Source organism: Paenibacillus sp. NPDC056933 (assembly GCF_042674385.1).
Classification (GTDB): Bacteria; Bacillota; Bacilli; order Paenibacillales; family Paenibacillaceae; genus Paenibacillus.
Genome location: NZ_JBHUQN010000001.1, coordinates 3,124,927 through 3,240,269 on the forward strand (window position 1 = coordinate 3,124,927; position 115,343 = coordinate 3,240,269).

The following is a 115,343-nucleotide window of genomic DNA, read 5'->3' on the forward strand; positions in this document are numbered from 1 at the left end:
CTTAATGAGATCAAAAACAAGTTCTATAAACGGACGGTTCAAACGATTTCGTATTTACCCCACTTCTTGTCATGGATCATCGTAACAGGGATTGTGGCAAGTTCATTATCCGTAGACGGCGGGATTGTCAATGTGGTCTTGATGAAGCTGGGATTCATTCAGGAACCCATCATGTGGCTTAGTGTCCCGGAATACTTCTGGGGAATTGTCGGTGCATCGCATGTATGGAAAGAGGTAGGCTGGAATGCCATTATTTATCTGGCCGCCATTACATCTATCGACCCCTCGCTCTATGAAGCAGCTGAGATTGATGGAGCCAACAGGTATAAGAAAATGCTGTATGTAACACTGCCTGGAATCAAGTCCATTGTCATTATCCTGTTGATCATGAACATGGGATGGATTCTGGAGGCAGGATTTGAAGTTCAGTACCTGCTCGGTAACGGGGTTGTCGTTGACTGGTCTCAGACCATTGATATCTTTGTCTTGAAATACGGATTGCAGATTGGTAACTATTCACTTGCTACCGCCGCAGGCATTTTCAAAACGGTCGTTAGTATTACGCTAATATTTGCAGCCAACTCGATTTCCAAACGTTTCGGTGAGGACCGATTAATATGAGGAGGACACATCGATGGGAATGAACAAGTCTCGGCTTGAGCCGATTGTCTTCCATACATTAAACGGCGCACTGATGGTCTTTATTGCGGTCGTGACCCTGTATCCGTTTCTGAATACTCTTGCCATATCTTTTAATGCGGGCAATGACACCATTCGAGGAGGCATCTATCTATGGCCGCGGGAATGGACGGATCAGAACTACAGAGCCGTATTTGCCGGAGGAACCATTTTCCAGGCCTTCGGAATCTCTGTGGCGAGAACAGTATTGGGTACAATCCTTAGCCTGTTCCTGACTTCGATGCTGGCCTATACGCTAAGCCGTAAGGACTATATCCTTCGTAAGCCGATTACGATTGTCGTTGTGCTCACGATGTATTTCAGTGCAGGTCTGATTCCGACCTATTTCTTGATGAAGGATCTGCATTTGCTTAACAACTTCCTCGTCTACATTATTCCTGGCCTGATTAGTGCGTTTAACATGATTGTTATCCGTACGTATATTCAGACGCTCCCCGAGGGTCTGATTGAATCGGCCAAAATTGACGGGGCAGGCGATTTCAGAACGTTCATATCCATCATTCTGCCGTTGTGTCAGCCTGTGCTGGCAACCGTGGCGCTGTTCGTCGCTGTGGGGCAGTGGAATTCATGGTTTGATACGTTCCTGTACGCTTCCTCCAAGCAGAATTTGAGCACGTTGCAATACGAATTGATGAAGCTGCTGTCTTCGTCCATGAATTCCAACAGCAGCGCGGCAGTCGCCAACGGTGCAGATATTGGGGCGGCGCGTAACATGGTTACGCCAGTGTCCATCCGGGCAGCTATTACGATTGTGGCGGCTCTGCCAATACTGATTGTCTATCCGTTTCTGCAAAAATACTTCGTCCACGGTTTGCAACTGGGTAGTGTGAAGGAGTAATCCACAAGGAAGTGCAGAGTATGGAGTATAAATCAGATAAGAAGAAAATCGGTCACAAGGTGGCCGATTTTTTGTTGTACATTAAAATGAAAGAATTAAACGAAAACAGGCAAGCCTTTACCTTCCCCCTTTGTGAACCCGAGTTCGGATGCGGCCATATAAGGATAGTAAACGCTAATAAGCGGCATCCGTGGATGCCGCTTATTAGCGTTTACATTGAAATCCGAAGTGAAACACCGAAATAAACCGGATTATCTTCCTAAAACGATCGATTTGCCGTTAATTAAGTATGCCAAATATGGACCTGATTTTATAAGCTTATTCTTGTAGGCCAAAGGCTTTTGGACCTGGAAAAATAAAGGATAAAGGAGAGTCTTCGTGAACGCGAACAAAGTGGTAAGAGAACGTCTTCCATGGTCAGGTTTGCTTGCTTTGGCTATGGCTGGATTTATATGCATTCTTACAGAAAGTCTGCCGGCGGGGTTGCTGCCGCAAATAGCACAGGATCTGGAGATCGGGGAAGGTATGGCAGGGCAACTCGTCACATTATATGCGGTGGGTTCTCTTCTGGCAGCGATCCCCTTGACAACGGCTACACGTGGATGGAGACGCAGGCCGCTGTTATTGCTCTGCATCCTTGGTTTTCTGGTATTTAACACCATTACGGCCGTTTCTTCGGTGTACGGAGTGACCCTTGCTGCCCGTTTTATGGCGGGTGTATCTGCTGGCGTATTGTGGGGAATGACTGCGGGTTACGCACGCCGGATGGTTTCAAGCTCGTTAAAGGGAAAAGCGATGGCAGTGGCTATGGTGGGCACACCTTTGGCGCTTGCACTGGGCGTTCCGTTGGGTACCTTTTTGGGCAATTACGCAGGATGGCGCCTTATTTTTGGAACAATCTCATTATTGACGGTTGCGCTTGTATTTTGGGTGCTATGGAAAGTACCTGATTATAAGGGGGAGCCTGCTCGTCATCAGCTTGCGCTTTATCGGATTTTTGTTATTCCCGGGGTACGTCCCATATTGTTTGTTGTTCTGGCCTGGGTACTCGCCCATAACATTCTGTACACGTATATATCACCTTATCTGGGCGAGACCGTGCTGTCCAAACGGGTTGATCTGGTTCTGCTGATCTTTGGAGTGACTTCGGTGATCGGTATATGGATTATTGGGTTGTTGATTGATCGTTACATGAGGCTGTTAATTCTGATCAGTCTAGTGATATTTGCGCTAGCTTCGCTGGCCATGGGGGTTTTTATACATCAACCGATGATGATCATTATGGGAGTAGGCGCCTGGGGACTTACATTTGGAGGAGCAGCAACGTTGCTGCAGACTGCAATTGCGCAAGCCGGGGGCAAGAGTGCCGATATCGCCCAATCCATGCTGGTGACAGCATGGAATCTGGGAATCGGGGGAGGGGGGATCGTCGGAGCCATCCTTCTGGAACAGATGGGGGCACGTTTCCTGCCGATTTCTCTGATCCTGTTGATCGTTATGGCTTTGTTTGTCACCTGGTCCGCCAGAAAACATGGTTTTCCCAAGACAGATTAAGAACGAAATGAATCATTTATACCACATTCGTTCCTTCGATGAGATTTTTGGTTGCAATAGGTGAAGATATCGCGATGAGGGTGGTGTAGGTACCGTATGGATCACATCGGTCCCCAAACGCTTCGAGATCAGCAATTGAATCCGTCATGATCTTTAACAGGTAGTTATGCTCTCCGCTCACGCGATGACATTCGACCACTTCCGGTGACGAGCGGCAGAAATCAAGAAAGGCATGACAATCCCGTGTGCGAAAAAGAAGATAGGAAGTGCTGGACCTCCCTATTTTCTGTGGAGAAATGATGGTGCGGTACTCCTCGATTACACCGCTTTCTTCCAATCGCTTCACGCGTTCTGTTACGGCGGGTTGAGATAAACCTACCAGCTTGCCCAGCTCTGTCATGGATAGCCTTGCCTGGTTTTGCAAATGAAAGAGGATATTGGTATCGATTTGGTCCATGAGATGGCCCCCTTTTAAATTATAGGAAATACTTTGTAAATACCTTTATATTTATGGCGGATCCATACGGATAACTTCGTTGTCTTATGTAATGCGGATGAGATCATTTATATAATAAGCACACTTACTTTAAATAATCAAGGTACACATGGAGAGGAAGAGTGAAATGGGAGACAGAGATATGAAGATTAATCTTGCATCTGTAGAAGAAGTGATTAACCGTACGTTGGCAGAAAAAAGAATCGTGGGTTCCGTTGTTCAGATTGCCTGGAAAGGGGAGCTCGTTTATAAAAGCGCTGCTGGATTCGCCGATCGGGAGCAGAACAGACGGATGCAAGAAAACGCACTGTTCAGGTATGCTTCTGTAACCAAGCCGATTGTATCCACCGCCGCCATGGTATTGATATCCCAGGGTAAATTGAAGCTGGATGACCTGGTTGTGAAATGGCTTCCTGAATTCCGTCCCAAACAGCCAAATGGGGAAATTGCCTCCATGAAGGTTCATCATCTGATGACACATACGGCAGGTTTAACGTACCGCTTTTTTCAGGAAAACGGGGGAACGTACGAACTTGCCGGAGTATCGGATGGGATGGATATTGTTGGCATTACGCTGGAAGAAAATTTGCTCAGGATTGCTTCTGCTCCACTGCTGTATGAGCCCGGGAAGATGTGGAGATATTCGATTGCAACAGATGTGCTTGGTGCAGTCATTGAGAAAGTGACCGGGATGACACTGCGGGAGGCAGTACAACGGCTCGTGACTCATCCACTAGGCATGAAGGACACGGATTTTGTTGCTGTGGATCCGGAGAGAATGACTGCTGCCTATGCTGACAGTTCCAACAGTTCTGGTCAACCTCGTCGCTTGGGAGCAGAGGAACATGTTCCTTTTATTGAAGGAACGGCGGGCTTCCGCCTTGCACCAGAAAGAGTTCTTGATCCATCGGCCTATCTCTCAGGCGGCGCGGGGATGGTTGGAAGTGCAGGAGACTTTCTTCTTTTGCTTGAAACGCTGCGTCAAGGTGGAGGCTCCCTTCTTCCAGAGGCGCTGGTTACCGAGATGACGACCAATCAGATTGGCGATCTTGTCATGCCTTATTGGCCGGGCAGGGGATTTGGCCTGGGATTCACGTTGCTGAAAGATCCGGTAGAGGCGGGCACCTCGGAGTCTGCTGGAACGTGGCGTATGGGAGGAACCTATGGTCACTCGTGGTTTGTTGATCCGGCAGAAGAGCTGAGCGTTGTTGCGTTCACGAATACAGCTCTTGAGGGCATGTCAGGCAGGTTTACGACTGAACTGTGCGAGGCTGTCTATGAGGGGATTGGGCGAAAGAGATAACTTGCATTATGGATTAATATGGAAAAATATGATAATGTAGAGCAGTAGGTTACGTGAATTCTAAATTTTCCGAAATGAGATGAGAAGATGGATCGCATCCGTAATTATCTGTTTGTTTTCGCAGGGAATTTTCTAGTTGCCTATATAATCTTTCCTGAAAGAACCATTGGTAAATCCGTGATGTTCGCTGCACTGATGCTGTTGCTGAGCATGGGGATGGATCTGATGAAAAGCAAAAATCAGCATTCGCTGGAGCAGCAGTGAGGCCGCTTGTCACTGCATCTTGATGCGAAATACCTTGTCCATTTAATGAATGGAACCGATTCTCGACAGAGGATCGGTTTTTTGTGTACAGTTGAAGTATGGATGACATAAAGGATGGTCAAGTCTGAATAGGGAGCTGTTCATATGATCCGAAACCAATTGAATCAATGGGCCGAGCAATATGCGGAACGGCTGCAATCGTTGGGGATCTCGACGGAGCGAGTTAAGGCGGAAAGTGTTGGTCCACACCTCATCCCTGATCCTTCAACCGGATTCATTCATGAGTCCAAGTATGCCCTCGGTCAGGTGACCGTTTGGGAATCGAAACAAATGGAATATGAGGTTGTGAACATCGAGACGGAAGAACTGATTTTATGGAAGTATGTTGAACGTATTGAGAGTGACGAACCTGATTTTAATGAAATGTTGAGCGAATATTTCGAGGTGTTACAGTCCGGGGTTCAAACTTAACCGGGTTCGGGAGGAGAACCGAGGCCCTTCTTTATTCGGCTTCCATTTACATGATCCCTATTGTTCATTACACTTGGTTTATCGTTACTATTTTAAAAATCCAAAAACTCGGATTATCAGGGGGAATATATTCATGCATCAATCTACACATATTCAGGAAGCCAGAGATTACATATTAAGCCGTATTAACGCCAAGCCTGTCGTGGGCATGATTCTGGGATCAGGGCTGGGGGCGCTCGCGGACGAGATCGAGAATGCTACGGTCATTCCCTATACGGACATTCCCTATTTCGCTCAATCTGAAGCTATTGGGCATGCGAATGAATTGGTCATCGGAGAGCTGATGGGCAAGACTGTCGTTGCGATGAAAGGACGCCTTCATTATTATGAAGGGTTTACGCTTGGTGAAGTCACTTTCCCGGTTCGGATAATGAAAGCACTGGGCGTCGAGCAGTTGATTATCACCAATGCATGTGGAGCGATCAATACCAGCTTCGAACCGGGACAGCTTATGTTGATTACCGATCATATCAATCTGGTGGGTAACAATCCCTTGATGGGGCCGAATAATCCCGAACTGGGTGTACGTTTTCCGGATGTGTCACAGGTGTACAACCGTGAACTGCGCAGTATTGCCATGCAGGTAGCGGAGGAGCAGAAGGTTAGTTTGCAGCAAGGGGTATATGCATGGTGGAGCGGTCCGGCGTATGAAACTCCAGCGGAGATTCGCATGATTCGTACGATGGGAGCGGATGCTGTGGGCATGTCCACGGTACCTGAAGCGATTGTGGCCATTCATGGTGGCATGAAAGTACTGGGCATTTCTTGTCTGACCAATATGGCCTGCGGCATTCTGGACCAGCCGTTAAGTCATGATGAAGTGATTGAAGTGGCAGCGAAAGTGAAAACAACCTTCATCGGACTTGTTAAAGGTATTTTGAAAGAGATGTAATTAAAAGAGGATCTTTTCTTCCTCTTCATGCTTACCATATGTATCTGGAGGACCCTAGTGGGTTCAACCGAGCCCATCTGAAGGGGAAATATAACGTGTGCCTGAACATCAGTGAATATACCTGGGCGATATGGATACGAAGGATATGGACTATCAGCGAATTATCTATAATCCTGAGGATAAACGGGAAGTGTAGGCTTTCCGGTCCGGCAGGGACGACCTATTTTTTATAAAGGTGGATGATGTGAAATGAACGAACAGGCTGAGCTGTTGTGGCAACGTATTATTGCAAAAGGCGCGAGCGCAAATGCGGATTTTGAGGCTTCGCTCAATCTTCAGCCCGGTGCGACAAACGAAGATTTTCGATCCGTGGAGAATGAACTCGGCGTGACATTGCCTGAAGAGATGAAGGCTCTGTATCGAGTGCATAACGGACAAGTCTGGAGTATTGGCGTACAATCCTTTATTCGTAATCTGACATTGTCACCACTGGATCAGGTGAAGGAGAACTGGGCGTTTTTGCAGGAAGAATTCGACCCGGACGAGATGGAGCCCGAGATTGAAGATGATGCGATTAAGCCTGTGCTGTGGAACTGCAAATGGATTCCGATTGCTGCCAATGGTGGCGGAGATTATCTGTGTCTGGACACAGACCCATCAAGTTCTGGAACTGTGGGACAGGTGTTGTACTTTTGGCATGATTGGGGACATCGGTCGGTTGAGGCTGCGGGATTATTTGAATTTATTCAGAAGTGTATGGAAGAAGAGGATGAGGACGATGAAACGTAGGCGGCTCGTATCCAGAGTATTTAATCCGGGAAAGGAGTCCATCCAATGATCCAGATAACGTTGCGTCAATCCGAGCAGGCAGATCAGGAGACCCTCGCTGATTTGCGAGCCTTGGCTCTGTATGATGATCTAAACAGGCTGGGAAGGTACGATGAGGTGAAGGTTCGTGAACGTTTCCGTAATACATTTGACCCGGAGTATACATGGATTATTGAAGTGGAGGGTAAATTGGTGGGTTGCGTAGCACTGAAACCCAAGACGGAGGCCGTTTTACTGGAACATTTCTATATCCATCCCGATGTTCAGGGACAGAAAATAGGAACTCAGGTGTTAAACACACTGCTGGAACGGGATGAAGTTCAGGGAAGGCGTGTCATTTTAAATGTATTACAGGGCAGTCCGGCTCGGCGTTTGTATGAACGATTTGGATTTGTTTTGGACAGTGAAGATGAGGTGGATGTGTTCATGTCCGTTCATGTGCAGTAATCGTTATGGTTCAAAATAACAAGCATTCAACAGACCCATTCATTTAATTCTTGAATGGGTCTATTGAACTTTTCTATTATACTTTCCAGTAACGGTACCCTAATATGGTTAATAACCTACTTTTTATATAGGAATTATATAGTATGGAGAATGCCAAGATGCCGCATTGGAAGCGAAATCTGTATATTCTGTGGTTGGGCCTGTTTTTCAATCATATGGCATACACCTTGTCCGTTCCATTCTTTCCGCTGTTTTTGCAAAAGGATCTTGGTATCCAGAGTGGACTGGAAGTCTGGTCCGGCGTCTCGATCTCAATCAGCTTTCTGATCAGCGGATTATGTGCTCCTTTCTGGGGATCGCTGGCTGACAAATACGGCAGCAAGCTGATGCTGATCCGTTCAGGTGTCGGGCTTGCCATTGCCCATTTGGCTAACTATTTTGTTCATGATCCTTATACGTTTATTGCTGTGCGAATATTCCAAGGGCTCATGGCCGGTTTCAATCCCGCCTCCATTACACTGGTCGGCACTAATACACCGGAGAAGCATGTTGGTTATGCGCTTGGCGTCATCTCCACCTCCACGGCTGCCGGGGGAATATTTGGACCGCTTGTGGGTGGCGTGATAAGTCATTGGATCGGGCTACGTGGATGCTTCATCGCATCGGGGATCATTACGCTGCTCTCGGCCGTGATGGTGATCTGGGTCAAAGAATCCCGCAGTTCCCGCACAGTGGTTCGCACAAACATTCTGGGCGATGTGAAAAAGGCGGCCTCCACTCCCGGATTAATGCGGATCTATGGTCTGATTTTACTTGTTTCGACGTCCGTGCTCATAATCGAACCGGTGCTAACGCTCTATGTTGTGCAGATAGGTGGAAACGTCGATCGTGCAACACTCAGTGCAGGGATCGTTTTCTCGGCGATCGGCGTGGCTACTGTGATTATGGGACCGCGCTGGGGACGGATTGGCGGGAGGATCGGGTACGAGAAAACGCTGTTTATTGGTCTGCTGGGCGGCGGAATAGGCAGTCTCCTGCAACTGACTGCGTATAATCTCATTTATTTTGGAAGTCTGCGATTTGTCTATGGGCTGTTCTTCGCCGCGGTGTACCCGGCGCTCAATGCTCTGATTATCAAATATGCTGACCACGATTTTCGGGGCAGAGCCGTCAGTCTCAGTCAGACCGCGAGTCAATTCGGTATTGTACTTGGACCGTTAATCGGTGGTTTTCTTGGCGGATGGACAGGAATTCCTTTTGTATTTCTCCTGACAGGAATTGCACTTCTGGGAGCTGCCTGGACAGTCCGGGTAAGCGAAAGGAATCAGGCGAATAAACCGGGATTGGGCATTGCAACAGCAGCAGAAGCAGGCGGAAACAGCATTAAGAAATGATTGAAATAACTCACAAAGCATAAAGGGATACTCCGACTGAATGGGACATTACCAGAACATAGGGAGGAATTAATATGTCACAACGACGATTGAGATTGGGAGCGAATTTGAGTGGAGTTGGCAACAGTATCTCTTTTTGGCGGCACCCGGATATACCGATCAATGCGAGCGTAAATCTGGATTTCTACAAGAAGCAGGCGCTTAAGGCGGAGGAAGGCAAGTTCGATCTTCTCTTTATCGCGGATGGTCTCTTTATTAATGAAAAATCCAATCCTCATTTTCTCAATCGCTTTGAACCTCTTACTCTTTTGTCTGCGCTCGCGGGGGCAACCTCGAACATCGGGTTGGTCGCCACATTGTCTACTTCGTATAGTGAACCATTCACCGTTGCCAGACAGTTCGCCTCTCTGGATCAACTAAGTGGAGGGAGAGCGGGATGGAATGTAGTCACTTCACCATTGGAAGGTTCGGCCCTCAATTTTGGCAAAGGCGAACATCCGAACCACGCGCTGCGCTACGAAATTGCGGAAGAACATTTGAACGTGGTCAAGGGTCTGTGGGATTCATGGGAGGACGATGCGTTTATCGGGGATAAAGAAAATGGCGTTTTCTTTATCCCATCCAAGCTACATACGCTGAATCACAAAGGAAATCATTTCTCTGTACAGGGACCGCTGAATGTGGCACGTTCCGAGCAGGGACATCCGGTCATCTTCCAAGCCGGTTCTTCTCAATCCGGCAAGGATCTGGCAGCCAGATCGGCAGATGCCGTGTACACCGGTCATGAGACGTTGGAAGAAGCAAGAGCTTTCTACAAGGACGTTAAGGCAAGAGCGAAGGCGTATGGACGTAAGGCAGAAGATATCCTGATTTTCCCTGGCATCGGTCCTATCGTGGGCAGAACGGAGGAAGAAGCCGAGCGCAAGTATCAGGAAATTGCGGAACTCGTCAGTATGGATCAGGCGCTGAATTATTTGGGACGTTACTTCGATCATTATGATTTTTCCCAATTCCCGCTGGACGAACCTTTCCCTGAGATCGGGGATCTGGGCAGCAACAGCTTCCGCAGTACAACGGACAAGATCAAGCAGCAGGCACGAGAACAGGGATTGACCCTCCGCCAAGTGGCATTGCTTGCATCAACGCCTCGCACATCCTTCATCGGTACACCGGATCAGATTGCCGATCAGATTCAGGAGTGGTTCGAGGGCGAAGCCGCGGACGGTTTCAATATTCGTACGGTTGTGCCGAACGGATTCGCAGACTTCGTTGATCTGGTTGTGCCGGTCTTGCAAGATCGCGGGCTGTTTCGTACCGAATATGAGCATGAGACACTGCGGGGTAATCTGGGGCTTGAGATTCCACGCAATCGTTATACATTGGAGACGGTAAAATAAATCCATGATCATTCATCGAACTTGCTTTCAGTTCGGAATGCTATAAAAGCGATTCGAAAGCGCCCTTGTTGTAACGACAGCACAAAGAAGCCAGCAAGTCGCCCATCATCGGGGACTTGCTGGTTCTTTGGTTGATCTGTTGCAGTTATACGATTATACCCTTAGATCAATCTCAAACGTCTTGATCTCATACGGCTCAAGAGTAAAAGTTACCAGCGTGTCATGCAGGAGTTCACCATCCGGCACTTCCATTAGATTGCATTCTCTCCACGCATGAATCCGTAGATCGCTTGTCAATTCCAGCCTATTCATGCTGCCGGAATAATCATGAACGCGAACGATGACACGATCGGAATCCTCGGCCTTCTTGACTGCCGAAATCATGGCTGTGCTGCCGGACAAGGTGAACATGGAGCGACTTGGCTGCTCTGATTGACCTTGTGTATATCGAAGTGGAACATTCAGAAGCCAGGCCTGCTGCATGGTTCCACCAACCAGCCAATCCCCTTGGTGCGGAAGAAGAGCATAGGTGAAGCGGTGGAGCCCTTGATCGGCATGTGGATCAGGATGCGTCGCGCTCTTGATCAGGGTTAACCGCATCACGTTATCTTTAATGTTATAACCGTATTTGGAATCATTCAGCAAGCTGACGCCATAACCTCTGTCGGACAGATCAGCCCATTGATGGCCAACGGTTTCGAAACGTGCCCAGTCCCAACTTGTGTTCCAGTGCGTCGGCCGTTTAACGTTGCCGAACTGAATGTCATAGGTCGCTTCGGTGGAGCGGATACCGACAGGGAAGGCAACCTTCAGCAGTTGCTGTTGTTCATGCCAATCCACCTCAGTGTCATAATCGATCCGCCGATGCCCGGCATATAAAGTCATGTTCTGCGTAATGGTGGAGTCAAGGTATTCCCAAGCGAAGCGGATCACGGCCTGAAGTGGCCCAGTCTCTATGACTTCAATGCTGGTGCATTTCGTAATCTCTCGCATATTTTCCTGATAGAAGATATCAATATCCCAGGCTTCATGTGCCAGCGGTTTATCCTCGAATACCTGAAGCACATTGGCTCTTGCACCTTTGGCAAGCACCTCGCGTTGAGACTCTTTATCGTAAAGGCAGGTCAACTGTCCATCTTCGTTCCACTCGAGCTGATAGAACGGTGTCTCGATCCCATTCGTTGTATGGGTGAATGATGGATGCACAAGGCTGTCGTTTACCGTACTAATCTGGAAGTGAATTGTGGTATACCCCAGCGAAGGAATATCCTGCACCTCAACGGACCAACCTCCATCCTGGTATTGAGCATTCAGGATTACGCCGGAATCGCTCAGCCAAGCCCCTGTTTCCAGTTCCCCTGAAGCCGCAGGAATGTTCACGATCTCTGTAACGACCCATGGGGAAGCGTTCCAAATAGTATACGTATAAGGAGATTCTCCGCCGCCAGCGATAGCGGTCCGGGCCTGCGTGTCCACGTTACGGCCAATCTGCTCGGCTTCTGCATATTCAATTCTGCTGTCCTCATACACTTCCGTGATGGAGGAACCGGGAATGATGTCATGGAATTGGTTGCGCAAAATGATTTTCCAACCCGCTGTCAGGGACTTTGCTTGATACAGATTCCAGTCATTGTGCACAATACTTTGCAATGCATTCAGCCATTCCGCTTCACGATAAGCCAGCTCAAGCTTGCGGTTCATCCGTTTGTTGTACGCCTGGCTGGTATACGTTCCACGGTGATATTCCAGATACAGCTCGCCATCCCATGTATGGATGTACGAATCGGTCTTCTCCACAGTTTCCTGCAGCTTCTCAAAATAATCATCCGCGCGTCCTGTCGTGACTTTGGGTAGTCCGGGCAACTGATCTAACCGCCGTCTCATCTCCAGCATTTCGCGGTTGACCCCGCCTCCGCCATCGCCATATCCGTACGACAGAAGCAGATCCTGGTTCATCTCCTTATCGCGGTAGGCATCCCAGATGCCCTTAACCGTCTTCGGAATGATCTTGCCGTTATAGGTATAGAACCAGGAACCCGGCTCGGACCAAGGCTCGGGTGTAGTAATGAAGTGGGTTAGTACTTCCGAGCCGTCAATTCCGCGCCAGTGGAATGTATCGAATGGCATGCGGTTGTATTGGTTCCAGCTGATTTTGGTCGTCATGAACGTATGAATGCCGGATTTTTTCAGAATTTGCGGCAACGACCAGCTGTAGCCGAACACATCTGGCAACCACAGATATCGGCATTCTGTTCCGAACTCTTCTTTTAGAAAACGAGTGCCGATCAGTAACTGCCGAACCAAAGATTCTCCCGAGGTCAGGTTGCAGTCTGCCTCAAGCCACATGCCGCCACCCGCTTCCCAGCGACCTTCAGCGACACGTTCCTTGATGGACTCGTACAGTTCCGGATAGTCCTCTTTCACATATTCGTACAACTGAGGTTGTGTTTGGAGGAAAACATACTCTGGGAACATTTCCATCAGGCGCATAACGGTAGAGAAGGAACGAGCGCATTTCTCACGCGTATGCTTCAACCGCCACAGCCAGGCAACGTCAATATGAGTATGGCCGATACAGGTGACAGTCACATCAGAGGCTTTGTCCATCGCACTCAGTCGAGTATTCAGGTCATCCCTTGCGTCATGGACAGATGCATAGAAGACATCGGATTTAGGCTGCGACCAGTCAATGAGGCGGAAGGATTGCTGGAGCGCATGAAGCAGCTTCGTACGTTCCGGTGCATGGGCATCCAGAATACGGACCGTTTCCAGAATCGCTGACCCTGTAAATACAAGATCATCTACAGCTTCATCCAGCCAGCACAGTTCTGCCTGCCTGAACGTATGTGTCTGATTGCGGGGCTGACCGCCGCCTTCCAGACCAGACCATAATCGGAAGACCAACTCGCTGGTGCTGCCTGCCGCAGAGGCTGGAAAGAACACTTCCTTGTGGTTGGAATCCACGCCTTGATAAGGCTTGCCATCCCAGTAGAACAGCGACTCAAAGCCGGAATTGTTACCACCGCCGGTATCGCCAAAATCAAACAGGCCGACAACCCGTTTATCCTCCCAGGAGGAAGGGAACTCGGCTTTTGTACGCAGCCACAAATAGAGGTCTCGACCGGACCAGTTTTCTCCTGTATGCATAGGCTTCCAATCGCTACCGTCCGCCGGAGGGGCAGGGTTAATCTCTTCCCTGCGATCTTCACAGGCAAGAAAAGCATGTAAAGGTAAACGATCCCGGTAACGGAGCTCGGATAATTCATTGATACGTGCTTGAAGTTTGTTTTCAGTAAGAAACATCGTTAAGAACCCCCAGTACATTTTATCGGGGAGTGATCCATATGTAGAGAGCATCCAAAGCGAGTATGTATTACATATATTCATAGGGGAATGCGCCCATTATAGCGCTTCCATTCGCTTTTGACAAACCAAAATATGGATTACGTATCCTGGGAGCAGATGATTGTCGAATTTAACCAAACGGTGATACACTGAGTTGGAAATGGGTCTGAGGAGGTGTTCAGGCACGAATGTCCAGGATACGAACCATGTATAGGAATTACCTGAAGAAAAAAATGTTCAACAAAATTCTGTTGTTTTATTCCATGGTCATGGTTCTGTTATTTATCAGTGTCTCCGTGTTGGCCTACCGCTACTATGAGCAACGGGTCGTACAGGAACAGATGGATGCCAGTCTGCAGGAACTGGATATTGTCAGTATTAATCTGAATCAGCAGTACGAACGACTGTATAACGCCGTGCAGCAGATTTATACCGACGCCATGATCGGCGACGATTTAAAGTATTTTCTGACTCATGAATATGAGGATTTTCTCAATTGGCGCCTGAATCAATATGCTTACAGCTACCGTACGGAGCGCGGGAACTTTGATTATCAATTGCGTCTGCTGCTAAAGGATGAAGCCTCAATTGCAAATGTCGTGTTATACAGCACGGATCAGGATTTCTTCTATGTTCTCAATCGGGAGACCCAGCACTTTTACTATCAACCCAAGCTGTCAGCAGGCCATAAGGACTGGTTCCAGCGACTACGGAGTGCACCGTGGCAGTACATGGGCAGCGAGCCGCTTTTCGAAGGGAAAATGGCAGATGAGCCTACCCCTTACAGCTACGCGAATGTTCTCAAAGACTCCGTGACATTGAAGCAGTACGGTGCAATTATGTTTGAGCTGAATACAGACCGTATCAAAAGGCTTCTTCGAGACAGACTCGACGGCAAGAACAGTCGGATCATGCTGATGACCGGGAAAGGTCAGGTGATTTTCGATTCGCAGGGCAAGTATGATAACACCGTTTACCCTTATTGGGGGCAGATGAATTTACCGGAAGATTGGGTGAATCTGGAGGAACGCTCCAAGGTGCATCTGCTGAATATCGGAAATACAGGCATGGTCGTGGCTGCCATTATTCCGGAGTCACACATCAAACAGAGTCTTCAGGCCATTCGTCTCAGTCTTATCGGCATTGTCATCCTGTGCATCATTGTTAGCTTTGCGATAACGTTCACCATCATTCGCCGATATTCCAAAAAAATTCACAGGCTCGTCCTTTACATGCGACGCTGGCAGGAGGGTGACCTGAGTAAGCGGATCGAGATGGAGGGTGAAGATGAATTGCAGCAGATTTCGCAGAGATTCAACCATATGTGTGATCGTCTGGAGTCTTACATAGAGACAGTATATGTGTCGGAGATCAAGCAAAAAAATGCGCAGCTCGTGGCTTTGCAAGCCCAGATCAATCCCCATTTTCTGTACAATACGTTGGAAAGCATCCGTATGAAAGCCATCAGCTTGGGAGCCAGGGATGTTGGGCAAATGATATATATTCTTGCCACGATGTTCCGGCATTTGATCAAAAAGCAGACGCATGTAACCTTGGCGGAGGAAATAGAGCTGTGCGGCATGTACCTGGCTTTGGTTCAGTACAGGTATGAGGACAAATTGGAAGTGGAGACTCATATCGAGAATGCAGCGGCGGGGAGCATGATCGTCAAGTTGTTGATCCAGCCAATCATTGAAAATTACATTGTGCATGGTTTTCGCACGAATGATGATGATAACCGGATTTCCATCACAGCCGCAGAAGCAGATGGCGTGATCCGTATTCGTGTAATGGATAACGGGAAGGGGATCTCCGCGGAGAGGTTACTTGAACTGCAAAGCGCGTTGCGCGCTGGCGATGAACCTACTGAGACATCCGATCGATCTTTGGGTCTTAAGAATGTCCATGACCGCATACGTCTGAATTATGGCAATGAATATGGTCTGCACCTGAACAGTGTGGAGGGAGAAGGCTGTGAGGTGACGATCAGTATTCCAGTCACTAGGGAGGAAGCGGGATGAGAAGTGTAATGTTGGTCGATGATGAGCCGCTGATTGTCAAAGGAATGCAAGCCATCATTGATTGGGATCAGAATAACATGCAGATTGCGGGTACGGCTTGTAATGGGTTGGAAGCGCTAGCAATGATGGACGAGGGACCTGTCGATCTAATTATTACGGATATCATGATGCCGCAAATGAGCGGACTTGAGCTGATCCGGGAGATCAAAGAACGCAGTCCGTATACCAAATTCATTATTTTGAGCGGCTACGAAGAATTCAAATATGTGAGGGAAGGCATTGCATTGGGCGTGGAGAACTACCTGCTCAAGCCTGTCAATATGGACGAATTGGAAGCAACCATCAAGCATATGCAGCGCGACTGGGAGCAGGAGGAAATCCGCCAGATTCAGATGGATCAGAGTTGGAGGATTCTGCGCAACAATATTTTGCAGCGGTGGGCGAACGAGACCATTGACGCCAAAGAATTTCGGGAGCGTGCACAACTGCTGGAGATTCCCATGAACAAGTCCGGCTATTGTGCGGCTTCTCTGCGGATTGTAGGCGATGACAAGGGTGATGATCCCCAGCTGTATCTGCCGGGAATTGCTGAGAAATGTGAGCTGCTCGGGAACAAAGACCTCCCGGATGGCTGCGGTGTGATCTGCTTTCCCGATCAGGAGGGGGACATCATGCTGCTATTCGTTTCAGCCAGTACGGAAGATCATGATGAATGGCAGCTTCAGGCACTCAGCAGGATGAAGCAAGCGGTTGCCGAGGACACAGGTGCACGTGTATGGGGGATCATCGGCCAATCCGAGTCGACCTATCTGAGTTTTCCGAAGAGTTGCAAATCCGTAAAGCTGTGGCTTCAGAATCATTTGTTTATGGATGGTGATACCTTCATCATGCATGTGGAGAGCGAAGAAGAAGCCAATCCGCATCAGGAGAAGCCTGGGCCAGCGATGGAGCAGTTCCACAAGCTGCTGCGGGATGGGGAAGGTACAGAGGTGGACCGGTTCATCGACGAATTCTTCATGGTTGAGGGTAAGGAACGCTGCTTCCCGAGAACACTGTTCTTTAATTCTGCCATCCAGCTGATGCTGGCTGCCAAGGAATTGGAGAAAGCCCCCGATTACGGGGAAATCTTTGGACCCCTGTCCAGAATTCATACGCTCAGCAAACTGAAACAGCTGGTGAGAAAAACCGTTCATCGTACGCTGAATACATATCATACCGCCGAGAAAACGTACAGCCCGCATATCATGGCTGTGCTGGAGGTGGTGAAGAATCACTACCAGGATGAGCTTTCACTAAAGACGCTCAGTCAGCGGCTGGAGCTCCATCCGAACTACCTGGGCCAATTGTTCCAGCAAGAGGTCGGTACTACCTTTTCGGATTATGTAAACCAGTACCGAATCGAGCGTGCCACTCATTTACTGTTATATTCGGACAAAAAGACGGCAGAAATAGCGGGCGAGGTTGGCTATTGGGACTCCACCTATTTCTACAGACAGTTTAAGAAATATGCCGGTGTTTCGCCTACGGAGCTGCGCTCCATCTACATGAAAAAATAAGCCGGGGGCTCCGGCTGAATGAAGACACACCCCGTGCGGGTGTGTTTTTTTTGCTATGGAATGATTGCACGATCTTTAATTAATCCATCAAATTATTGGGTTTTTCAACTATCCCCCAATTGGTAGCGCTTGCATAATAGAGGAAGGAGTGAACGAGGAATCCAAAGCACCAAAAGGGCTTAGGTCTGCCAGTGTTGGTTATAGGGGATTAATACGGGGTGCAGCTAAGCAACTGTGAATGCGATTATAAGGAGGGACAGCCGTGCTGGGCATCTTCAAAAGTCTGATGAAGAACAAGGCGTTTCTTCTGCTGGTACTGCCGGGAGCAGCGTGGTTTATCATTTTTGCCTATTTGCCAATGTTCGGAACGATTATTGCTTTTAAGGATTTCCGGATTCATCCGGGCGGATTTCTTGAAAGCGTTCTAAAAAGCGAATGGGTCGGGTTCAAGAACTTTGAGTTTCTGTTCTCAACCAGTGACGCCTATATCATCACACGTAATACCATTCTGTATAACCTGGGTCTAATCTTTCTCGGATTGGTGCTCGCGGTGACGCTTGCGATCATTATGAACGAACTGCTAAACAAACGGCTGGCGAAGATCTACCAGACCGCAATGTTTATGCCTTATTTCCTGTCCTGGGTGATTATCAGTTATTTCGTCTTTTCGTTTCTGAGTGTGGAAAAGGGTGTGTTCAACCAGATCATCATGTATTTTGGTGGAGATCCGGTCAGCTGGTACAGTGAGACAGGATATTGGCCGTATTTTCTCATTCTGCTCGGCCTGTGGAAAGGTGCAGGTTATGGCAGCGTAGTCTATCTGGCAGCAATCGCAGGTATCGACCGCTCTTATTATGAGGCAGCGATGATCGACGGCGCCACCAAGTGGAAACAGATCCGGTACATTACGCTGCCGCTACTCAGGCCGCTGATGATCATTCTGACCATTCTGGCGATCGGCGGCATCTTCCGTTCCGACTTTGGACTGTTCTATCAGGTTCCGCGGGATTCCGGTGCGCTGTATCCGGTCACCAATGTTATCGACACGTTTGTATACCGCGGCTTGACCATTATGGGCGATACGGGAATGAGTACCGCTACAGGATTGTATCAATCAGTCGTTGGTTTGATTCTTGTCCTGCTGGCGAACTATGCTGTGCGTAAAATTGAAAAGGATTATGCCGTATTCTAGGCTTGCGGCAAGGGGGTGTTGTCCATGAGTAATTTAAGCGAACCGATAAAGCGGGCATCTGCCCCTGCGAAGAGGAACAGAAAGAAACCAAGAGATTTGAATGCCATTTCGCCGTTATCCAATGTGATTTTTAATATAGCGATCGGTCTGTTTGCCTTATCCTGTATCTTTCCATTTCTGTTCATCATCATCATCTCATTTACCGATGAGAAGACGCTGGCGATCAATGGATTTAAGTTAATCCCTGAAGTCTGGACGCTGGATGCGTACCGATTTCTTATGGAATCCGGGCAGCAGATGGCCCAATCGTTCGGGGTTACCTTAACGGTGACGGTTGTCGGAACCGCGCTGACACTGTATTTGGTCACCACGTATGCGTATGCCATCTCGCGCAAAAATTTTGCACAGCGTCGGTTTTTCAGCTTTTTGGCCTTCTTCACCATGCTATTTTCCGGCGGTCTCGTTCCCAGTTACATTGTGGTTACGCAAGTGCTGCACTTGCGGGATTCGATATGGGCGCTGATTCTTCCGTCGATCATGAATGCTTTTTACATTATCGTCATGCGTACATTTTTCACGACCACCGTGCCGGATGCTGTCATTGAATCAGCCAAGATTGACGGGGCGACTGAATTCGGTATTTATACGCGCATCGTACTGCCGATCTCGTTGCCAGGTATTGCAACCATCGGATTGTTCAGTACATTAGGATTCTGGAATGACTGGTTCAATGCGCTGCTCTATATCGACAATGCGAATTTGATTCCGCTCCAGACGTTGCTGATTCGAATTCAGAACAATATGGATTTTGTTGTGCAAAACAGCAGCCGGGTCGTGTCTTACGATATTGCCTCGACACTGCCAACGGAGACCGTCCGCATGGCGATGGTTGTTCTGGCTACACTGCCGGTTGCGCTGGCGTACCCGTTCTTCCAAAAGTATTTTATACAGGGCCTGACCATTGGTTCGGTCAAAGAATAAGTCTGGTTGTGCCTGCCCTCAGAGGGCAGTAACAATAACATTGATAAGGGGGATACACATGAAGACAAGAAAAATTGCTCTGCTCATGGCTGCCTTAATGCTTGCTTTTGCTACGATGCTAGCAGGCTGTGGGGGCAGTAATACCAATGACACTAGCGGGAATACGGCATCCGGGGGAGAATCCGGCGATAAGGACCCGGTGAAGCTTAAGGTATATTTGATTGGTGGTCCTCAGCGCGATCTGCCAATGGTACAGGAAGAAATGAACAAGTACTTAATGGAGAAAATAAATACAACCGTCGACATCACGATGATTGACTGGGGCGACTATTCCAAGCGGATGCCGGTTATTACCGCTTCGGGCGAAAATTATGATATCGCTTTCACCTCTTCGTGGGCTTATGACTATTTGCCAAATGCTACTAGAGGAGCATTCCTGCCAATCAATGATTTGTTGGATAAGTATGGCCAGGGCATTAAAGAGCAGCTTGATCCACGCTTCCTTACAGGATCGCAGATCGGTGGCCAAAACTATGCCGTGCCAGTCAACAAAGAGTTGGCTTCGCAATGGGTATGGCGCTTCAACAAGCAGTACGTGGATAAGTACAACATGGACATCACCAAGATTCGTACATTAGAGGATCTGGAGCCTTACCTGCAGCAAATCAAGGACAATGAGCCGGCTGATATTACTCCGTTGGCTGTTCCGAAGGGCTTTAAGCCTTATCTGGCATTCGACTTCCTGTTGGGTGACGAATTCCCGGTCGGCATCAATATGGATGGTGACACGGGTAAATACGTTAATGTGTTGGAATCCGAAGAGCTGAAGAGCTCTTTGAAAACCATCCGCAAATACTATCAGGCTGGTTATCTGCGCAAGGATGTAGCGACATTGGAAGGCATCGACAACATTAAGACGGGAAAATGGTTCGTTGACCGTGAACAGACTCAGCCTTACGCCGAACTGGGATGGTCCAGAAGCGCGGGCTATGATATCGTGACTACACCGATGCAGGATCCGGTTATTTTCACAGGTTCGGCAACAGGCGCTATGCATGCGATTTCGGCGAACTCCAAGAACCCGGAACGGGCCATGATGTTCCTGAACTTGCTGAATACCGATCCATATTTGCGTAACCTGATCAACTATGGCATTGAAGGTACACATTACAAAAAGATTTCCGATAACGTCATTGAGGACCTGCCAGCGATGAAGGACGGATTCCAAATGCCTGGCTTTGCCTTGGGCAACCTGTTCCTGACCTACATGCACAAGGAAGATCCAGCCGATAAGTGGGAAGCGTTCAAGGAATTCAACAATTCCGCGAAGGTTGCTCCAAGCTTTGGCTTCAACTTCAACCCTGACCCGGTGAAGACAGAAGTGGCTTCCATCTCCGCCATTGTGAAGGAATTCTACCCATCCATCATGACGGGTGCGGTTGACCCGGATGAGCATCTGCCGAAAGCGATCGAAAAGTTGAAAGCGGCGGGTTTGGATAAAGTGATTGCAGAAGCGCAAAAGCAATACGATGAATGGAAAGCTGCAAATCCAAAATAAACCTGAAAATAAAGAAGATCTGGAAACGTCTGTCCGGTTTGATGGGCGTTTCTTTTTACCCTGATTGAATTGCCAAAATTGGATTGGAGGGTATGACATGAAAAAGCTTGGTGCCAGTCTCATATTAGTAATAGTGGTATGCGCTGCTCTTTCCTCAGCGGCCTTGGCGAAGCAACCGTATTCATCCTATTGGTTGCCGGATCAATTGCTTCAATGGAATCCGGTTTCTGACCCGGATGCGGCCTTCAACCGGAGCACGGTTCCGCTTCAGAGCCGTTTCACGGGGGAGGGTGTTAACCCGAATGCAACGAAAGATCCAAAAGTCATGGCCTTGTCTGCGCTGAATCAGGGAACCAGCGGCGTCCCCTCACAGGGCTCGGATACATTCACTGCGAATACGTTCTCTTACTGGCAGTATGTCGACAAGCTCGTATATTGGGGCGGCTCGGCGGGAGAGGGCATCATTGTGCCGCCAAGTGCCGATACGATTGATGCAGCGCACCGGAACGGGGTGCCGATTATGGGCACGGTGTTCTTCCCACCGTCCGTGTACGGAGGCAAATATGAGTGGGTGAAGCAAATGCTTCAGCAGAACAGTGACGGCTCCTTTCCGGCGGCCGATAAGCTGATTGAGGTGGCGGAGTATTACGGTTTTGACGGCTGGTTTATCAACCAGGAGACTGAAGGTGGAACAGCCACTGACGCACAGTTAATGAAGGCATTTCTCCGTTATCTTCAGGACCATAAGCCTTCGGGTATGGAGATCATCTGGTATGATTCCATGACGAAAGAAGGCAATATTTCCTGGCAGAATGCGCTGACGGACCGGAACGCGATGTTCCTGCAGGATAACGGGAGCAAGGTATCGGACAGCATGTTCCTGAACTTCTGGTGGAATGATCTTGGCAGTTCTGCGGCCAAAGCCAAAAGTTTGGGCAGATCACCATTCGAACTGTTCGCAGGTATTGATGTGGAAGCTAAAGGATACGACACCAGTCTGAAATGGAATCTGCTGTTTCCTGAGGGCAAACCTGCTGTGACCTCGCTGGGCATATACCGACCGGACTGGGCGTTCAACAGTGCCGACAGCATGTCCGATTTCTTTGCCCGTGAGAATCAATTCTGGGTAGGCCAGAACGGTAACCCGGCCAATACGGCGACAAGTAAGGCGTGGAAAGGAATTGCGAACCATGTGGTTGAATCTTCACCGGTGGACCAGCTTCCGTTCACGACCAGCTTCAATACGGGCAGTGGCGAGAAATTCTATGTCCATGGCCAGCAGGTACGGGATAACGGATGGAATAACCGCAGTTTACAGGATGTGCTTCCGACATGGCGCTGGTTAGCAGAGAGTAGGGGCACGGCGTTGAAGCCTTCTCTCGATTGGTCGGATGCCTACTATGGCGGCAGTTCCCTGAAGGTAGCGGGTACGCTAAGTTCAGCAAATGCCACCCATCTGAAGCTGTATCAAACCGATCTGAAGATTGAGCCAGCTACCAAGCTGTCGATCACGTACAAAACGCAGAACAATCCGAGCATGAAGGTTGGCCTGGCTTTTGCAGACCGACCTAACCAGTTCGTCTTTCTGGATGTAAAAGACAAAAAGGCCTCTGGTTGGACGACGGACATCTTGAATCTGACGCCTTACAAAGGAAAGCGGATTGTGGCATTGTCTTTGTATTTTGACAGCAAGGAAATCATATCGGATTATGACATCCATATTGGTCAGCTATCCATTCAGAACAATTCTAATCCAGGGAAGCCACTTGAAGCAGTTCAAGCATTGAATGTCATCCAATCCGATTTCCGCGGGGGCATTTACGGTGATGCCAGATTGCAGTGGAAAGCACTGGATGAGGAAGTTCAGCAGTATGAGATTTACCGTGTTCTTCCAGATGGCACGGAGACGTTGGTTGGTGCCACTGCCAATCATGTGTTCTATGTGCCTGAGATGAAGAGAATCAACAAGGAACTAACGACAATATTAAAAGTTGTGGCAGTTAATGCACAGTATGAGCGCGGCCAGGCGGCCAGTGTGACGATCCAGTGGCCGACTTATCCGAAGCCGGAAGCCGGGTTCAAGGCTGATGCAACGCTGATCGCACCGGGTCAGCAGATACACTTTACCGATCTCTCTTCCGAGGTGACGGAAGGCTGGTCGTGGACTTTTGAGAACGGCAGTCCAGCGACCAGTACGGAGCAGAATCCGGTCGTAACGTATGACAAGGAAGGAACGTACCGTGTGACGCTTACAGCTACCAACAGCTCAGGGCAGGATACGGTGACGAAGGAGTCACTGATTACTGTCAGCAAGGCTGCTTCTGGAATCCAAAATGTCGCTCTGGGCAAAAAGGCGACAGCTGACCATGCCTGTGGATCTGCGGAAGGTGCAGAGAAGGCCATCGACGGCAAGGTGACCGGCAACAGCAAGTGGTGCGCACTGGGTAATCAGCCGCATTGGCTGCAAGTGGATCTTGGCAAAGAACATCAGATCAGCGGTTTTGTCATCAAGCATGCAGAGAGTGGTGGGGAGTGGTCCGGTTTTAATACAAGCGACTATTCCATTCAGGTCAGTGCTGATGGCGCCAACTGGTCAGATGTAGTTCATGTACAGGGAAATACCGCAGCCGAAACGTCGGATGCGATTGCTCTGGTCACGGCCCGTTATGTGAAGCTGAATGTGCTGAAACCGACGCAGGGCGGCGATACGGCAGCCCGAATCTATGAGTTGGAGGTTCGAGGGTTGCAGCCATAGTTTTCGATTGAGAAGTAACAAGAGTAGCTGTGAAATTAGCAAAAAAGGAGCCATGCGGCCAATACGGTTTCAATGACCGCTGGCTACTTCTGAAGTATCCGGTCGTCCGGTCGCCTAACGGTTGTACCGCACTGTACCAGACCACGGCTGAATATGACTGAATTTGGGGCTCACAGATCATGAGATCTTGTGAGTCTTTTTACATTGATGTTGGGTTAGCATGCAAAGGTTGTAAAATCGTTGTTTTAGATAAAAAATCGGTTTTGCAATCAAAGACAATGCCAGCGAAAAGTCTTATATTGTAGTTAAAAAGATAAGGAAAGGAGGGACTACGCTGAAGAACAGGAAGATCATGTTTGCTCGTCCGCTGCAAGTGGAAATGGTGGAAGAGGATTATATTTTGCCAGCTTTAGGTGAAAAGGAAGTATTGGTTAAACTGATCTATTCCCTCATCAGTCCAGGAACGGAGCTGGCCATGTTGTCGGGTAAAGAAGAGTGGGCCAAGCTTCCCTTATGTCCGGGGTATGCGAGTGTAAGTGAAGTGGTTGAGGTGGGGCAGGGTGTAGACCATGTTCAGCCTGGGGACGTTGTGTTCCATTATGGTCAACATGCTGAATATCAAGTGGTGCGCACAGATCACGTTTTCATCAAGGTACCTGAGCACTTGGATTTGAAGTGGGTGCCCTTCACGCGCATGGCAACCGTGGCATTCACCTCAGTTCGTGTATCCCATATTGAACTTGGGGATGTTGTTGGCGTGACGGGTCTCGGATTGGTAGGGAATTTGGCTGCTCAATTGGCACGTCTGCAAGGGGCAACCGTGATTGGCGTGGATCTGTCAACGGAACGAATCCGAACAGCCCAGGCATGTGGGGTTGACTATACGCTTCATGGCGTAGAAGATAAAGTGAAAGAAAAGATACATGCCATCACGAATGGAAGAGGTGTATCCACTCATATTGAGGCCACGGGTGTGCCCCGTGTAGGTGTGCAAAGTCTGGAATGGATCGCCAAGCTTGGCGAAATTATTTTCCTCGGCAGTCCACGAGGCGAATATAACACGGATGTCACCGATATATTGAACTACTGCCACCTGTATGGACGGGGCTGCATTACGTTCAAGGGTGCCCATGAATGGCGCTTTCCGGTGGAGCCTAACGAATTCGTTAAGCATTCCCTGGTGAGAAATTCGAATATTGTATTGGATCTTATGTTAAAGAACAGGCTGCATATCGAACCATTGATCAGTCATGTGATGAAGCCGGAACAAGCGCAAGAAGCCTACGAAGGCTTGAACGTGAATAAAGACCAGTATAACGGTGTGCTGTTTGACTGGTCCTAGGAGGAGATTGGGATGATCAGAGGGTTAACAAGAGCAGGCTTGGGGAACATCGAGTCGAGTGAACAATATATTACGAATGCTGCAAAATACGGATTTCAGTCTGTAGATTTGAATCCGCTCTCATTCATTCAAGAGGTGGGAAAGGAACAGGCCAAGCACCTGCTGGAAAGCAATCAGGTGATCATCGGTTCATCCGATCTGACCGTGGACTGGAGAACCACAGATGAACAGTTTCGCGAAGGACTTCAATCCCTGGTTCAAATGGCAGAAGCCTCCGCATCACTGAACTGTTATAGCTGTTGTACCTATATTTTACCTTCGACGGATCAGCCAGCAGCATCGTTTATGGCGGCCGCTACCAAACGATTGAGACTGTGTGCAGATATTCTGGGCGCATATGGCATTCGATTGGGATTGGAGTTTGTCGGTTGCCATCATCTGCGCACTCAATGGAAGAATCCATTTATTTGGAGTGTGGAGGATACGCTGGACTGGATTGAAACGATCCATGCTCCCAATGTAGGTTTATTGGTGGATTCCTATCATTGGCATACGAATGGATTAAAGATCGAAGAGGTGTTGGAACTTAAGAAGGAGCAGATTGTCCATGTTCATATCAATGATGCTTATGATCTGCCAATCGAAGAATTGCTGGATTATGAGCGTTTATACCCTGGAGAAGGAGTAATCGATCTGCCGGGATTCTTAAAGAACCTGAAGGCGATTGGTTACACAGGCGTCGTATCGCAAGAGGTGCTGGCACCAGCTTCAACCCTGGATACAAGTGAATTGTTTGCCAAGTCCAAAGCAGGCTTTGATAGCGTGTTTGCCAAGATATAAATCAGATCAGCGAGAAGGCATTAGGGAGGAAGAAATGTGTATGAGCCATGGATGAATCACATTTCGCCATTCGTAAGAGCGGCGAGAATGACGGAATCGTTTTCTTTGGCAGGGGAATGGATAGACCACGATCATGTGTATACATACATTGAACAAGGGGAAGCGGAATTCTTCTTAAGTGGTGTAAAATACCTGGTCCAAGAAGGCGATGTTGTACTGATGCATCCATTCATGTCTCATATCATTCGATCCACCTCCACGCAGCCATTGATTCAGTATATTTTTCATTTTGATCTGTTTTATGACGAAGAGCGAAGCGTATTGAAGACTACAGATGCGACTCATCGTGAAAGACCTGATCTGGCAGATAGGGAAATGAAGCTGGCTTCCATACGCCCAATCTCCCATTTGCAGCTAGCCGATCGAATCGAATGGAAAAAAAGATTTGCGCTCATGCTTAAGGAGTTTCAGGAGCAACGAGGAGGATCTTCGTTAATCACGAAATCCATATGTTTGGAGTTGCTGCATCTGTTTTTCAAAAATCAATCCAACGATCAGGACCAAGAGGGAAACATGACCAAAGGGTGGACATTTATCGAAAAGTCGATTCGTTATATTCATGAATGCTACGCCGACTCTCAATTAAATAATGCTGCCATCAGTCGACATGTCGGTGTATCGACGAACCATTTATCGCATTTGTTCAAAAGCAAGCTGGGGATTACCCTTCACAAATATGTGACACATATTAGAATAGAGCAGTCCCAGAAAAGAATTAGAGAAGGGACACATAATTTAACCCGGATTGCGGAGGAGGTTGGCTTTTCGAGTATTCATCTGTTCAGTCGGTCCTTCAAGGCTGCTGTAGGTATCACTCCCAGTAAATATGCAGCGATGAAATCGAGGGTAGAGTGAACTAAGCAAAGTCCATACGTCCGTATGACAGCAATGATAATCATAAAAAATGGAGGATGTCCCATAAGTCATGAATATGACGGGGGCATCCTCTTTTAGTGTTATTTTGTTTTAATGAACCTGACACACGCTATTCGCTCCCATTTGCCCAGATCTGAGATCTAACGAATTACAGAGACGTTATTTCGTCGATTCACTTGATTTTTTAGGTTTTGAAGCCCTTTTATGACGAAAAAGCGTTACTGAGGTTCGTTAAATCTTGCAACCGTTGATGATCTGCCTTTTAAGGTGCGGTAGGTTCGTTAGCGCTTGGAGCGAGGCGGAATTCCTTTTGAGACAGCCCCCATTAGTGTTTCACGGGGCATAGGATTGAAGTAGTCGTTGAAGCGCACGTCGAACATCCCCTTGAAAAAGACCCCCATGATAGCAAATGAGCGTATCGATCTCATATCCAAGCAAACGTTGTACAGAACGAATCGTTTCCTTTAGATCCAGTGTATGCTGGGGATTGGCGATGCCGAGCTCCCCATTGTTCTCCATGACCACTGCATCACCAGCGATCAAGGTAAGACTGGAGGAAAGATAAATGGATATGTGCCCTGGTGTATGACCGGGTGTGTGTATAATCTCCATACCTTCACACCATGGCAGTAGCTCAAGATCATGAACCGTCTGATCAACCGGACTTGGCTCAATCCTTTCCAACATGCAGATGAATTCCTTCGCTGCGGGCTGCTCTTTTTCAGGCAAAAGGCAAAGTGCTGCTAGCGCTTGCTCCAGGCGCAATGAGGTTCTCGTACCATCAATATATGGAGCTTCCTGTTTATGCGCGATAATCCGGATATGGGGATGGGTTCGCTTGATCTCTGCGAGAGAGCCTACATGATCCAGATCATGATGGGTAATAATTAAGCCAGTCAGATTGGACAACGACAACTCATGTCTATTCAATGCTTCTTCAAGATGTGGAACGAAGCCGACGTACCCGCAATCTACCAGAAAGGCCTGCTGTTGATCACCAATCAGGGCAGGTGTAATCACCTGCGGCATCCCGTTGTATTCAAATTCGATACTTAATGGTTTAACGTATAAACTCATGAAGTAAAGGCACCTCCTGATTTGAACTCTTCAGAAATAGGTTACCGTATGCTATTCACAACGAGCAAGGACATACATGATGCAGTATTAACATGGTCCGTGTTTATGCTGGAGAAGGATACGGCGGATACTGCGTTCTGTCAGGTAATATTGTTGTGCCAGAAGACGAACAGAAATGCCGGAATGATGAGCCTCAGCAATCGCCTTATTGCGTTTTTGCAACATGGCTCTTGAGCCGGAACATGCTCCCCAAGGTTTCTTATATTCTTCCTGGACCGGGATATACAAATAGGTTCCCTGAATATGTTGTTGAATGCACTGCACCAGTTCTGCTGGCAGTACATACGTTGCATTTTTGTATTTCATCTGATTTTGCTCCTATCTATATAACGTAATGGATATATAGAGGGGCAAAGCTCTTACCTTCAATGCTGTTAGAAAAGGCTCCAGGCAAATATGGAAAGAAGGCTCTGCCCAGAGCCGGATGCATCGATTCGGACCATCCCATCAGCTCCTTTCTTAAGTTCAGGATAATGTGCAGATGAACGCGACATACAGTTGGAATTGGAATTATATTACAGCGGACAGGGACAGTCAACCCAATGTTTCTTGAATCTTGCTGTGGAGATCATGTTGTAGTTGAAAACTAAACATAAAAGATATATAGTATGTTTAGAAAAGAAATAGTTAGGATGAATGAAATGGCATACTCTACAGCCTTATCTCAAGGAATCTCCATTTTACTCTATATTCACGCTCTATCGGAGGAGAACTGTTATAACTACTTGTCCACCAAGTTGATTTCGGAGCAATTAAATATTCCGGTTCCTACGACGGTAAAAGTTATTCGAAATCTGAATAACGCCAAACTGACGATGGCCAAAGAAGGGGCCAAGGGCGGCATATTGCTTGCTCAGCCTTTATCGGAAATCACGTTGCTGGATGTATTCCTGGCGGTTGAACCCGGCAAAGACTTGTTTAAAGTTCATACCCATGTAACACTCCAGGGAAAAGACGTGGACGACGTGAAACAAAAGATTATTCACCATCTTGATGGCGCGGAGATCGCCATGCAGAATTATTTAAAAGACATACGGTTAACCGATCTGTTTCATGAAGAAAGAAAGGGTTAACCTCTTTTTTTGAACTAAACTAGATATAAGAAATATCAAGTATATTTTGTTATTTTGAGAGGAGCAGTCTAAATGAATTTGCATACAAAAGTGGTTGAAGCCAGAAACGGAGTTGCCATTCCCCAACTTGGTTTTGGGGTTTACAAGATAACGAAAGAAGCAGAATTTACAATAGCGATTCGCGAGGCCATTCAGGTCGGGTACCGACATTTTGATACCGCCCGCATCTATGGAAATGAGAAAGCGCTGGGAGCAGAGATTCGGCATAGTCAGATCCCGCGCGAGCAATTTTTCATCACATCGAAAGTCTGGAATACGGATCATGGCTATGAAGCGACCAAGAAAGCGTTCCAGAAAACGATAAACAAACTGGGTGTCGATTACCTCGACATGTACTTAATCCATTTTGCCTCGCCAAAGTACATCGAAACGTGGAAAGCCATGGAGGAATTATATGAGGAAGGCAAGATCAGAGTCATCGGGGTCGCGAACTTTGAAACTCAGCATCTGGAAGAATTAAGGAAGCACGCAAAAATCTTGCCGATGATCAATCAGATCGAGACACACCCGGAATTCCCGCAGAATGAACTACGTACCTATATGGGCAAACATCAGATCTTACATGAGGCATGGGGTCCATTGGGGCAGGGGAATAAAGTGTTATTGCAGCATCCGGTATTGAAGGAAATCGCTGATCATCATCGTAAGACGGTGGCTCAAGTGATTTTGCGTTGGCATCTGGAACGGGGCGTCATCCTGATTCCCAAGTCATCCAATCCGAAGCGGATCAGAGAGAATAGTGAGATCTTTGATTTTGAGCTGTCTGCTGAGGAAATGGAGAAGATCAGCCGTCTGAACTCAGGTAAGAGGTATTCTATTCATCCGACAGGTTATATTGTGAATCCGATTTTTAATACATTGATGAAACTTTTTATCTAAGAAAATAGGACAAAAAACGAGTCGTGGGTCAACTGCCAACGATTCTTTTTTGTGTGTTATGAAAACATTGACAATTCGTTAACAATTCCAGGATTTCCCGTTTACATATCACTCCTATAATTACAATCGTAATAGGTCATTTTTACTATGAACGTGGAAGTTTGGGGGGATGAGCCGGACAAGCTCTCATAAAGACGATACATGCAGAATACCAGACAACAGGGCACGACAAAACAAGGCAATTATATGTGAAAGAGAAGGGTGACAAGAGCCAATGTCAATGAAAAAGGCGTTAGTGGTGTCCATGGTAGCAACAGTGTTAGGTACTTCTGTGGTTAGTGCAGTATCGGCTGCTCCTGCAGTGAAACCTGCGGCTAATACAGCTCAGGTGCAAAATTCCACGCTTACAATAAACGGTAACAGCGTCGTTATTCGTTCCATCGTTAAACATGGCGAGACACTTGTGTCACTTCGTGATGTGATCAAAGCCATCGGCGCAAAAGCAGAAGTGCATAGCGGAACGACGGTGATCAAGCTGAACGATCACAGTGTGACACTCCAAAACAATAGCAAACAAATCGTGGTAGATGACGTCAAAGTGAATATGAATCAACCGGTTACCATCATTGGTGGTACAAGTTATATTGCCCTTCGTCCCTTGGTAACCAGCGTAGGCGGAACCATCGTGATGAGAGGCGGGCAGCTTGAAGTCAGCACGGTGGCACTCATCGACGGTGTGGAGAATCCACGTTTTGCTGGAGCTGACAAGCTGATCGTCTCCAGGAGCGATGATAACGGCAGAACCGATTATCTTGTGAATACGACAAGTGGTCAATACGATCTGTTGTTAACGACTGATGGCGGATCGGATCTCGTGGTGTCCCCGAGCGGGGAGCAAGCGGCATATACGAATGCGGAAGGAGCCGTATACATTATCGATCTGAAGACGAAGGCTTCGAAACTGATCACAAGCGACAACAGCATCAAGCCTGAGTTGGTATGGTCTGCTGACGGGAATGCAATCTACTTCCTGCAAGGGGATAAAGGGTCCGTCATTGCCAAGCTGAATCTGGCAGATGGCGCGATTACAAAATTGGTCGAAGACAAGGTGGACTACAAGGAAAACCTGAATGTTTCTGCGGACGGCCAAAAATTCATCTACACCGTTACAACACTGGGTAAGGTAACGTCCGATGCAACTAATGTGGATGAAGACAATGTGTCCATCGATTTTTCAGAAAATCAACAGCAAATATTTTCGTATAACACAGGAGATGCAAAACCAGAGGCTGTGAAGCTCACGACATCAACAGACGATAAGGTATTTGTATGGTCTGCTGACGGCCAAAAAGCCTACTACGTGAGTGTACCTTCGGAAGACGGTAAAGCATCATTGCTGTCTGTGGATTCATCTCAAAAGTCTACGCCGTTGTATGCCGAGTACGATGTAGAACAAGCTATTCTGTCAGGTGGCATCTTGTATGTACTGGCGGCCCAGGATGACAGCAACAGCGTGATCCTTTCGATTGACCCAGTGAGCGGCAAACAAACCAAGCTGTACACGGTATCTTCCGATGTATCTTCCATCGCGGTTGCTGGTTCGCAAGTGGCTGTCATTGAGAACGACCGGGTTCTGGTTCAAACGGGTAGCAGTTGGAGAGCCGTTACGAAGTAGGATTTGGCTACAACGTGACAATCATGAGATGAAATTAACTATTATAGAATTCGAGAGGAGTTTATAAAAATGAAAAAATGGATCAAACCCTTCACAGCCATGCTGATGGCTGTATCCCTAATTGGTGGACTTGGAGGAGCAACGACGGCATCGGCTGCCAAAAGCACGGAGAAAGGAAAAATTGTCATCAACGGTTCCTCGGCATTGCTTCCGCTGACACTTCAAGCTGCAAGTGAATTCAAGAAAGACAACCCCAAAGTTAAAATCTCGGCTTCCGCAGCGGGTTCCATTACAGGACCACAATCCGTTCGTAAAGGTATTGCGGACATTGGTGCGGTGGACTGGGATGCTTCCAAGGATGTACCAGGATTTAAGAAATTTGACGGCATGGTAGCCAATCCGGTAGCTGTCACGGTGTTCACCGCTGTAGTGAATACGAACGTGGGTGTCAGCAATCTGACAACAAAACAACTGCAAGACATTTTCTCTGGCAAAGTAACCAACTGGAAGGAAGTCGGCGGATCGGATGCGAACATCGTTGTGGTTAATCGTAAGTTTGGTTCTGGCACACGGGTTAACTTCCAACAAAAAGCCTTGGATGGCAAGGATTTCATGAGCAAAGGAGACAACTATAAAGAGGTTGGTTCCAGCGGTGACATGAAAACAACGATTGAAACGACACCAAATGCAATCGGTTATATTGACCTTCCTTATGTGACTAGCAAAATGAAGGCTGTATCGATCAATGGCGTAGCACCAACGGAGAAAAACGTCCTGAACAAAACGTACAAAGTATGGGGTATCGGTTATTACATGACGAAAGGTCAACCTACCGGGGCAACCAAAGCATTCATCGAATATATCCAAAGCAGCAAGTTCCAGAACGGTTCGCTGAAAAAGCTGAAATTCATTCCGCTTGCTGCCGTTAAATAACGAGGCTGCAAATGTTCGTCATTCTCGTATTTCATAAGAAAGGGATAGCCAGCTTCTGCGCACGGTCGCCAAGCTGGCTTCTCTATGTGAAAGGAAGAGCCCTTCATGATCGATTTAAATCCATCCACGAACAGCCCTGCTCCGAGTGAGCTTGGTCCAAGCATCGGCAAGGCTCCCGGATCGGGAACCCGGTTTGACCGCAAGGCGCGTTTAAGATGGTCCAATAAACTGTTTCGCCTGGTCTGCATTGGCAGTGCGTCGTTTGTCTGTCTGGTCCTGTTATGCATACTGGTACTCATGCTTCGTACGGGTGTTCTCACCTTCGCGGATGTGTCGCTGAGCGAATTCTTTTTCTCCACCAACTGGGACCCGGAAAATGAACATTACGGCGCGTTGATTTTTATCTTGGGAACGTTGGCCTTGACCGGTCTTACCATGCTGTTTGCCATTCCAATTTCTGTCATCATTGCTGTGTTTCTGGCCGAAATGACACCCAAATGGCTTCGCCACATGCTGCGGCCCGTACTGGATTTGCTGGTGGGTATCCCATCCGTAGTCTACGGTTTTCTGGGCCTGACCATCCTTATTCCTTGGCTCAGAGATCTCAGCGGCCACGATCTGGCGGACGGTTTGCTTGCGGCGTCCATTGTGCTGACCATTATGGTGCTTCCCACAATCAGTCGAATCAGTGATGACGCTATTTCCGCAGTACCCAACAAGTATCGTGATGCGGCTTATGCGCTCGGTGCCAACCGGTTCCAAACGGTGATTCGTGTTGTTTTGCCTGCTGCTAGAAGTGGGATCATGTATGCTGTTATTCTCGGGATGACCCGTGCAATTGGGGAAACGATGGCTGTGGTCATGGTTATCGGTAATACGGCACAGCTTCCCAACAGTCTGTTTACGCCGACATCGGTTCTGACCAGTAACATTGTCATGCAAATCTCAAGCGTAGAATTCGACTCCACCTGGAATCATGGCCTGTACATGATGGGCTTTATTCTGCTTGCTATCTCCATCTTGATGATTGTAGCCGTAAGAATGTTTCAGAAAAAAGGGGGGCACTCCTCATGAGTATGAAAAAACAGCCAAACGCTGTCCCTGCCTATTCGTTTGGCAAACGCAGAGGAGCTTCCATGCTGATGGACCGTCTGTTTACAGGCACGGTATGGGGTATCGGCATTGTCGTCATTTTATTTATCGTCGGACTATTGTTTCTCCTTCTGGAAAAGGGGCTGCCTTTGCTGAGCTGGGATTTCCTGTACGGGGTGCCGAGCGAGATTGAAGAAGGGGGCGGGATTGGCCCGGCGCTGTTCAACTCGTTCTATGTGCTGATTCTATCCCTCCTGATCTCCATTCCAATCGGTATGGCAGCAGGTATCTATCTGGCGGAATTTGCGCCGAACAACAAACTCATTGAAGTGGTACGCATCTGTGTGGAGGGACTGTCGTCCGTTCCGTCAATTATTTTCGGCCTGTTCGGCATCGCCCTGTTTGTGGAGTACTTCGAAATTGGTCTTACGATTCTGGGCGCCGCCGTCAGCCTTGCCTTTCTGAACCTACCTGTGTTGACCCGGGTTACGGAGGAGTCGATCCGGGCGGTTCCGGTTGAACTTCGTAATGGATCGTTTGCGTTAGGCTCAACGCATCTTCAGACCATCCGCCATGTATTGCTGCCGGTCGCCCTTAACGGCATCATGACAGGCATCTGCCTGACGGCAGGTCGAGCGTTCGGAGAGAGTGCCGTCATCATTTTGACCGCGGGGGTATCGACTTCCGGGGAGATGTGGGACTTTAATCTGTTGTCGCCGGGCGGAACCCTTGCCGTGCATCTGTGGTATATCCAATCGGAAGCGATTGTACCGGATGCTGTGGAGATCGCTCAGAAAACAACAGCGGTGCTGATCTTTGTGGCTCTGCTCATTAATATTCTGTTCCGTGTACCGCTGTGGCTGAATGCACGTAAAAATCAAGTCTGATGTGTCAGACTGAGGCTGCCGGGACGTATGGCTCACATCCATTTTATAAGCTCAACGCGTAGTCTATTCCATCTCAACCCAGGAGGGTATCCTGTGCAACCTATTATTGAAATTGATAAACTGAATCTATATTACGGTACGTTTCAGGCGCTAAAAGAAGTTTCCATTGAAATTCCGGAGCGTGCCATTACCGCTTTCATCGGACCGTCCGGCTGTGGCAAATCAACGCTGTTGCGGACTCTCAACCGCATGAATGACCGGATACCGGGAACACGCATTGAAGGTAAAGTGGCCGTTGGTGGGACGGACATCTACAGTGGTGAGGTTCATGTGGAAACCCTTCGCAAGAAGATCGGCATGGTCTTTCAGCAGCCCAATCCCTTTCCGAAATCCATCTACGACAACGTGGCCTTCGGCCCACGACAACACGGTATTCATGGCAAAAAAAAATTGGATGAAATCGTTGAGCAGAGCCTTCGATCTGCTGTCCTGTGGGATGAGGTGAAGGATAACCTGAAGCGCTCTGCGCTGAGTCTGTCCGGTGGTCAGCAGCAACGCCTATGCATCGCACGCGCACTGGCAGTCGAGCCGGACATTCTGCTGATGGATGAGGCTACCGCATCGCTTGATCCTGTCTCCACTTTCAAGATTGAGGAGCTTACACATGAACTGAAGGAAAATTATACGATCGTAATGGTCACCCACAATATGCAGCAAGCAGCTCGCGTATCCCAGCAGACGGTGTTCTTCCTGAATGGGGAGGTAGTGGAATACTCCGCTACCCAGAGCATGTTCGCCGAACCCGTCGATTCACGTACGCAGGATTATATTAGTGGTCGTTTTGGTTGAGGGTCGGTCTTTAAGTTACATTGGAAGTCTTTCAGATGTGATCTGAAAGACTTTTTTGTTTTTGTAGTGGAAGCATGTTTCTGTCTAATTAAAATGTTCTGTTTATCCGGTGCAGGATTTTATAAGAATTCTAATGATTAAAAGGCTCAATTATTCCAAAAGACCTCGTTGCTCCATTAACTGTGTCGTAACTCTCCACAGTTTATTTTGCATTCCAGCATCTCCGCCCGGATACACAGGAGTAATGGATGCCCCGCTTCCAACATTGAAATACCCTCCCGTAACTTCTCCAAAACTCGGCTCCACAGACAATCGAGTCATAATGTCTGCACCCCGGCGTGGGTCGCCGATATGCAAAAACGTTAAAATGCGCTCAAGCACACTCGCAAACCATAACTCCCGACCAAGACCCGTAACATTAAAGCCCGGATTTAAAGCATTCACTCGAATTCCAGTTCCATCCCAGTGACGGGCAAGTTCGCCAGTAAACATAATATTGAGCAGTTTGGTTTTGCCATAGATGGCGGAGGAGCCGCGTGCAGTAAAGGGATCGGTATCCGTCAAATCATCGGGCAGCATCAGCTTTCCATGATTCCGCGAGGCTTCAGATGCAACATTGACGACTCGGGCGTGGCCTGCCTGAACCAGAGACGTATGCAACGTGTGCGTTAGCAGCCAAGGTGCCAAATAGTTTACGGCCATCATCTCGGCAAACCCTTCGGAAGTGACTCTCTGTTCAAAAGCATGAAGACCCGCGTTATTCAAAAGAATATCAATACGTGGATAAGCAGCTGCAATTTCAAGCCCCATACGTTTGACATCGCTCAGTAAGGATAAGTCTCCGAAGAAAAAACGGATCTTGGTGGATGGCGCGATCTCCCTGATTTTGTTTCTGGTGGCATCGGCGCGTTCCTGGCTTCTGGCTGTGAGTACAAGATGTGCACCGCGTTTGGCAAGTTCAATGGCAGCAAGCTGCCCCAGTCCACTTGTTGCTCCGGTAATTACAATAATGGGTTGTGTTGTTTTCATAATGAGGTCTCCTTTTGACACGAATAGGATCGAATTATATAATGGACATAAATCAACTATATAATTTAATTGATATTTGTCAACTATATTTTCGCAAGCCTACTTTGATGTATCGAGGAGAGGGGAACAACAATAATGAGTGAACATCCGGCTAAAACCAAAGATAGAGAAACCCTGGAACTGGCACTTGGTGAGCAGATCCATGCGCTGGTTAGTGCTTCGCATGCGCTCAATGTTCGATCTGCCGAGCGTTTTGATGCGACCTTGCAACCTGCCGCTTTTCATCTGGTGCGGTGGTTGTACTCTTACGGTCCTACAAGCGCGGCATCTTTGGCAGAAGCGACGGCTATGGACCGCAGTTCGGTAAGCCGTTTGATTAAACAACTTGAGCAAGCGGGGTATGTGAGCAAGGAGCCGGACCCCGAAGATCGGCGCGGCGTTTTGCTGTCTTTGACGGAGCTTGGTCAACAATCGACGGTGAGTGCGCTCAAAGAGAAGGAGTCCGTCTTTTATGACCGTATATCCAGATGGGATGATAAGGAGCTGGATCGTTTCACCACCATGCTTCGGCAGTTTAACGGGTTGGATGGATAGTGAGAGGTATCATCATAGTTTCCAAGGAAGCTTTGGAAGCTTATATCGGAAAAAGGTAGTGTTTTCTTTTCTTACATAAATCCAGGGTGGTGGGACGGGGGTCCCTATCGCTTTATATAAGGCCGTCCCTTCATCGCTTGTCGAATATCTCTCGACACTTTGGATGTCGTTAAAATTAATCTTTCCCTGGTAAGATAATGTTTGTCCTTGAACAATGACATGGGGGGCTCCTGCAATGACTCGTTTCGTTGTGTTTAGAATTCCTACTTTCTCTTTAGAATTCATTACTAATTCGCTTAGTAATAATATGCTTACCAGGATAACAATGCTCACAATCCATCGCTTTTTTCTCATTTTGTAACCTCCACTAATTAGGAATCAATCCTTACTTAGTTCATGTCTTTTAATGACATGATCTCGTCGGATACGTTATTAAGTTTGGCTGAATAAGGTTTAATCGCTTGAAGGAATTCATTAAGAATTTTCTTGCGATCTTTATCAAAAGTGGCAGAGGTTATGGAGCTCTCTTTCAGAACGATATCATCCTTCAGGATCTGTTTGGAATAATTCACTGACTTATCGTAGTCGATTAGATGCGTAGACCCCGTGAATTTGCCGTTGGTTATTTCCCCTTTGGAGAATTCGGATGGTTTAATCCCGATATAGATTTCAGAAGAACCGATTTTCTTCTTATAATTGATATAAGTATCAAAGAAGTACTCGTCCCCGGTTAACTTGACATCGAAATTATAGTTCTCCATGTTAATTTGCGTCAACATTATCGGTTATTGGGAGAATCTTTCTAGTTTAAATATAAAGTGGAGAATGCCCACATTTCACAACCCGTTAACTCTCGCTTCACAGAAGTAAACATGTAAAAGCTAAATCAAAACCCAGTCAAACCCAGAGTACCTACTTTATGAACTACATTAGCCATATTGGAAAGAAAACAATTTCCGGCAGAAATTAAAAGAACATATACCATATCAAACTTAACGGAGTTTACTTCCATCTACTAGGCGGATAAAACAAACGCTTGTGCCGCCTCAATTATTACTTTTTGGTGACTATATCACTAAAAAGTGGGTACTGTTTTTCTTGTAACTTTTCCTCCATACTATCGTTCATAGGAAGTTCATGAGGTAGACAGAGCATCCTATACAATATAAAAATTTATAATAGGAGTGTTATAGAATGGGGAAATTTGACGGAAAAGTAGCAGTTATAACCGGAGGTACAAGCGGTATCGGTCTCGCGTCGGCACAGCAGTTCGTACGAGAAGGGGCTTACGTTTTTATCACGGGACGCAGACAACGTGAACTAGATGAAGCAGTAAAGCAGATCGGTAAGAATGTTACAGGTGTTCCAGGTGACATATCAAAGTCAGAAGATCTAGATAAATTGTTCGAAACAGTAGAGCGAGAGAAGGGACACTTGGACATTCTCTTTGCAAATGCCGGACTAGGGTCATTGCTTCCATTAGGAGAAATTACAGAAGCACAATACTACAAGACTTTCGATGTCAACGTGAAAGGAACCATCTTTACAGTACAAAAGGCATTACCTTTGTTTCCAAATAAAAAAGGTTCGATTATACTAACGGGATCCACTGCCGGCTCGACGGGGATGCCAGCGTTTAGTATCTATGGTGCCTCAAAGGCAGCGATCAGACAGCTCGTCCGCAGCTGGATTCTTGATATGAAAGGGACCGAACTTCGTATGAACATCCTTAGTCCGGGAACAGTCGTAACGCCGGCGTACGATGAGTTATTTGGCTCCGAACTAGATTATTTCCTGGAACAGGCAAAAAATGATATTCCGCTCGGCAGAGTGGGACAGGTTGAAGAGATCTCAAATGCGGTCATGTTCCTAGCCTCTGATGAAAGCAGTTATATGAACGGCGTTGAATTATTCGTAGATGGCGGAGTGGCTCAAGTTTAACCAGGACATAATAATTATTAAACGACAAAGATTTATAAATAAACTTAACGCGCTTGAATTATCCCCTCCATGTAACGTACAATTTTTCCGTCAGTGATTCTTGAAGGATTAAGCGATACATGAAGGGGATATTCTTAGGTTGGGAGATGGTGCATTGATATGAAAACTTTTTACTGTGAACTGGAAGTTACACTGGAGGTTATCGGAGGAAAGTGGAAGGGGCTTGTTCTCTACTATTTAATAAAAGGACCTAAACGGACCGGGGAGCTTAAGAGACTCGTTAATAATATATCGCAAAAGATGCTGATTCAAACACTTCGGGAACTGGAAACAGACGGATTAATTCGCAGAAAAATGTACAATCAAGTACCGCCTAAGGTGGAATATTCAACAACGGAACTGGGTCAATCACTTGAACCCATTTTGAGATCGCTTTGTGATTGGGGGGGAAACTACGCAGGGCAATCCTACGCTCCGGGTGAGATTGAGATTTTGTATCTAGATTAAGTCTCTCGGACGCGGATTAATGAGGCGTTCGTGTGCCCGGTTTCCCCACTCTATCTGAAATAAGATGTGTAAATGAGAGGAGAAGTCATGTAGAGAAATATGACTAACGTAGAGATTAGAGAGCTTAGCCGAGAACCATAGAATCTCTCGAAATGTGGATAAGGAGATTGACCAACTTCGCAGCAATATATGCAGGTGCTGCGAGTTCACTAAGGCGGAATTTTGTTGGAAATTTATGTATACGTTAGAATAGTCATAACCAGTAGGTGGAATCCGAGGTGATAAGCGTGAGTATATTAAGATACAGTTATCCCACGATGTTAAACAGAAGCAAAAGCTTGTCTTTTCGACCAGGAAGATACTTCAATGACAAGGCTTTTTCATTTTATCGGTACAAGTTTGTGTCCCGAGCCAAGGACAAGAACTTGTACCGATTGCCAATTTGATAAATATCTAAATAAAATAATGAGGAAAAATGTAGTTAATAAAATACTCTTTGTTTTTGCTGGACTAGATAATATACGACTAAAATAAATAGAAACAATGAACCTGAAAAGCAATTAGCCGCAAATAGGCGGACATCAATATAAGACATTAAATGTAATAGCCTGTTTCATTCCGGATTGAACAGACGGTTCCGCTATAGAGTTCATTCGATATGTCGGTAGCCACATTCAAGCTGGTTTAAACTCCAAATCCTTTTGATGTCGATCCTGTAAAATTACCCACGCCTATGAAACAATCGCCGATCAATGAAAAATCCGATAAGCAGAGATAGCATGCCAAGTATAATCGGCACAGCAAATGACTCCAGTGAGAAAGGGTTTCCCTCCAGCTTCAAATGGTCGGTAGCGCGATATTCGAGTCGCTTGGCAGCAAATTTTGCTGTTAATACATCTTCTTGCTTGGACAAATCCTCAAATGCAGGGTCCATTGCAAACCTCCCTTGCGCATCCCTGTGTAAGAAAAGCAGATTTGCACGATTGCTCGTTTTTTTCCATTGATGGATATCTTCAGCAGCTACAGACTCGGCTTGGGCGCCGACGATAATCATCTTTGATAATGCGGGGACCTCTTCCATCTGATAACGTGCAACCAAATTCAGGCCGTGCTTGGTTACAATCGGTTTATTTTCACGAGACACAGTTAATGTAGTCGTCGTTCCAGAAGCGGCATAGGTATCGAAGGCAGCGGACAAATCTAATTCATCTGCACCTGGATATAGCAGTACCCCTGCTTTGTCCTTCTTCCATTGATAAGCTTGATTTAAAATATACGTGATATCACTCAACCCTGCCGTGAATGGTTCCATTTTAGGCTGTGTTACATAATGATAAGAGGGATAATTGATTTCACTCGCCACTTTCTTCGCAGCTGCCTCACCCAACTGCTGGGAAATCACGTGGAGGGTCGCGTCAATTCCGGATGTAAGGCCGGCAGAGGAGACGATATTGCCTTGGGAAACATAACGCTGATCTTTCACCCACTGAATCTCTGGATAATTTTTGATTAGACGATTGATATCTCCCCAGTGAGTCGCAGCCATTTTTCCGTTCAACAAGCCGGTATCCGCCAGATTTTCCGCGCCATTACATATAGAAAGAAGAATAGTTTTATCACTCGAATGCTTGCGGATCCATTCACGGACTGGTGCATATTTTTCTTCATCTAAAATAGGCATAAACGGTATGACGATAATATCTGGACTTTTGCCAAGCCTCAGGTCCATATCAGCAAACGAATAATGTGGGACAACATCCAGTCCTCCGGTTAAAGATTTAATCTTGTAATCAGGTGCCACGCTGAACACATTGTAAGCTCCCGTTAGGGCAAACATTTCGTACGGGACAAGAAAATCAAAAACTTCGGTTACTTCGTTAGCCAGCAAAACAGCTACGGTTGGTTTGTCAGCATCATATGTAGGTACCTTTACATGATCCAATGCAGGAGTATTCTGGTTATAGAGCGACATTCCAGCATTCATGGTATGGGTGAAGCCGACGGCGCCTGCCCCTCCCACAATGATGATAAAAACGAGGACATACATCAAGATTCGTAGTACAACTTTCACTTACCAGTTCCCCTTCCCAAATTTAAAATCATTACCTCAAAAAATATACCAATTCAGAATCAACTACACACCTGACTGCGGTCGGGTGGGGGACTCGGCTACCGCAGGAGGGGAGTACTGGACTTTGGTCTATTCCCTTTTATAATCAAGACCCAATAGGGCTACATTCATATTCCGCTGTGCTAAAGGTTTTTCAATATGATGACTTCGGTCTTTCTCTATTTGGATAAATGATTTGAGAGGGGAATTGTCGGGAACGCCTTATAACGACATACACTAGACTGTTCTCAATTATCAAGATTAAGCACTGATTTAAAAATTGAATTTATTTGGTGGTGCAATGATGATTACTCATGAACTCAAAGTTATTAAACGAATGTCTGAAGGTGATGGATTATCTTTGGAGTTTGAGGGACTTTAGATGATTGATTAGAAGCTTTACAAAAATTAGCGGCACAATATCGACGAGAATTACAAGTCAAAGTTAATGAAGTCATCACTAAACTAACAGAGCACTTTAGTTCAACAAATTAAGGAGCAGTATCGCCGGTGGCGACTGCTCCATTTTTTTATTACGTTAATAGGCTTTTTGATGATCTTGTAGTGCTCATGCCTACCAAATTGGCCAAAAGAGCCAGTCCAGAGAACAACTTACCATCGATTGCCGTCGTTTGCTTCCAAAGCCTTATCGTCGAGCAGATGGTTCCTCATAGCTTTGCAAGCCGGCGTCGCGCAAAGTTCTTCCGACATAGTCCAACTCCCGACGTGCAGCGGCATCGTTGACGGTGAACTCACGCCCAATCATGCGTATCATCGAGCGTGAGATCGGCGGATCGTCGTCTTTCCGCGTGACGCCCCAGATCGTGTCGAACAGTCGGCCAATGGCAGAGGCGAGCCAGTAGGGCATCGAACGCAGTTTATCGATGGACAGGCCCTGCAAGTTCGCAAGCGAGGCGACGAACTCACGGAAAATCTGCCCATCCTGGTCTTTGATGAAGAAGGCATGGCCGCCTTCTCCGCGTTCAAGAGCGCATTGTATGGCTTCAACTACATTGTCCACATGGCAGGTTGAAAATGGATAATCGCCGCGGTCGATGAACGCGAACTGTCCAGATTTGACTGCTTCGGGAAGCGCTCGGCTAAACGGATCACCTGGCCCCCAGATAGCCGGTGGGCGAAGCGCGATCGTGCGAAAGCCGGGTTTGTTGGCTGCCAGAACCAATGAATCGGCCCGTGCCTTGCTCGCCAGGTAGGCGGAGAAGTGGTTCGGGAAAGTCGGCGCGCTTTCATCGGCGTCGCGGATGAGCGTACCGCCGTTATCCATGTGGATCCCCGCCGCGCTGATGTAGACGAATGTCTTCGCACGGGCGGACTCGGCTGCCTTCAGCAAGGCTACGGTGCCATCGACGTTGGTACGGAAGAAGGGTTCGCGAGGCCCTGAAAAGCGGAAAAGGGCGGCCGCATGCACAACTGCATCGATCATCGGTAACACGATTGGCGTGCTGCTTTCGAGATCGGCATCAACCGGCGTCGCACCCATGGCCTTGAGTTTGGCGTGAGATGATACAGAGCGTGTGAGGGCGAAAATCTGGTGACCATCCTCCACGAGCTTCGGGATCAGGCGGCCGCCGAGCAGGCCGGTGCCTCCCGTGACAAGAATTTTCAATGTGATCATCCTTTCGGTTCGGAATTCAGGATAGTCCGCATGGCGCCGCCGCGGATTTGCTCAAGAACCGCAGAAGTGGGTGGTTCCACCTTGCGTAGCCGATCTGTGACGTGAAAGCTGGGATGCAGCATTCGCAGACGCCCACTAGCGTCAACAGACTCGCCTCCCGTCAAAAGCAGACTAATGCCGAACAATCGATCATCGTAAGTGGAGTTCATCCTCCATGGGATTTTCCTTCTCTCCATCCTTTGATTATTTATCTAGCGATCTTAGCGAAGTGCTCCAGCGTACGAACCAATTGGGCTGTATAAGACATTTCGTTATCGTACCAAGCTGCGGTTTTCACCAATTGCTGGTCACCGACTGTCAGAACTTTCGTCTGCGTGGCGTCGAAGAGCGAACCGAATGTGATGCCTTTGATATCGGAAGATACAATTTCGTCTTCCGTGTAGCCGAAAGTTTCTGGATCGGAAGCTTCTTTCATAGCAGCGTTAACTTGCTCAACCGTTACCTTGGTATTCAAAACAGCAACGAGTTCAGTCACGGAACCTGTTGGTACAGGTACACGTTGAGATGCCCCATCCAGTTTGCCCTTCAGTTCCGGAAGAACCAGACCAATGGCTATTGCGGCACCGGTGGAGTAGGGAACGATGTTCTCCGCTGAAGCACGCGCAGCTCGGAAATCGCCTTTTGGATCCGGAGCGTCAAGCGTGTTTTGGTTACCCGTGTAAGCGTGAACGGTCGTCATCAGCCCGGATTGGATACCAAACTTGTCGTGCAGAGCTTTAGCCATAGGGGCCAGGCAGTTGGTTGTGCAGGAAGCGCCGGAAATGACGGTTTCCGTTCCGTCCAGTGTGTCATGGTTCACGTTGTATACGATCGTTTTCATGTCGCCTGTAGCAGGGGCGGAAATGACGACTTTCTTCGCTCCGCCTTTCAGGTGAAGCTCGGCCTTTTCTTTCGTGGTGAAGAAGCCTGTACATTCGAGAACAATATCAACGCCAAGCTCTCCCCAAGGAAGCTCTTCAGGATTCCGCTTAGCCAAAACCTTAACCTCTTTGCCGTTTACTTTGAAGGTTCCGTCATGGACTTCAATGTCACCGTGAAAAGTGCCTTGCGTCGTATCATATTTGAGCAGATGAGCTAACATTTTAGCATTCGTAAGGTCGTTAATCGCTACAACCTCGACGCCTTCCACATCTTGAATTCGGCGAAAAGCGAGTCGTCCGATTCGTCCAAAACCGTTTATACCTACTTTTACAGTCATTGAAAAATCCCCCTATAAGTTTTATTTATTCCAATAAGCGAATGCCAGTGATGAAATAAAAATGGGCCAGCGCTATTTCATTCTAGAATGGCCTGTTGTATAATGTGAAAAGAGACCGATCGGTATCTTCATATTAGCATGATATTAGTGAATTGCAAGGCGAATTGAATAATTCATTTAAAACAAATGAAATAAAAAAAGGTTCATACGGAGGAGCTCATGAAAAAAGGGGACAGAACACGGGAACATATCATTATGAAATCGGCTGAAATTTTTAACCAGAGAGGATATGCCGGTACATCGCTAAACGATATTATTGCCGACACAGGAATTAAGAAGGGGGGCATCTATCGACATTTTGCCAGTAAAGACGAGATAGCGCTTGAAGCCTACAATTATGCTGCCAGTATGGTCGCCAGAAAATTTTCTGAAGCGGTCGATCAAGAGCAGTCTGCGTCAGGAAAGTTGGTTGCTTTTTTTCGTGTCTATGAGAATGTCGTCAACGATCCACCGTTTATTGGCGGATGTCCCATGCAGAATACAGCTGTAGAAAGTGACGATACTCATTTGGAGCTTTGTGGTCAGGCAAGGCAAGGGCTGCATAGTTTCTTGGATATGATGAAAAGTATTATTCGTGACGGCATTCAATCTGGGGAGTTTAGGGAGGATCTGGATGTGGATGCGCTAGCATCATTTGCATTTTCCTTGTTGGAGGGAGGGATTTTACTCAGCAAGTTGGATGGGGATAACAAGCACATGCTAATGAATAAAAAAATCTTCTCGTCCTATTTGCAGCAATGCTGCTTAAAGACCAGTTAATCTGGTGTACTGGCACATCGAAATGGAACTGAGCATCATCGATGACAACTCAAGTTCAGAATTTTGACTTTCGAAGGATCATTTCTTTTAAGTATAAGCTGTCGGGTTCGCCTTCTTTTTTGAAGCCATTTTCCTAGGGATTTACCTTTACACGTGGGAACGGTTTAAAAACCCGAAGATGCATTGGTTACTAACGATTCCTATTGTCGTTGGTGCAGGGATATCAGCAGTATTTATCACGACGGTAAACGGATTTATGAATCAACCAGGGGGATTTACGTTTGAAGGAGGACAATTCACAGCCGTTGATCCCGTTCAAGCAATGCTGAGTACGGCAACATTCTCCAAGGTGTTTCATGTATTAAGTTCGGCCTATTTAACAGGAGCTGCTCTGCTGGCGGGTTTTGGTAGGGAACTTTATAAGAGGACTTAAGCTACAAGCAGTTTTGCTGTTGTAATAATGACTGTACAAAAAAAAAGACGCTACAAAAGTCGGTTGATAAATATATCAAAAATTGATTATGTATAATACGCCAGAACGGAAGCCAGCCATTGTCGAGGGACAAGAACATGGTCCCATTGAAGTCGCTATTTTAGCGGCTTTTTTATTTTATCGGTACAAGTTCTTGTCCCGAGCCAAGGACAAGAACTTGTACCGATTGCCGGAATGGACAAGAACATGTTCCTATTACCGATTAGATATATATTTAAACGTCGATCACATGCACTTAAAACCTAATTAAGTACCATAATACATGAAAATGTTCAAATTGTATGAGACAACGGACACAATGGAGAGGTTAACAGGGAGTGGACATAACTGATTTGCCCCAATGAACAGGGGATAGAACCGGGTGATGTATACAACTAAGTAGTAGGATTTTTCTCTTAGGGCAAGCTGAAACTGAAATGACTTGCTCAATAAGCAAAATCATTATCCTTTCTTATTATGCAAACTATACTTGCGAACTAGCTGGAATCTCTACAGGTATCAACATTCAAGACTATCCCTCCGATTCAGGCAAAAGTTCAAGTCAAGAACGGTATGATAGAAAGTGAGTGGATCTCTAATAATGGAGAAGGTTTAGTACCCTTGGAAAAATGATTGGATATACATACGCTTTTAGTACGAGTGATTCTCTGACAGCAGCGATCGAGAGCGAGACAATTTGGGATGAGGTAAACGGCTATTTAGCCACAGGACAATACACACTTATAACGGAGTTCATTGATAAGCTCCAAACACCAAGTCAGGATCTCCAGATGATGTATCACCTTTCTATGTATCATATGTATGACCAAGCTGGAGAAGATAAAAAAGCATTAGAGTCCTTGTACAGCATTCCCAAGGGTGAAACGAGGATTTGATCAATTATTACAAATACTTGAATGATTTCTATGAGGATGAATCTCCATAAAAGTACTTAATAATTATGTCTGAAAACTTTTGCAGAATTTCATTCGAAATTTTCATTTTTTGTACCGATTTTGTACCGAACACGACGAATCAGTGCTGTACTGTCGAGAGACAAGAACATATACCCATTAAAGTCGCTATTATAGCGTTTTTTTGTTTTATTCATTGTCATCTGATGTTGAAGGTTTGTAATAAAATTCATAAAAAGTATAATAAGAGTATTACATATAAGGAGCGTGAATAGTATGCGAAAAAATACTATGACTATACAAAAGGAGAATAATATGAAAATAAAAAGGATGATAACGATTGAAAAATATAAATATAGGGATTCTTGCGCATGTAGACGCAGGAAAGACGAGTTTAACTGAAAGATTACTTTTTGAAACTGGTATCATATCTGAAATCGGCAGTGTTGATAAAGGAAATACGCAAACAGATTCTATGGAAATGGAACGACAACGAGGAATTACCATTCAATCTGCTGTCGTTTCCTTTACGGTTAATAATGTGAAAGTGAATTTGATTGATACACCAGGTCACCCCGAATTCATCTCTGAAGTTGAGAGGGCTTTACGAGTATTAGATGGAGTCATCCTTGTCATTTCATCTGTCGAAGGTGTTCAAACTCAGACACGAGTTTTGATGAAGACACTTGCTAAATTGAAAATCCCTACAATCTTTTTTATCAATAAAATTGATCGGGTGGGTGCTAGGTACGAATCGTTACTAACTGAGATCCATGATAAATTGACACCCCATGCTTTAGCAATAGGTTTTGTTTATAATATCGGCACATCAGCCGCGCATATGGAATTGTTCACGGAAAACAATCAGAAATTTATGGAGGGCCTAGCAAATCGTTTAGCTGATAATAATGAACGCTTTCTCGAACGATATCTTTACAGCGCTAAAGACTTAGCTCCCGTTGACTTTGAATCGGAGTTTCTAGAACAGTTCAAGCAAGCACAGCTTTATCCGGTGCTATTTGGTTCAGCAATTACTGGTGAGGGCATTCCCCATTTGATTACAGCCATACAAAATTGCCATTCTTCCGTTCATTATGAAAATACTTCTTTTACAAGAGGGAAAGTTTTTAAAATTGAACGTGGAAAAAACGACGAAAAGATCGCTTACGTACGAGTTTTCTCTGGTGAAATCAAGATACGTGAGAGTCTTTCCTATTATCGGATGAATCAAACAGGAGAAATTATCAAATTTACCAACAAGGTCACGGGGTTGAAACACTTCTTCTCTGGAAAAACAACAGATGGAATCATTGCTGTAAGTGGAGATATCGTAAAGATTATGGGGTTAACAGAGTGCCAGGTTGGCGATGACATCGGTGTTCCTTCCAATGAAACGACTGAAACTCTATTCTCGCCGCCTAGTTTAGTAACAACGATCAAAGCCTCTGACGAAAATGAGACCATTCATTTATTCAGAGCATTGAAAAAATTAGCCGAACAGGATCCGTTTATTCATATCAAACAGAATTCTCTTCAAAGGGAGCTATCTATTCATCTTTATGGTGAAATTCAAAAAGAAGTGATTCGGGATCAACTGAAAAAAGACGCTCAAATCGATATCGAATTTCTTGCGACACAGCCTATTTATATTGAAAAGCCTATCTTTACAGGGGAGGCAGTTGAGAGAATGGGAGACAAGGGAAACCCATTTTATAGTACTGTAGGCTTTCGGATTGATCCGAATCCTCGTTCAACCGGTATTGAATATCATCTAGAAGTAGAGCTAGGCTCCCTACCTTTATCGTTTCATAAGGCAATTGAAGAAACCGTCTATGAGACGCTTAAGCAAGGACTATATGGTTGGGAAGTTCGCGATCTAATCGTAACACTTACTGATACCGCCTATGCAAGTGCAGTTAGTACAGCTAGTGATTTTCGAAAATTAACGCCTCTTGTGTTAATGAGAGCACTAGCTGAAGCAACTACTCAAATTTATGAACCCATTCATCGGTTCGAATTAGAGGTTCCTGCTAATTATCTAAGTAGGATTTTATTTAAACTAACTCAAGCCTCTTCAACCTATCAGGATCCGATTCAGAATGACCAGGTATTTATGATATATGGCATGATCCCGATTAAGAATATTCAGTCATTCAAGAACCAACTTCCGGGTTGGACCCAAGGTGAAGGTGTATTGCTATCCGAATTTTATGGCTATCAGTCCTTCGATGGTGATGTGCCATCATGTACAAGATACGATCATAATCCATTAAATCGGAAGGAATATCTCTTACATGTCTTGAATTCGGTGTAAGCTGATAAAGCGAGTAAAAAGCAGTGTACACCGCTTGTACGCTGCTTTTTCTTTGACTCATTTATAAAAGAACGAGACAGTAGAGTGCCTATCGTCAGGCAAGAGAAAGGGTGATCACGATAAATCTGAATAAAGCTTTAGGGCTAAGGCACACGAACTGGATTTAAAGCTGCATCAGTTGGATGGGTCACCATGTGAAAGAATAGAATACATTGGAATAACGGAGGGTCACTTCAGTTTTTTATCTTACATATCCATAAAGATATATCTTTATGGAACGTGGATATATATAAAATAATTAGTTGGAAATTTATTCTTTTCATTTTACAAACGTTTAACAGTGTTATTAGCAGAGGCGGGATTTGTTATGATAAAAATCTGGAGGCGAATGAGATGCTGGAATTAGAGTTTACTACTATAGAGGAGTGGGATGAAGTATTGTGGGCGCGGATGGAGCGGATTTATCATGAGGCTTTTCAAAGCGGCGCTAAGACAAAAGCGATTCTGCGCAGTATGCTGGACCGGGGGATTGGTTATTTACACACGGGCGTGCATCATGGAGAAGTGGTTGCGATGGCTGTTACTGGACTGGAGGGGAAGGCTGCGGACCGCATCCTGATCATCGATTACCTCGCGGTTGAACAGAAGCTGCGCTGGTTGGGCATAGGGACCTGGATGCTGGAGCAGCTCAGAGACTGGGCGTTAAGGGAACACGGGATCAAAGGTATGATTATCGAGGCGGAGTCCGGGACAACGGAGGCTCATCAGGAACGCATTCAGTTCTGGCAACGCAACGGGTTCATCCTGACCTCCTATGTCCATCAATATAGAATGGTGCCAGAGCCGTATCAGGCAATGAAGCTGCCACTGGATAGAAGCACGCATGTACCTGATGATGGTGAAGCACTGTTTCGTTATATCAATGCTTTTCACAAGGTTGCTTACCCGAAGAGTTAGACCGCATTCAAGGGACCTGCAGGAAATTTCCGTAGAGATTAGCTGACGTAAAGTTAATCAAATCTGCGAAGGGTGGTTGATTTTCCGACTTAATGCAAGAAACTTAGTTTCATTGAAAAGGTTAGGAACGTGGTACCAATGTCGATTAGAATATTTATCTGTTTCATTAGGCTAACGCGAGCAGGTTAGTTGACAAAGGTTTAAGGGCAAGGTCGAGGAACTATCAACTCTAGCTGATAAGCAGATTAAAAGATGGGGAGAACAACAGAAATCTAGCGGCAAACTATCTGCAGAGGAAACTTGTGGAGTTTTTGCTTCTTTTCATAGAAAGGAGGCAAAGTATAGCGAATACAGCCAAGTTATTTGGACATGTATCGATAATTAATTATTAATTTGACCTTTGTATTATTGACCTCAACAACTTATTTGTTGGGGTCAATATTATAAAAAGGAGATGCGAAAAATGACTTTTTTTGAACAAGGGGAAGAGCTCTATGAAGAAGGTAATTATGATGAAGCATTAGCCACATTCCTAATAGACCACTAACAGTGGTGGAAATTCCCTGAATGGTGAACAAAATTCGAATTTTGTTTCACCCTCTTGCAACGTCTCAATAGCACATTTCCACACCTCAATATGGAGTGAGAGTGAGCATAATTTTCATAAACACAGCAAAAGAAATCGTTAACAAAATGTAAAGTCATGCAGAGATATGTCAAATTTTTAATAGGCGCTTTCATTGTGTTGACCCTGCCCTCAAAGTCTCTTATATTTACTTCCGACACAACAACTCAGAACGGTGGTGGGATGATCTTGTTCAATAACAAAGGAAAGAAAATGCTTGCTATGCTTACGCTTATACCACTGGCTACGGGCCTTGTAATGGGAGCTTTCCCTGCTGCGGTAACTTATGCGGATGCGGGAGATAACACACCAACCAACAGCTCGGCAGCAGGGTCATGGCAAACGGGAGACTTGCACGTACATACATTTGAGTCCGATGATGCTCAGAATTCGCTGGAAAATGTACTCGACGCGGGACTGACGAAGTATGGTCTGGACTGGATCGCGCTTACGGATCATTTGCGGTTATCCAAGCGTGATCACAATGGAGTAGACATTCCAGGCGGATCGATTCCGATGTCTCAAGGGATGAATGAGTACCAGGTGCCACAGATCAAAGCACTTCAGGATGCAGGCAAATACGCAGGCAAAACAATCTTCTCCGGTTTCGAATGGGACATGCCGACACATGAACACGTGGGGGTGGGTATTCTCACGGATGAGCCGAATTCGACCGAAGCGCTGGAAGCTGCGAACGAGTTTGAATATCGTTTTACGAATCGCGCAGCGAACCTGTTCAATACGGCTGATGTCGTGAATTGGGATCTGACGGGGGGGCGTGCCTATACGACTCATCAGGATGCCCTGACTGCTATCAATTGGCTGGCAACCAAGTATCCAACGACGAGTTATGCGATGATCAACCACCCTTCACGGGGCAAAAACAAATATACCATCGCGGACTTCCGTGAATTCAACGATCTGGCTCCACAAGTGGTTTTTGGTATCGAAGGTATGCTGGGCAATCAGATGGAACCGGACCGCGGTGGGTATAACACAACATACAACGTTGCAAATCCAACAGCAGATGATGGATATAAATACCGTACATACGGCGGTGTGGACTACATGGTCGCCAAGGTGGGCGGACTGTGGGACGCATTGCTGGGAGAAGGGCGCCACTTCTGGAACTATGGCAATTCGGATTACCATTTCAAGACGATTGACACGAATTCCAGCGGTTATTTTCCGGGCGAATATGCCAAGACTTATTCGTGGGTTGAGGGTACAGGTATGCAAGCCGTGCTGGAAGGACTTCGTTCTGGGAAATCATTTTCCGTATTCGGTGATCTGATCAACGCTCTGGACTTCACGGCTTCCGGCGCGGGTACTCAGGCTGAAATGGGCGGAGACCTGGGTGTGACCCAAGGTGACGAAGTCGAACTGAAAATCCGTTTCAAGAGTCCAACCACGAGCAACAATTATGAAAAACCAATCAACAGCGGCATGTCTGCTGGACAAGTACCGGTGGTAGATCATGTCGATCTCATCGCGGGAGATGTAACGGGCAAGGCTGAGAAGGGCACAGCCGCATATAACAAAGACACCAACGACTCCACCCAAGTGCTGGCTACCTTCACATCCAACGATTGGACGACAGACGCTGAAGGCTACAATGTCATCACATACAAGATCAAAGCCACAGATCAGGATAAGTATTTCCGTCTGCGCGGTACGAATCTGGGTATGAATGTTACAGGTGAAACCGTAAATGGTGAACCACAGCTTGATCCGAAAATTACAACAGCTGGTGCTACGACTCGCTTCAATGAGATCAATGATAAGAACTATGGCGATCTGTGGTTCTACTCCAATCCGATCTTCATGAGTGCCACACCTTACAGTGATGCACAGGCGGTAACGGATACGCTTCAAGCGATTGATCTGGGCGATCTGAACGCGGTCACTTCCGACCTTACCCTTCCTGTGGAAGGAAAACATGGAGCCACGATTAGCTGGTCCAGCTCCAACCCGGAATTGATGGATGAACAGGGCAAACTTCTTACACAGCCTGAGAATAATGAGCGATTGGAATTGACGGCAACGGTACAACGTGGCAGCGAAACGGATACCAGAACGTTCACAGTCATTGTGGAAGGAACCAATAATCAGGTATTGGTGTTAAAAAGCAACATGACCACTGCTGACGGCCAGCCGTATCATACGGATACATGGACGAACCAGTCTGTAACGGTTAGTGTAACCAGCGAAGTATACGCGCCTGCCACTTCGGCGACGATCGAGCTGTCTCTTGATGGAGGTCAGACGTATGAGCCGTATACGGAGAATACACCTTTGGAGATCACCGAGGCTGGAGAGCATAAGCTGTTATTCAGAGCGACAGACGATCTGAACGAAACGTACACTTTACCATTGGTGGTCAAAATAGACCGCGAAATCCCTGTCATCACCCTGCAAGGCAGCAGCCAGATGACATTAACCGTGGGAGATACGTATAACGAGCCCGGAGCACAGGCTGCCGATAATGTGGGCATCAGTGGTTCCGTGCAGATTGACGGCACAGTGAACACACAAGCAGCGGGGATCTACACCCTTCGTTATAACGTGAAAGATATTGCCGGCAATGCTGCACAGGAAGTCAAACGTACGGTTACCGTACAAGCCCGCTCAGGCAATGATGGCGGGGGTTCAGGTGGAGGTAATGGAGGCAGCTCTGGTGGGAATTCTGGAGGAAGCACACCAAGTGTGCCAACAACGCCTACCGTTCCAACCACACCAACTAACCCGGATGCGGGCTCAGAATCAACTACTGAAGTGAAAGTAGAAGTAGGAGCGAATCAGCCTGTACAAACGGGTCTCAAAGACGTCGTGCAATTCAACGCGCCGGCTGGAGCCATTGGGCAAAAAGATACGTTGCAACTATCTGTCGTGACCAAGGACCAATTGCAGAATGCAGCTTCACTGAACGTACTGAGTCAAGCGGTACAAATCAGCCGCACTGGCGGACGGACATTGAGTGAGCAGGCAGCACTTAGCTTGCAATATGACGCTTCCAAGCTGCCTCAAGGAACACAGCCAGCAATCTACTATTATAATGAAGCTCGTCAGAGCTGGGTATTCGTCGGCGGGAAGACAGACGCAGCAGGAACGGTGACGACGAATGTGAATCATCTGGGTACCTTCGTGGTGTCCAGTTACGTACCAGCCAATCTGTCCGATCTGAACGGTCACTGGGCATCCGACTATGCAGATCGCTTGATTGGAATGGACGTAATTCAAGGTTACACAGATGGTACATTCCAACCATCCAAGAAGATTACACGGGCAGAGTTTGTTGCGTTGATCAGTAAGGCACTGGCCTTGAAGTCCATGCAGTCGGATACGACGTTTGCGGACCAAGGCAGTCTGCCAGACTGGGCGATGAGTGACATCGCCGCAGCTGTGCAAGCCGGAATCGTGAAGGGCTATGGTGATAATACATTCAAGCCTAATCAGACGATCACTCGTGCCGAGATGGCTGTGATGATGGCGAATGCATTGAAGTTAAGTGCAGATGCACAGTCGGGAGCGAGTGGAGATACTGTAAAATCAAGCTTCACTGATGCGACGCAAACGCCGGCTTGGGCACAAGAAGCACTGAATACAGCCGTTCAGGCCAAAATTGTGAACGGATATACGGATAATACGGTTCGTGCGGGAAATATGACGACCCGTGCGGAAGCTGCGGCAATGATCTATAAGCTGCTGTTGGCGATTCACGTGTAAGAAGTAACGAAGAGAATTAACCGTATATAAAGCAGATATAAAGTAGATAAAAAAAACTGATATCCTTATAGGGTATCAGTTTTTTTGGGATTAAGACTTGCTCATCTTCGGGGGTGGCATGTAAGATGTTCTATTGCTGTAATTCACGAAACGATAGGACAAGTTACTGTGATAGAATGAGTTAAGTTTGGATGATGAAACGGTGGGGGCTTGGAACATGAACAAAACGGAGCGGCAGCTTGCGATTACGCTTGAATTGCAGCGGAGAAAAATGTTAAGAGCAGAAGATTTAGCTGCTCAATTGGAGACAAGTGTACGTACGATATATCGAGATATTCAGGCATTAAGTGAGGCTGGTGTTCCGATTATGGGAGCTCCGGGTCATGGGTATTCCCTCATGGAAGGATATTTTCTGCCCCCCGGTAAGCTTCACAGCAGAAGAAGCGGTATCCCTGCTTATGGGAGCTGATTTTATTGAACAGAGATTGGATACGGACTTCGCAATGGAGGCTAAGTCGGCTCAACGAAAAATTGAAGCGATTTTACCTGAATCCGTTCGTAACGAATCCACGCGTGTTCGGGAAACGATGCGACTGCTTCATACGGTCGAACCTTTAATCAGAGCGAGAGTGAAAACATATCTTAACCAGATACGTAATGCTATTTTGGAGCAACGTAAAATCAGCTTTATGTACCTGAAAAAAATGCCAGGAACGGATGCAATCGGTATAATATCCGTGAGGTTTCACCTTATGGACTCTCACTTGTTCAGGAGAATTGGGTGTTAATTGCACGTTGTGATCTGCGACAAGACATTCGTCATTTTCGTTTGTCACGCATGACTAAACTTTCAGAGTTGGAGGAACATTTCCTTTTGCCGACGGATTTTGATCTAAACAGTTATCGACCTCCTGATGACCGTAACGAACAGTATTAATTCGGGCTAAACCTGAAATTACTGACAAAATTATGGAGGCCCTTCATTTTTATATAGATGCATTTGAGGAACAAGAGGAAGGTGTCATTTTTCATTTTCGGGTCCGCTATCCAGAGGAAATATTGCATTATTTACTCGGCTGGGGTGGAGATATCGAGGTTTTGGAGCCGGAGTCTTTACGCTTCCGAATGCAGGAAGTAGCCAAAAATATCTTGAAGCACTACTGACATACACCTGTCAGTAGTGTTTTTTTTATACTTTGGTATATCACAGATCAAGAGGAGTTGGTTGAAGGATGATAAGTACAACGGAAGTATTGAAATCATTTGAAACGACAGTAGAACGATATTTGGCAGAACTGAAAAAATTGGATATGGGTAGCTTACATAAAAAAAAGAGTGAAGAGGAATGGTCCATTGGACAGATGTATGTACATTTGATTCAATCAGCGCTTTTCATGCATCTGCATAATATTGAGCAGTGTTTGAGCAGCAAGAGTTCGACGTTAAACTAGGAGGAAAAAACAGAACTGGGTAGGCAAGTGTTTGAATTAGGACAATTTCCTCCCGTTCCTGTTAAAGTTCCTGCTTCCCCGGAGTACACCCCGCAACCACCCGAGAGCATGGAGTCCTTGATCGATGGGCTTCACGAGGTAGTGGACCGGATGAGAAGCACGGCATCCGTTTTACACCAAGCATCGGTAAACAACAAAATACTTCATCCAGCTCTTGGAGCTCTAAACGCTCAAGAGTGGTTTTTGTTGATAGAGATGCACTACAGACATCATTTTTTGCAATTAAATCGATTGAAATCGAATCTGGAAAGGTAAACGAGAGAAGAGAATGGAATGTATCAATGAAACCAAATCAGGACAGCAGATATTGGATTGGCGTTGTGTCTCACAACCGAACCAATCCAAAACGAAAGTGTCACGAATCGAGAAGTACATGCAGCCAATCTAAATTCTTTAGAATAATATAAGCTCCAAAAGGCTATTCCCTGTCATTCGTATGACGTCTGGGAATAGCCTTTTTTTATATTCAACTGAAAATGAAAGGACCTAGCCTCTATTTGCTCGGTCATTACATGCATAAGCCTGTTTGCTAATATCACGGGGCCCGTAACGATGTCGTCCCTAGAATCTTCACAATTTGTGCGGGTCACCATGATGTTTACGTGTTTGTTGGTCAAATTCGTAAAGAAGCGTTCGAGCTTTCGTGTTTAGCGGACTTTATTTGCATGTAGTTATACCAGTGTTATATTAACAATACAAGATATTAATGATGAAGGATGAGCATAGATCATGAATCCCGAGATGAAAGAGTTTATATATAAACATTACTTGAAGAAAGGTCTGGAGCTTGAAGAGAATCCAGTCACAGACGCTGGCATAATATATGCATTGGATGTCTATCAGGTGTCCGCTAGAATCAGGAAAAGAGTTGCTAGAATTACCGCGATGATGATGGAGGACGAGGAAGATCAGAGCCTAAATGCTTTTAGCGACATAGAAGAGAGGGCAATCTATTTATTTTACAGCACGGGTGTTCGAAAAACAGACACGGATTTGAAGCGAAGCGGATTACTGGAATCAGATATACAAGCGTTGTTGCACCGAGGTTTTATTTTACGAATTGTTCGATATGAACCTGATGGAAAGACGGAAAAACGAAGTGAATACAGGATGGGTCACAGGCTATACCAACTGCTGGAATTGAAAAAGGTGCAAGAAGAAGAAAAAAGCCAGGAGTTAGTTGAGGATTGGTGCAGTGCTTTAACGACTGTGCTGAATGCTGTAAAAGAGGCCCCTGACATTTCCCCGGAAGTTTCAGCGAAAACGAGTCAAATAGTTGAGTACCGCCAAGCCTTCTGGCGTTTTGTGGAGATGTTCATTGTAGAATTGAAGCACACATCTGGCATGAACGATATAGCTGACTCTTTAGAGATGGATCGTTTAGCCTGGACGCATAAGAAACTTTTACTGTATGTCGAGTTCGTTATAGCTGTTGCGGAGATTGTATCCGTCAAGACCTCTTTTGACTGGAAAGAGATTGGGGCACGACATTATCGTACGATCGGTGGCTCCAAACGTTTTGATATACACAAGCTCTCTTTCCTGGAGCAATTCGAGCAAAATCTCGGATTTCCGTTGCATGTCATCGGATTGTCCAGTCAAGGTGTGATTACACCTGTCTATTTTGCAGGTCAATTAAGCGGAACGGGTGGATTTCAGTATCCACAGGGTTTCCTGCATGCGACGACGGATCTGACGGTATTTAGCACTCATTTCTATACGACATGTCGTGTTCTCTGGATCGTGGAGAATCGTGCGGTTGTTACACGAATGGTAGCAGAGCCTGATTTTTTGATGCGTTCAGACAGTTTGGTGCTGGGCATAGATGGTCAACTACGAGGCGGACACCGCAAGTTTATTGCTGATGTGCTGACACATTCCAATCACCTGGAGCAAGTGGTGGTCTGGTGTGACGTCGATGATGCGGGGTTCGTTATCTCCAAAAATGTGCAATCCCTGTTGCAGTCTCACACAGCTTTAAGTACAAAATGGATTCTTCCGATTCCGTCCGCCAATCAAAGGGAGCAATTTCAAGGTGAAGCTCACCGCTGGGCGTCTTTTGAGATCGAAATGGAGAAAAGGCTTGCTCTCGGGCACGCTGGAGAACAGGAAGCCGAGATGGGAGGTATGGAGCGTTGGATGAGTTGGTTGGCAGTATGATCTCGATTCTGGGCGCTGATACCCCGGACCATCTTCAAAAGGAAGCATTAAGGGATATCGTCAAGCTGGCGGGTGTATTAACCGAACTGCGTGAATATTTCGAGGAGCCGCTGAAGGTGCTAGAGGTTCTTAAAATGTTGAATCTGATTCAGCGTGAAGCCCTTGGACTGGACGAGCCATTGGAGGATCAGGAGGCTTTGTTTTATCGCTTTCGGAATCGTTATGGAACTGAGCCGAATATTCCGATGGAGCGTCTGCTGCATGTGTTGCAAAAATATAACTGGATCATTCGCGGCAAGAAACGCTTGACGATGATGGATGCGGGAAAACGCATGATGGACATGCTCATCCGGCTTGCCAATGATTCGCTCGCGTATTACATGCAGGATGAAATTGCCCGTTCCTTGTTTCAGGCCAAGCGAGATGCGGACCTGAGTGAGGCTTATGACGATAAAGGTATCTCAGGAGGTAATCGGCTTGCGAGTATGATTCGTAATGTGGAAGATGCTGTAGACAAATTGAAAGAACGCCAACTGGAATTTCTCGCTGATCGACATGCGCTACCACAGATTCAGATTATTGTGGAGCTTATGCAGGAATTAAATGCCCGGATGGATGAACGTCTGGAGCGGTTTTCTACATTTGAAGAAGGCTTTGCCTTTGCCCCAATTTTGAAGCGGGGGACGGAAGTTATGTTCGAGGGGACTCAAGTATCGATGGGCACGTTGAACAAGTTTCTGAAATTCTCACACTTGCAGCAGACGGAGGTGGGACAGGAGATATCTCCACAAGCGATTCGTCAATTTATTATTCAATCGTTTCTCAAGCGTTCGGATTCGGAATTGCCGAGTGGTCATGAGATTTTGAGCTTTCTGGAGCAGGATCGTATTCCCGGTGAGAGACTGGATGGCATGTGGGTCCCGGTTCAGTTTGCGTCTCCCATCTCCAACCGTCAACTGGCCGATACCGTGCACTATCTGGAGAATTATGTTCCTTCTACGGAGCCCGTACAGGAATACGCTGAGCCGCAGTATATTCAGGCAGAGGAATGGACGGAAGAGGAGCTGGAAGCTCGTTTGCAGGAAGTAGAATGGCATATGACCAAGACGAACATTCGAACGGATGAAGTGGAGCGTGTATTGGAGGAGAAAGAACGATTGGGATTACAGGAGCTATTGCTGGAGGCGGGATCGCAGCACTGGTCTGATGCAGTCAATGCGTTGCTGGCTGTTGCGGCACTTACTGGTGCTCAGAAAGCATCGATTGACGAGGGTACAGAACTACAGCCTGAAAGTTCAACGGAAGGAACAATTCAGGACAAAGAATGGGAGATTGTAGAGAAAGGAAGGGGTAAATATGCCGTTCGGCGAACTGGAGGAGACACACAGTCAGCTTCCCCTTGGGGCGATGGAACGACTGACCGCGGTACTGAGCCCGGATGAGGAATATGCGTTTGTGCAGATTATGTTTTCTTCTTCCGCATCCGTGCGAAGTGACAGTTTTGGATTGTCCAAGCGTGAGGTGATGAAGATTTTGAAGTTAAAGCAGGAGGATGAGCAGGGACTCGTTTCTTTTTTGAAAAGGGTAAATCAATCCATCAGCCGCTACTTTCAGGTCGTCTATGATGAACGCAGAGACCGGATCGTGGCCCTGATTCATGTCCCGGCCAGACAGGCCAGAGATTTACTTTCATCTGAAAGCCTTGCGCTGCTCATGTTCATTTTTTATCATCAGGAGGTTTTACAGAATGAATATACGTTATTTACACAGCTGCTTGAGGCCTTCGGGCATGAATCGCTGGACGTGCGGCGTAAAATTCTGATGAACCTGGATGCGCTGATGAAACTCGGGGCAGTTGTGAAATATGAGAATCCCTCCAACGAGGAAGCTTACGCGCTGACAACGATTGGAAGTCGTCTGTTCTCGGATTCGTATTTGAAACGGTTTGCCGAATTCAGTCATTCTCAGCAGCTTCATATGGACGATGTGTTGAAGTTCTTCAAACGTTACAACCTGACGGCAGGTGCAGACTTATGACACCTTGGGCTATTCGTTTTAGCGGCATTCGGGATTTTGTGGATACCCAGCTTGAACTGGGTGATCGTCAAGATCATGTTCTGATTGGAGGACCGAATGGATCGGGTAAATCGACAATCAGCTTCTGCATGGGCGCTGTGCTGGCTTCTCAAAAGGTGCTAGTTGATGGCTTACGTTCCCGTAACTTGCCCCCTGATCAGGTCTGGAGAGCAACGATTGAACTGGTGTTTGAGAATAAGGGCAATCATCAAGTGGAAGCTGCCGATTATGTTGGCTTTCGGCTTAATATGGAGCAAAAACCAGGAGATCCCGTGAAGAAAGAGTTTTGGATATGCGAAGGCGAGGAAGCATGGAGCTGGCATAAAGAGAGTCGTTATGTGGCAGGGGACAGCACCAACCATCTTCACGAGTATCGGCATCAGTTGCAGCATAAGTACAAAGTGGACCCGGATACGTTTTATCTGATCTGGTACCAGCAGGATGTGAATCAGTTCGCCGTGATGCGCCCGGAGGAACGGTTCCGTATATTTAGCGAGATGACGGGTATTGATCGGATGCAGAAGCATTGGGAGAGTGTAAAAGAGGAGCAAAAAGAAGCACAGCAAGCGTTACAAACGGCAGAAAGCAACCAGCATCAACATAAGCTGAATCTGGGCAATTGGCAGCAGGAGAAGGATCGTTTACTCAGTCGTAATGAACGGCGTTTACTTGGTCTGCGGCTTACGTTAACGGCCTCTGCTACACTCCGTGAGAAATATGAACAGGAATATCTCAGGCTGAAGGACAAGCTGGAAGAGATCGAGGATCGTCACGGTGAGGAAATAGATAAATGGATGAAGCTGGAGAGTGACCATAAACGTTATGACGAGGAAATGAAGCAACGCACTCAGGAAAAAGAGGTCATGGATCGTGTACTGGATGAGTTGGAGATCCAGGTAAATCACCTTAACGAAGAACATGATGCACGGGTGCTGGAGCACCGAAAGTTAGCGGATCAGCTACAGGAGCTGCAAGAGCGCATTCAGAATGTACCCTATGCAGAGGCAGAGGTAAGAGAACGACTGCAGACCCATCAAGAAGAACTGGATCGGCTGGAGCAAGAGCTTATAGAAACGAAACAGGCGCATATTCATGCAGACGAAAAGTGGGATGCGCTAACGAAGGTTTCGGCCAAGCTTGATTATGAACTCAGGCAACATGAGATAAATTTAACAGAAGCAGAAGCGATGGTTGCGCAGTATGGCTCAAGCAGCCGTCTGGAGCTGGAAGCGCAGCAACTAGAGAAGAAACGCATTGAATTACAGGACGGGCGGCGCAAGCTTGAAGATATGCTGCAATTGCTCCGCAAGGAGAGACAAGCATTAACTCGGGATGAGGTCAGAAGCATTAGACAAGATACATCGATTCGGAGTTTGGAAGAACGGGGACTCACGGTGTATACGTTGAGGGATTTGCTTGAGATGGATGAACATTCGCCGCTGGAACTGGAAAAAAGGCTGGAGCCGATCAAATATACGTTGTTTGTGAATGGTAGAGGATTCCGAGCGCCAACTGATCTGTATCACGTCGAATTGCCAAGTGTTGTACCCGAAAAAGCGCTCGATGTGTTGGATGAGCAGGGTCTGAGGGTTAAGCAGGGACTGGATGATATACGATATGCGGCTGCGCAGAAAGCCCTGTGGTGGATTCATACTCTGCATTCGCAAGTGAAGGACCAGAAGCCAGGTTTGCAGGACGGACAGCTTCTGGATGCATGGGGCCGCCGGGGACCGCAGGAAAAAGAGCAGTGGCTGCTGAATCCGCGCGGCGTTGCACTCCGAATCAGACAAACGGACGAAGAATTGCTCAAGCTGGAGCAGCGTCTGGAGGGTGTCCATCAGCAATATGATACATGCGAAGAGCGCTTGAAGTCGATTCGATCCATACTGCATCAGATTCGGACAGCCGAGGGTGTGATCGCGGATGTGGCTCGAAGAGATTGGGTCAAGCAGGAGTGGGAACGTACAATTAATGAACTCCAACGATGGAAAGAGAAGCGAGATCAGCTCCAACTGGAGCAAGAGGCATTAAGTCAGCCTATTGTGATGCTGCGGTTAAAGCTTCAGACGCTGCAAGAATACATGACCATTTATCACGAAGCCCGTGATCAGAATGTGGAACTGGAACGTCTCCGGCAATTGGGACATGAACTTGAAAGTGGCAAGTCACACCTTAAACAGCTAGAGCGCGAGTTGGAGGACAAACTGGCGGAGAGCGATCAGTTGGAGCGTACGCTGGAATCAACGGCTCGAAGACTAAGGGAAAAAGCGCAATTTATCACATCAACCAATCGGGTTCTGGATGATCTGAAGCTGGAGAAGCAACAGGTTAGCGAGCGCTGTGGTGTGGCGGAGCAAGCTTATGCAGCCGAACAACAATTTTATCTCAATTGGGCAGAGCAGCTTCCCGCCGTATTGGCAGCTATTACAGAAGAGCAGCCGGACTTTCCAGTCAAGATGCAATGGAATGAAGCAGAAGCGCGACATGAGAAGGAAATGGCTTTAACGCAATTGCAGCTCGCTTGCAGAGAGATGGTAGATGAGAATGCACTTGAAAATTATGAGAAAGTGAAGCAGGAATATGACCGTGGAGCACAGGAGGTGCTGGAGGCGCGTTCGCTTTTGCAGCAGCTCGAAGAGAGTCTGGAGGATCTGGAAGAAAAGCTGATGAATACCATTCATTATGAAGTAAGGCGAATTCATCAGCGCTTTGTACATTATATGGACAAGTTCTCCTTCGATGGAGAAGTCAGCTGGGATATGCAGGAGCAGAAGCAGGGGAACGTCAAGTATTTCCTGCATATTAAAGCCCGCAAGCAAGGGCACCGGGGTACACTGGAAGAGATCAGCATGAAAGGCCGAAGCGGCAAGGTGGGTAAAGGGGTATCCGGTGGCGAGGAATCGCTAGGTTCGTTGCTGTTTGCACTGGCACTCATGAAAACCATTGACGCGAATCCGGGCTACATTATGCTGGATGAGTTCGACAGTGCCTTGGACGAGAGCAGGAAAGCCAAAGTATTTGAACTATACCGTGACGAATTGGCGCGCAAAATGATTATTTTGTCCCCCAAATCCCACGAGTCCGATTACTTGAACTATTTCAGCGAAGCCTTCGCTGTGTACCACGATGCTAGAATAACACGCAGTTCATTGATACGAATCAAGAAAAAAGCTGGAACATTGTAAGAGGAACATGACCACTCATCTAACGGGTGGTCATGTTTTTGTTGAATGAGGGCGTAAAGGCAATGATGAGCGTGTTGGCCCCAATAGCTCTCACCACACAGAATCAAGCACTTCATCCACCTCTTTGATTATTGTGACAGATGGTGTTTGAATTAGATTTCCTTTGACCATGACCATAGAGATGTCTGACAAGGCCTCGATATGTTCCAGCGGATTTTGCTCCATGATAATCAGATCGGCATATTTTCCGATATCTACCGTCCCTGTAACATCGTCAACACCGAGGATCTTCGCATTGGTTCGGGTCACCATGTCAATTACTTATAACAAGCCACCGATAAGCCACTATAGTGAATTCTAAGTATTGCTAACTTTGTGTATCTGAGGTGAGAAATCAATCTCCTTTTTCATAAGAAAGAAATTTAACGGAACAACAGCTTTCAAAAGCGGAGTAAGTTTTCGCTAGAAGTGGTTTTCTCAGGGTCATTTATCCAACTAATTTTTAGTGGTTGATGAAATTAAAAAAGTTGTATATTACTCTTTTCAAATTGTGTGATATATTGGAAATAGTTCTTTTGTATTAGGTCTTAAGTTCAAATCAAATGTGTTCCGTTAATTTTATTTTAATGCTGATTATTAGGGGGAGTAAATAATGAAGTTAAATAAGATATCAGTGGAGAATTTATTTGGTGTTTTTAATCACGAAATTCCTATTAATAATGAACGTGGGACTACAATAATTATTGGTGAAAACGGATTGGGAAAAACAGTTATTCTTGAAATCTTGGAATCGTTCTTTAATAGTAAGTTCTATTATTTTAATTCTGTGACCTTTGATAAAGTTTTATTTGAATTTATTGATAATGTAGTGTGGACTATAACAAAGGAGTTTCATGAGGAAACAAATGAGAATTACATATCTGTAAACACCAATGCTATAGAATCAAGAAGTTCCTTTCTTATACAAACTTCGGACTTCAATCCACAAAATCTTGTGAGGCAAGCTAGAAACCTTGGTTCTATGTTAGGAATGAGACGATTGGCAAACACAAGATGGGAAGATAGGAGGACCGGTTATATTTATAATGCTGAGGAGTTGATCGAACGTTACGCTCATTTGACAACTGGATACAATTTTGAATCACAACTTGAGCAAAATGCACCCGAATGGTTTACTACTAGGTTTAATGAGTTAAATGTAACTTTAATTGAAACACAGAGATTATTAGAAATAGATCATTTCGAGAATGCACCTATTGAAACCGTGAAAAAATATTCAGGTGAATTACTAGAACTCATGAAAAGGAATTTAACAAAATCGACAGAACTATCTTCAAAACTCGATAGAACATATCCAAACAGACTAATAAAAGAACTGGGAGAAAGAAAAAAAAATATATCAGATGAAATGTTAAATGAGAAATTAAACCAACTTGAAGAAAAAAGAAAACTAATGGATCGTGTTGGTCTAACTGAAACAGAAAAGGATTCAACGTTACTCAAAATAGATAATCCTGAAGAAGTTGTTAAGGATGTTTTAATGTTATACATAAAAGATAGTTTTGAGAAGCTCAGTATTTATGATGAGATATCTGTTAAAATTGAGCTTTTATTAAAAATAATCAATGAAAGGTTTAAACACAAACGAATGTATGTTAATAAAGAAAATGGTTTTTCTTTTAAATCTACTGTTATAAAGAAGGAAGGAGATTTTCAGGAAATCCCAATTGAAAAGTTATCCTCAGGTGAAAAAAACGAATTGATACTATTTTACAAATTAATCTTTAAAACGGATTCAAATTCATTAATTCTAATAGATGAGCCTGAAATTTCATTGCACATTTCTTGGCAAAATAAGTTTATTTCAGATTTATACGAAATTCATAAACTAAATAAGTTAGATATATTAATTGCAACTCATTCTCCAGATATAATATCCAACAATTGGGATTTAAGCATAGAATTAAAGGGAGTAGAGTAAAATGATAGAGTATATCACGCCTGATAGAATAGCTAACTCAATTATGCAGGATAGCACCTTTTTAGGACATTATTTATTAGTTGAAGGAAAAAAAGATTTAAAACTATTTAATAAATTTATCTCTTCAAAGGTAGCAATTAAAGTGGCTTGGGGATGCGAAAATGTGAAAGAGGTACTGAATATTCTTGATTTTAGAGGCCACACGAAATCATTTGGGGTTGTTGATGCAGATTTTTCAACGATATTAGAAATACCAAATAATTCAGAAAATTTATTTCTCACAGATTTTCACGATATTGAAGTAATGATGTTTGAGTCTAATGCACTACAAACCGTTTTGAATATTCTCGGTAAAAATACAAATGATAAATATAGCGATGTTCAAGAAATTAGAGAGAAGTTATTTGAATTGGGAGTAGAATTAGGCTATTTGAAATTAGCAAATAAAATGTATGATTTGGGCCTGTCTTTTAAACCTGAAAGAATTGAGGGTAATCAGCTTAAGTATAAGAAATTTGTATCAGAGGTTGACTTCTCATTTCTAGGAGAAGATAAGATGGTAGAGACTGTAATTGATTACTCAAGAAGCAGGTCTAGTAAAACACTTGATTTTGAAGAAATTATGTCTGCTTTAATAAACGTAAAAAAGGAAATATATGACCAAAATCATTTAGTTAATGGACATGATTTGTCTAACCTTCTTTATATATTTTTGAAAAAGCTAATAAAAAGTACAAATAAAATGCTAGTCGACTTTAATAGTATTGAAGATTCACTCCTTTTGGCATATGAGACAAATGATTTTGTTAAAACAAAACTATGTTTTAATATATGTGAATGGTCTTCCTCCAATGAAATTGAGGTGTTTAATGAATCTGTATCTCAGATATACAAAAACATTAATGCCCCATTGGAACATGCAAATTAATAAAATAAGTTATATCGATATTGGCTCACACAATAATTGGAATACTTGTTTTTAATTATAGGATTAGTGGGTGAAATAATTGAACAATAAATATTCTAAAAATAATGACATAGTAAGAGCTGCGCTTTATTTGGAATATGAAGGGAATTGCTTTTACGAAGGTATGAGAATCAGATTCAATGACATGCATATAGATCATATTATTCCTGAATCTATAAGCAAAGAAAGCCTTCAAGATATAATTTCCTGTCTCGGCCTGCCAGAAGATTTTAATGTAAACAGTTTATATAACCTTGTTCCTTGTTCTCCGAATGTTAATCAAGTTAAAAATAAAAACCAGTATCCAACAAATTTTTTAGGTCATTGTATTTTTAATGAAACATCTAAAAAAGTTGAAGGTGTTAAGAAACGAATTGATCAACTATCTAAGGAATTCAAAAGTGATAAAGATGTTGCAAGATTAATTGCACGCTTGAATATTTCTGATAATAAAAGAGAATTAGAGAATGTATATAATGCGCTATCTAAGGAAAAGCCTTTTGATATAAAAAGAGTGGTTGAGAAAAGAGGAAGATTTTATAGTTTTGAAAGAAGTTTCTCTAATGTCAGGCTAGCTGGTCAAATACCTACATATCCTGATATGAAAGGTAATTGTATGATTACTTTTAGTAATTTAAGACTAAGAGATTGTATGATTACTTTGAGTCATTCACAAATAATGGAACAGTTATTTGAAGGTGCCCATACTGACCTCAATAATAAACTTAGGAGTTTTATAATATATTCCGAAGAAATAGACCCCGATATCTATTATGTTACTCTGGTTAATATTCGTCTTCCTCTTGAAAAAGATGAAGTTATACAAATGTTGGAAATAATTGATGACTTTTACGATCTGTACATGGAAGAATGTAAAAAATTCTATGAAGTTTTCCGAAGAGATTTTTTTATAAACGGTGATAAGAAGAAAAACGATATAAGACTTTTTAAAATAAAAAAAGATTTATGGTACCTGATTCGTGAATTTAGCAGAAAGTTTGATTATGAAAACGGAAACTCGGATTGGCATATATTTGATGCACATGGATCTATTCTCAAAGTTTATGATCAAACAGCAGGTGATTTTAGGGTTTTTATATTTCCGCAATCAGAACAAGTTGAGTACTTTGTTTATAATGAAGATGAAGTATGGCTAGTATGGACTGATGATTATTTTATTAATAGTAGCTTAGAAAGTTTTAAAACAAATCATCATTGGGGGCCGTTTTTCACTTATCAATGGTTAATAAATGAACTCATCCCTCAGGTTATGTATTGGCATGAGAATCAAAATAAAAAAGTGTTAAAAAAGCAAAAGTCTTTGAATGAATTTAAAAACTCATTTTTAATATCTGACTATGTAAGTTTTTTGCATGAATCAGAGAGTAACGACAAGTTGTCGGTTCGTGCTTCTGACCTGCAAGAGTTTTTTCATATTAGACCACATAATGTTTATCAAATTAAGGGTTTGTCTAAAGTATATGAATGCCTAATTGAAATTATAAATAAATCGAATCTCAGTGAATCCGAATTTTATTATATATCTGGAAAACTTGGTGTGAGAGAGTTTCAGACTAAAGAATTATTAATACAAGGTATTTCGGAATTAATGTTTCAGAGTGAACAAGAGAGGGTTATTTCTTCTTCTTCACTAGACTTAATTTATAGATGTATGGTAGTCGTATTGAGAGACTGCAATAACTCTATGAATGATCATGATCGTAACCAATTGATAGAAAAACTTCAGTTCCAGTATGATTTGTTGACTCAAGAAAGAATAAGAGAAGAAATATGAGTTGTCGAGCTTAAATCAATCTTCTTTTATTTCAATAATCTCCGTTATGTCGTCAATATCCAGCGCTTCTGCAATCCGCTCAATGTGCGCAAAGTTGATATTCTCTCGCTTCCCAGACTGCAACTCACTTAACGCAGCGTGACGGATATCAGACAATCGAGCCAGTTCGCGCAGCGAGATATTATGTTTTTCCGTGAGTTTATGAATATTGACGACGACTTTCTTTGCCATGTTAAATCACTCCTAAAATTTCCATATGGTCTTGACGTTACGCATGAGCGTACCATATACTTTTTGTATATCTGGTACTCTTATGCGTACCAATTTTAGGAGTGATGACATGACAAGTACCCACAGCGAAGAGCTTGCTTCGCAGTACGCACAACTCGTAGAACAGGAAGACGATTACGTTGATCAACTGGTCACATGTAACAAACTCATCCTGGACGCCATGGACATCATCGCAAAGCAGGCAGGTGTGCTAGAGATGGATACCGTGAAACAAGCAGCATATCACCTGCATTCCATGGAACAGGATCTAAACCGAAAGTTATTTAAAGTCCGACTGGAGAAGAGCATCTTGGCAAATCAAATGAGCCAGTCTACATAAAGTCACCTTAACTAAAGGACAGCGCAGGATCGTAACCGATGATCTTGCACTGTCCTTTTGCCTTCCCATCCAAACGCTTTTCACTCTCAATTAAGCATTGACTTTCCCCGTAAATCCCCCTAAACTTCAATTATTAAAATACTTTTAAAAACATCCATTGAATGATTCGAAATGAACGAAAGGAGGCATATAACTTATCATGTTACCCACATCACACAACACCCAGCAGGTAAAACGAATCAACGTTGAACTGGTGAAGAATACACTCAGATCCATGGGCGTAGGCACGAAGGCATCCATTGCGAACCTGACTAAACTCAGCGTAGCGACATGCGGCACGATCCTGAACGAATTGCTCCAAACGGGTGAGATTATCGATCTGGGCCCGGATGAATCGAGTGGGGGAAGACCTGCGAGTCGGTATCAATTCAATGCGGACTACGCAAGCGTACTGTGCCTGATTATTCGAACAGAGGGCGGCATTCACTCGATTACACATACATATGCCAATCTGAACGGGGAAATGGCGGACGAACAGACACTTATTTTGGATGAGATCAATGTAACGGTGGTAGAGGATCTGATTGCAAACCTGATCGAACAACACCACAATGTGCAGGCGATTGGGATCGGCATACCTGGGGTGGCGCACAACGGCGTTATTGGAATTTGCGATGTACCAGAGCTGATGTATCAGCCGCTTGGACCAAGGCTTAAGGAACAGTATGAAGACGTGGAAGTGGTCATTGGCAACGACATGAACCTCACGGTCTATGGACTGTATAACCAGCAGCAATTTGAGGAAGAGAAGAACTTTGCGGTGGTGACTTTTCCGGAGAATCATTTTCCGGGTGCAGGTTTTATCATTGATGGTCGTCCGCTGACCGGGAATACGCAATTTGGGGGCGAGGTGTCCTTTTTACCATTTGGTGTGTCACGGGAAGAGCAATTGCGAATGTTGAAAACGACAGAGGGTTTGCGGGAACTCGTCACAAAGACGCTGATCTCCATCATTGCGATTATCAACCCGGCAGCGATTGTCGTTACGGGCGATACAATGGACCTGGCTATGCGGAATGACCTGTTACAAGGCTGTCGGGATCACCTGATCCCACAGGAGCATATGCCGGAGTTGATCATCCAAAGAGACACTCGGCGCGAATATGTTACGGGGCTGGTCGCGGTGACGCTGGAGAGCCTGACCTATCGCATTCAGGTGGTTGAGAAGCAGTGGTAAGGCTTAACCATGTATCCTATTTCAAATGTACAAATCATTGACACGATAACGAAGAGGGCAGAACCAATCTGAAGAACGCCTTTATCACTGTGTTTTCACCTTTAGGCAAGATTCAAAAAAATACAGGGATAACAGCGGTCGGAAGATGGTACTGCAATCGTAGTTATAACGTGCAATCATTTTCCTGAACACACTGGAGGAACTTATTTTGAATCAGCAAGCAGGTACGCAAGGCAACAAACGAAAGTTCAACAAGCTGTACGCCATGCAACTGGCAACGATCTTTCTCGGATTTATCGTATTTGGCATATCGGAAAATATTAAGGGGCCGGCCATTCCGCGCATTCAATTCGACTTCAATCTGGATGAGAAACAGCTTGGGACGTTATTGTCCCTGAATGCACTGGGGTACCTGATCGCCTGCTCCTTCACGGCTATTTTGGTTCGTAAATGGGGCATCAAGGCGGTTAGCATCATTTCATTTGCATCGATGATCCTATCGGGTGTGTTCATTTATGTGTCTCATACCTATCCGCTCTTTGCTTCATCGTACTTCTTCATGTACATCGGTAACGGCATGTTGGAGATTGCCTTGGCGATTCTGGGTGCGCGGATCTTTGTGAAAAACACAGGTACGATGATGAACCTGTCCCATTTCTTCTATGGGCTTAGTTCAACGGTAGCGCCATTGCTGGCGACAGGGGTGATGTCGTTGAGCGTGTTCGGACACGTACTGGACTGGCGCGGCATGTATCTCGTGATGTTGTCACTCTGTCTGCTGCCGATCATTGCGGCGCTGCGCAGCAAATTTCCGGGGGATGATCTTCCTCATGAAGATCGGACTTCACTGAAGACGTTAACACGTGATCCTGCCCTTTGGCTGATGGTGCTCATTCTTTCTTTTGGCGTGGTATCGGAGCTTGCGGTTGGGGGTTGGCTGGTTAATTTCTTGGAAAAAGCCTACACGTGGGACACGGTCAAAGCCTCCGGGTTATTATCTGCGTTCTTCCTCACGTTCTCGCTGGGACGCCTGCTGCTTGGACCATTGACGGACCGGATCGGGTTTGTATTGTCGCTGATTCTGTTCTCGGCTTTCTCGGCAGTATGTACGTTTGTGGCGCTTGCAGGCGGAGAGAGTCTTGCATTCTTCTTTGCGGTATCTGGTGCAGGTATTGCGATGATCTATCCAACGGTGATGGCATTTATCGCACGCAGATATCCGAACGGCAGTGACACCGCGATTACGTTCACAGTTACCCTGATGGGTGTCGGGAGTGTAATCGGTAACTATGTGATTGGCTGGGTGATTGAGGGCGTGAAGAATATGTACGGTTCAACGACTCAGTTGGGACTGCTGCGTGGACTTCAGGCGGGATATGGATTCATTGGTTTATGTGCTGTGATCTGTGCAGCATCTGGAATAGTGTTGTATGGGTATTTGAAGCGAAAGCAGGAACTGATTTAGCTATCATTTTTTGGTTTTAAAATAGAAATCGATGCTTCTTTAACCTACGAAAACGATAGTGGAATAAAACTCATTAATGAGCAGGTACTTCGGTATCCTGCTCTTTTTATTAGGCTAACGGCAGAATAGTTGAATTAAATGGTGTACTGAGAATTAATAAATTATTCGATTTAGGAGAAGTGTGAATAAAAGAAAGTGGTGGCCCCACATCGCACGCCAAAATCTAGGCTGCCCGCAGAGAGGTTTTCGTGGGGTTGCCTAGTTTTGTTGTGGTTACAGGTTATAATTGATGCCTTCACTAGCGCCTGTGAGGGCGTTTATGTATACGTGAGAAACGCCTTCAATTCCAGTGACGGAAAATGCGTATACAAGCTTGCTGTTTTGGATTTCCAACTTGGGCTTACCCGAAACGTTTACTTTTGAGCCGAGCTTTTCAGAGGCTTGCTCCGCTGTCAGTTTAGGGTGAAGTGGGAAGGTTTTATTGTAATCGTAATAATAACTATGCGCATCAAGGCTCTTCAACGCACCGGTACGGCGATTAAATTGCCATACGACTTGCATCTGCGGAATGGAAACTTGTTCCCGAACCGGAATGTACGTGAGATAAATGGAGGTATCTTTTATTTTCTTTGCCACTATTGTCATACGTTCGTCAGACCAGCGCGCCATCCAGGTGTCCGCAACCGAGATAGCCTGCTTTAAGTCCATAGATTGTCCCACAGCTCCTTCATCGGAGATCGAGCCGTTCCGTGTCACTTGGAGCACGTGTCCGCTTTTACTCAGTGTTGCAATATAGGAGCTAGTTGGTTTTCCACTGGTGTCCGATAACCTAAAATCCATGACTTCTCCAAATTGGGGGCTGCTCCCGCCGGAGACCATCTTGACGATTTGCTTACCCTCTCCTGTATTCCAAGCTTCGCCCATGAAGATTTTCGCTCTGGCCGCAAGCTCCGTAGCCTTAAAAGTGGTTTCACCGGCGAAAACGGTACCTGGCTTCGGAGGTACGTAAGGATTCTGATTGTACCGGAACTCGTTAAAGGCTTTATTTCCGTACGTGGAGACCGAGTCGAGTTGAGACAAGGCCTCTTCCATTTCGGTCGAGATCCGTTCTATATCGGATGAAGAAGTAGCATTACCTTTCTCTCTCATCCGATCAAGATACGGTAGGGCGGTCCTCGCGAACTTTCTCAGACGCTGAATCTGTTCTAATTGATTCGGGTTGAGCGAAATTCCCTTTTCCCTGGCGGGATAGGCCAAGTAGCGGCTGCCGTTCGTGATAAATGATTGGTACGTTGGCCAAGATTGAAAGTTCGTTGTAGCAGATGCACTACTTAGAAATTGCAATATAAGATTGGCATTTTCAATCGCAGATTGTAGTGCTGCTTGCCGATCTAAAAACGTAGGTGCCGCAACGGACTCTGCAAGCGCATAGTCGAAAGTGCGCAAGTAGATCGATTGCATATGGGACCAGTATTGCATATTGCGCTGTTGTTGCTGCTCCCATTGTCGATTGTTCTGATGCTCGGTATAACTGAAATACGTGCCCGCTAATGTCGTCGCGCAAAGCAGACCAATGATAGATTTGGTAAGAACATTCATGTCTATTAAAGCTCCCGTCTTTGTGTTCATAATGCTTATCCACTTTAACAAAGATGAGAACACAGTTTAATAAGTAAATATTCCCAATGCAAATGGCTACCTTTGGACAAATTCTGCACGCATGAGGCTGAAGTTCCGTAAACAATGTGATGAAGACGGCAGCGTGGACAACCGTATCACAAACACTCTGATCAAACAGAGTTTGTGAATACCAAATGGATTGTCATTTTTGTTTAATTAACGATTAGATTACCGTAACTTTCCATGGATTGGTAACGTTTAGATTGTAAAGAGCACGGAAGTGTGGCTATAGAGTAAAGAGTTAAAACGAATGAGGAGTGAACAGTTATGAAAATGTACTCTAAGGGCGCCCTAATATCGGGTTTCGTGATTATTATCATTAGTGTTTCAGGTGCTCTGATGGTATCCCAGAATACAAGTGCTAAAAATACGATTAGTCCAAGTCTCATAACGCCTATTGAATATTCTAAAAATGAACATGGACTGACATTTGGTACGATTGAAGATTCTAACTCCGTTGAGATACTACCCGACTTAATCTATGCAGGAAGTGTAGACGGCATTGCTGGATATGTCATGAAAACAGATTATCTTAGTGAAACTATACGGGTTGCCCCGCTTTTTGATGTTGACGGGAAAACCATCATTGGTTCTATTTCTGTTGGTTCTAGGAAAACGAATTATCCTAAAAATCGTAATGGGCAAACTTACGGTTCTGCTGGTGAGCCTACTTCTCAAGAACCTGAACTCATTGAGGCTATTGGTGAGGGTGGTACAGAAGGATATGTACTGAAAAAGGACCTGGATGGCGAGCAACCCAATACACCTGAGGAAGCCATTGCACTACAGAACAGTAGAGCAGCGGATGGCCATGATATTCCGCTGTATGATATGGATGGTGAAAACGTGATTGGTGTGTTTCATGTTGGGGGAAAGTAATCAAAAATCTTGGCGTTCTTGTGGCTAGCAGTATCTACTAAAATGATGTGTCATATTTTTAACAAGCGTCTAATAGGAGGTATATATTAAATGGAGGTTTCATTCAGGATTTTGAAACAAGCCCCGCCAATGAAACCGTAGAAAGAATGATTACTCAAATCAATGAATCTACTACAGATTATTTCATAATTCATCATCTTGAGGTTGCTGTTGGCGGAATTAGAGTCGTGAAAAAAGATAATCAAATCTATAGTGTTAGCCCAATTTTTATACTGCCAGAACATCAAGGAAAAGGGATTGCTCAAAAAGTCTTTACAATGGTTGAGCAGATATATGATGATGCAAAGTCATGGAAATTGGGAACCATCATACAAGAGAAAGGAAACTGTTATTTGTATGAAAAGATAGGTTATAAAAAAACGGGTGCAACAAAAGTAATTAACGATAAAATGACAATGGTATTTTATGAAAAGCATTTATAGAAGAATAGCTATTGGATTAAGTTAACGGCCTTTTAGTGGGCGGATAAAAACAAAGAAAGCAGCCGGTCCTTGTGATCGGTTATTTTTGTTCAAGTATACGGGTAATGTACTTGAACAAAGAATGTTAGGATATGAATAAGTTTTCATTATTGTTAGGAGGTTTAGTAGACGCTATATCGTAAGCTCGGTAACACAGAAGTAAGCATTCCTGTTATAGGTCAAGGGACTTGGAAATATGGTGAAGATAAGCAGAAAGAAAAAGAGGAAGTAGAGGCGTTGCGTTTTGGTATTAGAAAAGGACTTACTCTGATTGACACAGCTGAAGAATATGGGAATGGTGGAGCAGAGAAAATTGTTGGTCAAGCCATCCATGGTATGAGAAATGATGTTTTTCTTGTGACTAAAGTCTCTGCAAAAAATTGTTCTTACAAAGGCGTTCTTAGAGCGGCGGAGGCAAGTTTAGAACGCTTAAAAACAAGTCATATTGATTTGTATTTACAGCATTGGCCTAGTCAACAACATGATGTTTCAGAGACGATGGGGGCAATGGCTGAATTAGTCAATAAGGGATTAGTCAAATATGTTGGGGTGAGTAACTTTAGCATTCAATTAATGAAAGCAGCTCAGTACCATTTAAACGATAGAAGCATAGAGAATCAGATTTTACCCTTTGCAAAAGAGAATGGGATCACAATTATGGGATATTCACCGTTTGGATTTGCTCCTCATATACATGCATTTGGTATGAAAGGTTTTCCTGAAGTCGGATCAATAGAAAGAAATATATTGAACACAATTGGAGGCAAGTACGGTAAAACAGCATCTCAAGTTGCATTAAACTGGGTTTTAAGACAGCAAGGATTAGTTACGATCCCTAAAGCTGCGAACAAGGAACACATCGTTGATAATCTAAATGCCTTAGGATGGGAATTAGAAAAAGATGATATTGACCAGATTGAGAATCACTTCCCATTGTTAAAAAAGAATTACGCAAACGAGAAACGATAGCGCCGCGATGGAACTCGCCCAATAAATTTGGCAGACGAATGGAGAACTTCATCGTTATAGCTTCCTTTATGAAGTATATTCATGCTGTTTATGGATCATGCTTAACGTTAACTATTATTATCTTATGAGGGAGGTCATCGCTTCTTGAAATTTGAACTAGGACGTTGCTTACTGAATGAACGATTGATGGAATCCGGAAAGTCAGCGGAATGGCTGGCAAAAGAATTGCTTTTCAAACCGGAACGAGTTTACGACTTTATCGAGAACAAAAGAGTGATGCCACTCAAAATTGCCATATCGATCACCGATTCCATTGGTTGTGATGTTCGTGCCTTGTATGAATTAATTCCGAATGATAATGAAGCAATGTGAGATTAATGGAATAAGTGGTAGTTTGCATGCATTAAGGCTACATATGTGATTCATTAAGCTAACGGGCAGGTTAACGTGGAAACTTATTTCTCATACTCCAAATTCCATGTTATGGTAATATAGAGTTGGATTTATGAAAAGTGTACAAGGGTGTGTAAACGAAATGGCTGAAGAACCGTTCATCTTTCTAGCGTGTATAATTATGTTTCATCGTTAAGAATGGACGAATGTAATAGTACATATGGAGGTAATTAAGTTTGAGTACTCACTACTATCTCAGTTGGTTTAATGATTTTTTTCCAGAGAAGCTGGTCAAATTATTGCATGAGGATATAACAGACAGAAAATCGCTTGTTATGATTAGCGCTCAACCGTCTGGTTATAAAGAAGAGCAAGTGAACATTGATGATGTTATTGAAAGGACATGGTTTAATCAAGCTAACATTATTTTTGATGAATATCATTTCATTGATTACCGCATGCAGAAGGAAGATGCCCAGCAATTCATTCAAAACGCTTCTGTCATTTTTTTATGCGGTGGAGATCCTGTTTTGCAGAACGATTTTTTGGCGGAATATGAATTATCGGATGTGATTAAGAACAGCAATGCCGTTATCATGGGTGCCAGCGCTGGTGCGTTAAACATGGCTGCCAAATGGTTAAGCTTGATAGAGACTGGCAATGAAGTTGAAACAAGTACGATGTATGATGGTATTGGCTTTAATCATTTTGCCTATGAATCTCATTCTAAGCGCGACTACGCCACGTTTGTTCAAGGCTACCTGTTCCCCTTGTCTGAAGAGATTGATGTTTATGCGGCAGAACAGGAGAGCGCTATACGTGTAAAGGACGGCAAAATAGGAATAATGGGTCCTGTATATTTAATTTCCCACTCAAAGATTCAGAAATTGGTTGAGACGCTCTAATTAGGGTGATTGGCTGTGACCTAACAGAATTAATTCCTTTTGATGTAGAAAACCAATCATGGCTTACAGCAAATCATCTCAAGTCTCCTCTCTATGATTGGAATACTGTTTGTAAATAGATGCAATCTTAATATCCCCAGGACTTATTGTCGGGCAGAAATGATAAATTTTTAGACCGCCTTCAATGGCGGTCTTTCTATGCTCGGCGGATGCCAGAAGCTCATTTTATTGATCTAACGGGAAACCATAACGTTATAAAACAAAGAAAGCAGCTGATCAACGTGATTGGCTGCTTTTGTTCAACTAACGGGCAGGTTAGTTTTAATTTGAGGTAACGCTGAACGGAATCACTGGAACGAGTTGTGTGGTAAAATATAGAAGTACTATTCAAAAAAGAGGAGGTAATCAAATACATAATGGTCAATGATCTATACCAAAAAATGGGTCCATTCCTTTTAAAGAATAATCTAGTTCAGTTAGCAGTTCAATTTTTTATTTCAGCGATAATCGGAGTTATTTATACATTTATGATCATTGATGAAACTATAGGTGGCTATATTAATAAAGTATTACCGAGTAAGGATGGACCGGGTCTTCATCAATATTTGCCCATTGTGATCACTGTGTTAATTTACTCATGCTTCATTCAAAGAAAAGAAAGAATTTTTATAGAAAAAATCTCATTCAGTTGTCTTCATATTTTGATTGCAATACTAAGCTGTATCTCTTCTCTTGTCGTTATAATGCTGGTCCAATTCCCAATGATGAAATAATTAATTATTACGTTAAAGGGAAAGGTTAGTTAAATAAAAACGCGAAAGCAGCCGATTTATGTAATCGGCTGCTTTTTGTTAAACTAAGGGGCAGAAAGTGGTCCTTTCTTAATAAACGAGTTTAAAACGTGATGAGTTTCGGTCGATCAAGGATTACAAATCGATTTTCCAGTTGCCCATCATCTTGGCGACTTCGGGATCGCGGTACGATAAGAAAAGACTTTCCCGCGTATCGAGGGTGGAAATTTGTTCGATATCGTCCGCGCTCAACTCAAAATCAAAAATCTTGAAGTTTTCGACGATCCGCTCTTTTTTTACCGATTTTGGAATTACAACGACTTCATGCTGAACAAGCCAACGTAACACGACCTGGGCGACGGACTTATTGTGTTTTGACGCGATCGATGTCAGCACTTCGTTGCCGAACAGGTCGCCCCTTCCTTCAGCGAACGGTGCCCACGACTGGTGCTGCACTCCCTGCTCCTTCATAAAAGCACCATTCTCAATCTGCTGATAAAACGGGTGCGTTTCGACCTGGTTAACGGCAGGCACGATTTCATTATGCACGATGAGGTCCATCAGACGATCGGGCAGGAAGTTGCTGACACCGATCGCCTTGATTTTACCTTCGCGGTACAGGTCTTCCATCGCACGCCAAGCGCCGTAGTAGTCGCCGAACGGCTGGTGAATAAGATATAGATCGAGATAGTCGAGCTGCAGCTTTTTTAAGGATTTGGAAAAAGCCAGCTTGGCGCGCTCGTAGTCAGCATCCTGAACCCAGAGCTTGGTCGTAATGAACAGCTCCTCACGCGGTATGCCGCTGCGCTTGATCGCGCGTCCGACCGCTTCCTCATTCTGATAACCGGAGGCGGTGTCGATCAGACGGTAACCAGCCATCAGCGCTTCATATACGGCGTTCTCGCATTCTTCAGCATCTGGAACTTGGTAGACACCAAAGCCGATGATCGGCATTTTCACACCATTGTTTAATGTTACGGTTTGCATTGTAATTCCTCCTAATGTGTAAATGTAAAACGCAAACGGCCCCGAACTCGAAAATCGGGCACCACAGCGGGGCTTCCGCTTACGGTGGATTTGCATTACAATAAGCCTATCACCTTCGTGTTACACGAAGGCAAGCCGTTTTCAAAAAAATATTTTTCAAGGAGGATTTCACATGCATACGGTCAAAGAAGCCGCCCTGATAACAGGACTCACTGAGCACGCTGTACGCTTTTATACGGATAAAGGTCTGGTGCCAAGCGTGCAGCGCAATCAAAACAATATTCGGATGTTCGACGAAGAGTCGATCAACTGGCTGCATGGCATCAAATGCCTCAAGCAATCCGGGATGTCTATTGAAGTCATTAAAATGTACGTTGATTTCTGTCTCGAAGGAGATTCGACCATTCAGCAACGATACAAACTTATGATGGAGCATAAAGAAGCAGCACTCGTTAAGCTCGAAGAAGCCAAACAACACATTGCACATTTGGAACAAAAGACAGCTCTATATCAGGCTATTCTGGAGCACCGCTCTCCAGACACAACCAATCCCGGTAACTGGGACAAAATTCAGCATATGCATGCTGACGTATTTTACTCGCCCTCTGTTCAGAAATAGTTGTGAGGACATCAACCGTTTTGAAGATAATCCTCGGTTTAAACCTCTTGATTGGCTTGCAATGAACCAGATTTATATCTGTAGTCTAGATTAAGCTAACGAACAGGATATTTTAAATAGCCGAGGAAATAAGGAGATAAGAGCAAGTGGACTACGATCCATATCGTTTGCTAAAGGATGTGACTGTAAATGAAATATTTCATAGGTATTACCCCTCCAGACGATTATAAAGAAAAAATAGTCGCATTTCGTGATCGTTGGTCCAGTCATCGTCTTAACGATGTAGTGGAGCCTCACATTACGGTAAAAGCGCAAGGGGGTCTTACAGTAGATCTTCATTGGTTAGAAAGTGTAAGACAAACATGCTCTTTCATTCAAAGCTTTCAATTATCATTATCAGAACCGGGATCGTTTGGAAGTGCTGTTACATTTCTTAGTGTTGAAACGAGCAATGTGATCGATTTACATAGAAAATTGGTAAAAGCGATTTTTCCATCACAAGAACTTTTAGATTGTTACTTTGAAATGGATAAATATTATCCTCATTTGACCTTGGGGCAAACCTATTGGGGCTTGAACGAGACTGAAATTGAAGAAATGAAGCTCTTAGCAATGAACGAATTAGCTCCTTTTCCAACCTTTGATGTCAATTATGTACGCGTATACAAAGAAGTTGAACCAAACAAATACGTACCATTTGAAGATATCCAATTGGGAAACTAAAAAGTAAAGTGATTCAACTAACGGACAGAAAAGTTCCAGTTTGTGGGTCCTGCGCTAGATCACTAGAACGAGCCGTGTGGTAGAATATAGGAACACTAATCTGAAAAATTGAGGAGGCTACAAAAATATAATGGTCAATGACCTATACCGAAAACGTGGTCCATTCCTTTTGAAGAATAGAATAATTCAGATAGCATTTCAGTTTTTTATATCAGCGATAATCGGTGTTATATATGCATTGATGATTGCTAATGAAACTACCATTGAATATTTTAGTAAAATATTCACGAGTAACGATGGACCCAATCTTTATCAATATTTGCCCATTGTGATCACTGTGTTCATTTACTTATGCTTCATTCAAAGAAAAGAAAGAATTTTTCTAGAAAAAATCTCATTCAGTGTTCTTCATATTCTCATTGCAATGCTAAGCTTTATTTCTTCTTTTATCGTTATAATGATGGTTCAATTCCCATCAATGAATTAATACATCATTACGCTTACGGGAAAGGTAGTTGGATAAAAACAAAAAGGCAGCCGATCAATGTTGAACTGCACCTCCAATTGCCAGGTGGTATCTAACACCAATTGAAGTGAAGTTCATTTGTGAGCGGCTGCTTATGTTCCCTAAACGCAGGATAGTTTTTCTTGAAATACAGAAAAAGAACCGCAACCGCGGGCTTTCCGCGCTTAAAAGGCTTATCCATGGCTTTCTTCTTTTGAAATTTCTAGACCCACAACTGGATTCATTTCATCTCTCCCTGTAAGTTTAGATCTACCGGCATCCCCTAAGGTTTTCTTTTCGCTCCATAGCATCGCTTGTTATACGGGATCTTACGTGCCAACCAGCGAGTAAATGTGAAGTAGCCTAAGAGAAGTGTTTAAAAGAATGAATCCATTCCAAGTCGCTTTTCAGCGGCTTATTTGTTTCTAGTTCTTACCTCATGTCGAGGGCTTCGAACGCAAGTCAAAGCGAAAAGACTACTTCATAGGGCTTGTATTATTGTTTTCATAAAAACAATTTATAAAGTTTATATTGTTTTTATTTAATATTGATGATACTATAAATTTGTTTTATACAAAACAATATACAGTTTTTGTTTTGAACAAAACAATAAATGAGGAGGAAGATGATCATGAAAAGAATAAATCCGAGTACCCTCACACAAACAGTGACGAATCTCATTTCACAAATCGTCATTACACCCGCTTCTCCGTTAGCTTTTATTTCCGGACAAGTTGCGTTAAACGAAAAAGGCGAGCTGATCGGAAAGGGTGACTATCTGCTCCAGGCCAAGCAAGTCTTTGCCAATCTGAAATTAGCTTTGGAGGCAATCGATACTGAAGCGAAAAGTATTGTTCAAATGAGGATTTATGTCGTAAACCATAAGCCTGAGTTGGTTGATTCGATCTTTAAAGCCGGATTTGAAGTTTTCGGCGACGGATGGCCCAAAACGGCTAGTACCTTTATAGGTGTTCAGGCGCTTGCCTTTGAGGAATGGTTAATTGAAGTGGAAGCAATTGCATCGATTTCCAACTAAGAGAGGAGAAATATAAAAATGAATTATGATGTGATTATCATCGGCGGGGGACCTGTCGGCATGATGTTGGCAGGGGAACTCGCGTTGGCGGACGTCAAGGTTTGTATTTTGGAGAAATTACAAGATACCACCCCATACTCTAGAGCACTTAGCATCCATCCTCGTACATTAGAAATTCTGGACTTGCGCGGTTTAAAAACGGAATTGTTGAAGATCGGTAAACCGCTGCCGACCGGGCATTTTGCAGGCTTGGAAACTCGGTTGGACTTTTCGGTCATTGACTCTTCCTCCAATTATTCATTGTTTATCGCCCAATCGGAAACCGAAAAGGTACTGGAGCGCAGAGCCAGAGAATTAGGTGCAGAAATACGGCGAGGAACGGAAGTATCGTCCATCTCCCCAAATTCAGATTATGTAGAAGTGATAGCCACTGGAACTGAAGGCGAAATGACATTAACAGCAGCATATGTGGTTGGTGCAGACGGAGCCGGAAGTATTGTACGTAAACAGGCGAACATTTCCTTTAACGGAACGGATGTAACACTTACTTCGGTCCAAGGCGATGTTGTGCTTAAACGCCCGCCTGCAACGAGTGTCGTTTCCAGCTTTGACGAGAACGGAATGATCATGATCGTTCCTGTGTCTAAAGAGTTGCATCGTGTAGTTTTTATCGATCCGGATCGAAAATCTATTCCTAAGGATACACCGGTCACGCTGGAGGAACTACGCTCGGGAATGCTCCGCATGTTAGGGGACGACTATGGGATTTCAGATCCGTACTGGATGACTCGCTTTGGCAATGCTACCCGACAAGCTGACCGCTACAGGGAGGGAAGAATATTCCTTGCAGGGGATGCTGCTCATATTCATTTCCCTGCCGGAGGTCAAGGTATGAATGTGGGACTGCAAGAGGCCATGAATCTCGGGTGGAAATTGGCAGCGGAAGTGAAAGGATGGGCACCAGAAGGGTTGCTCGATAGTTACCATGAAGAGCGTTTTCCCGTCAATTCAGCATTGCTTAGGAATACACGTGTACAAACGCTGCTATTTGGTACTGATTTTTCATCGGCTACGATGGATCTGCGGAGATTGATATCCAACTTATTGGAAATTCCGGAAGCAAACTACCGCTTAGCGAGTCAAATTGCAGCCGTGGATGTTGGCTATAAAGTGCTAGATACAGTTTCTGCACATCCGTTAAATGGTCGCAGGCTTGCAGAGATCAAACTGCGCAAGGAAAACGGCTATATCTTCAGCAGTTACGAACTTTTCCGGGAAGGCAAATATGTATTGGTGAATCTCGTTAATGATCATCTCGTGGAAGGCATCATTCGTCGTCTGCCGGATCAGCATTTCACATTTGTTAGCGCGACGTTGGCGGAACCAGCTCTTGAATGGAACAATGTGCACACAGCAATGATACGTCCGGATGGATATATCGCATGGGCAATTTCCGATCAAGAAAGTGAATTGGAACAATGCATTGTGGAAGGTATTAAGAGTATCAGCAAAGAGTAACTTTTTTTAATATTATTGTTTCGATAGAAACAATAAGAATGCCCGGAAGCCTCGAATTCATCGCTTTCCGGGCTTTCTTATTGGGAGGGAGCGTAATTTCTTTCTTTGGTGTGTTGTTAGTACTTACAAATGGTTCTCTGTCTGAATTGAAATTGATAACCAAAGGGGATCTATACCTCTTCATCGCAACTGCTCTCGGGTCATTATACGGAATTCTTGGTAAAAAATACGGAATCAAGGCATATCTCAAATTGGGGCCAATAAAACCTCATTATTTTTCAATCTCGTTCCACTTTTGACGATGGCGATATCTGCTTTATTGGGAGAAAATATAGGGATGCGCAGTGTATTGGGGCTCTTATGACTATTTCGGGATATTTTGGTCCACGAGGTCCAAAGTATAAGCGCCTCAAATATTTTTTTGCGAAACAATCATGTATAATGAGGAAAGATACGTGAATAGAGGAGACCAAAGAAAATGCAGCCAATGGATCTTTCTAAACAATGGATTTTTAAAAGCTTTATCCATCTTATGAGTCAACAGGACATAAGGGAAAGCAAGTTATCCGTCCGAATGAGTGAGGAAATACATAAATTCGAAAAGGAATTTGGCGAAAAGGGGAATTTGACCTTGTCGGAGATTCACCTCATCGCATGTATCGGAGATTTCTCACCGATTAATGTCACCTCCATTTCAGAAAAAACCGGATTAACCAAAGGGTCCATCACGAGAATTAGCAAAAAACTTCTAAAACTGGCGTTAATCAAAAGACAGCAGATTAATGACAATAAAAAAGAAGTCTATTATAGTTTGACTTCGAAAGGCCGAAACATTTATGTTATCCATCATCGAATCCATCAGGAAATTGAAGAGCGATTCATGAATTTTTTGGATAAGTATACTGCGGATGAACTTGTTTTTGCGAGTAAGTTCATCCAGGATTTAACGGAGTGGGACTATTAAAGGATGAATGCTCTGAACCATCCAATATAAATGCACCATGTAGAGCTGCTAAGCTAGCAGCATTGTTTTTTATTTTATCGGGCGAAATTCTCTTTTCATTGATGAAACTTAAGGGAGACAGTAAGTTCAAATAAGCGATGAGACGAAGAGGGGGAAACCGAAATGAAGACGATCAAGTGCATGATGGACCACCTGTACTGGGCAGACGGACGTATCTTGGACGCGCTCGAAGAGAGTGGGACGAAGAACAAGGACCTTCTGAAGCTGGTTCGGCATGTTGCGGTAGCGGAACGAGTCTGGCTGTCCCGATTGCAGGGCAAGGGCAGCGCGCAATATTCGTTGTGGGAGGAAGCGGAAGACCTGACGGCGATCCGGACAATGTTCGAAGAAAACGCCGAACAATATCGCGTCTATATCGAAGGGCTCGAGGAATCCAAGCTGGACGAGATGATCGACTATGCGAATCAGAGCGGGGTTCCATTCCGAACATCCGTCCGGGACATCCTGTTGCAGGTTCTCTTACATGGGCAATATCACCGGGGACAGATCAATCGGGCACTTCGGATCGAATCGGCAGAGCCTGTCCAAGTCGATTACATCACATTCGCGAGGCTCTAACGTGCAAGATAGTGTGGCATAGATAGGTTTCTTAATAAGAGGAAAAGAAACCTATCCTGGGGATAACCGAAAGAGGATTAGAAAATATAGGTTTTAATTAATCATTAAACTCAACAAACACATGCATATACTTATCTAATCCTGGAAGACCGGTCGTTTCTTTGATATCCAAAAATTTAAGTTTTTCTTCCCAGTCCACTCTTTCTTGGTCGGACTCATCAGCAGCTACTTCAAAAATATATGTTAGAACAAAGGCATCGATATTCGAGACTCCGTTTTTCAATTGTACCCAATCTTGCGGAAGAGCTACTTGGTTCTTACCCACTGCGATGCTCTTACCAGAGAAATTTAGAATCAATTCCTGTTCTTGATTTTTAATTGTAGTCAGTTTGTTCTTTCCATCCCATTTAATTGTTGCTCCGGATGCTTTAAAGACATCCTTCACTGGAACATAAATGGAGTTATACGTCGTTGTAGTCAACTTGTGGTCCTTTGTGATATTTAGTTCTATCTTTTTTAATGAAGGATTATACACATTCGCCGCACGTTCCTTAAAAGGTAGATCCAACAAGGATTGATCCAAAGCAGATGCAACGGATCCTACACCCACAACTAAACTTAACATCAACAATAGAGAAACTAATCGCTTCATCTTGATTCCTCCTTAAGTAATTGTTATTCACGTAACATCAACGTTACAAGACGGGGAAAAGTTTCCTTTAAGATCCAATTTTATGAACGATGATATACCTTTTTTTCGTTACAAAAATTATCCGTTCAATTAACGGGCAGGATAGCTTTATCAATTATCGAATCCTTTAACGAATATTTCTAATAAAGGGGGGGAGGCATGGAAATTAAGATACGAGAAATTGTAGCGAATGATTATACTGATGTTGTTTTTTTATGGAACGATGTGCTTGAGATTCGTAATCTTAATGATGAAAACTTTCGAGTTACTACTGAAAAAATGAATGAAGACGGGAATTACAAAACATTTGTTGCATTATTTGAAAATGATGTGGTTGGTTTTGTAACTGTAGTTCAGGCATTATCCGTAGGGGGTTCGATTGGTTATTTACATATACAAGCTCTTGCCGTTAAAAAAGAATTTCAGCATCGTGGGGTAGGTACAAAACTATTAAGACACACTGAGAATTATGCTAAAGAAATCGGAATATCAAGCATTATTTTATGCAGCGGATTCAAGCGAACCGACGCTCATGCTTTTTATGAGCATAATGGTTATGACAAGGATTCATACTGCTTTGATAAGAGTATTAGCCTGGACTAGTAAGTAATAATTAAATCAAACTAATTTTGAATATATAATAGTTTAGAAACTATTTTTCCTTTACTTGAGAGGAGATCGAGACGTATAATCCGTTCAGACACCAGAGTAAGAAGAGGGGAAAAATGATTATGAACAACGGGTTGATCAACGCTATTATCGCGTATATTATGTGGGGGGTTCTCCCGCTTTATTGGAAGTTGTTTAGTGAAGTGCCGGCAGGCGAGATTCTGTCGCATCGGGTTGTTTGGTCATTCGTTTTCATGGGCATTCTCGTCGCCGCCCAGCGCCGCTGGGGGGATATAAAACGGATTGCGACCAACCGTTCGCTTCTGTTGTCGCTCGCCGCGAGCGGACTGTTGATTGCTGCCAATTGGCTCATCTTCATCTGGGCAGTTAACAACGGCCATGTTGTGGAGACAAGTCTCGGCTATTATTTGAATCCGTTGTTGAACGTGCTGTTAGCGGTCGTTTTCTTACGTGAGAAGCCAAACCGCGGCCAATGGCTCGCGATTGCCATCGCTGGTGCAGCGGTGCTTATCATTGCGATTGACTATGGACGGTTTCCGTGGGTCGCGATCTCTCTGGCCGCGTCATTTGGCTTGTACGGCCTGGCGAAAAAGAAGATCAAGCAAGACGCTTCTATAGGCTTATTTTCGGAGACGGCTGTAGTCCTGCCCGTTGCGCTCGGATATTGGATCTATTTGGCCGTTGTGGGGAAAACGACGGCATGGACGCTGCCTGCACCGACGTTCATCGAACTGCTTCTTTCCGGCGTAGTTACGGCGCTGCCACTGCTCTTTTTTGCGCGAGCAGCCGCCCGGATGTCGCTGTCAACGCTCGGCTTCGTTCAATACATCGGGCCGACGATCATGCTGTTACTGAGCATATTCGTATTCAAGGAATCGGTCTCGCCGGTTCTGCTCGTTGGCTTTGCGCTCATCTGGACAGCGCTCGTTGTATACGCTACAGCATCGATTCGCGGCACGAAACTCGCGAAGGCGAGCTGATGGCAGAGGACCTGGGTATCATCATAACGGCTCTTTCCGTCCGATAGGGCGGAAAGAGCCGTTTTTCGTTTGTAGTGTTATCTGGTGTACCTGAGCACACTACATTGAATGTGACTAACCCTCTTTACAATCAGTATTTTACGGTAGAATACAATGTATCCTTTTATTGTTTTATGTATATCATATGGATATACAATTATGGAGAGGTGAGTTATAATTGGAGCAACAATCAAACGAAAGGCGTGGGATTGCCATGACTACAGCCACACTGAGCAAATGGGGAAATAGCAGTGCAATTCGCATTCCTAACCAATTGCTTAAACGTCTTAATCTGGAGGAAGGCTCGGAAATTGAGATTTTGGTGACAGCAGATAATGAATTGTTGTTGCGTCCAAAAACCAAGCCTGTAGAGTCCAATGAGGAACTGCGTAACCATCTAAAGACTTTGCTCTCTAAAGTGAAACAGGATACAAGACATGAAGAAATAGACTTTGGCACGGAAGGGAACGAGTTACTTTGATTATTCCCAAGCGAGGCGATCTGATATGGCTTGACTTTGATCCTCAAGCGGGTCATGAGCAAGCCGGGAGACGACCGGCTATTGTTCTATCGGAACATGAATTCAATGAAGTAACAGGTTTTGCCGTTGTATGTCCCATAACGAGCCAAGCCAAGGATTATCCTTTTGAAGTTACACTACCAGAAGACCTGCCATTTTCAGGTGTTGTTCTGACGGATCAGTTGAAGAGTCTTGATGTGCGGCAACGACGTATTCAAATTGCGGGGCATGCCGAACCAACCTCTGAATTTATGAAATCAGTTCTACGCAATGTCCGTTCTATTTTGGCATAATTGAAGATTATTAGCTGATCGTGTACCTAAATCCACGTCTTACTCAGAGACGTGGATTTTTTGCTTTCATACCTAATAGACTTTTCCACTCTTGACCCTTCAAACAAGAGCGTGCATTAGGCGCTTTTGATGAAAGAAAGATTTTTAATCCTCTGAAAATGTTTCCAGATATAGTATGATAAGACTACCGCTAGCTTCTTCAAACATGGCCTGATTTATCTCAGCGGCGATCGGGCAAAGGCCATATCGAATGATCACGAAGACCATCCTATAGATAAAGATAAGGAGATCAAAATATGACAATAACTTCGATTATTGAACAAATCCGTATTATTGAATACGATCCCTCCTACGCTGCTGCGCTCGCTGATATGTGGAATCGCAGCAATGAAAGTTGGGGAGGCGGCACCAACCAGAGAACGGAGGATACCGTTCGCCGAGAGATGGAGAGTTCGTCCAATCTTCATGTATTTCTCGCTGTTCATGAGAATGAGGTTGTTGGTTTCTGCAGTTTCGCCCACTACCGCTTTGACGAGGGTGCCTTATATGTACCGCTATTGAATGTTCGCCCCGATTATCATGGTTATAAAGTAGGACGTAATCTGATCCTGAACGCCGTTCGCAAGACCGTGGAAGCGGGGTGGCCCCGCCTGGATCTGTACACATGGGCGGGCAATACGAAGGCTGTGCCGATGTACAAGAAATGTGGGTTCTTCTGGGAGAAAAAAGATGATAACGTGCACCTCATGAACTTCATCCCGACGATCTTGCAGACCGAAGCACTCGCTCCTTATTTTGAGGAGCTGGATTGGTATGCAGACAGCACGCGTGAACTCGTCATCGAGCCGGATGGCCGACGGGAGCGAGGTTTCGATTTCTTTGACTATACCTGGAGCAAGGGAGATATCTCCCTGCGAGCTGAATTCGAAAAGTCGGGTCGCGGTCTGACGGCTCTCGAAACACCAGATTACGAAATTTCCACAGAGATTGACGATCATGATCTCGTATTTGGTTCCGCATACAAGGTTCGCTATCGAATCAAGAACCGCTCAGCATATGAGCTGGCGTTTGAGATCAAGGGCCAGAACAACAAAAATATTCGTTTTGCGCTGGACGCTGCACGAGTGGTTGCTCCGGGAGAAACGGTAATTGTGGAGGGCGACTTTCACCTTGATCCGGTTACAGAGGAGCAGAGCCAGAATAAGACCCACCCCGTGGTCACCAGCACATGGCTGATCGGTGGCAGGAAAGCCGAGTTCCGTGTGGGCGTCGCCCCGAAATTCCCGGCCAAGATCAATGCGGCGTTGCCCGTGAAGGAGCTCTATACAGGTAGCCCGGCCGAGCTGTACCTGAACGTGGAAAATAATTTTGATGCCGAAGCGGAGTTCGCTTTTGACCTGCCGGAGGATGAATTCCTGGAGTGGGCAGAACGCTCGGTACGCTTCACGGTTCCTGCAAAAGGAAAAGCATCTGTGTCGGTGTCCTTCACCTTGCAGTCGTATGGTCTCTATTCGCGAGAAGTAGAGGTGACAGCTGTTCCGGCAGACAGGCAGGCGGTCTCTTTCACAACCAAGCTGTCTGTTCTCATGAAGGGAACGGAGGGCCGTTATGGTGGGGAGAACGGGGAACAGTGGGTGGCCGTGAACGGCGCATTCTCCCTTCATATGAGTAAGCAAGATAACAACATGTGGATTGAATACCCTGGTTCACAGCACACGTTTTGGTGGACCTATCCGAAGCTGGGTAAGCCATTTGCAGAAGAGTTTTCCAAGAAACAAGCCAAAGAAGTGAACATCTATCCCGAAGGGGAACATCAGGTTCTCGAAGCTCTCTACGAATCGGAAGACTTCCTTGGTTTGCAGATCAAGTCCGTGGTCAAGCTGTCTGCAAATGGGATCGCTGAATTCCACCACGAAATTGAAAATACTCGCAGCGCAGAGCTGGAAGAGAACATGTTTCTAATGACCAGCTTCGGGTTCTACGGTAATCGACTAATTCTCCCGTACCAAGGTCGATATGTGGACATGGGCGACGCTTACGCTGGTGATCCGGGCCATTGGGATAGCGACCAAATCACGGAGAACTGGCTGTTCTGTAATGAAGCGTACGGTTCATGCGGTATCTACTGGGATCCTTCGCTGAAGCTGCTGCGTCCAGAATACACCCTGGGGTTGGAGCATGAGCTTGGCCGAATTCCGGCAGGAGCCGTTGTGCGGACGAAGGCGACCGTATTTGCCTTGAACACCTTTGCCAAGTGGCAGGATTTCCGATCTTTCGCCCGAAAACAGCGGAGTCCGGTTGTACCGACCCTGGACAACCATCTTGAACTGGCACTTAGTGGCGGCAATCCGTTTGTTTCAGACGTACTCACAGCGGAATTGATCGAACGAAAAATGGTTCCGCTCGCCGGAAATCTGGAACTATATGTGCAGAATGGTGGCGCACCTGAGCACTTAGCGGCTGATATGGAATTACACCGAGAGGATGACCTGCGCTCTGCTCAGTTGGAATTCTCCCCTGAGGAAAAGGTTGCGACAGAAGAAAGCGAATTCGGCTGGAAGGTTCGGGCTGTTTATCGAGGTGAGGATCGTGTTCAGGAACGGACCGCCCTCTGGTATCCGCAGACGGGAGCAACCGTTGATCGGGTAATTGAAGAAGGTCCGGCAGGCCCCGTTTACATGGTGAGCAATGGAGTTCTCTCAATGGCAGCTGCACCCGGCTTCGGAAGTGTCGTGCATTCCTTGAAGCACCAGGGCGAGGAATGGCTGGACAGTTCGTACCCGGAAGCAGCACCCCGTTCCTGGTGGAATCCATGGTACGGTGGACTTGGTGTGGGTATCCCCGGTATGAACGGTTTCAGCCGTCAGCTGGAGCAGAGAAGCGCGGCTTGGACGGAGCAAAAGGATAATCATGGTAACATCTGGAAAGGAATTCAGATCACAACCCGCATCGAGAAGCATGAAGCGAATCGGGGAATTACGGTACACCAGCATTACCTCATGCTGCCCGGCGTACCTGTACTCTGTGAATTGCATTCGGTGACCAACGAAAGCGGCTTGGCACTGACGGATTACTCGCTAACGGAAGATCATTTCTTCAAGCCTTCGTCTGTCTTTGCTGATAGTTGGCTCGAACACCCCGAGCAAGGACGGTTCCCTCTGGGGAAGGTGGACGCGGGTCTTCAATTGAAGAGGCTCTTGCGTGTAGGGGCGGTTTCGCGTAAGAACATGCTGCATGCAGTGGATGGATATCCAAACCAGAACGCTTCGGTATTTGGGAACAACCAGGTACTTGGTCACAGCGTACATCAGCATCTGCCTATTCCGAATGGGGATACGGTCTGGATGAAGCCGACCTATCTGATCTTGGGACAAATCCCCCTGAGTCCAGAGGATGTCCATGACCTTTTGAAGCTAACCTTTGCAACTTCTACCGACGAAAAGGAGGCTTCACATGCCGATCATTGATATTCATATTCATTTGTCGGACATCGACAGCTTTCATCGAACGGCGATCGATTTATCGAAAGTGGATTACTCTGCCGCTGGCCTCAAAGCGGAGTTTGATAAGAATGACGTTATTCTTGGCATCGGAATGGGGGTTACGGAGCAGACGAAGGGAGCATTCCCGGATTCGAGCTCACCCAATCCGATGGGACTCGATTTGGAAGCGACGGTTCCGTCATTCCTCATGGAATGCGTCGGCATTAACCCAAACCACCTTGGTGGTGAACATGCTCAGGACGAGCTGGACCGAATTGAAGCTCGACTGCAAGCGCCTGAGGTAGCCGGAATTAAATTATATGCGGGGTACTATCATCACTACGTGTATGACAAGATCTACACACCGGTCTATGAACTGGCAGCCAAGTATAACGTGCCGGTGGTCATTCATACAGGGGATACGTACTCCATGAATGGGTTGCTCAAGTATGCACATCCGCTGACTGTGGACGAATTAGCCTTTCAACAGCGCGGCGTGAACTTTATGATCTGTCATTTGGGTGATCCCTGGGTGATGGATGCCGCTGAAGTGGTGGCGAAGAATCCTAACGTTTACGCAGATTTGTCCGGTCTTGTTGTCGGAGATCGACCCCATTTCGAACGGTTTATGAACGAACCCCTGTTCATGGATCATTTCCGCCGGGCCTTGGTATATTCGGATCATTACGAGAAAATGCTGTTTGGAACCGACTGGCCGCTTGCGCCAATTGATCTGTATGCAGAATTCGTCCGCCGACTTGTGCCGGAGCAGCATCATGAGAAGGTATTCTACGAGAATGCCTTTGGATTATTTCCACGCATTGGGAAGCGGATCGCGGAGCTGGGTTAAGGAAAAGATCCAAAAAATGATCGATAAGCATATCAATGCTCTGGATGCGATGTTCGCTCTGAATCATCTATCAAGTTGCTTCTGCCACTTTGTGCTGGCAGGAGCTTTTTTATGATGGATGTTTTTTTCGTATTTTCGGAAAATATGGTTGAAGCCAATCTCCTTTCACAAAGGTTTATAATCGGACATACGGTTGAGTCATATGGGTGTTAATAGTATAATTCGGGGTAATCGGTAATGGATGAATTCTGTGAATATAAATTGAGGATTAAATTGATGGGGGGAACTAATGGATGAAAGACAAAACGGAAAACCCCAGTGAAGGCTTGGAACCTCGCGACCACACAGATCGACCCGTGCGCGCCGACGCACAGCGCAACATCAATGCTCTGCTTCAGTCCGCAATGACGGTGTTCGCGACCTCGGGAGTGGATGCTCCAGTGCGGGAGATTGCGGAGAAGGCAGGTGTAGGTGTTGGCACCCTGTATCGCCATTTTCCACAGCGCTCGGATCTGATCGAAGCCGTATTCCGGCAGGAAGTCGATGCCTGTGCAGATGCGGCGGAGAAGCTGTCTACCCAGTATGAACCCGGTGAGGCCTTGGCGCGATGGATGCAGCGATACGTGGACTTCATAGCGGCCAAGCGTGGACTCGCGGCGGCTCTGCATTCGGGCAACCCGGCATATGAAACCCTGCCTGCTTACTTTGATAAGCGGCTGAATCCTGCGCTGCGAACCTTGCTTGATACTGCTGCTGCTGCTGGTGAGGTGCGTGCTGATGTTGAACCGGATGAATTGCTACGAGCAGTAGCGAGTCTCTCTGCGGCGGGACATAAGGGCAATGCCATGCAGGCTCGGCAGATGGTTGCTCTGCTCGTAGATGGACTGCGTTATCGTGCGACTCTGTAAGCGAGTGACTGCTGTTGATATTTAAGATTTCAATGCTATCCAGCCATTTGCCCAGTAAAAATAAAGCTTGCGAATCTTCCGATGAATCGAGCTTACTTTCCAGGCTTGCAAGTCTTGTAAGGATTGCAGAGAATAAAAAAACGACAGCAGTAACGGGTCAAGTTCCTGCTGCCATAACAAGATATATACGATTAAACAGGGGGGCCATACAGATGGCCCCTCTTTCTTTTATCGGAGGAATATTTTGATCATGATGATATCACCGCTGCCAAGTTGATACGATCCATCAGTCAATCAGTTTCCTTATTTGGTTTCAATACGACCGATCGGGTTGTCGTTCCCTGCCAAAGCCATACATGCTGAATCCCATGCGGAATCTTCTGGATAGAGTTCAGTACGGAGATAAGCCCAAGTGAGTTTCTGAACCGCAGCTACCCGTTCAAGGTTCTCATCGGTTGTCTCGGCGACATCGTAGCCGGACACTCCACCGAGTCCGTGCTCTGCGCCGAACAGAGTGAGCAGGGACTTGGAGCCGGGGGAAAGGAAATACGGATCGGTGTGCCAATCTGCGCCCATAACCGTCAGATGACGGGAGTTGTCCTTGTCCCCGGCAACAACGAGCGCAGGTGTTTTCATTTCAGAGAAATCGGTAGTAGAGAAAAAGGAATAATTCTCGATCGTGAATTCACTGAGTGCATCGCCGCCTCTGCCGGGCGCCGCAAGTAGTACGCCCGCCTTGATCCGGGGCTCGGCCAAGTTCACTTCTGTTCCGTCGTGAGGATCGGTGAGTCGCGCTCCTAGCAGCAGGCTTATCGTATGTCCGCCCATGGAGTGGCCAGCTGCGGCGACTCTACCCCGGTCGAGGCGTCCGAGAAGCTGCGGAACAGTGGACTCGATTGTGTCTAGCTGATCAAGGATATGTGTCATATCCTGAGCCCGGGATCGCCAGTATAGCGGCGCCTCGGGATGATCTGAACCGAGGTTCAGCGTTCTCGAACTCAGATGGGTCGGCTGGATTACGACGAATCCATGTGCTGCCCAGAAGTTGGCGAGTGGAGCATATCCGTTCAGTGAGGAGAGATGATTGGATGGACCGTGCCCATGCGAGAGAAGGATGATCGGAAGTTCGCTTCCGGTCGCCGGTGCGGTGACCCGCATTTCCAGGTCTACAGCACGGCCGGGAACTGAAAGTACTACCGGACTGAACGAAAGGACTGGAGCAGGCGTGCTGATTTTGATTTCTATACTCATAGTATCTCCTTTTTTACATTTATTTGTGTGTTCCATGTGGCTTTCACATACTTCGAGCCATACTCCTAAGCATTCCGAAATGAATATGATCCCGGCTTGAACTATTCATTCTGATCTATAATCTGATCGTCAATGTATTGTTAAATGATGTGTAATTAAGCTTTATTATAATTGTCAGGTCGATGGGATCACCAATGCCTTATTTGGACTCGATACGTCCAAGCGGACTGTCGCTCTCTTCCAGAGCTGAAAGAGCTGCCGGCCAGCTGGAATTGTCGAGGGCGAGCGCGTTGCGAAGGTAAGCCCACGAGAGCCGCTGGATCAGGGCGACTCGTTCGGGGTACTCGTCCGTCGTTTCCGTGACGCTGTACCCGGAGATTCCGCCAAGCGAGTGCTCTGCCCCGAAGAGGGTGAGCAGGCTTTTGCTGCCCGGGCTCAGGAAGTACGGGTCGGTGAACCAGTCCGGCCCCCGAGTGGACAGTGGGGATTGGTCATGGTCCCCCGCGACCACGAGGGTCGGCGTGCTCATGTCTGCGAAGCTCGGGTTCATGAAGGGGAAATGCTCAGCTGCGAACGGACTAAGATCAGCTCCACCCTTGCCAGTCGTGGCAAGCAACACGCCCGCCTTGATGCGAGAGTCGGACATGTCCTCTCCCGGTTCGCCGTGGGCATCAAGGACTCGGGCGCCAAGCAGCATGCCCACCGTCTGGCCGCCGAAGGAGTGTCCTGCTGCAGCGATGCGGCTGCGATCAAGACGCCCACTGAGGCCGGGAACGGAAGCTTCAATGAGATCAAGCTGGTCAAGGATGCGCTTCATGTCTTCGACCCGGAAACGCCAGATCAATGGTGTACGGGGATCTTCAGGAGGAAGGTTGAGCGTCCTTGAGTCGAGATGGGTGGGTTGAATGACCACGAAGCCTTGAGCAGCCCAGAAGTCGACCAACGGGCCGTAGCCGTCCAACGACCCACCAAAGCCGTGGGAGAAAAGAATAATAGGCAATTCGCGCCCAATCTCGGGCGCAGACACTCGCACTTGCAAATCCTCATCACGGCCCGGGGCTGATAGCACTACCGGTTTCACCGAGACGACTGGAGTGGGCGCATTAACCTTAACTACCATAATAATAATACTCTCCTTTTTTCATCAATTTGTGACTAGCGCCGCCTTGTATGCTAAAGATGAATATAAGCGGAACGTTGTTCCGATTATATATGGAACAACGTTCCGTTTGCAATATTTTTTTTCAATTAACACCTGTTAAATTTGAAAAAGGACATGCTAAAAGAGGTAATGGAGGTTTATCATAGAGGAAATAAACCACACATTACCTGAGGGAAAACAGCGAATACAGCTTATGCCTGACCCGGAATGAGGAGGGTTCAGGAGAACAAAGGTTGAGTTACCATCTTCATGTATTTTTTTAAGTCGTCTTTTGCATATGGGTGCTGTTCCCAGACACCAAGGTTCCAACTCATATAACGGATGCCCAGATAACGGGACGCCAGGGAGAAATACTTTTCGAATTGGCCTTGTGGAATATTATATCCATGGGAACTTAGAGCCTCCCGATAAATCTCTACTTGTCTCAAGTGGCTACAGCGCAGAGGAATATCAAAGAACAGGGAACCATACCTTGCTTCCTCCCAATCGATAAAATAGACATCCTCATTGTTGTGTACCAATACATTGCCGGGGTTCAGATCATTATGGATCATCGTATGTGTATGTTCATCCCTCATCAGAACTTCAAGATCATCTACGATGCTACTTGCAACAGCTTCAATTTTCGATATGGTCGGTAATCCAAATTCCTCAATGAATGCCAGGCTTTCAATGGCGGCGTTCCACGAAGGTCTCCAACGTTTTTCCATCATATCGATGATGTGATTTCGATCCACAGTGGGTATCCAGGGCAGTTCTTTTTTCGAACCCATATTCATTCCATGTATGTAAGCCAGCGCTCGTAATTCTTTATTCTGAAGCAGATCTATATCGAGATGGTTATAATCAGTTTGGTAGTCCACATCCTGAATGCAGATCAAGCTGCGATCTTCAGTATGAGGTTCATTTGATAGACTAAAGGGCACATTGACTCCCTGTGAAAATAATCTGGACAAGGTAGTGCGTTCAATGAATGTGGCCTTCTTCGTAATGAGAGAAATGTCCTTTTTCTCTCCATTAGACAGGAATTCAATATGATGTCGAAGCAACTCCACGGCCTGAGATCCCATACCGATAGGGTTACTCTCAATACTTAGTATTTGAGCATCTGAGGATACATACTGATTCATTGCTTGTTGTATTAATTCTTGTACTGTGATAGATCCCATTCTCATTTGTTATCTCCTTTCTGCCTATTGGTAAGAACCTAATTACGGATTGATTATGGATTCGATAGAAGCATAAAATTATTAATGAATCCCTCTTTTTGAAGAAATACCTCTTCGAATTCTTGCGTTTTCAAATTATAGTAATAGATTCCCCGTTCATGTTTGATGTTTGCATCTACATACTCCCCAAGGAAATAAAAACCTTGTCCATCTTTGGATAAGCACAATTCGCTGCTGGCCTTTATAGGAAGGGGAATATTCGTTCTTTCGCCTGTTCTGATATTCACCATACTGTATTCAATGGGATGCTTATTGATGTGTTTTGCCGTGGCAATCATGATCTGATCTGCACGTGCGGACAGAGTTAAGATTTGTTCCTCATCCAGTTCAATGACCTTACGGGTCTGCATGGAAATAGGATCTATCTCAATAATGCTATGGTTTGGAGGAACCATCGGTGTTTGCGCCTTATTGGACTGCTCCATATGAATATATTGCTCTTCTTCGGAATATTGGATGGCATAGGTTTTGCTCGTTTCCGGGTTAAAAGAAATATCCCATGTAGTTGTATCCGAATCCTCGTCATTCAAGATGTTCATTTCATGCGTGTTCTTATCAAAGAAAATGACTTTGACAGGACGTTCTCCCTTTTTAACAGCTGCCATAACCAATGTATGATCAACGGTATCCGGAATAATTGAATTAATTGCAAATAAGCCTGAGCTTAATTGTTGAATCGTTTGTGTCTGAATATCATAGGAAAACAACTCGTCACCCTTATCTTTTCCTGCTCCTGAATAATAGATGGTGTCATTTGCTAAGGAAGCTACAGTTAAGGGATATTGAGAGTTATAAGGCAAATCAGCTAGTTTAACTAGAGCCTTCATTTGGATATCGTATGTGTATGCTCTCATGATCATACCATCATCGGTATCTGTTCCATTAACATATTCCGTGTTTGTAATTGAAAGATATTCATGTGTTTCTTCTCCTGAACTGCACCCCGCAATGAAGAGAAGTAAAGTCATTACGACTGCAATAAATGGGTAGGGTAAAACCTTTCTTTTCATTGACTTTTCACCCTTTTCACTAAAAGAAACGATAGATTAATTCAAGAAAATTATACCTTTATTTTACAAATTGAGTAAAGAAAAAATATTAATAGTTACCTATAGTTTTATTTTTAAATAGATGAATATGAGTTTAAAAAAAACATTTTTCAGGGCAAACGTTTTTTCTGCTGAACAATTGATTGATATCTACCGATATAAAGTTAACCCATACAATATTGGACACAATCAAGGATGAAAGAGAAGGTGGATTCATTTGGTAATCGCGAAGGCGAGAGAGCGCATGATCAACATGTCGTTCAGAGTCAAATTACCGCTAATGATCAGTTTGCTGGTAACGATTGTATTGGCAGTAACTGCCGTATTATCTTACAGCGTGGCGGCAGTCATTACGCTCGACAAAAGCAAGGATGAGATTAAAGCAATCTCTGACCGGATTGGTGCGGGCTTGTTCACCTCACTCACGTTGGAAGAACAATCGACGTTTCTGATTACGAAGCATCGAACATTCCAGGATTTACTGGAGATTCGGAATACAGAAGGGCAGAGTGAAACATTTTTCTCGGAAAATAGTGAACTCGTGGACAAGGCTAACAAAATTTTAGCAGACAGCCTGGCAGGGATGAAGGGCAACAGCGTTCTTATTCTGCTGGACCGAAAGGGTACCATTGTCGCAGCGAACAATCCTGAAATACTCGGTGAGGAACGCGCCAGCCGTACGTATTTCCAACAGGCACTGCAAGGGCAGAACATCATCAGCGAAGGTGTGATCTCTGAATCTTTGGGAACACTGGGGACCGTCTCTGCAATGCCGATCTATAATGACAACAAGGAAGTGGAAGGCGTGCTCGCATCTACGGCCTCGACCTCATTCTTCGTTAACCAGCTTCAGAACATCAACATTAATGAAGAGGGGAAAGTCATTATTCTGGACCGTGTGGGTACAGTGATGTTCAATTCGGCGGATGAGAAGATGGCGGGGCAGAAGCTTGAGTCTGGTGAATATCAGTCACTGATTGATCTGCCTTCTAACGAGCAGTTGCAACAAGGCGATGTTAGCACAAAGGATAAAGTCGTCTTTTACTCCAAAATTCCAAGATCGGATTGGACCATCATTGTTGAAGATAAGTTAAGTGATGTACGGAAGCCCTTGCTTGCCATGGCCAATAAAATGTATATTGTGCTCTTCAGCGCGATTGCAGTGTCTGTCATCGCAGGAATACTGATCTCACTACTGGTTACCAAACCAATTACGAGACTGACGTCTTTGTTCAGACAGCTTGCAGACGGGGATCTGACCGTACAAGCTACGGGCAAATATAGCGGAGAATTCAAACAACTGGTGGACAGCTTTAACACGATGGCTGCGGGCAACCAACAGCTGATTTCCAGTATGAACCATTCCATCAGCGTGCTGAAAACAAGTACAACCGAACTGGATCACTCTACCCAGCAGACCTCGACTTCCATTACCGAAACAACGACAACGGCGTTTGAAATTTCACGAGCCATGGAGTCTCAGGCCAATGATACGGAAGCTATCGTGGATAAATTCATGAATGTGGGCGATAAAATCGAGAACGTCAATGAGATGTCACAGTCGGTGAAGCTCAAGGCAGATGAGATCACGGATGCTTTCAAGAGCAACCACGCGGTCATTGATGCGCTGATTGCGGTGAACGGGCAGAACGAGGCCGAAGTGAACAATATTTCCAAGATTACAGTGCAACTCGCTGAAAGTTCCTCCGGTATTCACCAAATTACGGGTACGATAACCGAGATTGCGAATCAGACAAAGCTGCTTGCGCTCAATGCTTCCATCGAAGCGGCAAGGGCGGGCGAGCATGGACGTGGCTTCGCCGTAGTTGCATCGGAGATTCGCAAACTGGCGGAGCAGACCACAGCCCAATCGGAGGATATCAACCGGATTGTGATGCAGACGATTGATCATGTCGAGCAGAATAACCGGAGTGTACAAGCCATTGAGGCGATTGCTGAACAGCATAAGAGCAGTGTGAGCCAGACCAAGGAGACATTCAATTTTGTCACCCAAAATATGAATGAGATGATGAATCAGGTTCAGGCCATTGCCTCCGAGATTGAATCCATCGAACGCGATAAGGATGACGTCATTGGAGCTGCACAGAACTTGTCTGCTTCAGGTGAAGAAGTGTCTGCATCCGTGGAGGAAGTAACCGCGACGATGGAGGAACAGTCAGGCATGACCGAGCATCTGTCAGAGATGGTACAGACCATCGATGGGTTGACCAAACAGCTTGCTGAAGCATCTTCCCGGTTCAAAACAAAGTAAATAAGCGCCATGATGTCATTTGACAAGATCGGATGTTAAAACCGTAACGATTTTGGTTCGTTTGAACCAGCATACATCTGAACCTCCAAGCCTGTTTAGTTAAGGGCGAGGAGGTTTTATTTTTTTTATAAAATAGAGACCCAATGACATCAATAGGAAAAATTATTATGGGAAAAGTGAGGTTAACAACGAAACATTTACTGTTATATCTACGTCTGAATAGGAAAGTATTGTAAATTTAGAGTGAGAAGGTGGGGAACTTGATGCAAACAAGAAGAAAAGTATTCATTGGCTTCATCGCTTGTCTCTTATTCATTCCTACAGTAGCCTCAGCTCAAGAAGCTCAACTGAGGGCACCCGTGGTCAAAGTAGTGAAAGTGAAAAAAAACTGCCCTTCAACTAAGGTGAAAAGTGAGAAACAAAAAGAAGATGGAGATAGAACCGTGAAAGACATAGTGATCCTTGAACCACTTCAAACGCTCATAGACGAATATAAACTGAATAAAACAGAAGAAAAGATCGAAGTGAGTATTATGCTTAGATATGATCTGAACATCTCCAAACAAAACTTTTTGAAAACGAAATTCTCTGCGTTTAAGGACGCTGTCACCGACAGGGAGGGATTCGGAGGATACAGTTTTTTTGCCAAGTTGACGATTACCGAAATAGAGGAAGTGAGTAAATGGGATGCAATCTCTACCATTTCACTCCCATCGGACACGGTGTCCATCTATTAATTAGGTTGAGAAGCCCTTATTACGCTGATTCTAGGGAGATTTGGCGGAGTTAAGGGCTTCTTTTATGATTTTTCAGAACTATAGGAGCGCAGCATATATCCAGTTCCTCTGACAGAGATAATAAATCGAGGCTTTCTTGGATGGTCCTCAATTTTTTTACGAACTCGGTTTATGTATACATAGAGCAGATGAAGATCTATATTTTCCTCTGAGAGCCACATGAACTTATAAATCGAAAGCAAGGGGACTGTTTCATCAAGGTTATAAGCGAGACGTTGGAGGAGACGGAGTTCTAGTCTGGAAAGGGAGAAAGGAAGACCGTTTTTCATGAGAATAGATTGATCGATATCAATATAACAGTGATTATCAAGGATTATGGGTTTGGTCGATAAAATATCCATTGTTCACCTCGTTGTAATATATAAACATTATTTTCCATAAGTGTATTATAAATGATAGGTTTTGGATTGGAAAGACCTTGTTTGACGAATTTTAGGGAGAGTTTGTAGAATTGTTGATAACCTAAACAAATTGTGAGATATAAAAGTGAAAATCTAATGTATGCTTGTTTTGTAAAAATAACCAAACAACTAATGAAACGAAAATCATCACTGAACTCATTTACAAGAAAGGGGGAACCCTGGTGTTCTAGTTTTTTATTTCGAAATAGTACTTGAATTCCATTATATTTAGTAAGGAGGAGCCCAGTCCATGAATTCAAAGAAATTTGTTAAGCGTATTAGTCTTTGCTTCTTATCCTGTCTTCTTGTTTTGCCTGCAACTGTTAGTGCGAATGGGGTTCAAATTACTCCAGATCATTTTCCCTTTATCAAATCTCTGCCCACTTCTGAAGTACAAGTCAATCTAATGGATTCTGAATCCGATCTGACGGAGAGTAGTCTGTCTATCAACCTTAATAGGATGGAATATAACACCTTGGCAGTTCCTTCAAAAATTTTGGAAAAATTGAAAGAAAGACTTCAGTCTAAAGCATTATATGCACAAGAAAAAATTGAGGTAAGTATCATGCTCAAGTATGATGCAGTTGTAACGAAGGAAAAATTCATAGAAAGAGAATCGGAAATATTCAGTGGTAATATCACAGATTTGAATGGTTTTGGTGGTTATAGTTTTTTTGCCGCATTAACAACTGACGAAATTGAACAACTGGTTCATTTGGAGGAAATAGCGTCCCTTTCAACCCCGGACGATGTAGTTTCTGTATATGGTGAGCCGGATGAACATCAATCAGAGGTCTATTTGAATGGTGCTACCGAGATGACTGGAATTAAAAAGGGAAGAAGTGACTATGGCGTAACAGGTAATCGTGATGGAAAGGCGTCATATTCCAAAAATGATTCAGTTATTGCAGTAATTGATACGGGTATTGATGGTGGTCATATTGATTTGAGTGGAGGAAAAATTTTAGGTTGGAAGGACTTTGTAAATACATCCTCAACTACAGCTTATGATGATCTGGGTCACGGAACACATGTTGCCAGTATTGCAGCTGGGACAGGAGCAGGAGATCCCGGAGTAGAAACCGGAGTGGCCCCAGGTGCAGCTCTAGTAGGAATCAAGGTATGCTCTAGTAATACGAATTGTTCTAACCAGAACATACTGAATGCGATGGATTGGATTATTGCTAATAAGGACACATATGGAATTGATATCATTAATATGAGTTTGGGCAGTTCAGGCTCGGCTAATGCAAGTTTCTGCAACAAGGTGTCTAGTGCGGCAAACAATGGAATACTTACAGTAGTGGCTGCCGGGAATACATCAGGAGGATCTGACTATGGCTCACTTAATCATTTTGCCAAATGTTCAGACGTGTTGTCCGTTGCAAATGTGGCTGACCCTTACGAAGGAGGCTGGTATCTAAATCCTTCCTCCAACCGGGGCACAGGATCCGAAGGTCCTACACTTGCAGCACCTGGAACTTCTATCCGTGCGGCTAAGGCGAACTCTACTAGCGAATATATTACCTACTCTGGAACTTCAATGGCGTCTCCTATGATTGCCGGATTAGCAGCACTTATGCTTCAAGCTAGTAATGGGAGTCTTAATTATGATTTTAAGATAGAAGATTATGGGATGTCAGGATATGATAAAGTATATGGCAATGGACTCATCCTAGGACATCAAACTATTAAAGCTGCTTCTGGTTCTTCAACAGGTTCCTTTGATAACTATCGTAATCATATTAGAGCACAGACCAATATAGCAGCGAGCAACATTAATTTATATAGCATTAAGGTTAACAGCACAGACGCTTTTTTCGCCAACACACTGATTATTAATAATGAAAATGGTGCAGACCTGGATTTGTATATATGGAAACCGGGAGTTGAGCCTATCCAGAATAATCAACTAAGACTAGATTTGGCTATCCAAAGTAGTACAGGAAATCTTCCACAGGAAACGATCAGTTTTAAGCCAACTGCAGCGGGTAGCTACACCATAGGTGTCTTAGCTTACGATTCTGCTACGTATGCCTTGGATTGGGCGGGGCAAATATCGATTCCATGACAGTTATTATGATGAGAAATCCACAACAAAAGCCGGTCTACCCTTATGGGTACCGGCTTTTGTCCTATTTGTAGTTTCAAGATCAGTGGAGTTATCGTACGAACCAACTGAGCGGCTGCGGGGCCATGTCTGCCGTGTCGCGAAGATCATGGGCCTTGACATTGCTTCCGTAAATCATGGAATCACTGCTCAGTCGGTAGGAAGGGAAACTGTTCTCCGATTGCAGGCGAAGGCAAGGCTCAAAATAGATCTGTTGCTGTTTGTTGATGAGAAAAGGAAGCGAATCGGATTCAATCCGAATGTCATCACTGTCTGGCTCGTTGACAATCAGAAGCACAGCAGTGCCGTCACATCCGCATCCATCGGTGTCATAAAACAGCTTGAAATAGCCCGGCCGATCTCCCAGCATCGCGTTAAGTCTTGATTCTGCCAGCGGACTGACCTGAATGTTCATAACGTCGTTCACACTCCTCTAATCACCTCGTGAATTCGCTTACAATCTAATATATGGAACAATGGTGTAAAATAGAAGGTGAAAGCAGGCCCAATCCGATGAAAATTATAACGTTAATGGATCATCCGATCGAATGGTTTCATGACCTGAATGCCATCGAAGGAGACGCCGTGATGGAGCCTCGCAGTGAAACCCATTTCATCGCAATTCCTTATCTGGTATGATAAGCAGGAAAAATAGAGAAAAAGGAAGGTTCCGCTATGACACCGATCACCATATATGACATCGCCAAAGAAGCGAACGTATCCGTATCCACGGTCTCCCGGGTACTGAATGATACGGCACCCGTGCGTGCGAGCACGAGGGAGAAGATTATGTCCATTATTGAAAAACACCAGTTTCAGCCCAACGCACAGGCGCGCAGTCTGATCAAGAAAGAGACGGGCACCATTGCCATTATCCTGCCGGATATTACGAATCCGTTCTTTCCGGAAGTATTCTGGGGTGCAGAGAACGAGGCACGCGGATTGGGGTATACGTTCTTTTTGTGCAACACCGCAGGGGATTACAGCCGGGAGTCCGAATACTTATCCATTTTGCGTGAGAAGCGTGTGGATGGCATTATTTTTCTAGGTGGACGAATCAATATGCAAGTCTGTCCGGATGACATGGCTCAGGAATTGATCGATATGGGCAAACGCATGCCGATCGTGTTGGTCAATGGCAATATTGCCAAAGGCGGATTCCATCGGGTATATACGGATGAAGGTGCAGGCGCAGCTCTTGCAGCGGAACATCTGCTGGAACTTGGACATCGGGATATTGCTTTTGTGGGCGGGCTGAGGGAGTTGTCCACCACGATGGTCAAGGTCAAGGCCGTTCAAAAGAAACTCCGTGAACATGGGCTCGAAATTCCAAAAGAACGCCAGATGCTCGGCAGTTTTTCCATTGAAGACGGAAAACGTGAAATGGCAAAGCTGCTGGATCGGGACAACCCGCCGACGGGGGTCATCTGCGTGAATGATTACACGGCCATTGGTGCAATCAAGGCAACCATTGAACATGGGTTGTCGATTCCCAAGGATATTTCTATCGTCGGCTTTGATGATACGCCGCTTGCCAGCGCGGTAATACCCGAATTAACAACGGTATCCCAGAATACGTATCAGCTGGGTAAGCTAGCCGTGGATAAGCTGCATGAACTAATTAATCAGGGCAATCCAAAGAAGCAGACGATCCTGCAACCAGAGCTGATCATCCGTCAAAGTACAGGGCCTGCATTACGATAAGAGTCCGATATATGGAAAAGAAAGCGTTGACATTTTCTCAAAGGGTGAAATATAATGAGTGCGTGAATGAAACCCCTTTCATAACGTGGAGCGGGTTTTAATTTTAAGGTTTATGAAACCCATTTCATGAAATGGGTTTCAGTAAAGTTCTTCCATTCATTATATTAGGGGGCGTACCGTATGAAGAGAAGTTTAAAGGTCATTTCGTTAGTGATGCTGGTCATGATTATGGGTCTGACAGCCTGTAGCAACAAGGACAATGGCAGTGCAGCTGGCGGGTCTGGTGGCAAAGTTGATCTGAGCATGACGATCTGGGGTTCCGAGGACGAGAAGAAGATTTATCAGGAACGGCTCGACATTGTAAAACAAACGTATCCCGATATTAACGTGAAGCTGAACGTGGTAGCCGGGGACTATGACCAGAAGGTACAAACGATGATCGCCGGAGGAACCGCACCGGACATCATGATGATTGCCGAGAACTATCAGGCGTACGCCTCCAAAAACCAAATTATTCCACTGGATGAGATGATCCAGGCCAACAATGTGAACATGTCAGAACGCTATTCTGACGACATTGCAAACCTTATGAAATTCGATGGTAAACAGTTCGGAATGCCGGACCGCGCAGGCGCAATGGTTCTCTTTTATAACAAGGATCTGTTCGACAAAGCTGGGGTTGAATATCCGACCAAGGAATGGACCCAGGAAGATCTGCTCGCCGCTGCTCAGAAGCTGACAGTGAAGGAGAACGGCAAAACGGTTCAATGGGGGTACTACCCAGGCAGCTGGTGGCCGCAATGGATGCAGTTGATCTACCAAAACGGTGGTTCACTGTTCGATGAGAGCGGCAAACCTACCTTTAATACCGAACCTGTACGTAAAGCGCTGCAATTCATGAATGATCTGACCTTCACGCATGGCGTGGGACCAACACCAACAGAAATTGCCGACATGGGAAATATCGGTGCTGACCCATTGTTCGCCCAAGGCAAGATTGCCATGGAAACGACGGGATTCTGGAATATTGGATCACTTGCCAAGGTGGAAGGCATCAATTGGGACATATCTCCGATATGGGGTGAGACCAACGCATTCTTCAATGGCTTCACGATTACGAACGCTTCCAAGCATAAGGAAGAGGCATTCAAAATCATTGAAGCGTTGACTACACCTGAAGCACAATTGCCGATGATCAAAGCCGGTCAGGATGCCCCTGCAACGAAGGCAGGTCTATCCAGCGATGAGTTCCTGAATGCCGAGTATGGCGGCAAGAAAATCAACATGGCCGCTTTCAGCGAATCCACCATCTATGCAGAGCCATTCAATCCGCAATGGAATGAAATGATGAAGCTCATTAACGACAAGCTGGGTGTCTACTTCAACAATAAAGCCTCACTGGATGATACCGTGACTGAAATTCAGAGCGGACTGGAAAGAATCTACAAATAGAGGTTGTTCAAAAAGTCCGCTTTTGATTACGAAGGATGCCTGGTGGCATTTTCAGCATCGAATATGGGATTCAGCCGAAATAAGCGGGAGGCTTACGAAGTATGTTTCCTTTGGAAACATTGTAGTTGCTCACGTAGTCATCCTACGCTCCGCTACTCCATTTCTAGCTTCATCCCATCTTCTCGGTACTGAAAACCGATCTTTTTGAACATGCATAAATAGCATCGACAGGGGACAGACGGAATTCGGCAGGAATGAATCCGGGTTTCGTCTGCTCGCTTCGTTATGGGAGGGCTTAACGTGAAGAAAAAGGACGGGAAATGGTTTTATATCTTCATCTCGCCTTGGCTGATTGGATTCCTTGGACTTACCCTGGGTCCGATCCTGTTTTCCATCTACATGAGCTTCACCAATTGGGATCTATTCCAGTCTCCTGAATTCATCGGTATTGACAATTACAAAAACCTGTTGACCGATGACCCGATCTTCTGGAAATCCGTAGGTAATACCTTCTTCTATGCATTGATATCGATTCCGCTGGGCATGTCCATCTCGCTCTGGATCGCGTATTACCTCAACAAAAAAATCAAAGGTATTACCTTCTTCCGCATCCTGTTCTATCTGCCATCTGTCGTTCCGGTGGTTGCAAGCTCACTGCTCTTCATCCATTTGCTTGCTCCAACGGAAGGGTTGATCAACCAAGCGCTTGCTATCTTCGGCATTCAAGGTCCTGCTTGGCTGCTTGATCCGAACTGGGTTAAACCAGCTTTGATCCTCATGTCACTATGGGGCGTCGGGGGCGGCGTGGTACTGCTGCTGGCGGGTATGAAAGGTATTCCTCAGGAGCTGTACGAGGCCGCCGCCATTGATGGGGCGAAGAGTTCGCAATCCTTCTTTCACATTACATTTCCAATGCTCACTCCCGTCATCTTCTTCAATCTCGTGACCGGGATGATCGGGGCGCTTCAGACGTTCGCACAGGTATTCATCGTCACAGCAGGTGGACCAGACAATGCCAGTCAGATGGTTGTTCCCTACCTGTTCCAGAACGCATTCCAGTTCTACAAAATGGGATATGCATCGGCCATTGCCTGGGTGCTGTTCATCATCATCATGGCGCTGACCCTAGTTGTGTTCCGTTCATCGGCGCTATGGGTGCACTACGAGGAGGGAAAAGCGAATGAGTAATCCATCCACTGTGGAGAAAACGATATCCTACATTTTTTTGATTCTGGTCGGAGTGCTGCTTGCTTCCCCTTTCCTGTACATGATCTCCATCGCACTGGCGAGTGACGCAACAACCGTGAAATCGGCCTTTACCTTCATACCACTCGAATTCCAATGGTCCAATTTCTACACGATCTTCACGAATAACAATCTGGGTACTTATCTGAAAAATTCAGTCATTATTACCGTGATTACCATTATCGGATCGGTATTGTCAGCTTCGGTCGTATCTTACGGCTTCGCTCGTATCAAGGCGAGAGGCAGTCGGTTCTTGTTTATTGTTTTGCTCAGTACGATGATGATTCCGGGCGAGGTGACGATGGTGCCGCAGTTCATCATCTTCCGTCATCTGGACTGGATCAATACATTTTATCCGCTGATCGTACCGAGTTTCTTTGCGGGAGCGTTCAACGTGTTCCTGATTCGGCAATTTGTCATGAGCATTCCGAAATCGCTGGATGAAGCCGCCATGATCGACGGCATGGGACATCCGGGGATTTACTGGAAGATCATTATGCCGCTTACGTATCCGATTCTTGCCGCCATCGCCATTTTCTCATTTTCCTATAACTGGGGGAACTTCATGGGTCCGCTCATTTACATCAATGATCCGGAGAAAATGCCGCTGGCGCTCGGTGTTCAGCTTCTGACAACGGTAGGCGGCGGGCAGATGCCTCCGTGGAACCTAGTCATGATTGCTTCGCTGTTCCTCACCATTCCGATGGTGCTGGTCTATCTGTTCGGACAGCGCTATGTCTATGAAGCGAATATCAGCGGCGGCAGCAGTGGAATCAAGTAACGGGAGGTGCAGCAGTGCAGAACAAGCCAAACGTGAAAGCCAGCGACCGAATACGATACGGCACATGGGGAAAGGGTTGCATGAATCATGGATGATAACAAACCCCCTTTTGAGAACGGCAGGAAGGATAACAAGGATCATACCAAGCATGATTACAAGAATCTGATCCAGACTGACAGGAATGAACATGACAAACAACGCAGGTGGCGCAGCCGGAGCTACGTCCTGATAGGTGTGGCCCTGGTCGCGCTGCTCGCTGGAGGAGGAATTATCATCAATCATTTTGCCAATGAATCATCCAAAACACTTACATTCCAAGGGGAGCCGGTACGTCTGAAGTTCGAGCAGTCCTATGACCATTTTGAAGGCTGGGGTACATCGCTTGCGTGGTGGGCCAACGATCTGGGTGGCTGGAAAGATCAAGCCAAAGTCAGTGAAGTGATGGATTTGGTGTTTGACGCGGAGAAAGGGCTGGGACTTAATATTGTCCGGTACAATATTGGCGGTGAGGAGAACCCCGAGATGAAGGCGCTTCGGCCCGGAGGAGATATTCCCGGATTCCAGCCAGAACCTGGAGAATGGGATTGGGAGGCAGATGCTGGTCAGCGGGCTGTACTTCAGGGTTCTCTGGAACGTGGGGTCAACATTACGGAGGCATTCTCCAATTCACCACCTTACTGGATGACGATCAGTGGCTCGGTTACGGGGGCTGTGGATGGCAGCAACAATCTGCGGGAGGATCAGTATGATGCATTTGCCGATTATCTGACCGAAGTCGTGAAGCATTATCGCGATGAGTGGGGCATTACGTTCCGTACACTTGACCCACTCAATGAACCATCCTCGGACTGGTGGAAGAAAGGCAACATGCAGGAAGGCAGTCATTTTACCAACGATAAACAGGCCGAGATTATCAAGAAGGTTGCGGCATCGCTCAAAAGCAAAGGGCTGGACGGGACGGTGATCAGTGCTGCGGACGATAACAGCATTGACGAGACAGTTCACAATTTCAGCCTCTATGATCAGGATACGCTCGATGTGATCGCCCAGATCAATACCCATTCTTATAATGGAAGCAAAATGGAGGAACTGCGCACATTGGCTGAACGGCATGGCAAGAAGCTGTGGATGTCCGAGTACGGAACGGGTGGCAGCGAGCCGCATAGTCATGAGGACATGACTTCCGTGCAGGAACTGGCGGAGCGTATTATGTTCGATCTGAAAATCATGCAGCCATCCGCCTGGGTCTATTGGCAGGCCGTTGAAGATGAAGGCGCCAATAATAACTGGGGCTTCATTCATGCCAACTTTAATGGAGAAGAACAGTACGAGATGACGAAACAGTATTATGGCATGGCCCAATTTACGAAGTTCATCCGTCCAGGCGCAACGATTATTCCAACGGATGATGGACGAACACTGGCCGCTTATGACGCTGCTAATCAAAGGCTGGTGCTGGTGATCCGCAATGAGTTATCTGCCGGAAGCACAGCATTTGAGCTGGGGGCGTTTGACCACAGCAGTACTTCTACAGCACAGGTATATCAGACGTCACCGGATCGGAACATGGAGCAGCTTGAAGATGTTCCGGTGTATGCCAATGGATTGGAAGTGCCCACAACGGATAATTCCATAACAACCGTTGTATTGGAAGGTGTAGCATTGCAGGTGAACTGAGGATTAAGCAATATATCATTTTCTGTCATCTGAGTGCTGGTGTGAATAAGCACTATATCATTAGAACGAATCATTTACACAGAAACGGAGAGGACAGAAAAAAGCTGGAAAAGCGAAGCTACAAGCTTTCTGTAAGAAAGCTACTTCGGAAGCATTGGCTTCGCCTTTATCCCCGGATTTCCCCTTGAGAGAGGGGATCAAAAAAATCTGGGGATAACAGCGATTGGAAGGTTGTTCTGTCATCGGAGTGCCAGTGTAAATATCCCATTAGTTCACCTTATATAGCAAATGAATCACAGGACATATGAACTCAAACACAGAGAAGGAGGGCCTATCTTTGACAGAGAAACCATCCCTTTTGCTTCAAAAGCAGGAGAAGAATACACAGACCAGGGCTGAGCACAGTCTTCGATCTGAACTCACTTACGATCAGCGCAGCTTCATTATGAATGGAGAACGAGTATTTCTGAACAGTGCCACCATTCATTATTTCCGCATGCCGAGGGAGGAATGGCGGGAGGTATTAATGAAGGCGAAGCTGGCTGGCATGAATTGCATTGATACCTATTTTGCCTGGAACGTGCATGAACCCGAGGAAGGACAATGGTCGTTTGAAGGAGACCATGATTGCGGGGCTTTTCTGGACCTCTGTGCAGAGTTGGGCATGTACGTAATCACAAGACCGGGACCGTTCATTTGCGCCGAATGGGACTTTGGTGGTTTCCCGTATTGGCTGGAGACGAAACAGGGAATCAGGTTCCGACAAAACAATGAAGCCTATCTGCATTATGTAGATCTGTATTTTGACCGGATCATTCCAATCATCCGCGAGCGCCAGCTATCTGCCGGAGGCACTGTTATTCTTGTACAGGTCGAGAACGAATACGGATATCTGATGGATGATGCAGCAGCGAGTGCCCATATGAACCATCTTCGGGACAGTTTGCTTCAGCGCGGGATCGACGTACCGCTTATCACCTGTGTCGGCGGGGCGGAAGGTACGATTGAAGGTGCGAATTTCTGGTCAGGGGCTGACGGGCACTATGCGAAGCTTCGGGAGAAGCAGCCGGATACACCGAAGGTCGTGACAGAATTCTGGACCGGCTGGTTTGAGAACTGGGGCGGCCCTTCGGCCATTCAGAAGACACCAGCCTTGCTGGAGAAACGCATCATGGAAATTCTCCGCGCCGGGTACACCGGAATCAGTTATTACATGTTCTACGGCGGGACCAACTTTGGCGGATACGGTGGCAGAACCGTGGGCAGCAGCGATATTTTCATGATTACCTCCTACGATTATGATGCGCCGCTGAACGAGTACGGGCGGGTAACGGCCAAGTATGCGGTAGCCAAGACGTTATCCTATTTTGTCCATGCGTTTGGGGCATTGCTGATGGAGACGGAGGAAGTACCAACAGAGCAGATCAAGGTACGTCATTCGCAAGGCATCTCTGTGCGAGGCAGGTGTAAAGGCAATGAGCAGATATGGTTCCTGGAGAGTCACAAGGATGAGCGGGAGACGTTCCATGTCACGCTGGAGGAAGGCCGGACAATTCCCGTAGCCCTGAACCCAGGGCAGATTATTCCGATACTGGACAGAGTAGAGATTGCCGAGCATGTATACCTGACAGGCGGCACGATGATCACGGGCAATGAAGTGGTGAATGGAGAATTGACCTTGTTCATTGTTGCGGAGGCGGGACAGCGTTCAGTTGTGGAACTGGAATCCAACGTCTTGAATGTTCGAGGCAGCAGCATGCAGGTGCTGGTTGAACATGATCCGGTCAGAGAGGTCTATCGTTTCGATTTGGTTCATTTCCGTGAGCCGGGCATCATTCATCTGGAGGCGAGCGGTGTACCCATTCGGTTCGTGGTTCTGGACAAGGAAATGATGGATCGTACGTGGAGAATTGATGGAGGAGGCGAGCCAGATCAGTTACGTTATGCAATCGGATTTGATGATGTAGACGTCTCCTCTTCCGGGCAGGTCACGGGTATGATCTCTGATCCGAATCGGACCATTATGCTTCTCGGCAGCTGGACTGGTGGAGAACAGACGTTGATTGGACATGAGTTCATATACGGAGAAAGGAACAAATTACAGAGCGGCATACCGGATGAACATGTTGTGGAGTCATCTGCAGCAATTCGTCACTCTCAGTTCACCAGGCTGCCAATGCCACCGAAACTGTCTGATTCCCCTGACCTGTCACGTGTGACCTTGACAGCACAGCAGCGTTCTTCGAGTGGTCAACCCGAACATTTTTCCCAGTACGGACAGGATTTTGGGTATCTGTTATACGAGTGCGACTTCGACAGGTCAGTGAATGGAATCACCACCCTTATTCTGCCGGATCTCCAGGATACAGCTAGAATATATGTCAACCATGTGGAGCAGGCACTGGTACGTCAAGTGGGTGCAGCGGGTATGCAGGTGCAGACGAACAAAGGAAAGAATACACTTCAGGTGCTGGTACAGCATATGGGCAGGCTGAATTTTTCTCCATATTTGGGTGAAAGCAAAGGTCTGGCAGGATCTGTGTACATCGGTGGTTCTGTTCAGGATATACGAAGGAATTGGCATACGGAGCAAGGGATCGTTCACCTCGATGAAGTGAATGATCATCATCTTCAAGAGGACAGGCTTCTGAGCAGAACCTTTACACTGGATGGCATGGATCGAGCCATTCTCGTTGGAGCCGTCAGCCAAGGATTGCGGATTAATGGCATGGATGTGCCGATGGAAGGGTATCAGGACTGGTTTTCGTTCGACACATTGGATCTTTCCCTTTATTTACGACCGGGGGAGATCAATACGCTGGAGATGCCTTACAGCAGAACACCGCTCAATCGACTGGAACTGATCCTTTACCGGAGTGAAAATGAATTGAAGGATTGGCGTATGGCGGGTATGAATGCCTTGCTGCCGCAACAATGGGAGACATATGAGGCGTCGAATAAGTCAGGTCATCTCCAAACGCATGGGCAGACTGCTGACTATAGTGGCAACCGAAGTGCCACTCCTGTGGGAAATGGTACGAACGGTCAGCCAGTCTGGTATCGCTGGCAATTCTCCAAGTCAGCAGTACCAGGACACTACCGGGTGAACCTGATGCTTCGCCTTACCGGGATGAGCAAGGGAACACTTCATCTGAATGGCCACCATCTGGGTCGTTACTGGCAGATCGGTCCGCAGGAGGATTACAAAATTCCGGTATCCTGGCTGCAGGAGGAGAATGAACTGCTGTTGTTTGATGAGGAAGGCCGGGCGCCAGAACGGGTGCGTTTATTGTATGACAACTTGTCCCAGTATCCATGGGTTGTGGTCGAATAGATCATCTTTATTTTGTAACACGTACAACGGAAATAGATAGCTTCTCCTTAGTCGTATTATTCTTTTAGCAGGGACTGCTCGGATGATTGAGTCTATAGATTCTGAATCTCCGGGCAGCTCGGTTAAAGTAAATGTGCGACGAGGATAGCTACAATCATTTATTGAAACCGTTTACATTATGGGATGTTTTAAGTTTATGTGATCTGTAGGGAGGTGATGTCTGGCAAAAGGAATTCCTGACCCACATTATGGATAAGGAGATGACCCATGTTCATGACGAAACGATCGAGTGCCAGGTTATTTATTACTTGTAAGTCCAGCATGATTCTGTTACTTGGAACATTACTTCTCTTCACTACATTATTCCCGAATACAGCCAGAGCAGCGACAAGTGTCTACACCATCTCGGCTTTTACCAATACGAGCGAGTCCAATCTGTATATCTACGAATCCTATAACGCAACTAACTATGGTTTGCTAAAAGGGCCTGCCTACACACCCCCGGCCAATCTGATCCGCGATCCCAGCATTATGAAACATACGGATGGTCTGTACTATGTTGTCTACACCACGAACTGGTCAGGCAATACGATCGGCATCGCATCCAGCCCGGATAAGGTGAACTGGACGTTTGTCCGCAATATTACGCTATCTACACCCACCACGATTGCGCATACCTGGGCACCGGAATGGTTCAAGGACAGCAATGGCAGTCTGAACATCATCGTGTCCATCTCCCCAGGCAATTATGAGAACTTCAAACCTTATGTCATCACGGCAACCAATGCAACGCTGTCTTCCACAACATGGTCTGCTGCCACAGAGCTTGCAGGCATTGCCCCCAACTACATCGATACCTTCATCGTCAAGACAGGCTCCACCTATCATGCATTTACCAAGAATGAGACCACCAAGTATATCGAATATGCTACGGCTACTTCCCTCACCGGACCTTACACGTTAAAAGGGACGGGAGATTGGGCAGGATGGGGTTCCTGGGTAGAGGGGCCTGCGCTTGTCCAGCTGGATAACGGTTCTTGGCGAATCTATTTTGACGGTTATTCCACCCAAAAATATTACTACAGCGACTCTGCCGACGGGTTTCTGACATGGAGTGCAAAGCAGGAAATTGCAGGTCTGACCGGGTTGGTCCGGCACATGACTGTGCTCAAGGAGACAGGACAACCGGGCGATATTCGACGGCTGGAATCGTACAATGTTCCAGGCAGCTATATTCGCCACTACAATTATCAGGCAAGAATAGATGCCAATGTCAGCCCAGCGGAGGATGCACAGTTTCGCATTGTTCCTGGACTGGCTGATTCATCTGGGATTTCATTCGAGTCCATCAATTATCCAGGCTACTTCCTGAGGCAGTACAACGATGGCATTGTGCTTGTGAAAAATGATGGCAGTGCAGCCTTCAAAAATGATGCCACGTTCAAGCGTGTTACGGGTCTTGCCAATGCTTCATGGACTTCTTATGCATCCCTGAATTACCCAGACCGCTATCTGAGACATGTGAACAACATGCTGCGGCTGGAACCGGTCGTAACGGCGGCTGACAAGTCAGACGCTACTTTCAGGGAGATTGCACAGTAAAGCCTGAAAAGACTCAACGGAACTCATTTTACTTCAGAAGGAGTGAATCGAATGAAATGGTTGAAACGAATGGCCGCTCTGTTGATGACAGGCAGTTTGCTCACAGGAAGTCTGGGCTTGGGTACGGAGGCAT

Annotated in this window: 96 protein-coding genes and 4 pseudogenes (2 of these 100 only partly in view); 78 read left to right on the forward strand and 22 right to left on the reverse strand. The window is 45.6% G+C overall.

The window, feature by feature from the left end; all coding sequences use genetic code 11:
- From ACFTRD_RS13855 to ACFTRD_RS13865, 3 genes are all read left to right on the forward strand, one after another.
- Window positions 1-621: the 3' portion of an ABC transporter permease gene (locus tag ACFTRD_RS13855; RefSeq protein ID WP_379380668.1), read on the forward strand. Its footprint begins 345 nt before the window's first position; the window shows 621 of its 966 coding nt (coding positions 346-966); its start codon lies beyond the left edge, outside the window; its stop codon occupies window positions 619-621.
- A 13-nt stretch (window positions 622-634) separates the two neighbouring features.
- Window positions 635-1,537 (forward strand): carbohydrate ABC transporter permease, encoded by a 903-nt coding sequence (locus ACFTRD_RS13860; protein ID WP_379380670.1) that lies wholly within the window; start codon window positions 635-637, stop codon window positions 1,535-1,537.
- A gap of 438 nt (window positions 1,538-1,975) precedes the next feature.
- The gene (locus ACFTRD_RS13865) at window positions 1,976-3,091 is read left to right on the forward strand and encodes an MFS transporter (protein ID WP_379381358.1); all 1,116 of its coding nucleotides are present in this window, start codon (window positions 1,976-1,978) and stop codon (window positions 3,089-3,091) included.
- 16 nt (window positions 3,092-3,107) lie between these two features.
- On the opposite strand, the gene ACFTRD_RS13870 is transcribed toward ACFTRD_RS13865, so the two are convergent.
- Window positions 3,108-3,548, reverse strand: coding sequence for an Lrp/AsnC family transcriptional regulator (locus tag ACFTRD_RS13870; protein ID WP_379380672.1), 441 nt, complete (start codon window positions 3,546-3,548; stop codon window positions 3,108-3,110).
- 181 nt (window positions 3,549-3,729) lie between these two features.
- Between ACFTRD_RS13870 and ACFTRD_RS13875 the strand changes: the two genes are divergently transcribed.
- The 9 genes and pseudogenes from ACFTRD_RS13875 (at window position 3,730) to ACFTRD_RS13910 (ending at window position 10,643) form a co-directional block, all read left to right on the forward strand.
- Window positions 3,730-4,890 (forward strand): serine hydrolase domain-containing protein, encoded by a 1,161-nt coding sequence (locus tag ACFTRD_RS13875; protein ID WP_379380674.1) that lies wholly within the window; start codon window positions 3,730-3,732, stop codon window positions 4,888-4,890.
- Between the two features lie 87 nt (window positions 4,891-4,977).
- Window positions 4,978-5,154: a hypothetical protein gene (locus ACFTRD_RS13880; protein WP_379380676.1), complete on the forward strand. Its 177-nt coding sequence runs from the start codon at window positions 4,978-4,980 to the stop codon at window positions 5,152-5,154.
- Window positions 5,155-5,298: 144 nt separating this feature from the next.
- Entirely contained in the window at window positions 5,299-5,625 is a 327-nt protein-coding gene (locus ACFTRD_RS13885) for an immunity protein TriTu family protein (RefSeq protein WP_379380678.1), read from the forward strand.
- Window positions 5,626-5,758: 133 nt separating this feature from the next.
- A complete protein-coding gene (locus tag ACFTRD_RS13890) occupies window positions 5,759-6,577 on the forward strand; it encodes a purine-nucleoside phosphorylase (RefSeq protein WP_379380680.1) in 819 nt (272 codons plus the stop codon).
- Between the two features lie 29 nt (window positions 6,578-6,606).
- Window positions 6,607-6,773: pseudogene (locus tag ACFTRD_RS32575) on the forward strand (DUF7639 domain-containing protein); the annotation flags it as partial.
- Window positions 6,774-6,826: 53 nt separating this feature from the next.
- Window positions 6,827-7,366: an SMI1/KNR4 family protein gene (locus ACFTRD_RS13895; protein ID WP_379380682.1), complete on the forward strand. Its 540-nt coding sequence runs from the start codon at window positions 6,827-6,829 to the stop codon at window positions 7,364-7,366.
- A gap of 45 nt (window positions 7,367-7,411) precedes the next feature.
- Window positions 7,412-7,852, forward strand: a complete 441-nt coding sequence (locus tag ACFTRD_RS13900) for a GNAT family N-acetyltransferase (protein WP_379380684.1) — start codon at window positions 7,412-7,414, stop codon at window positions 7,850-7,852.
- A gap of 158 nt (window positions 7,853-8,010) precedes the next feature.
- On the forward strand, window positions 8,011-9,246 hold the full coding sequence (locus ACFTRD_RS13905) for an MFS transporter (RefSeq protein WP_379380686.1): 1,236 nt from the start codon (window positions 8,011-8,013) through the stop codon (window positions 9,244-9,246).
- Window positions 9,247-9,320: 74 nt separating this feature from the next.
- A complete protein-coding gene (locus ACFTRD_RS13910) occupies window positions 9,321-10,643 on the forward strand; it encodes an LLM class flavin-dependent oxidoreductase (RefSeq protein WP_379380688.1) in 1,323 nt (440 codons plus the stop codon).
- Between the two features lie 153 nt (window positions 10,644-10,796).
- On the opposite strand, the gene ACFTRD_RS13915 is transcribed toward ACFTRD_RS13910, so the two are convergent.
- Window positions 10,797-13,946: an alpha-mannosidase gene (locus tag ACFTRD_RS13915; RefSeq protein ID WP_379380690.1), complete on the reverse strand. Its 3,150-nt coding sequence runs from the start codon at window positions 13,944-13,946 to the stop codon at window positions 10,797-10,799.
- Window positions 13,947-14,176: 230 nt separating this feature from the next.
- Between ACFTRD_RS13915 and ACFTRD_RS13920 the strand changes: the two genes are divergently transcribed.
- From ACFTRD_RS13920 to ACFTRD_RS13960, 9 genes are all read left to right on the forward strand, one after another.
- On the forward strand, window positions 14,177-16,009 hold the full coding sequence (locus tag ACFTRD_RS13920; RefSeq protein ID WP_379380692.1) for a sensor histidine kinase: 1,833 nt from the start codon (window positions 14,177-14,179) through the stop codon (window positions 16,007-16,009).
- Complete coding sequence (locus ACFTRD_RS13925; RefSeq protein ID WP_379380694.1) at window positions 16,006-17,565, forward strand: response regulator transcription factor; 1,560 nt, start codon at window positions 16,006-16,008, stop codon at window positions 17,563-17,565. The genes ACFTRD_RS13920 and ACFTRD_RS13925 overlap by 4 nt, the downstream gene beginning before the upstream one ends.
- A gap of 286 nt (window positions 17,566-17,851) precedes the next feature.
- Entirely contained in the window at window positions 17,852-18,757 is a 906-nt protein-coding gene (locus tag ACFTRD_RS13930) for an ABC transporter permease (RefSeq protein ID WP_375137200.1), read from the forward strand.
- 24 nt (window positions 18,758-18,781) lie between these two features.
- Window positions 18,782-19,738 (forward strand): carbohydrate ABC transporter permease, encoded by a 957-nt coding sequence (locus ACFTRD_RS13935; protein ID WP_379380696.1) that lies wholly within the window; start codon window positions 18,782-18,784, stop codon window positions 19,736-19,738.
- A 58-nt stretch (window positions 19,739-19,796) separates the two neighbouring features.
- On the forward strand, window positions 19,797-21,296 hold the full coding sequence (locus tag ACFTRD_RS13940; RefSeq protein WP_379380698.1) for an ABC transporter substrate-binding protein: 1,500 nt from the start codon (window positions 19,797-19,799) through the stop codon (window positions 21,294-21,296).
- A 97-nt stretch (window positions 21,297-21,393) separates the two neighbouring features.
- The gene (locus tag ACFTRD_RS13945; protein ID WP_379380700.1) at window positions 21,394-24,051 is read left to right on the forward strand and encodes an endo-beta-N-acetylglucosaminidase; all 2,658 of its coding nucleotides are present in this window, start codon (window positions 21,394-21,396) and stop codon (window positions 24,049-24,051) included.
- 352 nt (window positions 24,052-24,403) lie between these two features.
- The gene (locus ACFTRD_RS13950; RefSeq protein WP_379380702.1) at window positions 24,404-25,393 is read left to right on the forward strand and encodes a zinc-dependent alcohol dehydrogenase; all 990 of its coding nucleotides are present in this window, start codon (window positions 24,404-24,406) and stop codon (window positions 25,391-25,393) included.
- Window positions 25,394-25,405: 12 nt separating this feature from the next.
- Window positions 25,406-26,233 carry a sugar phosphate isomerase/epimerase family protein gene (locus ACFTRD_RS13955; protein WP_379380704.1) on the forward strand — a complete coding sequence of 276 codons (828 nt, stop codon included), beginning with the start codon at window positions 25,406-25,408 and terminating at the stop codon, window positions 26,231-26,233.
- 36 nt (window positions 26,234-26,269) lie between these two features.
- Window positions 26,270-27,148, forward strand: a complete 879-nt coding sequence (locus ACFTRD_RS13960) for an AraC family transcriptional regulator (protein ID WP_379380706.1) — start codon at window positions 26,270-26,272, stop codon at window positions 27,146-27,148.
- A 354-nt stretch (window positions 27,149-27,502) separates the two neighbouring features.
- Here ACFTRD_RS13960 and ACFTRD_RS13965 read toward each other — a convergent pair whose 3' ends face one another.
- Together ACFTRD_RS13965 and ACFTRD_RS13970 are read right to left on the reverse strand one after the other, a co-directional pair.
- On the reverse strand, window positions 27,503-28,246 hold the full coding sequence (locus ACFTRD_RS13965) for an MBL fold metallo-hydrolase (protein ID WP_379380708.1): 744 nt from the start codon (window positions 28,244-28,246) through the stop codon (window positions 27,503-27,505).
- A gap of 87 nt (window positions 28,247-28,333) precedes the next feature.
- The gene (locus ACFTRD_RS13970; RefSeq protein WP_379380710.1) at window positions 28,334-28,612 is read right to left on the reverse strand and encodes a CD3324 family protein; all 279 of its coding nucleotides are present in this window, start codon (window positions 28,610-28,612) and stop codon (window positions 28,334-28,336) included.
- A 335-nt stretch (window positions 28,613-28,947) separates the two neighbouring features.
- Between ACFTRD_RS13970 and ACFTRD_RS13975 the strand changes: the two genes are divergently transcribed.
- From ACFTRD_RS13975 to pstB, 7 genes are all read left to right on the forward strand, one after another.
- Complete coding sequence (locus tag ACFTRD_RS13975) at window positions 28,948-29,379, forward strand: RrF2 family transcriptional regulator (RefSeq protein ID WP_379380712.1); 432 nt, start codon at window positions 28,948-28,950, stop codon at window positions 29,377-29,379.
- 72 nt (window positions 29,380-29,451) lie between these two features.
- A complete protein-coding gene (locus tag ACFTRD_RS13980) occupies window positions 29,452-30,318 on the forward strand; it encodes an aldo/keto reductase (RefSeq protein WP_379380714.1) in 867 nt (288 codons plus the stop codon).
- Between the two features lie 280 nt (window positions 30,319-30,598).
- The gene (locus ACFTRD_RS13985; RefSeq protein ID WP_379380716.1) at window positions 30,599-31,993 is read left to right on the forward strand and encodes a stalk domain-containing protein; all 1,395 of its coding nucleotides are present in this window, start codon (window positions 30,599-30,601) and stop codon (window positions 31,991-31,993) included.
- A 69-nt stretch (window positions 31,994-32,062) separates the two neighbouring features.
- Entirely contained in the window at window positions 32,063-32,926 is an 864-nt protein-coding gene (locus ACFTRD_RS13990) for a phosphate ABC transporter substrate-binding protein (protein ID WP_379380718.1), read from the forward strand.
- Between the two features lie 105 nt (window positions 32,927-33,031).
- Window positions 33,032-34,000, forward strand: coding sequence for a phosphate ABC transporter permease subunit PstC (pstC, locus tag ACFTRD_RS13995; protein WP_379380720.1), 969 nt, complete (start codon window positions 33,032-33,034; stop codon window positions 33,998-34,000).
- Window positions 33,997-34,905, forward strand: coding sequence for a phosphate ABC transporter permease PstA (gene pstA, locus ACFTRD_RS14000; protein WP_192269865.1), 909 nt, complete (start codon window positions 33,997-33,999; stop codon window positions 34,903-34,905). Before pstC ends, pstA begins: the two co-directional genes overlap by 4 nt.
- Before the next feature lie 93 nt (window positions 34,906-34,998).
- Window positions 34,999-35,754 (forward strand): phosphate ABC transporter ATP-binding protein PstB, encoded by a 756-nt coding sequence (gene pstB, locus ACFTRD_RS14005; RefSeq protein ID WP_379380722.1) that lies wholly within the window; start codon window positions 34,999-35,001, stop codon window positions 35,752-35,754.
- A 150-nt stretch (window positions 35,755-35,904) separates the two neighbouring features.
- On the opposite strand, the gene ACFTRD_RS14010 is transcribed toward pstB, so the two are convergent.
- Window positions 35,905-36,783, reverse strand: a complete 879-nt coding sequence (locus tag ACFTRD_RS14010; RefSeq protein WP_379380724.1) for an SDR family NAD(P)-dependent oxidoreductase — start codon at window positions 36,781-36,783, stop codon at window positions 35,905-35,907.
- 135 nt (window positions 36,784-36,918) lie between these two features.
- On the opposite strand from ACFTRD_RS14010, the gene ACFTRD_RS14015 reads away from it, so the two are divergent.
- Window positions 36,919-37,377 carry a MarR family winged helix-turn-helix transcriptional regulator gene (locus ACFTRD_RS14015; protein ID WP_379380726.1) on the forward strand — a complete coding sequence of 153 codons (459 nt, stop codon included), beginning with the start codon at window positions 36,919-36,921 and terminating at the stop codon, window positions 37,375-37,377.
- 12 nt (window positions 37,378-37,389) lie between these two features.
- Here the strand turns inward: ACFTRD_RS14015 and ACFTRD_RS14020 are convergent, their stop codons facing one another.
- Together ACFTRD_RS14020 and ACFTRD_RS14025 are read right to left on the reverse strand one after the other, a co-directional pair.
- Window positions 37,390-37,731 carry a hypothetical protein gene (locus ACFTRD_RS14020; protein WP_379380728.1) on the reverse strand — a complete coding sequence of 114 codons (342 nt, stop codon included), beginning with the start codon at window positions 37,729-37,731 and terminating at the stop codon, window positions 37,390-37,392.
- A 35-nt stretch (window positions 37,732-37,766) separates the two neighbouring features.
- Entirely contained in the window at window positions 37,767-38,138 is a 372-nt protein-coding gene (locus ACFTRD_RS14025) for a hypothetical protein (protein WP_379380730.1), read from the reverse strand.
- 433 nt (window positions 38,139-38,571) lie between these two features.
- On the opposite strand from ACFTRD_RS14025, the gene ACFTRD_RS14030 reads away from it, so the two are divergent.
- Both ACFTRD_RS14030 and ACFTRD_RS14035 read left to right on the forward strand, forming a co-directional pair.
- Complete coding sequence (locus tag ACFTRD_RS14030) at window positions 38,572-39,318, forward strand: SDR family NAD(P)-dependent oxidoreductase (protein ID WP_285078757.1); 747 nt, start codon at window positions 38,572-38,574, stop codon at window positions 39,316-39,318.
- A gap of 159 nt (window positions 39,319-39,477) precedes the next feature.
- The gene (locus tag ACFTRD_RS14035; RefSeq protein WP_024628709.1) at window positions 39,478-39,825 is read left to right on the forward strand and encodes a winged helix-turn-helix transcriptional regulator; all 348 of its coding nucleotides are present in this window, start codon (window positions 39,478-39,480) and stop codon (window positions 39,823-39,825) included.
- A gap of 721 nt (window positions 39,826-40,546) precedes the next feature.
- On the opposite strand, the gene ACFTRD_RS14040 is transcribed toward ACFTRD_RS14035, so the two are convergent.
- The 4 genes from ACFTRD_RS14040 to gap form a co-directional block, all read right to left on the reverse strand.
- Complete coding sequence (locus tag ACFTRD_RS14040) at window positions 40,547-41,896, reverse strand: DJ-1/PfpI family protein (RefSeq protein ID WP_379380733.1); 1,350 nt, start codon at window positions 41,894-41,896, stop codon at window positions 40,547-40,549.
- Between the two features lie 685 nt (window positions 41,897-42,581).
- Window positions 42,582-43,562, reverse strand: a complete 981-nt coding sequence (locus tag ACFTRD_RS14045) for an NAD-dependent epimerase/dehydratase family protein (RefSeq protein ID WP_379380735.1) — start codon at window positions 43,560-43,562, stop codon at window positions 42,582-42,584.
- Window positions 43,563-43,567: 5 nt separating this feature from the next.
- Window positions 43,568-43,780, reverse strand: a complete 213-nt coding sequence (locus ACFTRD_RS14050) for a hypothetical protein (RefSeq protein WP_379380737.1) — start codon at window positions 43,778-43,780, stop codon at window positions 43,568-43,570.
- Window positions 43,781-43,818: 38 nt separating this feature from the next.
- Window positions 43,819-44,829 (reverse strand): type I glyceraldehyde-3-phosphate dehydrogenase, encoded by a 1,011-nt coding sequence (gene gap, locus ACFTRD_RS14055; protein ID WP_379380739.1) that lies wholly within the window; start codon window positions 44,827-44,829, stop codon window positions 43,819-43,821.
- 255 nt (window positions 44,830-45,084) lie between these two features.
- Here gap and ACFTRD_RS14060 point away from each other — a divergent pair, with 255 nt between their 5' ends.
- The 11 genes and pseudogenes from ACFTRD_RS14060 (at window position 45,085) to ACFTRD_RS14110 (ending at window position 63,588) form a co-directional block, all read left to right on the forward strand.
- On the forward strand, window positions 45,085-45,648 hold the full coding sequence (locus ACFTRD_RS14060) for a TetR/AcrR family transcriptional regulator (protein ID WP_379380741.1): 564 nt from the start codon (window positions 45,085-45,087) through the stop codon (window positions 45,646-45,648).
- Window positions 45,649-45,754: 106 nt separating this feature from the next.
- Window positions 45,755-46,051: pseudogene (locus tag ACFTRD_RS14065) on the forward strand (cytochrome ubiquinol oxidase subunit I); the annotation flags it as partial.
- Between the two features lie 1,323 nt (window positions 46,052-47,374).
- Entirely contained in the window at window positions 47,375-49,348 is a 1,974-nt protein-coding gene (locus tag ACFTRD_RS14070) for a GTP-binding protein (RefSeq protein ID WP_379380743.1), read from the forward strand.
- A gap of 393 nt (window positions 49,349-49,741) precedes the next feature.
- Window positions 49,742-50,305: a GNAT family N-acetyltransferase gene (locus tag ACFTRD_RS14075; protein ID WP_379380745.1), complete on the forward strand. Its 564-nt coding sequence runs from the start codon at window positions 49,742-49,744 to the stop codon at window positions 50,303-50,305.
- A gap of 814 nt (window positions 50,306-51,119) precedes the next feature.
- The gene (locus ACFTRD_RS14080; protein WP_379380747.1) at window positions 51,120-54,656 is read left to right on the forward strand and encodes an S-layer homology domain-containing protein; all 3,537 of its coding nucleotides are present in this window, start codon (window positions 51,120-51,122) and stop codon (window positions 54,654-54,656) included.
- A 217-nt stretch (window positions 54,657-54,873) separates the two neighbouring features.
- Window positions 54,874-55,820, forward strand: a pseudogene (locus ACFTRD_RS14085) (helix-turn-helix transcriptional regulator).
- Between the two features lie 68 nt (window positions 55,821-55,888).
- Window positions 55,889-56,422, forward strand: a pseudogene (locus tag ACFTRD_RS14090) (DinB family protein).
- Window positions 56,423-56,896: 474 nt separating this feature from the next.
- Window positions 56,897-58,327: a hypothetical protein gene (locus tag ACFTRD_RS14095; RefSeq protein ID WP_379380749.1), complete on the forward strand. Its 1,431-nt coding sequence runs from the start codon at window positions 56,897-56,899 to the stop codon at window positions 58,325-58,327.
- Entirely contained in the window at window positions 58,303-59,769 is a 1,467-nt protein-coding gene (locus ACFTRD_RS14100; RefSeq protein WP_379380751.1) for a hypothetical protein, read from the forward strand. The genes ACFTRD_RS14095 and ACFTRD_RS14100 overlap by 25 nt, the downstream gene beginning before the upstream one ends.
- Window positions 59,684-60,364, forward strand: coding sequence for a hypothetical protein (locus tag ACFTRD_RS14105; RefSeq protein WP_379380753.1), 681 nt, complete (start codon window positions 59,684-59,686; stop codon window positions 60,362-60,364). Before ACFTRD_RS14100 ends, ACFTRD_RS14105 begins: the two co-directional genes overlap by 86 nt.
- Window positions 60,361-63,588, forward strand: a complete 3,228-nt coding sequence (locus ACFTRD_RS14110) for an AAA family ATPase (protein WP_379380755.1) — start codon at window positions 60,361-60,363, stop codon at window positions 63,586-63,588. The genes ACFTRD_RS14105 and ACFTRD_RS14110 overlap by 4 nt, the downstream gene beginning before the upstream one ends.
- A 90-nt stretch (window positions 63,589-63,678) precedes the next feature.
- Here ACFTRD_RS14110 and ACFTRD_RS14115 read toward each other — a convergent pair whose 3' ends face one another.
- Window positions 63,679-63,900, reverse strand: a complete 222-nt coding sequence (locus ACFTRD_RS14115) for an amidohydrolase family protein (RefSeq protein ID WP_379380757.1) — start codon at window positions 63,898-63,900, stop codon at window positions 63,679-63,681.
- A gap of 340 nt (window positions 63,901-64,240) precedes the next feature.
- Between ACFTRD_RS14115 and ACFTRD_RS14120 the strand changes: the two genes are divergently transcribed.
- From ACFTRD_RS14120 to ACFTRD_RS14130, 3 genes are all read left to right on the forward strand, one after another.
- On the forward strand, window positions 64,241-65,569 hold the full coding sequence (locus tag ACFTRD_RS14120; RefSeq protein WP_379380759.1) for an AAA family ATPase: 1,329 nt from the start codon (window positions 64,241-64,243) through the stop codon (window positions 65,567-65,569).
- Between the two features lies 1 nt (window position 65,570).
- Window positions 65,571-66,497 (forward strand): hypothetical protein, encoded by a 927-nt coding sequence (locus ACFTRD_RS14125; RefSeq protein WP_379380761.1) that lies wholly within the window; start codon window positions 65,571-65,573, stop codon window positions 66,495-66,497.
- A 79-nt stretch (window positions 66,498-66,576) separates the two neighbouring features.
- Window positions 66,577-68,331 (forward strand): hypothetical protein, encoded by a 1,755-nt coding sequence (locus ACFTRD_RS14130; protein ID WP_379380763.1) that lies wholly within the window; start codon window positions 66,577-66,579, stop codon window positions 68,329-68,331.
- 15 nt (window positions 68,332-68,346) lie between these two features.
- Here the strand turns inward: ACFTRD_RS14130 and ACFTRD_RS14135 are convergent, their stop codons facing one another.
- On the reverse strand, window positions 68,347-68,562 hold the full coding sequence (locus ACFTRD_RS14135; protein ID WP_379380765.1) for a helix-turn-helix domain-containing protein: 216 nt from the start codon (window positions 68,560-68,562) through the stop codon (window positions 68,347-68,349).
- A 109-nt stretch (window positions 68,563-68,671) separates the two neighbouring features.
- Between ACFTRD_RS14135 and ACFTRD_RS14140 the strand changes: the two genes are divergently transcribed.
- The 3 genes from ACFTRD_RS14140 to ACFTRD_RS14150 all read left to right on the forward strand — a co-directional run bounded on the left by ACFTRD_RS14140 (window position 68,672) and on the right by ACFTRD_RS14150 (window position 71,643).
- The gene (locus ACFTRD_RS14140) at window positions 68,672-68,941 is read left to right on the forward strand and encodes a hypothetical protein (protein WP_379380767.1); all 270 of its coding nucleotides are present in this window, start codon (window positions 68,672-68,674) and stop codon (window positions 68,939-68,941) included.
- A 199-nt stretch (window positions 68,942-69,140) separates the two neighbouring features.
- Window positions 69,141-70,178, forward strand: coding sequence for an ROK family protein (locus ACFTRD_RS14145; RefSeq protein ID WP_379380769.1), 1,038 nt, complete (start codon window positions 69,141-69,143; stop codon window positions 70,176-70,178).
- A 265-nt stretch (window positions 70,179-70,443) separates the two neighbouring features.
- A complete protein-coding gene (locus ACFTRD_RS14150; RefSeq protein WP_379381360.1) occupies window positions 70,444-71,643 on the forward strand; it encodes an MFS transporter in 1,200 nt (399 codons plus the stop codon).
- 273 nt (window positions 71,644-71,916) lie between these two features.
- Here ACFTRD_RS14150 and ACFTRD_RS14155 read toward each other — a convergent pair whose 3' ends face one another.
- Window positions 71,917-73,272 carry a hypothetical protein gene (locus ACFTRD_RS14155; protein WP_379380771.1) on the reverse strand — a complete coding sequence of 452 codons (1,356 nt, stop codon included), beginning with the start codon at window positions 73,270-73,272 and terminating at the stop codon, window positions 71,917-71,919.
- 318 nt (window positions 73,273-73,590) lie between these two features.
- Here ACFTRD_RS14155 and ACFTRD_RS14160 point away from each other — a divergent pair, with 318 nt between their 5' ends.
- From ACFTRD_RS14160 to ACFTRD_RS14180, 5 genes are all read left to right on the forward strand, one after another.
- Window positions 73,591-74,202, forward strand: a complete 612-nt coding sequence (locus ACFTRD_RS14160; protein ID WP_379380773.1) for a hypothetical protein — start codon at window positions 73,591-73,593, stop codon at window positions 74,200-74,202.
- Window positions 74,203-74,348: 146 nt separating this feature from the next.
- Window positions 74,349-74,684, forward strand: a complete 336-nt coding sequence (locus ACFTRD_RS14165; RefSeq protein ID WP_379380775.1) for a GNAT family N-acetyltransferase — start codon at window positions 74,349-74,351, stop codon at window positions 74,682-74,684.
- Between the two features lie 213 nt (window positions 74,685-74,897).
- Window positions 74,898-75,692: an aldo/keto reductase gene (locus ACFTRD_RS14170; RefSeq protein WP_379381362.1), complete on the forward strand. Its 795-nt coding sequence runs from the start codon at window positions 74,898-74,900 to the stop codon at window positions 75,690-75,692.
- Between the two features lie 144 nt (window positions 75,693-75,836).
- Window positions 75,837-76,064, forward strand: a complete 228-nt coding sequence (locus tag ACFTRD_RS14175) for an XRE family transcriptional regulator (protein WP_379380777.1) — start codon at window positions 75,837-75,839, stop codon at window positions 76,062-76,064.
- 257 nt (window positions 76,065-76,321) lie between these two features.
- Window positions 76,322-76,990, forward strand: coding sequence for a Type 1 glutamine amidotransferase-like domain-containing protein (locus tag ACFTRD_RS14180; RefSeq protein WP_379380779.1), 669 nt, complete (start codon window positions 76,322-76,324; stop codon window positions 76,988-76,990).
- Window positions 76,991-77,916: 926 nt separating this feature from the next.
- Here the strand turns inward: ACFTRD_RS14180 and ACFTRD_RS14185 are convergent.
- Window positions 77,917-78,768 (reverse strand): aldo/keto reductase, encoded by an 852-nt coding sequence (locus tag ACFTRD_RS14185; protein WP_379380781.1) that lies wholly within the window; start codon window positions 78,766-78,768, stop codon window positions 77,917-77,919.
- Window positions 78,769-78,940: 172 nt separating this feature from the next.
- On the opposite strand from ACFTRD_RS14185, the gene ACFTRD_RS14190 reads away from it, so the two are divergent.
- From ACFTRD_RS14190 to ACFTRD_RS14215, 6 genes are all read left to right on the forward strand, one after another.
- Window positions 78,941-79,387: a MerR family transcriptional regulator gene (locus ACFTRD_RS14190; RefSeq protein WP_379380783.1), complete on the forward strand. Its 447-nt coding sequence runs from the start codon at window positions 78,941-78,943 to the stop codon at window positions 79,385-79,387.
- Between the two features lie 189 nt (window positions 79,388-79,576).
- Window positions 79,577-80,110, forward strand: coding sequence for a 2'-5' RNA ligase family protein (locus ACFTRD_RS14195; protein ID WP_379380785.1), 534 nt, complete (start codon window positions 79,577-79,579; stop codon window positions 80,108-80,110).
- A gap of 1,136 nt (window positions 80,111-81,246) precedes the next feature.
- Window positions 81,247-81,651 carry a RidA family protein gene (locus ACFTRD_RS14200; protein ID WP_379380787.1) on the forward strand — a complete coding sequence of 135 codons (405 nt, stop codon included), beginning with the start codon at window positions 81,247-81,249 and terminating at the stop codon, window positions 81,649-81,651.
- Between the two features lie 18 nt (window positions 81,652-81,669).
- Complete coding sequence (locus ACFTRD_RS14205) at window positions 81,670-83,169, forward strand: monooxygenase (protein WP_379380789.1); 1,500 nt, start codon at window positions 81,670-81,672, stop codon at window positions 83,167-83,169.
- A 631-nt stretch (window positions 83,170-83,800) separates the two neighbouring features.
- Window positions 83,801-84,133: a MarR family transcriptional regulator gene (locus ACFTRD_RS14210; RefSeq protein ID WP_379380791.1), complete on the forward strand. Its 333-nt coding sequence runs from the start codon at window positions 83,801-83,803 to the stop codon at window positions 84,131-84,133.
- A gap of 162 nt (window positions 84,134-84,295) precedes the next feature.
- Window positions 84,296-84,751 (forward strand): DinB family protein, encoded by a 456-nt coding sequence (locus ACFTRD_RS14215; protein WP_379380793.1) that lies wholly within the window; start codon window positions 84,296-84,298, stop codon window positions 84,749-84,751.
- A gap of 97 nt (window positions 84,752-84,848) precedes the next feature.
- Here ACFTRD_RS14215 and ACFTRD_RS14220 read toward each other — a convergent pair whose 3' ends face one another.
- On the reverse strand, window positions 84,849-85,403 hold the full coding sequence (locus tag ACFTRD_RS14220; protein ID WP_379380795.1) for a stalk domain-containing protein: 555 nt from the start codon (window positions 85,401-85,403) through the stop codon (window positions 84,849-84,851).
- Window positions 85,404-85,601: 198 nt separating this feature from the next.
- On the opposite strand from ACFTRD_RS14220, the gene ACFTRD_RS14225 reads away from it, so the two are divergent.
- The 7 genes from ACFTRD_RS14225 to ACFTRD_RS14255 all read left to right on the forward strand — a co-directional run bounded on the left by ACFTRD_RS14225 (window position 85,602) and on the right by ACFTRD_RS14255 (window position 93,144).
- Window positions 85,602-86,045, forward strand: coding sequence for a GNAT family N-acetyltransferase (locus ACFTRD_RS14225; RefSeq protein WP_379380797.1), 444 nt, complete (start codon window positions 85,602-85,604; stop codon window positions 86,043-86,045).
- Window positions 86,046-86,173: 128 nt separating this feature from the next.
- On the forward strand, window positions 86,174-87,052 hold the full coding sequence (rarD, locus tag ACFTRD_RS14230) for an EamA family transporter RarD (RefSeq protein ID WP_379380799.1): 879 nt from the start codon (window positions 86,174-86,176) through the stop codon (window positions 87,050-87,052).
- Window positions 87,053-87,269: 217 nt separating this feature from the next.
- Window positions 87,270-87,572 carry an AbrB/MazE/SpoVT family DNA-binding domain-containing protein gene (locus tag ACFTRD_RS14235; RefSeq protein WP_379380801.1) on the forward strand — a complete coding sequence of 101 codons (303 nt, stop codon included), beginning with the start codon at window positions 87,270-87,272 and terminating at the stop codon, window positions 87,570-87,572.
- Window positions 87,569-87,904 carry a type II toxin-antitoxin system PemK/MazF family toxin gene (locus ACFTRD_RS14240; RefSeq protein WP_379380803.1) on the forward strand — a complete coding sequence of 112 codons (336 nt, stop codon included), beginning with the start codon at window positions 87,569-87,571 and terminating at the stop codon, window positions 87,902-87,904. Before ACFTRD_RS14235 ends, ACFTRD_RS14240 begins: the two co-directional genes overlap by 4 nt.
- Before the next feature lie 296 nt (window positions 87,905-88,200).
- Window positions 88,201-91,371 (forward strand): GNAT family N-acetyltransferase, encoded by a 3,171-nt coding sequence (locus ACFTRD_RS14245; RefSeq protein WP_379380805.1) that lies wholly within the window; start codon window positions 88,201-88,203, stop codon window positions 91,369-91,371.
- Window positions 91,358-92,236, forward strand: coding sequence for an amidohydrolase family protein (locus ACFTRD_RS14250; RefSeq protein ID WP_379380807.1), 879 nt, complete (start codon window positions 91,358-91,360; stop codon window positions 92,234-92,236). Before ACFTRD_RS14245 ends, ACFTRD_RS14250 begins: the two co-directional genes overlap by 14 nt.
- Before the next feature lie 293 nt (window positions 92,237-92,529).
- The gene (locus tag ACFTRD_RS14255) at window positions 92,530-93,144 is read left to right on the forward strand and encodes a TetR/AcrR family transcriptional regulator (protein ID WP_379380809.1); all 615 of its coding nucleotides are present in this window, start codon (window positions 92,530-92,532) and stop codon (window positions 93,142-93,144) included.
- A 303-nt stretch (window positions 93,145-93,447) separates the two neighbouring features.
- On the opposite strand, the gene ACFTRD_RS14260 is transcribed toward ACFTRD_RS14255, so the two are convergent.
- The 4 genes from ACFTRD_RS14260 to ACFTRD_RS14275 form a co-directional block, all read right to left on the reverse strand.
- Window positions 93,448-94,395 (reverse strand): alpha/beta hydrolase family protein, encoded by a 948-nt coding sequence (locus ACFTRD_RS14260; RefSeq protein WP_379380811.1) that lies wholly within the window; start codon window positions 94,393-94,395, stop codon window positions 93,448-93,450.
- Between the two features lie 199 nt (window positions 94,396-94,594).
- Window positions 94,595-95,515 (reverse strand): alpha/beta hydrolase family protein, encoded by a 921-nt coding sequence (locus ACFTRD_RS14265; protein WP_379380813.1) that lies wholly within the window; start codon window positions 95,513-95,515, stop codon window positions 94,595-94,597.
- Window positions 95,516-95,775: 260 nt separating this feature from the next.
- The gene (locus ACFTRD_RS14270; RefSeq protein WP_379380815.1) at window positions 95,776-96,732 is read right to left on the reverse strand and encodes a phosphotransferase family protein; all 957 of its coding nucleotides are present in this window, start codon (window positions 96,730-96,732) and stop codon (window positions 95,776-95,778) included.
- 47 nt (window positions 96,733-96,779) lie between these two features.
- Window positions 96,780-97,796, reverse strand: a complete 1,017-nt coding sequence (locus tag ACFTRD_RS14275; protein ID WP_379380817.1) for a hypothetical protein — start codon at window positions 97,794-97,796, stop codon at window positions 96,780-96,782.
- Between the two features lie 256 nt (window positions 97,797-98,052).
- Between ACFTRD_RS14275 and ACFTRD_RS14280 the strand changes: the two genes are divergently transcribed.
- Together ACFTRD_RS14280 and ACFTRD_RS14285 are read left to right on the forward strand one after the other, a co-directional pair.
- Entirely contained in the window at window positions 98,053-100,107 is a 2,055-nt protein-coding gene (locus tag ACFTRD_RS14280) for a methyl-accepting chemotaxis protein (protein WP_379380819.1), read from the forward strand.
- Between the two features lie 263 nt (window positions 100,108-100,370).
- The gene (locus ACFTRD_RS14285; RefSeq protein WP_379380821.1) at window positions 100,371-100,844 is read left to right on the forward strand and encodes a hypothetical protein; all 474 of its coding nucleotides are present in this window, start codon (window positions 100,371-100,373) and stop codon (window positions 100,842-100,844) included.
- Window positions 100,845-100,906: 62 nt separating this feature from the next.
- On the opposite strand, the gene ACFTRD_RS14290 is transcribed toward ACFTRD_RS14285, so the two are convergent.
- Entirely contained in the window at window positions 100,907-101,245 is a 339-nt protein-coding gene (locus tag ACFTRD_RS14290) for a winged helix-turn-helix domain-containing protein (protein WP_090903798.1), read from the reverse strand.
- A gap of 310 nt (window positions 101,246-101,555) precedes the next feature.
- Between ACFTRD_RS14290 and ACFTRD_RS14295 the strand changes: the two genes are divergently transcribed.
- Complete coding sequence (locus ACFTRD_RS14295; RefSeq protein ID WP_379380824.1) at window positions 101,556-103,376, forward strand: S8 family serine peptidase; 1,821 nt, start codon at window positions 101,556-101,558, stop codon at window positions 103,374-103,376.
- 91 nt (window positions 103,377-103,467) lie between these two features.
- On the opposite strand, the gene ACFTRD_RS14300 is transcribed toward ACFTRD_RS14295, so the two are convergent.
- The gene (locus ACFTRD_RS14300) at window positions 103,468-103,830 is read right to left on the reverse strand and encodes an iron-sulfur cluster biosynthesis family protein (RefSeq protein WP_192272815.1); all 363 of its coding nucleotides are present in this window, start codon (window positions 103,828-103,830) and stop codon (window positions 103,468-103,470) included.
- Between the two features lie 98 nt (window positions 103,831-103,928).
- Between ACFTRD_RS14300 and ACFTRD_RS14305 the strand changes: the two genes are divergently transcribed.
- From ACFTRD_RS14305 to ACFTRD_RS14345, 9 genes are all read left to right on the forward strand, one after another.
- Window positions 103,929-104,054, forward strand: coding sequence for a hypothetical protein (locus ACFTRD_RS14305; protein ID WP_379380827.1), 126 nt, complete (start codon window positions 103,929-103,931; stop codon window positions 104,052-104,054).
- A 36-nt stretch (window positions 104,055-104,090) separates the two neighbouring features.
- The gene (locus ACFTRD_RS14310; RefSeq protein ID WP_379380829.1) at window positions 104,091-105,119 is read left to right on the forward strand and encodes a LacI family DNA-binding transcriptional regulator; all 1,029 of its coding nucleotides are present in this window, start codon (window positions 104,091-104,093) and stop codon (window positions 105,117-105,119) included.
- 180 nt (window positions 105,120-105,299) lie between these two features.
- Window positions 105,300-106,571 (forward strand): ABC transporter substrate-binding protein, encoded by a 1,272-nt coding sequence (locus tag ACFTRD_RS14315; RefSeq protein ID WP_379380831.1) that lies wholly within the window; start codon window positions 105,300-105,302, stop codon window positions 106,569-106,571.
- A 300-nt stretch (window positions 106,572-106,871) separates the two neighbouring features.
- A complete protein-coding gene (locus tag ACFTRD_RS14320) occupies window positions 106,872-107,759 on the forward strand; it encodes a carbohydrate ABC transporter permease (RefSeq protein ID WP_379380833.1) in 888 nt (295 codons plus the stop codon).
- A complete protein-coding gene (locus tag ACFTRD_RS14325) occupies window positions 107,752-108,597 on the forward strand; it encodes a carbohydrate ABC transporter permease (RefSeq protein WP_072734634.1) in 846 nt (281 codons plus the stop codon). The genes ACFTRD_RS14320 and ACFTRD_RS14325 overlap by 8 nt, the downstream gene beginning before the upstream one ends.
- Window positions 108,598-108,684: 87 nt before the next feature.
- Window positions 108,685-110,274, forward strand: coding sequence for a glycoside hydrolase family 30 protein (locus tag ACFTRD_RS14330; protein ID WP_379380835.1), 1,590 nt, complete (start codon window positions 108,685-108,687; stop codon window positions 110,272-110,274).
- A 337-nt stretch (window positions 110,275-110,611) separates the two neighbouring features.
- Window positions 110,612-113,608, forward strand: a complete 2,997-nt coding sequence (locus ACFTRD_RS14335; RefSeq protein WP_379380837.1) for a beta-galactosidase — start codon at window positions 110,612-110,614, stop codon at window positions 113,606-113,608.
- Window positions 113,609-113,881: 273 nt separating this feature from the next.
- On the forward strand, window positions 113,882-115,210 hold the full coding sequence (locus tag ACFTRD_RS14340) for an AbfB domain-containing protein (protein WP_379380839.1): 1,329 nt from the start codon (window positions 113,882-113,884) through the stop codon (window positions 115,208-115,210).
- Between the two features lie 51 nt (window positions 115,211-115,261).
- Window positions 115,262-115,343: the 5' end (the start) of an RICIN domain-containing protein gene (locus ACFTRD_RS14345; protein ID WP_379380841.1), read on the forward strand. 1,763 nt of this gene lie beyond the right edge of the window; 82 of the gene's 1,845 nt are visible here — the first part of the coding sequence; the start codon lies at window positions 115,262-115,264; the stop codon falls past the right edge of the window.

Coding starts and splice junctions, on each gene's coding strand:
- ACFTRD_RS13860 (WP_379380670.1), top strand. CDS start 635: ATGGGAATGAACAAGTCTCGGCTTGAGCCGATTGTCTTCCATACATTA.
- ACFTRD_RS13865 (WP_379381358.1), top strand. CDS start 1,976: ATGGCTGGATTTATATGCATTCTTACAGAAAGTCTGCCGGCGGGGTTG.
- ACFTRD_RS13870 (WP_379380672.1), bottom strand. CDS start 3,548: ATGGACCAAATCGATACCAATATCCTCTTTCATTTGCAAAACCAGGCA.
- ACFTRD_RS13875 (WP_379380674.1), top strand. CDS start 3,730: ATGAAGATTAATCTTGCATCTGTAGAAGAAGTGATTAACCGTACGTTG.
- ACFTRD_RS13880 (WP_379380676.1), top strand. CDS start 4,978: ATGGATCGCATCCGTAATTATCTGTTTGTTTTCGCAGGGAATTTTCTA.
- ACFTRD_RS13885 (WP_379380678.1), top strand. CDS start 5,299: ATGATCCGAAACCAATTGAATCAATGGGCCGAGCAATATGCGGAACGG.
- ACFTRD_RS13890 (WP_379380680.1), top strand. CDS start 5,759: ATGCATCAATCTACACATATTCAGGAAGCCAGAGATTACATATTAAGC.
- ACFTRD_RS13895 (WP_379380682.1), top strand. CDS start 6,827: ATGAACGAACAGGCTGAGCTGTTGTGGCAACGTATTATTGCAAAAGGC.
- ACFTRD_RS13900 (WP_379380684.1), top strand. CDS start 7,412: ATGATCCAGATAACGTTGCGTCAATCCGAGCAGGCAGATCAGGAGACC.
- ACFTRD_RS13905 (WP_379380686.1), top strand. CDS start 8,011: ATGCCGCATTGGAAGCGAAATCTGTATATTCTGTGGTTGGGCCTGTTT.
- ACFTRD_RS13910 (WP_379380688.1), top strand. CDS start 9,321: ATGTCACAACGACGATTGAGATTGGGAGCGAATTTGAGTGGAGTTGGC.
- ACFTRD_RS13915 (WP_379380690.1), bottom strand. CDS start 13,946: ATGTTTCTTACTGAAAACAAACTTCAAGCACGTATCAATGAATTATCC.
- ACFTRD_RS13920 (WP_379380692.1), top strand. CDS start 14,177: ATGTCCAGGATACGAACCATGTATAGGAATTACCTGAAGAAAAAAATG.
- ACFTRD_RS13925 (WP_379380694.1), top strand. CDS start 16,006: ATGAGAAGTGTAATGTTGGTCGATGATGAGCCGCTGATTGTCAAAGGA.
- ACFTRD_RS13930 (WP_375137200.1), top strand. CDS start 17,852: ATGAAGAACAAGGCGTTTCTTCTGCTGGTACTGCCGGGAGCAGCGTGG.
- ACFTRD_RS13935 (WP_379380696.1), top strand. CDS start 18,782: ATGAGTAATTTAAGCGAACCGATAAAGCGGGCATCTGCCCCTGCGAAG.
- ACFTRD_RS13940 (WP_379380698.1), top strand. CDS start 19,797: ATGAAGACAAGAAAAATTGCTCTGCTCATGGCTGCCTTAATGCTTGCT.
- ACFTRD_RS13945 (WP_379380700.1), top strand. CDS start 21,394: ATGAAAAAGCTTGGTGCCAGTCTCATATTAGTAATAGTGGTATGCGCT.
- ACFTRD_RS13950 (WP_379380702.1), top strand. CDS start 24,404: ATGTTTGCTCGTCCGCTGCAAGTGGAAATGGTGGAAGAGGATTATATT.
- ACFTRD_RS13955 (WP_379380704.1), top strand. CDS start 25,406: ATGATCAGAGGGTTAACAAGAGCAGGCTTGGGGAACATCGAGTCGAGT.
- ACFTRD_RS13965 (WP_379380708.1), bottom strand. CDS start 28,246: ATGAGTTTATACGTTAAACCATTAAGTATCGAATTTGAATACAACGGG.
- ACFTRD_RS13970 (WP_379380710.1), bottom strand. CDS start 28,612: ATGAAATACAAAAATGCAACGTATGTACTGCCAGCAGAACTGGTGCAG.
- ACFTRD_RS13975 (WP_379380712.1), top strand. CDS start 28,948: ATGGCATACTCTACAGCCTTATCTCAAGGAATCTCCATTTTACTCTAT.
- ACFTRD_RS13980 (WP_379380714.1), top strand. CDS start 29,452: ATGAATTTGCATACAAAAGTGGTTGAAGCCAGAAACGGAGTTGCCATT.
- ACFTRD_RS13985 (WP_379380716.1), top strand. CDS start 30,599: ATGAAAAAGGCGTTAGTGGTGTCCATGGTAGCAACAGTGTTAGGTACT.
- ACFTRD_RS13990 (WP_379380718.1), top strand. CDS start 32,063: ATGAAAAAATGGATCAAACCCTTCACAGCCATGCTGATGGCTGTATCC.
- pstC (WP_379380720.1), top strand. CDS start 33,032: ATGATCGATTTAAATCCATCCACGAACAGCCCTGCTCCGAGTGAGCTT.
- pstA (WP_192269865.1), top strand. CDS start 33,997: ATGAGTATGAAAAAACAGCCAAACGCTGTCCCTGCCTATTCGTTTGGC.
- ACFTRD_RS14010 (WP_379380724.1), bottom strand. CDS start 36,783: ATGAAAACAACACAACCCATTATTGTAATTACCGGAGCAACAAGTGGA.
- ACFTRD_RS14015 (WP_379380726.1), top strand. CDS start 36,919: ATGAGTGAACATCCGGCTAAAACCAAAGATAGAGAAACCCTGGAACTG.
- ACFTRD_RS14020 (WP_379380728.1), bottom strand. CDS start 37,731: ATGAGAAAAAAGCGATGGATTGTGAGCATTGTTATCCTGGTAAGCATA.
- ACFTRD_RS14025 (WP_379380730.1), bottom strand. CDS start 38,138: ATGGAGAACTATAATTTCGATGTCAAGTTAACCGGGGACGAGTACTTC.
- ACFTRD_RS14030 (WP_285078757.1), top strand. CDS start 38,572: ATGGGGAAATTTGACGGAAAAGTAGCAGTTATAACCGGAGGTACAAGC.
- ACFTRD_RS14035 (WP_024628709.1), top strand. CDS start 39,478: ATGAAAACTTTTTACTGTGAACTGGAAGTTACACTGGAGGTTATCGGA.
- ACFTRD_RS14050 (WP_379380737.1), bottom strand. CDS start 43,780: ATGAACTCCACTTACGATGATCGATTGTTCGGCATTAGTCTGCTTTTG.
- gap (WP_379380739.1), bottom strand. CDS start 44,829: ATGACTGTAAAAGTAGGTATAAACGGTTTTGGACGAATCGGACGACTC.
- ACFTRD_RS14060 (WP_379380741.1), top strand. CDS start 45,085: ATGAAATCGGCTGAAATTTTTAACCAGAGAGGATATGCCGGTACATCG.
- ACFTRD_RS14075 (WP_379380745.1), top strand. CDS start 49,742: ATGCTGGAATTAGAGTTTACTACTATAGAGGAGTGGGATGAAGTATTG.
- ACFTRD_RS14095 (WP_379380749.1), top strand. CDS start 56,897: ATGAATCCCGAGATGAAAGAGTTTATATATAAACATTACTTGAAGAAA.
- ACFTRD_RS14105 (WP_379380753.1), top strand. CDS start 59,684: ATGCCGTTCGGCGAACTGGAGGAGACACACAGTCAGCTTCCCCTTGGG.
- ACFTRD_RS14110 (WP_379380755.1), top strand. CDS start 60,361: ATGACACCTTGGGCTATTCGTTTTAGCGGCATTCGGGATTTTGTGGAT.
- ACFTRD_RS14115 (WP_379380757.1), bottom strand. CDS start 63,900: ATGGTGACCCGAACCAATGCGAAGATCCTCGGTGTTGACGATGTTACA.
- ACFTRD_RS14120 (WP_379380759.1), top strand. CDS start 64,241: ATGAAGTTAAATAAGATATCAGTGGAGAATTTATTTGGTGTTTTTAAT.
- ACFTRD_RS14125 (WP_379380761.1), top strand. CDS start 65,571: ATGATAGAGTATATCACGCCTGATAGAATAGCTAACTCAATTATGCAG.
- ACFTRD_RS14135 (WP_379380765.1), bottom strand. CDS start 68,562: ATGGCAAAGAAAGTCGTCGTCAATATTCATAAACTCACGGAAAAACAT.
- ACFTRD_RS14140 (WP_379380767.1), top strand. CDS start 68,672: ATGACAAGTACCCACAGCGAAGAGCTTGCTTCGCAGTACGCACAACTC.
- ACFTRD_RS14145 (WP_379380769.1), top strand. CDS start 69,141: ATGTTACCCACATCACACAACACCCAGCAGGTAAAACGAATCAACGTT.
- ACFTRD_RS14150 (WP_379381360.1), top strand. CDS start 70,444: ATGCAACTGGCAACGATCTTTCTCGGATTTATCGTATTTGGCATATCG.
- ACFTRD_RS14155 (WP_379380771.1), bottom strand. CDS start 73,272: ATGAACACAAAGACGGGAGCTTTAATAGACATGAATGTTCTTACCAAA.
- ACFTRD_RS14160 (WP_379380773.1), top strand. CDS start 73,591: ATGAAAATGTACTCTAAGGGCGCCCTAATATCGGGTTTCGTGATTATT.
- ACFTRD_RS14165 (WP_379380775.1), top strand. CDS start 74,349: ATGATTACTCAAATCAATGAATCTACTACAGATTATTTCATAATTCAT.
- ACFTRD_RS14185 (WP_379380781.1), bottom strand. CDS start 78,768: ATGCAAACCGTAACATTAAACAATGGTGTGAAAATGCCGATCATCGGC.
- ACFTRD_RS14190 (WP_379380783.1), top strand. CDS start 78,941: ATGCATACGGTCAAAGAAGCCGCCCTGATAACAGGACTCACTGAGCAC.
- ACFTRD_RS14195 (WP_379380785.1), top strand. CDS start 79,577: ATGAAATATTTCATAGGTATTACCCCTCCAGACGATTATAAAGAAAAA.
- ACFTRD_RS14200 (WP_379380787.1), top strand. CDS start 81,247: ATGAAAAGAATAAATCCGAGTACCCTCACACAAACAGTGACGAATCTC.
- ACFTRD_RS14205 (WP_379380789.1), top strand. CDS start 81,670: ATGAATTATGATGTGATTATCATCGGCGGGGGACCTGTCGGCATGATG.
- ACFTRD_RS14215 (WP_379380793.1), top strand. CDS start 84,296: ATGAAGACGATCAAGTGCATGATGGACCACCTGTACTGGGCAGACGGA.
- ACFTRD_RS14220 (WP_379380795.1), bottom strand. CDS start 85,403: ATGAAGCGATTAGTTTCTCTATTGTTGATGTTAAGTTTAGTTGTGGGT.
- ACFTRD_RS14225 (WP_379380797.1), top strand. CDS start 85,602: ATGGAAATTAAGATACGAGAAATTGTAGCGAATGATTATACTGATGTT.
- rarD (WP_379380799.1), top strand. CDS start 86,174: ATGAACAACGGGTTGATCAACGCTATTATCGCGTATATTATGTGGGGG.
- ACFTRD_RS14245 (WP_379380805.1), top strand. CDS start 88,201: ATGACAATAACTTCGATTATTGAACAAATCCGTATTATTGAATACGAT.
- ACFTRD_RS14250 (WP_379380807.1), top strand. CDS start 91,358: ATGCCGATCATTGATATTCATATTCATTTGTCGGACATCGACAGCTTT.
- ACFTRD_RS14255 (WP_379380809.1), top strand. CDS start 92,530: ATGAAAGACAAAACGGAAAACCCCAGTGAAGGCTTGGAACCTCGCGAC.
- ACFTRD_RS14260 (WP_379380811.1), bottom strand. CDS start 94,395: ATGAGTATAGAAATCAAAATCAGCACGCCTGCTCCAGTCCTTTCGTTC.
- ACFTRD_RS14265 (WP_379380813.1), bottom strand. CDS start 95,515: ATGGTAGTTAAGGTTAATGCGCCCACTCCAGTCGTCTCGGTGAAACCG.
- ACFTRD_RS14270 (WP_379380815.1), bottom strand. CDS start 96,732: ATGAGAATGGGATCTATCACAGTACAAGAATTAATACAACAAGCAATG.
- ACFTRD_RS14275 (WP_379380817.1), bottom strand. CDS start 97,796: ATGAAAAGAAAGGTTTTACCCTACCCATTTATTGCAGTCGTAATGACT.
- ACFTRD_RS14285 (WP_379380821.1), top strand. CDS start 100,371: ATGCAAACAAGAAGAAAAGTATTCATTGGCTTCATCGCTTGTCTCTTA.
- ACFTRD_RS14290 (WP_090903798.1), bottom strand. CDS start 101,245: ATGGATATTTTATCGACCAAACCCATAATCCTTGATAATCACTGTTAT.
- ACFTRD_RS14295 (WP_379380824.1), top strand. CDS start 101,556: ATGAATTCAAAGAAATTTGTTAAGCGTATTAGTCTTTGCTTCTTATCC.
- ACFTRD_RS14300 (WP_192272815.1), bottom strand. CDS start 103,830: ATGAACATTCAGGTCAGTCCGCTGGCAGAATCAAGACTTAACGCGATG.
- ACFTRD_RS14305 (WP_379380827.1), top strand. CDS start 103,929: ATGAAAATTATAACGTTAATGGATCATCCGATCGAATGGTTTCATGAC.
- ACFTRD_RS14310 (WP_379380829.1), top strand. CDS start 104,091: ATGACACCGATCACCATATATGACATCGCCAAAGAAGCGAACGTATCC.
- ACFTRD_RS14315 (WP_379380831.1), top strand. CDS start 105,300: ATGAAGAGAAGTTTAAAGGTCATTTCGTTAGTGATGCTGGTCATGATT.
- ACFTRD_RS14325 (WP_072734634.1), top strand. CDS start 107,752: ATGAGTAATCCATCCACTGTGGAGAAAACGATATCCTACATTTTTTTG.
- ACFTRD_RS14330 (WP_379380835.1), top strand. CDS start 108,685: ATGGATGATAACAAACCCCCTTTTGAGAACGGCAGGAAGGATAACAAG.
- ACFTRD_RS14340 (WP_379380839.1), top strand. CDS start 113,882: ATGACGAAACGATCGAGTGCCAGGTTATTTATTACTTGTAAGTCCAGC.